This window comes from Neisseria sp. 83E34 (assembly GCF_001308015.1).
GTDB lineage: Bacteria > Pseudomonadota > Gammaproteobacteria > Burkholderiales > Neisseriaceae > Neisseria.
Map to the genome: position 1 here is coordinate 1 of NZ_LGYH01000003.1, position 115343 is coordinate 115343.

The following is a 115343-nucleotide window of genomic DNA, read 5'->3' on the forward strand; positions in this document are numbered from 1 at the left end:
GAAACAGCAGGAAAAACAGACAAAACAGATGAGCAAAGGCCCGTAATCGGGCCTTTGCTGTATGTACTGAAGGGTATGGGATAAGCATCGCTGCCGTTAGGTAAGTAGGAAGCGGTTCAGACAGGCTTTGCTGTTTTAGCTTATTGCTGTTTTAGCTTATTTAAGAGTTTCTATATTGAAGATAGCTAATAATGGACGGTGCTGGAATAGGTTTACCATTTCACCTTCTTTAAGAAGACCTTTCCCTTTGCCAAACCCTCCCAAAACCGCTATCCTTTTCCCTTTTTTTCTCAGCTTCAAAACCTTCACTATGAACATCATTTCCACCATCGCATCAGAATTAAACGCCACTGCCGCCCAAATCCAAGCCGCCGTCGAATTGCTCGACGACGGCGCCACCGTGCCCTTTATCGCCCGCTACCGCAAAGAAGTAACTGGCGGGCTGGACGACACCCAGCTCCGCAATCTCGCCGAGCGTTTGCAATACCTGCGCGAATTGGAAGAGCGCAAACAAACCGTTTTAAAAAGCATCGAAGAACAAGGCAAACTCACGCCCGAACTTCAGACGGCCATCGAAGCAGCCGACAACAAAACCGCGCTCGAAGACCTCTACCTGCCTTACAAACCTAAACGCCGCACCAAAGCCCAAATCGCCCGCGAAAACGGTTTGCAGCCTTTGGCCGACAGCTTATTGCAGAGGCCGTCTGAAAACCCCGAAACCGCCGCCGAAGCCTATCTGAACGAACAAGTGCCCGACACCAAAGCCGCACTCGACGGCGCGCGCGCCATTCTGATGGAACAGTTCGCCGAAGATGCCGAACTGCTCGGCAACTTGCGCGAAAAACTGTGGAACGAAGCCGAAATCCACGCCCAAGTGGTTGCCGGACAAGAAGAAAGCGGCGAAAAATTCAAAGACTACTTCGACCACCGCGAACCCGTCCGCAACATGCCCAGCCACCGCGCGCTCGCCGTATTGCGTGGCCGCAACGAAGGCGTGCTGCAAGTCGCCCTCAAATACCAGCCAGACGAAACCCCGATTACCGAGCAGAGCGAATACGAAAAAATCATCGCCAAACATTTCGGCATCGCCGACCAAAACCGCCCTGCCGACAAATGGTTGCGCGATACCGTGCGCCTCACTTGGCGCGCCAAAATCTTCCTCTCGCTGGAGCTTGAAGCCTTAGGCCGTCTGAAAGAAGCCGCCGATACCGACGCCATTACCGTGTTCGCCCGCAACCTCAAAGACCTGCTGCTCGCCGCCCCTGCCGGCAGCCTCGCCACCATGGGTCTCGACCCCGGCTTCCGCACCGGCATCAAAGTTGCCGTGGTGGATGACACTGGCAAACTGCTTGACACCGCCGTTGCCTATTTGCACCAAGAAACCAATGCCTTAGCCATCCTCGCACGCCTCATCAAACAACACGGCGTGAAACTGATTGCTATCGGCAACGGCACCGCCAGCCGCGAAACCGACAAACTCGCCGGCGAATTAGTCAAAGGCCTGCCTGAAATGGGGCTGCACAAAATCGTTGTCAGCGAAGCCGGCGCATCCGTTTATTCCGCTTCGGAGCTGGCTGCCAAAGAATTCCCCGAGCTGGACGTTTCCCTGCGCGGCGCCGTTTCCATCGCCCGCCGCCTGCAAGACCCGCTGGCCGAATTGGTGAAAATCGACCCCAAATCCATCGGCGTCGGCCAATACCAGCACGATGTCAACCAAAGCCAACTCGCCAAATCGCTGGATGCCGTGGTGGAAGACTGCGTGAACGCCGTCGGCGTGGACGTGAATACCGCTTCCGCTCCCTTGCTGGCGCGCATTTCCGGCCTCAACAGCACGCTTGCGCAAAACATCGTCGCCTACCGCGACGAAAACGGCGCATTCGACAGCCGTAAAAAACTCCTCAAAGTACCGCGCCTCGGCGAAAAAACCTACGAACAGGCCGCCGGCTTCTTGCGCATCAACGGCGGCAAAGAACCGCTGGACGCATCCGCCGTCCATCCCGAAGCCTACCCCGTCGTCGCCAAAATGCTCGACGACCTGCACATCAAAGCCGCCGACCTCATCGGCAACCGCGAAAAAATCAAACAAATCAAGCCCGCCAGCTACACCACCGACCAATTCGGCCTGCCCACCATCATGGACATCCTCGCCGAACTCGAAAAACCCGGCCGCGACCCGCGCGGCGAATTCCAAACGGCCACCTTTGCCGAAGGCATCAACGAAATCAGCGATTTACAAGTCGGCATGATTTTAGAAGGCGTAGTGAGCAACGTCGCCAACTTCGGCGCATTCGTCGACATCGGCGTACACCAAGACGGCCTCGTCCACATCTCCGCCTTGTCGAATAAATTCGTCCAAGACCCGCGCGAAGTCGTTAAAGCCGGCGATGTCGTTAAAGTAAAAGTATTAGAAGTTGATGCCGCCCGCAAACGCATCGCCCTCACCATGCGCTTGGATGATGAAGCGGGCAGCGGTTCAGCAAGAAGTGGCAGGCCGTCTGAAAACAGACGCAATGATAGCGGTAGAAACCAGCGTAACCAGCGCGAGCAGGCTCCGGCCAATTCGGCGATGGCGGATGCGTTTGCGAGGTTGAAGCGGTAAATGCATAAAACAATAGCCTAGTATTTACTTTAAAAGATTTAAGCAAGGTTCTAACAAATGCAACTTTCACAATTTTTAAAAGACAGTAACTATAAACTTTCCCAATTTAGCGAAACACACATAGCTTTACTAGAAAGCAGTATTTTTCAAAAAACAGGTAAAAACGGCGATGTTCCCTATACAAAATGCTTGGTACGCAAAAAAAGAAATCAAGCTCACCCCCGAAGAGGCTGTGCGCCAACTGTATCTGCTCAAGCTGCATCAGGATTACGGCTATCCCTATGAGCGCATGGAATTGGAATACTCCGTTGTGTTCGGACGTGAGAAGAAACGTGCCGACATCGTGATTTTCGACCGCGACAATCCCAATACCGTTTATGTGATTGTCGAATTGAAAAAGCCCAAACTTAAAGACGGCAAAGAGCAGCTCAAATCTTATTGCAATGCCACAGGTGCGCCCATCGGCGTATGGACAAACGGCGACAGCATCTCCTATTACAACCGTCGCGACCCCAATTATTTCAAAGATATTCCTGATATTCCCAAAGCGAGTGAAAAACTTTCCGACATATTAAGCGAGCGTTGGACAATCACCACGCTTATTGCCAACGACAAAATTGCCAAACAGCGCAAATCACTGAAAGATTTGGTGGTTGAAATGGAAGACGAAGTATTGGCCAATGCAGGTGTAGATGTATTTGAAGAACTCTTCCAGCTGATTTTTACCAAGCTATATGACGAGATGGAAAGCACGCGCAACCGCAGCCGCCATCTCGAGTTCCGCAACTACGGCGATACCGAAAGCGAGCTTAAAGCAAAAATACAAGCGCTTTTTGACCGCGCCAAAGCCAAATGGGAAGGCGTATTTTCCGAAAGTGCCAAAATCAACCTTTCCCCTTCGCATTTGGCGATTTGCGTTTCATCATTAGAAGAAGTCAAGCTGTTTAACTCCAATCTCGATGTGGTGGACGAAGCGTTTGAATACCTGATCAACAAATCCAGCAAAGGCGAAAAAGGGCAATACTTTACACCACGTTATGTGATTGATATGTGTGTGAAAATGCTTGATCCCAAAGCACACGAAACCGTTATAGATACCGCAGCAGGCAGCTGCGGTTTTCCGGTGCACGCCATTTTTCATGTTTGGGAAAAACAACTTAAAGAAAAAGGCTTAAACCGCAGCCATCTGTTTACTGCTGAAGAAAAGCTGCCCGAACAAACCGATTATGTAGAAGAAAAAGTACTCGCCATTGATTTTGATGAAAAAGCGGTGCGCGTGGCTCGCACGCTTAATCTGATTGCGGGCGACGGTCAAACCAACGTTTTGTATTTGAACACGCTGGATTACGAACGCTGGGAAGACTCCACCAAAGAAGAAAGCTGGGCAGATGTATACGGTAATGGCTGGAAAAAACTGCGTAAGCTCCGCAAAACCAAAGAGCAAAACCGCGATTTCCAGTTTGACATATTGATGGCAAACCCGCCTTTTGCCGGTGAAATTAAAGAAACCCGCATCATTTCCCGTTACGAACTGGGCAAAAAGCCCAACGGCAAATACCAAAGCAAAGTCGGGCGCGATATTCTGTTTATCGAACGCAATCTGGATTTTCTCAAAGACGGCGGGCGTATGGCGGTGGTATTGCCACAAGGCCGTTTCAACAACTCCAGCGACAAATACATCCGCGATTTTATCGCCGAACGCTGCCGCATTCTGGCGGTAGTCGGCCTGCACGGTAATGTGTTCAAACCGCATACCGGCACCAAAACCAGTGTATTGTTTGTACAGAAATGGCATGACGAACTTTGCCCAAAAGTAGATGATTACCCGATTTTCTTTGCCACCATGCAGCAATCCAGCAAAGACAACAGCGGCGACAAAATCTATGTAAAGCATTCAGACGGCCTGCCCGTATTGGACGAACACGGGCATTTAATCGTGAAGCACGATTTGTTTAATCATGACGGTATGACACAAGACGGCATTGCCGAAGCCTTTATCGAATTTGCCAAAAAAGAGGGCTTGTCGTTTGTGGGAAAGAATTAAGCCCTTTTGACGAAGCCAAATATCAGGCTTTGTTGGAAGGGCTGGAAGTGAGAGAGATAAAATTATCAGTAGTAAATGAAAATAAAGATTACCGTATTGATACAGATTTCTGGACGAAAGAACCTAAAAAAAACCCTAACTTGCAATATATAAAAATCAAAGATTGTCTTTTAAAATCACAATATGGAATTTCAGTATCCATGAATGAAGATGGAATTGGTTATCCAATTTATAGAATGAATGAGATTCACAATATGATGTGTGATTTTTCTGTGTCTAAGTATGCAGATATTTCAGAAATAGAAAAGAAAAAATTTATTTTAAAAGATAGGGATGTTTTATTTAATAGAACAAACTCATTTGAATGGGTTGGTAGGACAGGAATTTTTTATGAGCAAGAGGGAGTGGATTTTATTTTTGCCTCATATTTAGTGCGATTTGTACCGAATGAAGACATTATCTTGCCTGAATATTTGACTACCTATTTGAATACTAAATATGGTATTTGGGATTTAAAAAGAAGAGCAAGGCAATCTATCAATCAAACGAATATTAATCCTGAAGAGGTAAAAGAAACTTTTATACCATTGTTAAATAAGAATATTCAATTAAAAATTAAAGAATGTTTTGATTCTTCTAAACAAACACTAATTCAGTCTTCTCAGTTATATGCCGAAGCGGAAGAATTATTACTGGAAAATCTAGGCCTAAAAAACTTTCAAGTAGCCTGCAATCCTTTCAATATCAAATCCTTAAAGGAGAGTTTTTTACAAACAGGCAGACTGGACGCAGAATTTTACCAAGTGGTTTACGAACGGCTGGAAGAACATATCAGACAGTATCCGCAAGGTTTTCAGCGTTTGGGTGAGATATGCCGTCTGAAAGACCAAAACTATACGCCGGAAGATGATCAAGAATACAGCTATATCGAATTATCCAATATCGGACATACGGGAGAGATTACCGGCTGCATCCAATCTTTAGGTAAAGATTTACCGTCCCGTGCAAGACGGAAAATACAAACCGGTGATGTGGTTGTTTCCAGCATTGAAGGTTCATTGCAAAGCTGCGCGGTTGTCACGCCCGAATACCACAATGCATTGTGCTCTACAGGGTTTTATGTAGTGTCATCAGAACATATAAATTCTGAAACGCTGTTGGTATTGTTTAAATCACCACTGATTCAGCAGATTTTAAAGAAAAACTGTTCAGGCACGATTTTAACCGCCATCAATAAGAAAGAGTTTTTAAATATACCGTTGCCCGTAATTTGCCCTAAAACACAAACCCAAATCGCAGAATACCTGCAAAAAAGCCAAGCCTTGCGCCGTCAGGCAGCGGAACTGCTCGCAGAGGCAAAAAACAGCGTAGAGCATGAAATTGAAAATATTCAATTAAATCAAATAAATGCGGGGGGGGGTAAATCATAATATTATCAAAGACTTATTGGATAAAGCCGCATACTGGGCAAAATTGGCTGAATGGATATTACTGGAAAACCTGTTTTTCAGACGGCCTGAGAATATTTCTGTGCAACTGTTCAGTCAATCTTTCGGTAGCAGCGGACGTTTGGATGCTGAATATTACCAACCCAAGTTTGACCGACTGCTTACCCATATCCGCAAACAAAAATACGCCCGCTTGGGAGATTTGGTCGATTTATCTAAATCGGTTGAGCCGGGTTCTGAGGCTTACCGTGATGAAGGCATACCGTTTGTGCGTGTGGCGGATTTATCTGAATTTGGTATTGCCCCGACAGATAAATTTTTAAGCCCGGAAAATTTTCATGATGTTATCCGCCCCAAAAAAGACACCTTATTGTTAAGCAAAGACGGTACGGTCGGCATCGCTTATCGTGTGCCGCAGAATATGAATGTGATTACTTCGGGCGCAATTGTGCATCTGAATATTAAACCACAATATCGCGAAACCCTGCTGCCCGATTATCTGGCTTTGGTATTAAATTCGCCCGCAGTTCGTTTACAGGCAGAACGCGATGCGGGCGGCTCGATTATTCAGCATTGGAAGCCGTCTGAAATAAAAGAAGTTTTAATTCCTATATTGCCTTTATCCATGCAGAAAGATATCAGTGATAAAGTGCAGTATAGTTTTATGCTGAAAAAACAAAGTGAAAACTTGTTGGAAGAAACCAAAAAACGGGTAGAGCAAGAAATTGAAAATTAAGAAATGAAGATATAGGATATTTTTGAATAACTTGTTGCGAGCATCGAAAAAAATGGCCAACACCCCCTTATTCTCTACACCACACAAGACGGCCTATCTCAATTCGTTTTGCGCGAATTAGGCGGACAGCTTTGGTTAACACAGTTGGAAATAGCCGAGCTGTATCAAACCACCGTTTCCAATATCAATAAGCATATCAAAGCGATATTGGCTGAAAAAGAAATGGAGGAACGGGCAACTATTGAGTATTACTCAATAGTTCAAACCGAAGGCGGGCGGCAGGTAAGCCGCGAAATCGCCCATTATTCCCTGCCGATGATTATCGCCGTCGGCTACCGTGTGCGCTCTTCACGCGGTACGCAGTTCCGCCAATGGGCAACACGCACTTTGGGAGAGTACCTGCAAAAAGGCTTTGTATTGGATGACGAACGTCTGAAAAACCCGCCGGTTGGCACAATCCCTGCGCCGGATTATTTTGATGAGTTGCTGGAACGCATCCGTGATATCCGCGCTAGCGAAAAGCGGGTCTATTTACGTGTGCGAGAGATTTTTGCGCTGGCTGCGGATTATCAGCCCAGCTTTAAAGAAACTACTCAATTTTTTAAAATCATTAGATCAGGCACAGCGTAAAAAGCAGGTATTTCTAAAAAATTAGGCGGAAAAGCTGGATCAATTTTTAGCATTTAACGACCGTGAAGTGCGGTAAGGAGCAGGTAAAATCAGCAAAAAACAGGTCGATATCAAAGCAGAAGCCGAATACGAACGCTATATGGCTGTACAGCGTCAAATCAAAGAGCAGCAGGGTGAGGGCGACATCGCCGAATTATTGCGCCTGCAAGCTAAAAAGTGTGAAGGCCGCAAAAAACTTAAAGTTTGTTATGGCGTTGTTGCTTTGTGTCGGGGATTAAGTGGTTTAATCATAAATGCCTGTCTGAAAAAGTTTCAGACAGGCATTGTAGTTTTCAAACTAAGCAGATTTAGGTTCTTGAAACAAAAGTTTACTGATTTCTTCCGAGGCCGCTTTCATGTCGGGAACGAAAGCGAGCAGGTCGTCGAGGCTTTTGCGGATGGTGGGGGCGTGGGTGTATAGGGCGGCGATGAATTGGCCGTCTGCATCGAGCACGGGTACGGAGCAGCCGACCATGCCGGAAATGAATTCTTCATCGTCAAAGCCGATGCCGGTTTTGCCGATTTTTTTTATGGCTTGTTCTAAAGCTTTGGGGTCGGTGAGGGTGTTTTGTGTCATGCGGGTGGGTTGCATGTGTTCGATCAGCCGTTTGCGTTTTAATGCGGGTAGCGAGCTGAGGTAGAGCTTGCCGCCGGCCGTGCAATACAGCGGTACTTGCGTGCCGCTGGGCAGATAAACTTGTAGCGGCCAGTTGGTTTGTACGCGGTCGGTATAAGACATGCAGTTGCCGTTGGGCACGCTGATGCCGCAGGTTTCGCCGATTTTGGCGGAAAGCGTACCTAAAATTGCTATCCGTTCCGCTTGATGGTGTTTGCTTTGCCAGATGTTGACGCTCAGTCTTAGTGAGCGGATGCCCGGCACGATTCCGCCTTGTAAATCGGTTTGGATGAATTGCTCGTTTTCCAGCAGTTTGAGCAGGCGGTGTAGGCTGGGTTTGGGGATGTCCAAATCTTGAATCAAATCTTGCGGAGTGGGTGGGCGGTCTGCGGCGGCCACTGCTTCGATAATTTCTAAAACCCGCGTGATGGATGAACCTCTGCCGGAAGATATATCCAATTTTCTTTCCTTTTGCATGATCATTAAAGATAAGCTGTTGTGAAATAAGCTGATTTATGAATCTGAAATGCTCAAAATCAATTATATATAACTTATTCTGATTGTAAACATTAGAAATTATGATTTTATCCTAACCTTTGTCATTCATATAATCGGCTAAAACGATACAATTTGTTTCAAATTAATAAAATTATATTGAAAAGTAGTGAGTGAATTTCGCGACAACAAAACAAATTAAGAATAAGCCGGCTGCCTATAAACGGAAAAGCTACTGATAAAGCCGGCCCGACAAATGGCAAATGGAAGGAGAAACCGATTATGTTGAGTTTGACAGGCATTGTGCTTTCACTGGTACTTTTGATGATTTTGGCATATAGAGGTATCAGTGTTTTGATTTTGGCCCCTTTGCTGGCGATGTTGGCGGTGTTGTTCAGTGCGCCCTCCAATGAGCTTTTGGGTACATACACACAAGTGTTTATGCAGGGGATGGGTGGATTTGCGATTAAGTTTTTCCCGATTTTTCTGTTGGGCGCGATTTTCGGCAAATTGATGGAGGATTCCGGCGCGGCGCACAGTATTGCCCATGCTTTGGTGGATAAATTGGGCAAGCAGAAAGCTTTGCTGTCGATTGTGTTGGCTTCGGCTATTTTGACCTACGGCGGGGTGTCGGTGTTTGTAGTGACTTTTGCCGTGTATCCGATTGCAGCGGCGTTGTTCCGCGAGATTGATATTCCCAAACGTTTGATTCCCGGCGCTATTTCAGTGGGTGCGCTCACGTTTACCATGACCGCCATGCCGGGCACGCCTTCTATTCAGAATGCGATTCCGATTCCTTATTTTCAAACCGATGCGTTTGCATCTCCGGGCTTGGGTGTGATTGCCGGAGTGGTTATGTTTATTTTCGGCATGATGTGGCTTAACCGCCGCCTCAAGCATGCGGCAGCGGCTGGCGAGGGCTATGGCAAGCATTACGATAGCCATGTGAAAGAGCAGGATTTCAAACATTTGCCGGGTTTGGCCAAGGCGCTGGTTCCGATTATTGTGGTGATTGCGTTGAACTACGCGTTAACCAAGTTTATCTTCCCCATGATGGACACGGCTTATTTGGCTGAGAAAAAATTCGGCGGCGTTTCCCTCAATTCGGTGGTCGGCTTGTGGGCGATTATCGCGGCTTTGGTGGCGGGATGTGTGTTTCTGATTTTTGCCAACATGAAATATTGGCGCAATTTGAAAAAGTCGCTAAATGACGGTGCGATGGGCTCATTACTGCCGATTTTCAACACGGCATCTGAAGTGGGCTACGGCTCGGTAATTGCCACTTTGGCGGGCTTTATCATCCTGCGTGATTTTATGGTTGGGCTTTCGCCGGATAATCCTTTGATTTCCGAAGCGATTGTCGTGAATGTGATGGCGGGTATTACCGGCTCGGCTTCCGGCGGTATGAGTATTGCACTCAGCGCGATGGGCGAAACCTATGTGCAGATGGCCAACCAAACCGGCACCTCGCTCGAGCTGATGCACCGTGTGGCATCGATTGCATCGGGTGGTTTGGACGCGCTGCCGCACAACGGCGCCGTGATTACCATGCTGGCGATTTGCGGCTTAACGCATAGGGAATCTTATTTGGATATTTTGGTGGTTGCCGTGATTGTGCCGTTGATTGCTTTGGCTGCCGTGGTCGGGCTGGGTACTGTGTTCGGTTCGTTTTAATGCCTGTCTGAAAAAAGACGGAAGATAAATAGGAGGAATTATGTCCGCACAAGTTGTATTACCCCGTTTTATGCACATCGGTAGGCATGCCTGCGAAAAGCTGCCGGAGTTGGTAAAAACTTTAGGCTGCAGCAAGCCTTTGATTGTAACCGACAAAATGATGGTTCAGCTCGGCTATGTGCAGCAGGTTTGCGATATTTTGAACTCAGACGGCCTCAAAGCCGATATTTATGACGATACCGTGCCTGAGCCTACCGATTCTTCGATTGAAGCGGGCGTGGAAAAGGTGAAAAACGGCAATTACGACATCATTATCGCTTTAGGCGGCGGCAGCCCGATAGACAGCGCCAAAGCCATTGCCGTGTTGGGCAAGTTCGGCGGCAATATACGCGAATACAAATTTCCACGCCAAGTGAACGAACACGGCATGCCGTTGATTGCCGTGCCCACCACGGCGGGCACAGGTTCCGAGTGTACGCGCTTTACCATCATCACGGATGAAGCCACCAGCGAAAAACTGTTATGCGTCGGTTTGGGATTTATGCCCACGGCGGCAGTGATTGATTACGAGCTGACCGTGAGCGTGCCGCAGCGCACCACTGCCGACACGGGCATCGACGCGCTCACCCATGCCATCGAAGCTTATGTGAGTAAAAAGGCCAATCCGTATAGCGATGCGCAGGCTTTGGCGGCCATGAAGCTGATCGGCGGCAATTTGCGCAAGGTGTATCACAACGGCAGCGACCTTGCCGCGCGCGAAGCCATGATGCTGGGTTCGACTCTGGCGGGCATTGCGTTTTCCAATGCATCGGTTGCGCTGGTGCACGGCATGAGCAGGCCGATAGGCGCGTTTTTCCACGTGCCGCACGGTTTGTCCAACGCCATGCTGCTGCCTGCCGTTACCGCCTATTCCGTGCCAGCCGCGCCGGAACGCTATGCCGAATGCGCCCGCACGGCGGGATTCGCCTCGCATGACGAAGACACGGATACGGCCAACCGGAAGCTGCTTGAAGGATTGGTTGCTTTAAACCGGGAATTGAATGTGCCCACTTTGGCGCAATTCGGTGTGGAAAAAGCCGAATTCGACAAAGTGGTGGAAACCATGGCTGAGCAGGCTTTGGCTTCCGGTTCGCCTGGCAATAATCCGCGCGTACCCGAAAAAGAAGAGATTATCGCCATCTACCGCCAGCTGTGGTAGTCGGCAGGCCTCTATTTTTATGAATTGAAACGGTATGGATATGCCGAAACTTTAAACCAGGAGAAACAACATGAGCCAAATCGTCGGTCATTTCATCAATGGAAAAATCATTGAAGACAAAGCGCGCACACAAGATGTGTACAACCCTTCCACCGGAGAGGTGAGCAAACAGGTGTCGCTGGCTTCCAAAGCCACAGTTGAGGAAGCCATTGCAGCCGCACAAGCCGCGTTCCCCGCATGGCGGCAAACACCGGTTATGAAGCGCGCACGCATTATGTTCAAATACAAAGAGTTGCTGGAGCAAAACCGCGACAAAATCTGCGAACTTATCGGATCGGAACACGGCAAAATTTCGCATGATGCGGCGGGCGAATTGCAGCGCGGCATTGAGAATGTGGAATATGCCTGCGGTGCGCCTGAATTTTTGAAAGGCGACTTCAGCAAAAATGTGGGCCCCGATATCGATTCGTGGTGCGATTTCCAGCCTTTGGGCGTGGTGGCGGGCATTACCCCGTTCAACTTCCCGGCCATGGTGCCTTTGTGGATGTTCCCGCTGGCGATTGTGTGCGGCAATACTTTCGTGTTGAAGCCTTCTGAACGTGATCCGAGCGTGGGCCTCTTTTTGGCGCAGCTGTTGCAGCAGGCAGGTTTGCCTGACGGCGTGTTGAATGTGGTAAACGGCGATAAAGAAGCCGTGGATACGCTGTTGACCGACGAGCGTGTTCAGGCTGTCAGCTTTGTGGGTTCCACGCCGATTGCCAAATATATTTACAGCACCGCCACCGCTCACAGCAAACGTTGCCAGGCATTAGGCGGCGCGAAAAACCATGCCATCGTGATGCCGGATGCGGATTTGGACAACGTAGTGAATTCACTGCTTGGTGCCGCATTTGGTTCGTCGGGCGAACGCTGTATGGCCTTGTCGGTAGCCGTGGCGGTGGGCGACGAAATTGCCGACCGCATGGTAGCGGGCATCAAAGAAGGCATGAAAAACATGAAAGTCGGCCCGTTTTCCGATGCCAGCAACCATTTCGGCCCGTTGATTACCGCCGCACACAAAGCAAAAGTGGAAGGCTATATCGCCAGCGCGGCTGAGCAGGGCGCAACCATTGTGGTGGACGGGCGCAACCCGTCCGTGCCGGGTTATGAAAACGGCTTCTATCTGGGTGGCACGCTGATTGACCACGTTACTCCCGAAATGACCAGCTATCAGGAAGAAATCTTCGGCCCGGTGCTGCAAGTGGTGCGTGTGAAAACCATGCAGGAAGCGATGGACTTGATCAACAAACATATCTACGGCAACGGCACCTGCATCTACACCCGTGACGGTGAAGCGGCCCGTTACTTTGCCGACAATATTTTGGTAGGCATGGTCGGCATCAATATTCCGTTGCCCGTGCCGGTGGCCTATCACAGCTTCGGCGGCTGGAAACAATCCAGCTTCGGCGATTTAGGCGCTTACGGCCGCGACGGCGCGCGTTTCTACACCCGCAGAAAAACCATCACCCAACGCTGGCCGACTTCGGAAGTACGGGAAGGCGCGGTATTCTCGATGCCGACGCTGGGTTAAAATCAAGACTTAAACTGATTTGAATATGCCTGTCTGAAATTTGTTTTTCAGACAGGCATTTTTGTTATGCAGTCATACTTGGGTCTGACCCGAGTATGACGAAACTGCTATTGAATAATTGGTTTAGCTATATACCCCCTCTTAAGCTTACTTCGTTTCCTATTGTTGAAGGTTGCGCTTTATGGCCGCGCGGCCACTTACTTTCTTTGCTTCGCCAAAGAAAGTAAGCAAAGAAAGGCGACCGCGGTTGCCGGTTTGCTGCGCAAACTGCCCTCACTGCGCGGAATTTTCGGGGCGGCCGCTAGTCGCTTCGCTCCGGGAGCGGCCTTGTTTCCCCGAAAATCCCGCTCCGTTCGGCGGCGCCAGCGGGAGGAATGGTTGCAGCATAGATTTCGAATGGCTTAAGTTTACGATTTTTAATTTGGTTTAGATGTGGTTACGATTGTACGATTAGAGGGGTGTCGCAATCGTACGCATAGCTTTTTATCGTCATATTCGCTTGAATTGACGATAGAGTAGCTCTGCCGCAACACAATGCCTGTCTGAAACCTATTTTCAGACAGGCATTCATTATGATTGATAACCCTTAAATCATTTCACCAAACCTTGTTCGTACAAATCAATAATGGCGGAAAAGTCCAGATTGCCTTCGTGGGTTTCGACAAAGCGGTTGTATTGCGCCAGCGCCTGTTCGCCCATCGGCGTGTCGCTGCCGCAGGATTCGGCCAGCGAGCGGGCGAGGTTTAGGTCTTTCAGCATCAAGGCGGCCATGAAGCCGTTTTGATAGCCGCGGCTGGCAGGCGCGTTTTCCATCACGCCGGGATAAGGGTTGTACACATTCAGCACCCAGTTGCCGCCGGAGCTTTTCGACATAATGTCCGACAACACTTGCGCGTCCAAGCCGTTTTTCACACCCAGCGCGATGGCTTCGGATGTGCCGGCCATTAAAATGCCGAGCAGCATATTGTTGCAAATTTTGGCTACCTGCCCCGCGCCGTGGCCGCCTGCGTGGAAAATATTTTTGCCCATGGCTTCAAGCACGGGTTTGGCGCGCTCGAAATCATCGGCACTGCCGCCCACAATAAAGCTTAAGGTGCCGGCTGCCGCGCCCGCCGTTCCTCCGGACACAGGCGCATCAAGGAAAGCAATATCGAATTTGGCGGCCGCCTCTGCCAGTTCGCGCGCATCGGTGGCGGCAATGGTGCTGCAATCAATTACCATGCTGCCTGGGGCCAATTGGCGGAACAGCCCGTTATCCTGTTCGCCCAGATACACATTGCGCACATGCGCGCCTGCCGGCAACATGCTGATAACCAGCTGCGTGTTTTGCGGCAATTCAGACAGGCTGTCTATTTGGTTTGCACCTTGGGCAACCAGATTGGCAACCGCATCTTTGTTTAGATCGAACACGGTTACGTCAAATCCTTTTTTCACCAGATTGGCCGCCATTGGTGCGCCCATATTGCCCAAGCCGATAAATGCGATTTTGTTTTTTTCCGACATGGTTTTCTCCTTTGTTTAGAAATTTTGCCACTTTAAACATAGCAAATTTCTGCTATTTGATACAAATTGTATTATTTTATGCTTTTCATCATGGGAAATGATGGGGTTGGAATTTAAGAGGTTTATTGTTTATAGTTAAGCCCTTTTGAGCATGCCTGTCTGAAAACCATGAACGAACATCTTTTAATCGAAACGCATCCGTTGCCGCCTTTTGCGCCTGCCAACGCCAAACTCTTGATGCTCGGCTCGTTCCCGCCGCCGCGTGCGCGCTGGAAGATGGATTTTTATTATCCGAACTTTCAAAACGATATGTGGCGGATTTTCGGTTTGGTGTTTTTCGGCGATAAAGATTATTTTGTCGAAGCAGGCGGGAAAGCATTTAAAGAGGAGCTGCTGCGTGCATTTCTAACGGAAAAAGGCATTGCCATCAGCGACACGGCGCATCGGGTGCGGCGTTTGCAGGGCAATGCTTCGGATAAGTTTTTAGAAATTGTGGAGCCGGTGGATTTGCGGGGCTTGCTGGCCGGAATACCGTTGTGCCAAACCATTATGACCACGGGCGACAAAGCAACGGATACCTTGCTTTCTTTGATGCCGCCCGATACCGACAAGCCGAAAATCGGCGGGTTTGCCGAGGCGGTGTTTTCAGACAGGCATTTGCGTTTATACCGCTTGCCGTCATCGTCGCGGGCGTATCCGTTGGCTTTGGAGAAGAAGGCCGAGGTTTACGGGCGGTTTTTTGGGGAAATCGGTTTGTTGTATAGTTAATCCACTTACATAATAACGATGCCGTCATATTCGGTTCAAGCCCGAGTATGGCGGTTCAGACAGGCATTTGCTTAGCGCATCACATTGCCCCAATCCTGCTCGAAATAGCTCACCAGAATCTGCGTGTTTAAGAAATTCGGCTCCACTTTTCTGCGCGCCATGTCGGGCGGAAAGCGGAACATTTCGGCGGCGGTTTGGCCGTTGAGGAAACGGGTGGCCACGTCAAACTTTTCCGGCACGGGAAAATGCTTGCTTTTACCTGCCAACACAAACCCCCATTCGCCGAAAGAAGGCACGTAAACATGATACGGCGCGGTGTAAAGCCCGGCCGCTTCAAGCGTGGCTACGATCGACCAATAAGCGTTGGGCGCGAAATAGGGCGAAGTGGACTGCACGGAAATCAAGCCGTCGGGTGCGAGATGGCGCGCAACCAGCCGGTAAACGGGCACGGAATAAAGCTTGCCCAGCGAGAAATTGGCCGGGTCGGGAAAATCGATGATGATCACGTCGAACTTGCCGCCGCTTTCCTCCAGCCATTTGGCCGCGTCGGCGTTCACAATGTGCATCTTCGGGTGGCTGAGCGAACGGTTGTTGAGTTTGCTCAATTCGGCGGAATGCTTGAATGTGTCGGTCATATGCGGGTCGAGATCGACCAGCGTAACCTTCTTCACCTGCGGATATTTCAACACTTCGCGCGCGGCCAGCCCGTCGCCGCCGCCCAGAATCAGAATATTTTGCGCGTTCGGTACCATCTGCATGGCCGGCAGCACCAGAGCCTCATGGTAGCGTGCCTCGTCGCGCGAGGAAAATTGCAGGTTGCCGTTGATATACAGCCGCGTGTCGTCTTTCCAGCGTGTTACCACCAAGCGCTGGTAAGGCGAGTGGCTTTCATACACAATCGGGTCGCCGAAATAGCTTTGTTCGGCCTTGAATGTAATCCTGTTGGCATAAATAAAGGCCAAGCCCAAAATCAGCAACACAAACACGCCGCGGGTTTGGATTGCGCGGTAACGCGGCAGCTGGCTTTTGAACACTTTGGCGGTCAATACCGCCACCGCAGCATTGAGCAGGCCGAACAACAAAGCCGAGCGCGCCATGCCGAGTTTGGGCGCCAGCACCAGCGGAAACAGCAGCGACACGGCAAGCGCGCCGAGATAGTCGAAAGTGAGCACGCGCGAAACCAGCTCTTTAAAATCAGCCTGTTGCTGGTTGAGCACCCGCATCACCAGCGGGATTTCCATGCCCACAACCGTGCCCACGATTAACACCAATGCATAAAGCAGTGTACGGAACGGCGCGGCGGAAAGCCCGAACGCCACAAACAGCGCCAACGCCGACACGCCGCCGATAATCCCCACCAGCAGCTCGATTTCGATAAAACGCGCGAGCGCGTCTTCGTCTTTGATGTATTTGGTTAAGTGCGCACCGATGCCCATGGCAAAAAGATACAGCCCGATAATGGAGGAAAACTGCAAAATACTGTCGCCCAAAAGGTAGCTGGCCAGCGCCGCCATAATCAGCTCGTAGGCCAGCCCGCAGCTGGCCACGATGAACACGGAGATAATCAGGGTGCGGTTGAGTTTCATGGTTTCAGACAGGCATTTAGGGAGAGGGGATTATAACAGTATGCCTGTCTGAACATGTGTTTCAGACAGGCATTTCCGCATTCTGGCGCTTATTCTTGTGTTTTTATGGTAAACCAATTTTGAAACGGTATAGCCGTTATATTTAGATCAAAGATGAGTGTTACGTTCTGTTATTTCACTTGATGCTCGAAGCCTTTGGGGCGTCTGTTCTGCCCGCTGGCGCCGCCGAACGGAGCGGGATTTTCGGGGAAACAAGGCCGCTCCCGGAGCGAAGCGACTAGCGGCCGCCCCGAAAATTCCGCGCAGTGAGGGCAGTTTGCGCAGCAAACCGGCAACCGCGGTCGCCTTTCTTTGCTTACTTTCTTTGGCGAAGCAAAGAAAGTAAGTGGCCGCGCGGCCATGAAGCGCAACTGTGGCTGCCGTGAAGCAGATAAGATTTATATCCTCTTTGCATTGAGATTGAAAACACAATCAATACAACAAGATGCCTGTCTGAATCCGGTATTCAGACAGGCATTATTTTTTGAAAGAACAGCAGGTTTTTATGGCATAATAATCCCCTGTTTTTGCAACCGAATGGAGCAACCGTGAGCATTTCCCTCGCACAATATCTGCTTTATCTGCAATATATGCTGGTCGGCATCTTGATGACGGTGGCCTTTGGTGCTATCTATCTGCGCATCACGCCCGCTGAAGAAATCCGCCTGATCCGAAACGGTAATTTGGCTTGCGCTTTGTCGTTTGGCGGCGCTCTTGTCGGATTTTGCCTGCCGCTGGCTTCCAGCATTTCCCATAGCGTTAACCTGCCTGATTTTATGTTGTGGGGCTTGGGTGCGGCTGTGATTCAGATTCTGGTTTATTTCGCCGCCACCAGAATTGTGCGCGATGCGAATGAAGAGCTGGTGAACAACAACGTGGCGGTGGGCGCATTGTTCTGCGCATTTTCCATCAGTATCGGCTTGCTGAACGCGGCCTGTTTGAGCTGATTGCCGCTCCCGATTATCCAACTAAACGCGCCTTTGCGCACTCGTTAAAACGTTAAAAAATAAGGAATAAGCCCATGCTTGGCAGTTTTATCAAGAAGCAGTTTATTGATGTAATCCAATGGCCCGATCCCGATGAATCTCTGCTGGTGTGGCGCTTTCCGATGGCCGACGAAGAGATTCAAAACGGTGCCAGCCTCACGGTGCGCGAGGCGCAGATGGCGATGTTTGTTGACGAGGGCAAAACCGCCGATGTGTTCTCCCCCGGCCGCTACACGCTCAACACCAACACGCTGCCTGTGCTCACCAACCTGAAAAACTGGGATAAGCTTTTTCAATCACCATTTAAATCAGACGTTTATTTCTTCAACACCAAGCAGCAGCTGGCCCGCAAATGGGGTACGGCGCAGCCGGTAACCGTGCGCGATGCCGAATTCGGCGTGGTGCAGCTGCGCTCGTTCGGCATGTATTCCTACCGCATCAGCGACCCGGCGGCATTTTTCAGGGAAGTTTCAGGTGTGACCACGGCATACAGCGGCGAGCAGCTTGAGCAGCAATTGCGCAATATCGCGATGACCCAGCTGGCCGCTGCCTTCGGCACATCAGGCATTCCGTTTCTCGATATGGCGGCCAACCAAGTGCTGCTGTCGCAAAAAATGGGCGAACTGCTCGCGCCCGAATTTGCCAAACTCGGCTTGCTGCTGGAAAACTTTACCGTTGAAAGCATCACGTTGCCCGAAGCCGTGCAAAAAGCACTCGACAGCAGAATGTCGATGGGCATCATTGGCGATTTGGGCAAATACACGCAATACCAAACCGCCGAAGCCATTCCGATGGCTGCGCAAAACGAAGGCGGCATGGCCGGTATCGGCGCCGGTTTGGGCGTGGGAGCCGGAGTAGGGCAGGCAATGGCCGGAGCGATGGCGGGCATGATGCAGCCGCAGCAGGCCGCCGCACAACAGCCGCAAACTGCCGCGCCGCAGACGGAAGACCCGCAGGCTAAGTTGAGCAAACTCAAAGCGTTGCTCGATGAAGGCTTAATTTCCGCCGAAGATTATGAACAGGCCAAAGCCGAAGTGTTGAAACAACTGATAGGTTGAACCCGCCCGAATGCCTGTCTGAAAGCATCGTTTGTGTTTTCAGACAGGCATTGCGTGATACAAGCGACTTTCTATGAGCGAACCCTTATTCAAAACCGATTGCCCCAGTTGCGGCGCGCCCGTACACGCGCATTCCGCCACGGCGGTTACGCTGGTGTGCGGCTATTGCAACAGTATGCTGGTGCGCCATGATGACAGCATTGCCGACACCGGCCGCGATTCCGCGCTGCTGGAAGACTTCAGCCCGCTGCAAATCGGCACCACGGGCAAATTCAGCACACAGGATTTTACGCTTATCGGCCGCCTGCAAGTGCGCTACGACGAAGGCATGTGGAATGAATGGTACGCTTTGTTTGCCGACGGCACCACAGGCTGGCTTTCGGAAGCGGGCGACCGCTATGTGTTTACCCACGCAGTAAACGATCTGCCCGTAGACACCCCGGAATTTGACGGCACGCGCGCAGGCTTCAGCACATTTAGCTATCAGAATAAAAAATTCATCGCATCGGATGTGCGCAAAATCACGCTGAAACGCTCGGCAGCGCAGGGCGAGTTGCCGTTCGAACTTAAAGAAGACAGTGTTAACCGCGTATCCGACTGGCGTTGGGAGCATCTGTTTCTCACGCTGGATTATGCGCAAAAGCAGCCGCAGGGCTTTCTCGGCAAAGGTGTAACGCTGGATGAATTGCACCTTGCCAACACGCGCAGCGACGATCAGATTAATCAGGCGGCAGGCAGCCTCAAAGGCGTGCGCGAAGCGGAAAACTGCCCGAATTGCGGCTCGCCCGTGCAATGGGTAAACGGTTTGACCGATTTGGTTATCTGCCCATCATGCTGCAGCGAGCTGGACACTTCTACCGGCAAAGCCGAGCTGATTCAAGCCAATGCGATGCGCAAAGCGCAGGAAAAAGCGTTTACGCTGCCTTTGGGTTCGCGCGGCAAAATCAACAACAAAACCTATACCGTTATCGGCGCGCTGCGCAAAGATGAATTGGACGGGGAAACTGCGTTTGACGCGCTTTACAGCAAAGCACTGCAAGGCTTTGTACCGCAAGGCTCGTGGTTTGAATATCTGCTTTATCATCCGCAGGCCGGCTTTTTATGGCTGGTGGAAACTTCCGAGGATGAATGGAGCCTGTCTGAAACGCTGAATGTTTGGCCGCGCCTTGATATCAACGGCCAGCCGCAAGGCTGCCCCAAGCTTTATGATTACGGCGGCCGGGTCAACTATGCAGCGGGTGCGTTTTATTGGCATATCCGGCAAGGCGACATCAATTATTATTCCGACTATAAACAAGGCCATGAAAAGCTGAGTGCCGAATATTCGGCGCATGAGCTGGCGTGGAGCAAAAGCACGCCGGTCGGTTACCGGAAAATTGTCGAATGGTTCAACCTGCCGGATAAGGCGCCGAATTATACGGCAGAAATGCAAGCCGATGGCGCCTCGCAAGGTTTGCTTATCGTAACGCTGGCGGTTTTTATATTTCTAAACCTGCCTGCGCTGTTTATGTCGGAAGATTTTATACAGTCATTGGTGCTGTTGGGCGTAGGTGCTTACTTGGTGTTTAACCGGAGAAGAGAGGAAGGCGTGAGCATAGCGGGCTTCGTATCGTTTTCCGTGTTGTTGATTCTATTGATTACTTTTGTACATTACATTTTGATGACCGATATGAGCGGCAGCAGCGGCTATATCGGCACAGGCCGCGGCGGCGGTTTCTCGGGAGGCCATAAATGAGCTATCAGCCGAGCAGCCACGGTTTGCTGGATTTATACGGTTGCGATGCAGCCATGCTGCGGGATGAGGCCTGTCTGAAAAACTTGCTGCGCCAAGCGGCCGAAGCAGCGGGCGCAACCGTGTTGGGCGGGCATTTCCACCGCTTCGGCGGCGAGGGTGGCGTAACCGGCGTGTTGCTCTTGGCCGAATCACACATCAGCATCCACACCTGGCCTGAACACAGCTTCGCCGCGCTGGATATTTTTCTGTGTGGCGAAATGCAGATAGAGCAGGCCAAACGGTTTTTGTGCGAAGCCTTTCAGCCGAAGCAGTTTGAATGGCGGGTGGAGAAACGCGGCGCGCAGCTCGGGCAGCTTATTAATAATGAATCAACTTAAAAATGGCACAACCGTCATACTCGGGGCAAGCCCGAGTATGACGGCATTGTTATAATGTAGGCGGTGTAACTATAATCGGATGCCTGTCTGAAACCCGTTTTCAGACAGGCATGGTTTATGCGATAATCGCACCGATTTCAGCAACGGAACCGACATGAAACCGCAAATGCACAATCCGGCCAATGATACACGAGCAGCCGCCATCCGTTGCCGCGGCCGAGCCCGTTTTGTTTAAGCAAGCAAACGGGCTTTTTTATGGCTGGTGCATCAGCAAAAAACCTTAAAGGAACCACGATGGCTAATCTTTTATACCGACAGAATCTGATTTCCATTTCCGATCTTTCCACCGAGCAGCTCGAATTGCTGCTGCACACGGCGCTTAAGCTCAAAGCCGAACCGCGCAGCGATTTGCTGGAAGGGAAATTGATCGGTTCCTGCTTTTTCGAGCCCTCCACGCGCACGCGCCTCTCGTTTGAAACTGCCGTGCAGCGGTTGGGCGGCAAAGTGATCGGCTTTGCCGACGGCGCCAATACCAGCGCGAAAAAAGGCGAAACGTTGGCCGACACGGCGCGCATCATTTCCAGCTACACAGATGCCATCATCCAGCGCCATCCTAAAGACGGCGCTGCGCGGGTGGCAGCCGAATTTTCCAGCGTGCCCGTGATCAACGCCGGCGACGGCACCAACCAGCATCCAAGCCAAACCCTGCTGGATTTGGTTACCATCTATGAAACGCAAGGCACGCTCAGCAATCTGAAAATCGCCATGGCAGGCGATTTGAAATACGGCCGCACCGTACATTCGCTGGCGCAGGCGCTCAAGCGCTGGGGGTGCAGCTTCGCTTTTGTTTCCCCGCCCAGCCTGGCGATGCCCGCTTACATTACCGAAGAGCTGGACGAAGCCGGCTGCCGCTATGAAATCCTGCCCGATTTGGAAAGCGCCGTCGAATGGGCCGACATCCTCTACATGACCCGCGTGCAGCGCGAGCGTTTCGATGAGCAGGAGTTTGCCAAAATCCAGGGCAAGTTCAACCTGAGCGCCGACATGTTAGGCAATGCCAAAGACAATCTGCGCATCCTACACCCGCTGCCGCGCGTCGACGAAATCCACCCGAACGTCGATGCCACGCCTTATGCTTATTATTTCGAGCAGGCCACCAACGGTGTGTATGCGCGGATGGCGATTTTGTCTTTGATTTTGAATGAAGAAGTGTAAGGAGCGCGAGATGGATAAGAAACAATACAGCGTAGAAGCCATTCAGACAGGCACGGTGATCGACCACATCCCGGCAGGCAAAGGCTTGACGATTCTGCGCCAATTCAAGCTGCTGCATTACGGCAGCGCCGTAACCGTGGGCTTTAATCTGCCGAGCAAAACGCAGGGCTGCAAAGACATCGTGAAAATTTCCGGCGTGCATTTCGACGAACAAACCGCCAACCGCCTGGCCTTATTCGCCCCGGAAGCCACGGTCAACGTGATTGAAGATTTCAAAGTAGTGCAAAAAATGCAGCTGCGCCTGCCCGAAACCATCAGCGAAGTGTTCCATTGCCCCAATCTGAACTGCGCCAGCCGCGAAGAGCCGGTAAAAAGCCGCTTTTATGTGAACACGCAAGGCGGCCAAACTAAGCTGAAATGCCATTATTGCGAAAAAACTTTCCCGCGCGATGTGGTGGTGGAAGCGTAAAGATTGTGCGTTGGATTTAAAAACGATGCCTGTCTGAAATGTGGTTTCAGACAGGCATTAATAAAAAAATAGATTATATAAAAATTATTGGATTCACTATAATTTCTTCAAGGTATCAACTAAAGAATCATGAATGTATCGCATATCTGGGTCGGCATCTTCATCCGTTTTCCAGGTCGTATCAGATTCAACATCATCATTCTGATAAATACCATTAGAATTTTCCCAGTTCGCTGCATCATACTCACCTAATTCAAATAGCCACCACAAGTTGTTTTGCGGGTCGACAAAGCGAGCAAGTTTACCACCATAAAAGTCAGTCGGTTCAGTAGTAACCGTAGCGCCTCTTGCTACTGCTCGAGCAAGTGTCGCTTCGATGTCAGTTACATAAACCTGTAGCAGCGACGGCATATGTCTCCAGCCATCCTTACGATCAAAAATGATCATTGATGTATCACCAATCGTTACGCTACTATTAAAAATTTTGCCGTCCGAATCACTATATGCCAATGCATTTTTATCCTCTACAGCACCGAACACTTCTGTTAAAAAATCAATTAACGCCCGTGTATCCTCAGTAATGATCAGAGAATTTACGGTGTGTGTGTTAGGAGGCAAATTCGTTGGATGTATCGGTTTCATGGTGTAATTTATTCTTGTGATAAGCTTTAATCTTTCAACTTAGCCAATTGCGCTTGCACTTTCGCCATTTTGTCTTCCAACTCGGCTAGTTCCGCGCGGTCTTTTTCGACCAGATGCGCAGGGGCTTTGTCGGCGTAGCCGGGCTTGCTGAGTTTGGCGTTGAGTTTGTCCAATGCTTTTTGCAGCTTCTCGGCTTCTTTGTTCAAACGGGCGGTTTCGGCGGCTTTGTCGATTTCCACTTTCAACATCAGGCGCGCATTTTGGCAAACGGCCACCGGCGCATCTTCGCTTTCGGGCAGTTTGTCGACCAGCTTGGCTTCGGTCAAACGCGCCATCATCGGCACGTATTTCAGCAAGGCTTCCAAATCTTTGCCGCCTTCGACAAACAACGGCGCTTTCACGCTCGGGGCCAAGCCCATTTCGCCGCGCAGATTGCGCACCGCGCCGATTAAGTCTTGCAGTGCGGCCATTTGTTCAAACGCGGCGGGCACGATTTTTTCGTTGTCGGCAACCGGCCAAGCGGCCAGCATAATGCTTTCGGTTTTCTTGGCGTTCGCCAGCGGCGCAACGGCCTGCCACAGCTCTTCGGTAATAAACGGCATAATCGGGTGCATCAGGCGCAGCACCACTTCCAACACGCGCACCAAAGTGCGGCGGGTGGCGCGCTGGGTGGATTCGCAGCCGGTTTGCAGCTGTACTTTCGCCAGCTCGATATACCAGTCGCAATACTCGTTCCACACGAATTCATACAGCGTTTGAGCCGCCAAATCAAAGCGGTAGGTATCGAATGCTTCGGCAACGGCGGCTTCGGTTTGTTGCAGACGGCCGATAATCCATTGATCGACGAAGCTGTACGCCAGAGGCAGGGTTTCGTCTTGGCCGCAGTCTTTCTCTTCGGTGTTCATCAACACGAAATTGGTGGCGTTCCACAGCTTGTTGCAGAAATTGCGGTAGCCTTCGGCGCGTTTGAAATCGAAGTTGATGCTGCGGCCGAGGCTGGCGTAGCTCGCCATGGTAAAGCGCAGCGCGTCGGTGCCGAACACGGGAATGCCTTCGGGGAACAGCTTTTCAGTAGCTTTTCTCACTTGCGGCGCTTTTTCGGGGCGGCGCAGGCCGGTGGTGCGTTTCACCAGCAGGCTTTCGAGGTCGATGCCGTCGATTAAGTCCACAGGGTCGATCACGTTGCCTTCGGACTTCGACATTTTCTTGCCTTCGTGATCGCGCACCATGCCGTGGATATACACGTCTTTAAACGGCACTTTGCCGGTGAAGTGGGTGGTCATCATAATCATGCGCGCCACCCAGAAGAAGATGATTTCATAGCCGGTTACCAATACGTTGCTCGGTAAGAAGGCTTTCAATTCTTCGGTTTCAGACGGCCAGCCCAGAGTGGAGAACGGCACCAACGCAGACGAGAACCAAGTATCCAACACGTCTTCATCGCGGGTTAAGCCGCTTTTTCCTGCCAGTTTTTCCGCTTCTTCCTGATTGCGGGCAACGTAAACAAGGCCGTCTGAATCGTACCAAGCGGGAATCTGATGGCCCCACCACAGTTGGCGTGAAATACACCAGTCTTGGATATTGTTCATCCATTGGTTGTAGGTGTTGACCCAGTTTTCGGGGATAAACTTCACTTGGCCGGAATCCACCGCGTGTTTGGCTTTTTCGGCCAAGCTCATGCCGGCAAACTCGCTAGCCGGTTCGCCGCCGTTGGGCTTCGCGCTCATCGCCACAAACCATTGGCTGGTCAGCATCGGCTCGATCACGCTGCCGGTACGGTCGCCTTTCGGCGTCATCAAAGTGTGCGGTTTCACTTCCACCAACAAACCTTGCGCTTCCAAATCAGCCACGATTTGCTTGCGGGCAGCGAAGCGGTCTAAGCCTGCGTAGGCTTCGGGCAGAGCAATGCCTGTCTGAACCTCGCCTTTGTAGTTAAACACTTCGGCTTGGCTTAAAACTTTCGCTTCCAAATCAAACACGTTGATTAAAGCCGTGTCGTGGCGTTTGCCGACTTCATAGTCGTTGAAATCATGCGCGGGCGTGATTTTCACGCAGCCGGTGCCGAAATCTTTTTCCACATATTCATCGGCAATCACGGGAATATTGCGTCCCGCCAGCGGCAGAGCGATTTCTTTACCGATTAAGTGTTGGTAACGCTCGTCTTCAGGATGCACAGCCACCGCCACGTCGCCCAGCATGGTTTCGGGGCGGGTGGTCGCAACAGTCAGGCTGCCCGAGCCGTCGGCCAACGGATAGCGGATATGCCACATGCTGCCCTGTTCTTCCACGCTTTCCACTTCAAGGTCGGAAACGGCGGTGCCGAGCACGGGATCCCAGTTCACCAAGCGCTTGCCGCGGTAAATCAAGCCTTGCTCAAACAGGCGCACGAACACTTCGGTAACCACTTCGGCGCGGGTGTCGTCCATGGTGAAATATTCGCGGCTCCAGTCGGCTGAGCAGCCCATACGGCGCATTTGTTCGGTAATCGTGCCGCCGGACTGGTTTTTCCATTCCCACACTTTTTCAAGGAAGGCTTCGCGCCCCAAATCATGGCGGGAAACACCTTGCTCGGCCAGTTGGCGTTCGACCACAATCTGCGTGGCGATGCCGGCGTGGTCGGTGCCGGGAATCCAGCAGGTGTTGCGGCCTTTCATGCGGTAATAACGCGTGAGACCGTCCATGATGGTTTGGTTGAAGGCATGCCCCATGTGCAGGGTGCCGGTAACATTCGGCGGGGGAAGTTGGATGGAGAACGATTCTGCTGCGGCCATATCCGGCTGGAAATAGCCTTGCGATTGCCAGTTTTGATAATGTTTGGCTTCGATTTCGGCGGGGTTATATTTGTCTAGCATGGCGTTGTTTGCTGTGATTCTGAATAAAAATTAACTGGTTATTATATAGGCGGAATCCTTGTTCAGACAAGGTATGGCCGAGTTTATAGCTATAGGTAAAGTGGAGTATGGCGATTGATGGAAGATAAATTGCTGCTTGAAGTTGATTTGATGATAAAAATTCAGACAGGCATTCTTGTTTTGGGAATGCCTGTCTGAAATATTTGACTGTGTTAAGCTTATGATTTTTTGGTGCGTGAGTCTACCAACAGTTGTTCGTATAGCTCGGGATTTTGCTCTTTCAGCATAGAGGCAACCGCTAAATCATCGCTGTTGATTTTGCTCAAATCCACTTTTTCGATGTGCACCAAACGAAGAAGTTCGCGAACGGGTTTCGGCATGTTGCGGCCTGATTCGTAGCGGGAACCGCCGGATTGAGTAACCCCCAGTTTGCTCCAGAAATCAACTTGGTTCATGCCCAAATTGCGACGGATGTCGCGAATATTATCAATTTTTTCAAAATTAGCCATTAGTACGTTTCCTTTTACCTATTATGTGATTGGCAATAACTTTTATTGTTTTAAAAAGTCGTTTTTATGATGTTGCAGATTATGCATTTGCAGTATAAGGGCTTAAAGAATAATTTCAACTGTAATCGAATAAAATAGTGCTTACTTAACATAAAAACATATAAATATGTGTGAGAAATGGAACAATGTTAGAAAAGCAGGCTTGTTACGATGAAATTGCTGATGCGGAAGGCATTTTATGCTTTTAGCGAAAGCTATAAAAAGCGCCGCCCATACTTAAATTATGGCGGCGCTTTTTTAAGCTTTTCGGGTGGATAGAGCCGGGTTAAGGCTGGCCTGTTGCCGGGCTGATGGTAAGGATTTCGTAGCCGGTTTCGGTAACCAAAACTTCATGTTCCCATTGGGCGGAGAGCGAGCGGTCTTTGGTAACGACTGTCCAGCCGTCGGCAAGGATGCGCAGATGGCGTTTGCCTTGGTTAATCATCGGCTCAATTGTGAAAATCATGCCGGGCTTGAGTTCGACGCCTTGCCCTTTTTTGCCGTAATGCAGCACTTGGGGTTCTTCGTGAAAACCGCGCCCGATACCGTGACCGCAAAATTCCTGCACCACGGAATAGCCGGCGTTTTCGGCAACTTGTTGGCAGGCATGGCCGATATCGCCCAAAGTGGCGCCCGGCTTCACGGCTTCGATGCCGGCCATCATGCTGGCATGGGTTATGTCAATCAGGCGCTGGGCTTGCGGGCTGATTTGCCCTACGGCAAACATGCGGCTGGAATCGCCGTGAAACCCGTCTTTTTTGATGGTTACGTCGATATTGATGATGTCGCCGTTTTTGAGTGGTTTGTCATCGGGAATGCCGTGACAGATAACTTGGTTGACGGATGTGCAGCATGATTTTGGGTAGGGCGGGTTGCCGTAGTTGAGTGGGGCGGGATAGCCGCCTTGTACGTCGATATGGTAATCGTGAATCAGCTTGTTAAGCTCGTTTGTGGTAACCCCGGGTTTGACGAATTGGCCTATATAATCCAGTGCTTCGGCGGCCAAGCGGCCGAGTTCGCGCATCTTTTCGATTTCTTCGGGCGTTTTGATGATAATGGGCATGTGTGTGCTTCTCTGGATGATTGGATAAAACGGAGAGATTATAACACTTTGCTCAGGCAAGCATAGGAGCGGGTCAGCCGCATTTCAATGTTTTAACTGTTTTTTTGAAATCCTGGCTCATCATTTCGCAGGCTTGGCTGTCGGCTTCTTTCAAGGCTTCTTTTGTTTCTGTGAGCGTTTCCCGATAGGGCGCGGCAGAGGCTTTGGGCAGCCTGTTGTAGCAGGCTTCAAGCTGGCGGACATAGGCTGCGCAGGCAGGCAATAAGCCGTTGGCATCGCGTGACGGCTCGTTCTTTGGCGGCTTGATTGTTTCTTGCGGTTCAAATGCTGCTTCGGTTGCGGAGGCGGCTTGGTGAACGGCTTTGCTTTGTGGTTGTTCGGCGTTGTGGCAGGCGGCCAGCAGGCAGGCGGCCAATAACGCGGGCAAGGTTGATTTGTATGTGATCATTATGTTGATTTTGTTTTTTATAAATTATGGTCATTTAACTGAATTGCCGCCGCGGTGTTTTGTGCGTTTTGTTATATTGTTTGCGGCTTGGTGACGAACACTCATTTAAATGACTATATATTGGGCTTTGCCCATTCTCTCTGGGAATGCCTGTCTGAAAAGTTTTCAGACAGGCATGGTTTGTTCGGTTTTATTCGCAACCGAGTGCGGCGGCCGAGCCGTTGAATTCTTCTGTCATGGTGGTTTTGCAGATGTTGCCGTCTGTGCCCACTAATGAGGCGCGCAAATCATTCAAAGTGGCTTTCATCTCTGCGGCGGATTCTTCAGGAAGCCGGTCGTAGCAGCGGCTCATGCGGTTAATCAGGGATTCGCATTCCGAAGCCAGTTTGCCTGAAGGAGCTGATGATGCTTTGGCTGCTGATGCTGTGTCCGCAGGTAAAATGGGAGCGGAAGCCGGAGCAGGCGCAGAAGCAGGTGTGACAATATGGGGGATAGATGCCGGTTGGGGGAGGGCGTTGGTTTGCTCGCCGTTGTCGGTAATCCAGCTGTCTGAAGCGGAGGATGCGGGTGCAGCAGGTGGAATATTGGAAGCACTTGAAGCGGCAGCGTTGTCTTCGCTTTGACCGCATGCGCTGAGGAGGAGGGCGGTAGTGAGTGTTAGAAAGAATTTATTCATATGTAAGATTCCTGCTTGGGGGGTTTGTATGTAGCTGTAATTTAATATGGCGCACCGTGTTCGCGTTGTTTTGTCTTGCTGTGTTTTTAGCGTTTATGGTTTGTTGCTTAGTGTGGCGCAGTCATGTGAATATTGCGCTTGATAAATAATTTCGATGCGTATGTTTAAATGCCTGTCTGAAAATGTTTCAGACAGGCATTGTGCTGTGTATAGATGTTTATTTAACGATTTGGTTCAACTCGCCTTTGGCATATAGAGTGGCCATTTTATCGAGTGAAATCGGTTTGATTTTGGCGCCCTGGCCTTCGCAGCCGAATGCCAGATAGCGGTCGATACACACTTGCTTCATGGCTTCTACGGTTTTAGCCAGATATTTGCGCGGGTCGAATTCGGCAGGATTCTCAGCCATGAATTTGCGGATGGCGCCGGTAGAAGCGAGACGCAGGTCGGTATCAATATTCACTTTGCGCACGCCGTGTTTGATGCCCTCTACGATTTCTTCAACCGGCACACCGTAGGTTTCCCCGATGCCGCCGCCGTGTTCGTTGATGATTTTCAGCCATTCTTGCGGTACAGAGCTAGAACCGTGCATTACCAAGTGGGTGTTGGGCAGGGCTTCGTGGATTTCTTTGATGCGGTCGATGCGCAATACGTCGCCGGTAGGTTTGCGGCTAAATTTATATGCGCCATGGCTGGTGCCGATGGCAATGGCCAGCGCATCAACGCCGGTATCTTTTACGAAGCGGGTGGCATCTTCCACGCTGGTAAGCATTTGATCGTGTGAAAGCTTACCAACCGCACCAACACCGTCTTCTTCGCCTGCTTCACCGGTTTCAAGGTTGCCCAATACACCGATTTCACCTTCTACAGACACGCCGCAAGCGTGTGAAAACTCAACCACTTTGCGGGTTACATCAACATTATATTCGTAGCTGGAAGGAGTTTTGCCGTCTTCCATCAGGGAGCCGTCCATCATCACAGATGAAAAGCCCAGTTGGATGGAGCGTTGGCATACGGCCGGCGATGTGCCGTGATCTTGGTGCATCACTACGGGAATATGCGGAAATTCTTCCACAGCAGCCAGAATCAAGTGGCGCAGGAATGGGGCGCCTGCGTATTTGCGTGCGCCGGCGCTGGCTTGAACGATAACGGGAGCGCCGGTTTGGTCGGCGGCTTCCATGATGGCACGCATTTGCTCAAGGTTGTTTACATTAAATGCGGGAAGACCGTAGCCGTTTTCTGCTGCATGGTCGAGTAATTGGCGCATGGATACGAGTGCCATTGTGGAATCTCCTGTTTGTAATCATGTGTAATTAATAAGTCCGCGCTGATTATAGTTGGGTTTCGGGCAAAAATAAACCGCTGCGGATAATCGGTTTGAATGTGCCGCATATCAGTACAGGAAAGGATTTGGGGAGTAGGTTTGGAATGCCTGTCTGAAAATAGAAAACGCTGCTTTATTCTATAAATAAAGCAGCGTTTGTGTGCTTACAGCGCTTTCCAACGCGCTTGTGATTCGCGGATAACTTCTTTGGCTTCTTCCACATCTCCCCACTTGGTTACTTGGGTAGTGCCCGGTTTTTTCAGGTCTTTGTAGTGGTTGAAGTGGAATTCGATTTGTTTAATCAGCTGTTGGGGCAAATCGCTTAAAGTTTTGTAGGCGTTGCCATTGTTGCGGTCGTCGGCAGGTACCACAACGATTTTGTCGTCCACTTCGCCGTCGTCAACAAATTTCATCACGCCGATGATTTTGCCTTCCATAAAAATGCCGGTTGGCAGCGGCGTGTCTGTAATGATGAGCGCGTCTAGTTCATCGCCGTCTTCATCCAAAGTTTGCGGGATAAAGCCGTAGTTGGTGGGTTTGGCGAAAGCAACCGGCTCAACGCGGTCGAGCTGCATCACGGCCAGCTTGCGGTTCCATTCGATTTTGTGGTTGGAACCGGCGGGGATTTCAATCACTACGTTGATGATGCCGCCATCCACATCGCCAGCGTCAAGAATTTTGTTGAAGTCTGCCATTTTAGGGGATTCCTTATTTTTAAGTGTGGTAGATTACAAAGTTAAGTGCCCGATTATAGCAAAAGTGTTTTTCAAAAAGGCAATGCCTGTCTGAAAAAAAACAATGTCGGGATAAGCGGATTTTGTCGGCGGGTTGAAATAAAGATAGCTAAGGGTGTTTCAAATTATGCAGACAAACAGTTCTTGGTATAGGATATTGTCAAGCTTGCAGGATCAAAATTTTCAAGGTTTTTGAAGAAAGAAATACACACTATGTGGCACATCATCGCCATCGGCTATATTTTTACTACCATGATGTTTTCCCTGGCGCAACCGGGTATTGCTAGAAAATTGATTTATTTGTTTTTTTGGACAATTTTGCCCACGCTGTTTATGTTTTGGGTAGTTATGACCCGCAGGCGCAATAAGCGTTTGAATAAGGAAATGAATAAAAAGGATAAATCCTTGCCTGATTAAGGAGATTTCTATATAATTTTGCGGCTTTCCCTATGAAAGCCTTTTTATTTAATTTTTTAAAACGCTCGCATCGTGCGCCGAAGGGTGCCTGCACCAGCAGGTTCTGTGCGCCGGTGTTTGCATCTAACCCTTTGAAAAGGAAATTTAAATGTCTCAAATTACCATGCGCCAAATGCTGGAAGCAGGCGTTCACTTCGGCCATCAAACCCGCTACTGGAACCCGAAAATGGAGCAATACATTTTCGGTGCGCGCAACAAAATCCACATTGTAAACCTGGAAAAAACTCTGCCGCTGTTTCAAGAAGCGCAAGAAGTGGTTCGCCGTTTGGCTGCCAATAAAGGCACCATCTTATTTGTAGGCACCAAGCGTCAGGCGCGTGAAATCGTGCGCGAAGAAGCAACCCGTGCCGGTATGCCTTATGTTGACCATCGTTGGTTGGGCGGCATGCTGACCAACTATAAAACCGTTAAGCAATCCATCAAACGCCTAGAAGAGAAAAAAGCCGTTTTGGAAAATGCGGAAGCCAGCGGTTACAACAAAAAAGAATTGTTGGATATGACCCGCGAAGTTGAAAAACTGGAGCGTTCTTTGGGCGGTATCAAAGATATGAAAGGCTTGCCCGACGCGATTTTCGTAATCGACACCGGCTACCAACACGGCACTTTGGTTGAAGCTGCGAAATTGGGTATTCCGGTTATCGCTGTAGTAGATACTAACAACAGCCCTGATGGCGTGAAACACGTTATTCCCGGTAACGACGATTCTGCCAAAGCCATCCGCTTGTACTGCCGCGGCATCGCTGATGCTGTGTTGGAAGGTAAAAACCAAGCTGTGGCTGAAACCGTCGCAGCTGCTCAAGAAGCCTCAGCCGTTTAAGCTTCGGTATCGTTTAAAGGGGCATCTGCCCCTTTAATTTATCCTTATATACGAATGGCCTGTCTGAAAAAAGGTTTCAGACGAGCTTTGAATCTTTTCGTTATACACGGTACCTGCCGTGTTTTACGTTTTCAAATTTTCTTAGGAGACAAAAATGTCTGCAATTACCGCAAAAATGGTTGCCGATCTGCGTGCCGCTACCGGTTTGGGCATGATGGAGTGTAAAAAAGCTTTGGTTGAGGCCGAAGGTAATATTGAAAAAGCAGAAGAAATCCTGCGTATTAAATCCGGCGCTAAAGCCGGCAAACTGGCCGGCCGTACCGCTGCTGAAGGCGTGTTGGCATATGCTATCGAAGGCAATGTGGGCGCTTTGGTTGAAGTAAACTGCGAAACAGACTTCGTGGCTAAAGATGCCGGCTTTGTTGAATTTGCTAATTTCGTTGCTAAAACCGCCGTTGAGAAAAAGCCCGCTTCTGTTGAAGAGCTGAGCAATTTGGTTGAAGAAGAGCGTAAAGCCATTATTGCCAAATTGGGCGAAAATATGTCTGTACGTCGTTTCCAAGTGATCGAAACCGCTCATAATCTGACTGCTTACATTCATGGCGCTTTGGCAACTGAAGGTGTGTTGGTTGAGTTTAAAGGCGCCGAAGATGTAGCCCGTAAAGTAGGTATGCACATCGTTGCCGCCAAACCTCAATGCGTGTCTGAAAATGAAGTAGATGCGGAAACCATCGAAAAAGAACGCCACATTTACACCCAACAAGCTATTGAATCAGGTAAGCCTGCTGAAATCGCAGAGAAAATGGTTGAAGGCCGCATCAAAAAATTCTTGGCTGAAATCACTTTAAACGGCCAAGCTTTTGTGATGAATCCTGATCAAACTGTTGCGCAATTCTTAAAAGAAAGCGGTGCTGAAGTAGTGAGCTTCGTTCGCTACAAAGTAGGCGACGGTATTGAGAAGAAAGAAGTAGATTATGCTGCTGAAGTAGCAGCTGCTGCCAAAGTATAAGTTTGTTGGTTTTGCTAAAAATCACCGCTTTATGAATTACCCAAAAACTTAGGGGATTGGATCAAGCGGGGTAAGGGCTGAATTCTGTATTGTGCAGGATTCAGCCCTTCTATTATGTGAAGGGATTAGATGGGTATGACAATAAAGAGAATGAGTTATGGAAATGTCTGTCTGAAAACCAATATATTTTAATATTCACTATTGCGGCTAATGCGTTCAGCATGCAAAGTGAAATAACATTGTGTGCTATCAAGTTTATTGGTAATGCAGTTGCAATGATTTAATTTGTTTTTCAGTTAAATATAATTTAAGATTGTTATGATATAACATATTGTTTTTAAAATAAAAAATTTCAAGATGGTTTGCAGCTTGTGAGCAATGGGGCTTATAATGAATTGAAGCCTAAACCTTGTTTGGATCAGTGTTGAAGTGGAAATGTATATAGCCATTTGAAATATTCTGAAAAGTGAGCTGTATTTATTTTGAATACAGGCATCCATGTATCTAGATTGGTGTTTGGGGTAACTAAGTTCAAGTAACCAAGTAATGGAGACAGTTATGAGCAATACAATGAAAGCAATGGTTTATTATGGTGAGAACGATATCCGCTTTGAAGAGCGCCCGGTTCCAACTATTATCGAACCGACCGATGCCGTTATCCGCATCACTAAAACCACAATTTGTGGTACTGACTTAGGTATTTGGAAAGGTAAAAACCCTGAAATTGAAGCAGTGGCGCGTGAGAAAACAGGTGAGTGGAAAGGCCGCATTTTGGGGCATGAAGGCATAGGTATCGTTGAAGAAGTTGGCTCTGCTGTGAAAAATTTCAAAAAGGGCGATAAAGTTATCGTTTCTTGCGTGAGCCGTTGCGGTTCTTGTGAAAATTGTCAAAAACAGCTGTATGCACATTGTGAAAAAGACGGCGGTTGGATTATGGGTTATATGATTGACGGAACGCAGGCGGAATATGTGCGTACGCCTTTTGCCGATAACTCGCTGTATCATCTGCCCGATAACCTGAATACTGACGTTGCCGTGTTCTTGTCTGATGTTTTGCCGACGTCACATGAAATCGGCGTGCAATATGGTGATGTAAAACCTGGCGATTCTGTGGCGATTGTCGGCACCGGCCCTATTGGTATGGGCTGTTTGTTAACTGCTCAATTCTATTCACCTGCAACCATCATTGCCATCGATATGGATGATAACCGCTTGGCAATGGCTAAAGAAATGGGCGCCACTCATACAATCAATTCATCTAAAGAAGATGCCGTTGCCAAAGTATTAGAGATTACCGGCGGTAAAGGTGTGGATTGTGCGATGGAAGCTGTTGGCATTGAACCTACTTGGGATATTTGTCAAAAAGTGGTTAAAGCAGGCGGCCATATTGCCAACGTGGGTGTACATGGCAAATCAGTGAATTTTGAGCTTGAAAAGCTGTGGATTAAAAACTTGACGATTACAACAGGCTTGGTGAATGCAAATACTACCGGGATGTTGTTGAAGTCTTGTGAATCAGGTAAGTTGCCGTTGGCTAAATTGGCAACACACCATTTCAAATTTGCCGAGATGGAAAAGGCATATGATGTGTTTAAACATGCGGCAGAAGAGAAAGCAATGAAAGTGATTATTGAAGTAGCTTAATGCCTGTCTAAAAAGAGAGCCGAGCCTAAAAACTTTTAGGCTCGGCTCTCTTTTTAGACAGGCATGGCGTTCGTTTAGAAAACCAACATAGGATGCGTTCCTTGCTGTTAAAATACAGAACCGGTGCGCCTTAGCTAAAACATAAACATTGATTTGTTGTTTTCTACCAGTTTATTAGGTAATTGCGCCATACAGATAAAAAAAACCATTCATGCGGGGAAGCGTGAATGGCCAATACATATACGGGAAAATGTCGTACTTACTTAGGTTGCAGGGAGATGAACAACCTTTGTGAGACAATTGAATTATAACCAAGTTAATTTTAATAACTGTTAAGTATTGCAATTTAAATATTAAATTGAGTGTATTATCAGGCATGCAGGGAAACCTTGGTTAAATCCACTTTATTGGTTTTCTCTGATCCATTTCAGCCATGTGGCAAACAGTTCCGGCTGCAGTGCGGCGATAACCGAGCGTTTAAATACATGTTGGCCGCTCCAGAAATCGTCGCCTTCCAGCGTAGCGAGCAAGCCGCCGGCTTCTTCAAAAATCAGCGCGCCTGCTGCATAGTCCCACAATTTCTGCCCGCCGTGTACATAAACATCATAGCGCCCGGAAGCAAGATAGCACCAATCCAAAGTGCTGCTGCCCAAACTTCTGATGCTGCCGAAAGGGGAGAGTGTATTGATGCGGCTGGAAAGTTTGCCGGAACGCAGATATTTGATTTCCACGCCGGCAATTGCATGTTGGAGTTTTTTGTCTGATCGGCGCAGCGGCAGGGGACGGCCGTTGAGGAAAGCGCCTTTGCCGCGTTCGGCATAAAAGCATTCATCACTTGCAGGGTTATATACCACGCCTAATTGCGCCCGCCCGTTTTCAATGTAAGCAGCCGATAAGGCGAAATGGGGAATGCCGTTGATGAAATTGTTGGAACCGTCGATAGGGTCGACAACCCATAAGCCGCTATCCGAGTTTTTCCATAATTGGCGCTGTTGGGCTTCAGTCATTTCTTCGCCCAGCATCGGGCAATCGATAATATCGGGCAAACCATAGGCAAATGCCGCCTGCGAGGTGAGATCGGCTTCTGAAAACAAGCTGCCGTCTTGTTTGCGGCTGACGCTGGTGTTGAGAAAATGTGGCATCACTTCGGCGCGAGCCACTTCGCGCACCAATGTTTGCAGTCGGTTTAACACGGTTTGTCCTTAAAATTTCCGGTTTGGGTATAATTGCGGGTTTATATTAACCCATTTTTTCTATAAAAACATGCCTCGTTTTTATCTTGAAGCCGAACTGGCAGTCGGTAAAACCTTTGAGCTTCCTGCCGAAGTGGTTCGCCATGTGAATGTGCTGCGTCTGCGCGAAGGCGAAGAGATTGTTTTGTTTAATGGAAACGGAAAAAGCTACCCCGCCGTGTTGCAGGCGCTGTCGAAAAGATCCGCTCAGGCTTTAATCACACAAGAAGAGGAAAGCGATAACGAATCGCCGCTGGACATTACATTGGTGCAGGCCGTATCCAGCGGCGAACGTATGGATTTTACCCTGCAAAAAAGCGTGGAATTGGGCGTGAAGCGGATTATTCCCGTATCCAGCGCGCGCAGCATTGTTAAACTGGGCGGCGAGCGTGCAGAGAAGCGGGTGGCGCGCTGGCAGGAAATTGTGGTTTCCGCTTGCGAACAAAGCGGCCGCAATATCGTGCCGACCGTATCGCCGCTAATGGGATTTAAGGAAATGCTGCAATGCCTACCTGAAAGCGACGTGAAGCTGTTGCTGGGTTTGAATCAGGCGCAGAGTTTGAAAGATGTGGTCGGGAATCCTAAAAAAATCGTGTTTATGGTGGGCCCTGAAGGTGGTTGGACTCCGGAAGAGGAAGCTCTTGCTTTTGAAGCGGGATTTCAGTCTGTATTGCTGGGCAAGCGGGTGTTGCGTACGGAAACCGCTGCGTTGGCGGCAATTGCCGCTATGCAAACTTTATGGGGAGACTTTGTTGCCTGATACAGTAATGGAAAATCAGCAATTAAATACCATGCTAACAATTAATTTGGTTTAAAAATACTTTATCGGTATTAAATTATCTGAATATCCGCTGCAAATATTCGATATAATTTTGAGCACTTTGGTCAATTTTTTGTAAAGCTTCAGCGTTGTAACTCGCATGGCTGTCTATACCGTAAAAAATAAAAGGTGTTTGATAATCGGCTCTTATATATTTGGCTGTCAGCTCAAATGGAGACAATATTTCCGGCAAAGTCATACCCCAACGTCCTTGCTGCGAGTAATCTTGAGCGGTGATACCCGTCGAAACTGCTAATCCCATTTTCTTATCGCGCAATTTGTCGCCGTGAACCCCATATGCCCAACCATAAGTTAACACTTCATCCTGCCACTGCTTTAATAGTGGGGGGCTGCTGAACCAATAAACAGGAAATTGTAATACGATATTCATATGGGATTCAATCAGCTTTTGTTCGAATAATTTGTCGATATGGCCATCAGGGTAACTTTGGTAGAGTTGGTGTATCGTGAATGTTTCGGGGTATTTTTCCAACTCATGAATCCAGCGCGAATTAACAGTTGAATGCTTAATGTCTGGATGAGCCACAATAATCAAGGTTTTTTTCATCATATACTCCCTTCAAGATATTCTTTATTAGACAGACATTCTTTAATTAAGCCGTCACTATCGCATGTTCCCGAAAAACTCGCCAGCGGCCTGCCTCTTGCCTAAGCATCAAAGAAAAAACAATAGTTTGTTCGCCCGCTCCCAAGTCTAAATTACGGGTGGTGATAACATAGCCCGTATCGCCTTGTTCGCCGACGTAATCAAACCGAGCAGAGGTATTGAGTGCAGTCAGGCCTGCTTTTAAACGCTGGCGGAAAAATGCCATGTTCTGTTCATAATCAAACTGCGCCGTTTTCCCGTTGGGCTGGACAATAATAATGTGTAAATCAGGTGTGTAATATTGCGCCAATTCGTCTAGGCGGTAGTGGCAGCCTGCGTCTATCAGTTTTTGCACAGTTTGGATTAAAGGGTGATTGGGATTCATTTTGCTATCCTGTTGCGAATCATGAGCGTCAGCATATAATCAGGCGATTGGTTTAACAAGTACGCACGTGTAGGTTAGGTACTTACTTTGAGGAGAGTTCAGATGATTAAAACACCATGTAATCCGTTAGTTACAGATTTGGCTAACACAGGATTCGGTTACACTTTGTCGCTGATCGGCGGTAAATACAAAATGTTGATTATGTATTGGCTGCATAAAAACCCACCGGTTATGCGCTTTAACGAGCTGAAGCGCTGTGTGGGCGGCATTTCTTTCAAAACACTTTCGAGTACTTTGAAAGAGCTAGAAACCGACGGTTTGATTATCCGCACCGAATATCCGCAAGTACCGCCTAAGGTGGAGTACGGCCTGTCTGAAAAAGGGCAATCGCTGATGCCGGTGTTGGATATGATGTGCCGCTGGGGAAACGAACAAAAAGATATGCCTGTCTGAAAAAGTTTTTCAGACAGGCATCATATTGAATTACAATCAAAGGCTTTATGGAATACACGCTTAACAAGGGATTTAAGTCATGACATGGAATGCAACAGAGAGTGCCGGCCTTTACGGCATCCGCCACTGGGGTGACGGTTATTTTTCAGTATCCGAGGCGGGCGAGGTAATAGTGAAACCCAATCCCGAACGTGGTACGGAAATCAGCCTGTATGATCTGGTGCAGCAGCTCAACGGCCGCGGGCAGGATCTGCCTATGCTGTTTCGCTTTCCCGATATTTTGCAAGACAGGGTATACCGCTTGTGTAAGGCGTTTAACCGATCTATCCGCAAACTGGATTATCAGGGTAAATACACGGCGATTTATCCGATTAAAGTGAACCAGCAGGAAAGCGTGGTTAAGAATATTATCGTGCCGAAAAACGATGAAGTGTCTATCGGTTTGGAAGCCGGCTCCAAGCCGGAGCTAATGATTGTGCTCGCTTATGCGCCGAAAAACGGTGTCATCGTGTGCAACGGCTATAAAGACCGCGACTTCATCCGCTTGGCATTAATCGGCCAGCGGCTTGGGCATGAAGTGTTTATCGTGATTGAAAAAGAAGCCGAAGTAGATTTGGTAATTGAGGAATCAGCCAAGCTCGGTATCAAGGCCAATATCGGCTTACGCGTGCGCCTCTCTTCGCTGGCATCCAGTAAATGGGCCGACACGGGCGGTGAAAAAGGTAAATTCGGCCTTTCCGCCGCGCAACTGATTTCCGCTGCCGAAAAGCTCAAAGAAGCCGGATTGAGCGATTGCGTAAAACTGATGCACTTCCATATGGGTTCACAAATCGCCAACATCGGCGATTACCGTTCCAGCTTTAAAGAGGCCGTGCGCTATTTTGCCGAGCTGCGTTCCTTGGGCTTGCCGGTAGAGTATGTAGATGTAGGCGGCGGCTTGGGCGTGGACTACGACGGCACGCACTCGCGCAATGCCAGCTCGGTAAATTACGACATCGGAGAATATTCGCATGTAATTGTTTCTATGCTGCAAGAATATTGTAACGAACACAATATCCCGCATCCCAACGTGTTCAGCGAATCCGGCCGCGCCATGACTGCACACCATGCCGTGTTGGTGATGAACGTTACTGATGTGGAGCGCCTGCCTGAAGAAGTGCCGCAGATTGAGAATGTGTCCGAATTATCGTTTGCCACTCAGAAGCTGGTTACTTTGCTGGAAAAAGGCATCGACAGCGAAATGATTACCGAAACGTATTACCGCATCGGCCATTATCTGGTGGAAGTGAACGAAAATTACGTGGAGGGCCGCATAAGCCTGTCTGAAAAAGCTTTGGCCGAACAGCTGCACGCCGTATTATGCCGCAGGCTGAAGCAAAAGCTGACCAGCAGTGGACGCAGCCAACGGCAGGTATATGACGACTTAACCGACAAACTGGCCGACAAATACTTCTGCAATTTCAGCGTGTTCCAAAGCTTGCCCGATACTTGGGCCATCGGCCAAGTGCTCCCCATCATGCCGATACACCGCCTCAACGAGCAGCCGACACGCCGCGCCGTATTGCAGGATTTAACCTGCGATTCCGACGGCAAAGTCAGCCAGTATGTTGACCGCCAAAGTATCGAAACCAGCATGCCCGTCCATGCACTGAAAGAAGGCGAACCTTATATTCTCGGTGTGTTTATGGTAGGTGCATACCAAGAAATTCTGGGCGATATGCATAATTTGTTTGGCGACACCGATTCTGTCAACGTATATATACGCGAAAACGGCCAGGTAGAATTTGCCGGAATGGAAGAGCACGACACCATCGAAGACATGCTGCGCTATGTACATTTGCAGCCGCAGGAAGCGATTAACAAATTTGAAGAAAAAACCCGCTGGGCAAAGCTTTCCGGCAACGAGCGCAATCTTTACACAGCCGAATTTTTCCGCGCCCTCAAACAAAGCAGCTATCTGAGCTTGGAAAGCGAATAAAGCCATGCCTGTCTGAAAGCTTTTTCAGACAGGCATGGCCTAGAAATAGGCAGGCAGCAGAAAATTTGTTATAATTCCGCCTCTTTCCCTGTGTGTTTGGGAAAACAACAAATTGTCGGCGGTTTGGCGCCATAAAATCCTTTTTTCAGAAAACATGCTTGAATAGAAACAGGATTTTATGGTATAAATCGCGTTTTACTATTTTCATTAAGAAGTTTGGAGTCCAATCATGGCACGAGTTTGTAAAGTGACCGGTAAGCGCCCGATGAGCGGCAACAACGTGTCACACGCCAATAATAAAACCAAACGTCGTTTTTTGCCTAACTTGCAAACACGCCGTTTTTGGGTAGAAAGTGAAAACCGCTGGGTTCGCCTGCGTGTATCCAACGCAGCATTGCGCACCATCGATAAAGTAGGCATCGACGTAGTTTTGGCCGAAATGCGTGCTCGCGGCGAAGCTTAATTTCAATTGTTAAAGGAATAAAGCCATGCGCGATAAAATCAAACTGGAATCTTCTGCTGGTACTGGCCACTTCTACACCACTACCAAAAACAAACGTACTATGCCCGGCAAGCTGGAAATCAAAAAATTTGATCCGGTTGCCCGTAAACACGTTATGTATAAAGAAACCAAGCTGAAATAATATGTTTAGCTGATCCGCGAATAGGATTTAGGTTTCAAAAAGACCGCATTTTATAATGCGGTCTTTTTTATTGCTTATAGCAGTTTAGAAAAATGTTATGAGCATATAGTTAAATTATTTGTATAAACAGTACCGCCATGCTCGGATTGAGTTCAAGTATCGCGAGCGTATAATTTTTAAGTTGCTTCATTATGGCTGTGAAACTTAATATTTATACTAAGTTTATTTGCTATATTGTGGACTTGATGTCGTTTCAATCAATTAACAGAGAGTCAAGTAATGACCGGTCATGTGCTCCTTCTACATGGTATACATATGCATGCATGGGCTATGCTGCCGTTGGCACGATTGCTTAAAAACCATGGCTTTGAAGCAAAAGTATTCGGCTATTACAGTGTGTTTCAAAATTTTGATGCACATTGTAAAGCATTTGTCAAGCAAGTGCGGGCGCATTACGCCCAAACTGATGAACCGTTACATTTTGTGGGGCATAGCCTGGGCGGATTGGTGCTACGCCGCTTTGCGGCAGAATATCCTGATTTGGTGCGTGGCAGAGTGGTAACGTTGGGTACGCCGCACCAAGGTAGCTGTATTGCACACAAGCTGCATCGGCTTGCACCGTTTGCTCTGGGTAAAGCCTACGGGGAAGCGCTCGATGGTTCGGCGCCGAAGATAGCGGGAAATGTCGAATGGGGCAGCATTGCCGGCAATTATTCTTTGGGGTTGGGAAAAGTATTTGAACTTAAAGGCACTAATGATGGAACGGTTTTACTTGAGGAAACCAAAACCGAAAACCTTGCCGACCATATCGTATTACCGGTATCACATACAGGTATGTTGGTTAATAAGGCGGTGGCGGAACAGATTGCACATTTTTTGAATTATGGTTGTTTTCAACACGGTTGTCGCTAAGTAAATTTTAGTTTGATTGAATGCCTGTCTGAAAAAATTCAGACAGGCATTATTACGGAACTTATTTGATTTTAATATGACAAAACAATTTTTCCAAAGGAGTTCTATAATGAGTCTGACCAATCATACGAGAAATTTACCCCATCAAACCGATTCTTTATCAAGTCAGGCTGCTGTGGCCGCGGCGCATAGCGTAGGAAACCAACCGCGGTTTTCCGCGCCTGTTGCCGGATCAGCCGATACATTTTCATCAACGAATGTGCAGACGTTATCGGCCGGCACCGAATCAGGCAATGCAAAACCGACTGCTGAAAAAATAGAGGCCTTAAAAACTTATATAGAACAAAACCAAGATTGGGCGGCCAAGAATATTTTGGCCGCTTATGATAAGGACAGTGACGGTGACGGCTTAATCGACAGTGTGGACGGCAACCCGAATGATTGGAATGTGTCTGACCGCGATTTGAGGATGTTGCTCAGTTTGTCGGAAGTTTCATAAGATACTTTGAATGAAGCACTAAATCAGCAGTCTGAAGTTGCCATTAACGAGATTAATCAGAATTTGGATAAATTTTCAGGCCAAGCCGATGTAAGGGAATTTAGTAAAGATTGGGAATTGCTCAAGATGGAACAGACAGGAGGGGAGCTAGATTATGCAATTTTCGGTAACGGGAAAACGGAAAACGGTTATCGCAATATTGTTGTAAGTTTTGAAGGAACGAAAAGCTCGGATATATTGGATTACCTGACAGATGGTGCGCTTGCACTTGGCTTTGCGCCGCCGCAGGTTCATGAGTTGAACGGAGTGGCTCAAGCGGTTGCTGAATTTAATCCTGATAAGGTTTATGCAACCGGCCATTCTTTAGGTGGATACCTTGCCCAATATTTTGCCGCGCATACCATGCAAACCAATAAAGAATGGTCTGAAGATTTTGTGCGTAGCGGTTTATTTAATCCTGCAGCGCTTAATAATACGAATGTATTAGCGAGTTGGCTTCCTCGAAATAAAGGCTTGAACGAAGCGGTTAACAATACCCGTGAGTATTTGAAAACGGAAATATTTGATAACGGCGATGTTCACCAAAAAACTAAATCCTTTGTGATTAAAGGTGATTGGGTGGATTGGATAAATAAGAATGTGATGAGAAATTTGGTGGAAAGTAGTGCTTATGAACCAACAAGTTATTTTCCTAATGTTCCTGTAGATGAAAACTCGGGAATAGATTTGTCAGATGTATTTTTAGGGATTTACAACGTATTTTCCAACGAAAAACCACCAAAATTATTTAATGATCATCATTTGCTGAACAAATTTTACAGCAATACCCCCGAACTCCAAGCCCAATTTTCACAAGGCTACCGTGTCGACAAACACTTCCAAAATTTAGACGATGATAATGACGGGTTGACCAATGTGCAGGAACGGCATATCGGCACGGCAGTGGACAATGCCGACAGCGACGGCGACGGTTATTCCGATTTTATTGAAGCGGCATTCGGCGCGGATGCTTTGAATAAAGACAGCCTGCCTGAAGAAATGGGAAATGCGCAGGGCAATGCTGATGCGGGAACCGGACATGCCGAAGCAAAAGCCGGACAGGCAGAGTCGGACTTGGCGGTAAACAAAATCGGCGGCGTGTCGTTGAAAGGTACGGATGCTAATGAAGTGTTCTCCGGCAGCGACGGCGAAGATGTTCTGCAAGGCGGTCCGGGTAGCGACACGCTTACCGGCGGCGCGGGTCGGGACACGTTTGTGTTTGCTGCCGGCGATGTCGGCGAAGGCCAAGCCGATGTGCTGACTGATTTTAATGCCGAAGAAGATGTGTTGGATTTAGGCGGGCTTCGGCCGTTGTTTGAAGACAGGAGCGGGGATTTCAAATGGTCGGAAGTGTTGGTAAACAGCACGGATGTGTTGGACAACAGCCAAACTCTCTTGATTGTAAACGTGGCAGAGAAAACACTCTCCTATCAGGCGGCGGGTTCGGATAAGCCTGTTGTGATCGCGCATTTTGATTCTGAGCAGCAATTGGCGCTTAGTGCTGCTAATGTGATTGGCTAAGTAAAGTTGTGATTGGAAAATGCCTGTCTGAAAACTTTTTCAGACAGGCATTGTTTAATTTGCTTCATTGAACCTGGGAACTTTATTGAATAAACGATAAAAATTGGCTGTGGTTGCTGCGGCGATGTTTTCCAATGTATCGCTGCGCAGTTGCGCAAGGAATTCTGCGGTATGGCGTACATATGCCGGTTCGTTGGGCTTGCCCCGCTTGGGAACAGGGGCGAGGAAAGGAGCGTCGGTTTCAACTAAAATTCGGTCTAGCGGCGTGTAGCGGGCGGCTTCCTGAATCAGCGGCGCATTTTTGAAAGTAACGATGCCGGAGAATGAAATGTAAAACCCCAAATCCAGCGCGAGTTTGGCAACGCGCACATCTTCGGTAAAGCAATGAATCACGCCGGCATGGGCTTGATGGGCTTTGAGCATGGCCATGGTGTCGTCTGCGGCGTCGCGGGTGTGCACGATCAGAGGCAGGCCGCTTTGGTTGGCTGCTTCGATGTGGTCGGCAAAGCGTTGACGTTGCCAAGTTAAGTCGCCTTTGCACCAATGGTAATCCAAGCCGGTTTCGCCTATGCCGACCACTTTCGGATGGCGGGCGTGTTCGAGTAATTCGGTGATGGTGAATTCTTCGGTATCGGGATCATCAGGATGGATGCCGACGGTGGCGTAAATCTGCGGATGCTGCTCGGCAATGGTTAGCGTTTCGGCAAAGCTTTTTTTGCTGACGCTGATAGCAAGTGCTTGCTTGACTTGGTTGTTTTCCATGTTGACAAGCACTTCGGGCAGGCGGTTGGCAAGGCCTTCGAAATTGAGGTGGCAGTGTGAATCAATCAGTTGCATGATGTTTTAAAGCGGTTTTAGGTGGAAACCGGCAGTTTGATGTGCGGTTTTTTGGGTTTGGCTTCTGGTGCGGGCTTTAAGCCTAACTCTATTTGCTGTTCTGTGCTGAGTAGGTTGCTCCAGTCGCCGGTTTTATACCAATCGGGGCCGTCGAGTTCTGTTGGATGCTGAATGCGTTCGCAGCCGTTGCCGCATTGCAGGTCGTTGCTTTTGCAGTATTTATCGCAACCCCAGCAGATGCGTTCAGGATTTTTGGGATGGATGGGAAACTTTTTGGCCATTATGTTTCACCGGATGATTTCAATGGGCGTGTATGCCTGTCTGAAAAGGTATGGCTGTTGGGCCATGATTTTACAGCTATCAAAGCGGGCTGCTGCCCGCTGTGTTTTATAGAGTATAAGTAGGGCGTTCGCTGCGCAATACATTACCCAGCATGTTTTCGATTTTGTTACGTACGGCAATGCTGATTTCGTCTGAGTCGAACGCCAAGCCAATGCCTTTAGGGCGGTTGGCGGAGGTACGTGAAGGGTTAATCCAGGCTACTTTGGTACGCAGGAATTTTTTGTCGCCGTCTTCGCCCAGTTCGATGGCGAGCAGCACTTCGTCGCCGAGTTTGAAGGTGTCTTCGGAAGGGACGAACACGCCGCCGAATTCTAAAAACGGCATATAGCTGCTATACAGCACGGCTTTGTCTTTAAGCTGTACAGACATCATTTTGCCGGGCAAGTTGGTAAGATTCATAAGGTTTTCCTTGGTAATTATTTGTTTTGTCTGAATGACAGATACTCGGTCAGTAAAAATTCAAGCTGCATTTTAACACTCAAGGTGTGGTGGCCGTAAGGGCTGAGGCGGTTTAAAGTGTCTGTGAGTTTGAAGAGTGTGGCGGGTTTGGTTGTTTGGGCGATGTCGGCCAGCTTTGCTGCGTAATCGGGGAAGTAGAGCGGGGCGATTTTTTGTTGCGCCAAGCCTATATCCAGCAGCCATTTTTGCAGCCAATCGATAAATATGGCCAGCGGCCACTTTTTTTTGTCGAATGCGGCGGCGTAATCGAGTATGGCCAAAAGTCTCGGTTGGGCGAGCAGGGCGCATAATTCTTCACGCATTTCGTCTTGTTCGGCATCAAGGGGAAACAGTGGTGCGCCGCTGTGGAAAGCCAATAGAGCGGCGGCATTTTCGGTTTGGTTGTTGTTTAGATAGGTCAGCGCCTCTTTGTAACTTGGGGCGGGCAATACCATTTGGCGGCAGCGGCTTTTGATGGTCGGCAGAAGTTTGTCGCGGTTGTGGCTGATTAGCAGGAACACGACATCGGCGGGCGGCTCTTCGAGGATTTTTAAAAGCCCGTTGGCCGCTTGCAGGTTCATGCTTTCGGCGGGGTGAATCAATACAACGCGCAACCCGCCGCGTACGGATGTGAGCTGCACTTGGGCAATCAGCTCGCGCACCGCGTCGATTTTGATTTGCAGCAATTTGCGGCCGACGGCTTCACCTTCGGGGATTTCGGGTGTGAGTTCATAAAAATCGGGGTGGCTGTTCTGGCTGAACAAGTGGCATGACGGGCAGGTGCCGCAAGGTTCATGCGATGCGGTTGGTGACTCGCATAAAAGCGCTTGTGCCAAATGGCGGGCAAATGTGGTTTTGCCGGTGTTTTCTTTGCCGCTAAACAGCCAGGCGTTGGGCCGTGTGTGCCAATGTTCGGCGATTTGCTGCCATTGTTCGGTGTGCCAAGGGTAGATCATGGAGGGTATTTCTTTTTCAGACAGGCATTATGTTAACTGAAAATGCTGTGTTAATGCGGCTTCAATGTCGGCTTGCACCAAGCTGCGGTCGCGGTTGCTGTTAATCACGGCATAACGTTGCGGTGCTGTTGCGGCGCGTTGCAGATAGGCTTCCCGCACACGGGTGAAGAAAGTGGCTTCTTCTTGCTCAAAGCGGTCTTTTTCGCGTGTTTCGGACAAGCGGCTCATGGAAACTTCAAGCGGCACGTCAAGCAGAATGGTTAAGTCGGGGCGCAGGCTGCCTTGTGCCCAGTTTTCCAATATTTCGATGTCGGCCAGAGGTACGCCGCGTCCGCCGCCCTGATAGGCGAAGGTGGCGTCGGTAAAACGGTCGGACACAATATGAATGCCTTTTTCCAACGCCGGCAGAATCACGTCTTCGATATGCTGGCAGCGTGCGGCAAACATCATCAGCGTTTCGGTGCGTAAACCGGCTTGCGTGGCCGGGTTGAGCAGGATTTTGCGCAAAGCCTCTCCAACCGGTGTGCCGCCGGGTTCGCGGGTAAATAAAACAGGCAGTTTGCGGGCTTCAAACCAGCTTTTGATAACAGCCAGATTGGTGGATTTGCCGGCGCCGTCGATGCCGTCGAGCGTGATAAAACGTGCTTTCATGGTTATTGGCGTTTTAAAGAATAGATGGGTGCGTATCATACTCTATGCGATGCCTGTCTGAAAGCAGGTTTGGGTGATATTGTGTTTTCAGACAGGCATTGTGCCGAACCGACCGTGATATGCTTTTAAAGGCCTTGGCTTTTTACCTTTAGGTTGATTAAGCTGGGCATATGTGCTGTATGCTTTGAAATAATTGGGTTTATCTGTTATAAAGCCAGCCCCGTTTTGGGCAAATTCAGAGAATAGGATACGATTATGAAAAAAATCATTACCGCTTTATTTTTGTGTGCTGCGCCGTTTGCAGCGTTTGCGCAGAGTGAGATTGTGGTTCCGGTTTCTTTGCTGGACGTGGAAAAAGGCGATAAGCCGATCGGTGAAATCCGCATTACCCAAAGCAAACATGGTGCGGTGTTTACACCCAAACTGGAAGGTTTGAACGCGGGTATTTATGGTTTTCATGTTCATGAAAAACCAAGCTGTGCACCGGGTGAAAAAGATGGTAAAAAGGTTGCGGGCTTGGGCGCCGGCGGACACTGGGATCCGAAGAAAACGGGTGCACACAAGAGCCCGTGGGATGACAGCGGCCACTTAGGCGACCTGCCTGCGCTGGCAGTGGATGCCAAAGGCCATGTTCAGCCTGTGGTCGCTCCGCGCATCAAAGACATCAAAACGCTGAAAGGCCGTTCGCTGATGATTCACGAGGGCGGAGACAATTATAGCGATACGCCTGCCAAACTGGGTGGCGGCGGCCACCGTATGGCTTGTGGTGTGGTTCGCTGATCACATAGGTTAGGGATTTAATGAATGCCTGTCTGAAAAATTTCAGACAGGCATTTTGTGTATCTGCGGCCTAATCTGCCATTTTGAGTTTATTTAATAAAGCATCGGCAGCCGCATCAACCAAGCGGAAAGTTTCCTCGAAGTCGCCGGTGTAGTAAGGGTCGGGCACGTGTGTGTAACCGGATTCGGGAATCAGGTCTGTGAGCTTGAAAGCCTGCCCGTCACGCAGGGGCACGATTTGTTTCAAGTTGGCCAGATTACTGTCGTCCATCACGATAAACAGGTCGAATTTATCCGCATCGGCGGGGCGGACGCGTGAGCTGATGAATTCGCTGTGATCAATGCCTTTGGCTCGTAAAACAGCAGCCGTTCCTCGGTGCATGCCTTCGCCGTCGTGATAGCCCGAAGTGCCCGCGCTGTCGACAGTAATCCAATCTGCCAGCCCTGCTGCCTGCACTTTGTGGCGGAACACATATTCCGCCATGGGGGAGCGGCAAATATTGCCGAGGCAAACGAAAAGGATATTTTGGGTGTTTTTCATGCGGATTTGCAGATTTTCTGTTTAGGATTCTTGTGAAAACAGAGGGTTGTGTCCGGCCAGTTTGAGCGCTTGTTCATAATCCGGCAGCTCTCCGCTTTCAGGCAAAACAGCGTGCAGCAGGCGGATGTGTTCCACTTGGCATTCAACCATTAAGTCTAAAAAATCTTGCTGTATGGTTTCGATGCGGTCCATGGGCGAGAGCGGCCAGGAGAAAACTTGCGGCTGCAGGCCGAAGCGGTGGTCTGTGGCGCTGAATCCAAATAAAAGTTTACCGCCGGCTTGCGCAGCCACCACTACGCCGACACGCGGGCTTTGCAATCGGATGGCGCGGATGGCATTGGCGGAAAACACATCTAAGGCCATTCGCAAGCGCATGTGGCTGCCGTCGGTAAGCGCGTGCAGTGGGGTGGAAGGCGGTAAAGGATTGGTAAATAGGGTGAGTTTGGGAGCAGCTAGGTTTTCCTGCCATACCTGCATCAGCGGCAGGGCGGCTTCACGCAAGTTCATGCCGAGTGCGGGCAAAAGTGCGCGGCTGCCGTATCCCAATGCAAAAACAACGTGCACCGACTGGCCGGAAGGAATGGCAATGCTTTCTTCGGGGAAAGATGCAGCCAACTCTGCGGCGGCTTCCGTGTTTTGTTTGGCTGCAAACCATTGCCCTGCATTGATGGCGGAAAGCCGCGAAGCGGAAACTAAGTTTGGCAGCCATGTGGCATGAGTGAGTGCCCGGCTGTGCGGATAATTGGCTAAACAGGCGGCCAGCTCGATGGTCGGCGATTTGCCGGAAATTTCTAAATCTTGATTGCAGCCGGCCACCAAAACCACAGGCAAAGCAAACCATTGGATTTCATCATCGGTTTTGGCTTGTAATACGTTGTTCAGACTATCCAATAATGCGCAGTAAGTTACAGCGTCCGGCACCATGCTCATGGCTACGGACAAACCTAAATAATGGTTTTGCTGCAACATGCCGAAAATACCTGCATGCAGCGATTCTTCCGCCAGCTTTCTTTGTGCACCGCTTTTTGAGTGCGCAATCTGGCCTGCGTAGAGCAATAAGTCGTTTTTAACAGGGTCGGTCGGGTAAGGACGGGGGTCGGGAAGTGTGTGCGGATTCATGATATCGGCCTCTAAATTTAAGCAGACAGGCGGGTGGAAAAATGTTGTTGATTATATACCAGAAAGCCTTATCAGCTGGTGTTTGTGTTTTTCAAACAGGCATTGTGGCGGATAAGCCTGTCTGAAAAATGAGATGGATGATTGTCGTAAAATAGTTGCAATTTTTTTCATAAAACAAACGCTCGTTTTCCTATATCCCATATTGCCAGGTAAAGTTAAGCAAGCCGGTATGATGTCATGACAAGTTATTCTATAATCCTGTTATTTCATAATTTTAAAAACACTATTTGGGGACTCACTGTTTTGCCGGTTAGCTGCCGCAAAATAATGTTCAGATTGGTTGGAATAAAATGAGTGTAGGTTTACTTCGTATTTTGGTGCAAAGCCAGGTTATTTCTAATGAACAGGCAGCGGGATTTCAAGAAGCGCTGAAAAAAAATCAAAATAAAGATGTTGCGCCAATGTTGTTTGAAGCCAACATTATTACGCCGGAAGCTTTGGCCGGTTTGTTGGCAAGAGTATTCAGTTATCCGTTGCTGGATTTATCTTACTATCCCAGAAGCAATGTGCTGACCGACATTCTGTCGGAAGAAACAATGGTACAAAACCGCTGTTTGCCGATTTTCAGAAGAGGCGGCAAGGTTTTCTTGGCTGTTGCCGATCCCACGCAAATCCAAACTTATCAAAAAATCGCATTTACAGCCGGCGTAACTTTCGACTTGGTTGTGGTACGCAGCGACCAGCTTGATTCGATATTAGAGTGGCAAAGCCAACGATCCACTTCGATTCTGAAAGAAATGAGCATGGAGCAGGAGATCGCTGCTTCCTCGCAAACACTCTATATCGATAATGAAGAAGCTGAAGACGGCCCGATTCCGCGGTTCATCCATAAAACATTATCCGACGCGCTCAGTGTCGGTGCGTCAGATATTCACTTTGAGTTTTACGAGCAAGTCGCCCGTGTACGTTTCCGTGTAGACGGCCAGCTGCGCGAGGTTGTACAACCGCCGTTGGCTGTGAGGGGACAATTGGCTTCGCGTATTAAGGTAATGGCGCGTTTGGATATTTCCGAAAAACGCGTACCCCAAGACGGCCGTATTCAAATTGCCTTCTCCAAGCACGGGCGTCCGATTGATTTTCGTGTGAATACCCTGCCCACTTTGTTTGGCGAAAAGGTGGTAATGCGTATTCTGAATTCAGATGCCAGCACCCTCAATATCGACCAATTAGGTTTTGAACCGTTCCAAAAAGAATTACTGCTTGAAGCCATTCACCGCCCTTACGGCATGGTATTGGTAACAGGGCCGACGGGTTCGGGTAAAACGGTTTCGCTTTATACCTGTTTGAATATTCTCAATACTGAAAATGTCAATATTTCCACTGCGGAAGACCCGGCCGAGATTAACCTGCCCGGTATTAACCAAGTGAACGTTAATGAAAAACAAGGTCTTACGTTTGCCTCTGCATTGAAAGCATTTTTGCGGCAGGATCCGGATATCATCATGGTGGGTGAGATCCGAGACTTGGAAACTGCGGATATCGCAATCAAAGCTTCGCAAACCGGCCATATGGTATTCTCAACCCTGCATACCAATAACGCTCCAGCTACGCTTTCTCGTTTACTTAATATGGGTGTCGCACCATTTAATATCGCCAGTTCGGTAAGCTTGATCATGGCCCAACGGTTGTTGCGTCGCTTATGTAGCTGTAAGGTGCCTGTAGAACGCCCGCCTGTTGAGGCATTGAAACATGCCGGTTTTACAGATGAGGATTTGGCTAAAGATTGGACGCTATACCGTCCGGTTGGATGTGACCGTTGTCGTGGAAAAGGTTTTAAAGGCCGTGCCGGTGTATATGAAGTTATGCCGATTACCGAAGAAATGCAGCGTGTGATTATGGAAGGCGGTAACGAAGTCGATATTTTGGCAATGGCCTACAAAGAAGGCATGGTTGATTTGCGCCGTGCCGGTTTGTTAAAAGTTATGCAGGGCATCACTTCTTTGGAAGAGGTGTTGGCAAGCACAAATGATTAATTAAAACTTTAAACAATACTAATATATTAAAGGTAATAATAATGGCATCAAATCAAAATACGGGCGGTCTTTTCGGCGTTGGCACTAAAGACAAAGGTAAACGTTTTACGTTCGAAGGCAAAAATACGCTGACTGATCAGATTGTGCGCGGTGAAGTAGTTGCGAAAGACGAGGAAGAAGCCCGCAAAAAATTGCAGCGTCGCAATATTAAACCTTTGCGGATCAGTAAAGTAAAAAGCACACGCAAGAAAAAAATCACGCAGGCGGACATTACGGTGTTTACCCGCCAGTTGGCTACGATGATGAAAGCAGGTCTGCCAGTAATGCAGGCGTTTGAGATTGTTGCGCGCGGCCATTCAAACCCTTCGATGACACAACTGCTGATGCAGGTTCGCGGCGATGTGGAGCAAGGTAGCCCGATGTCGAAGGCTTTTGCCAAACACCCAAAATACTTCGACCGATTCTACTGCAACTTGATTGCCGCCGGTGAAACAGGCGGGGTGCTTGAGAGCTTGTTGGATAAACTGGCGCTTTACAAAGAAAAAACACAAGCTATTAAAAAGAAAGTGAAAAGTGCATTAACTTACCCGATTGCCATTGTGGTGGTTGCCATTGCTTTGGTAATGGTGATGATGATGTTTGTATTACCCGAATTCGGTAAAGTGTATGAAGGTATGGGTGCAGAATTGCCCGGACTGACCCAAGTGATGATGACTATTTCCCGTTTCTTCGTAGAGTGGGGTTGGTTAATGATTATTGTGATGATTGGATCCGTAATTGCTGCAGTCAAAGCCGTGCAAAACTCTCCCAGCTTGCAACGCCGTGTAGATGCGTGGTTATTACGTGTGCCGATTTTCGGCAATATTGTCAGAAAGGCAACGATTGCACGTTGGGCGCGGACGACTTCCAGCTTGTTTGCAGCAGGTGTTCCTTTGGTGGAAGCTCTTGATTCAGTTGCGGGGGCTTCAGGTAATATTTTGTATGAAGAAGCAACACAAGACATTCGTGCAAAAGTGAACCAAGGTATGTCGCTGACATCCAGTATGCAAAGTACGGAGCTTTTTCCGAACATGGTATTGCAAATGGCTTCTATCGGCGAAGAAGCCGGCTCTTTGGAAGATATGTTGAATAAAGCGGCGGAATTTTACGAAGATGAAGTGGATAATGCTGTTGCCCAGTTATCTTCATTGATGGAACCAATCATTATGGTGGTATTGGGTTCTATTATTGGTGTGATTCTGGTTGCCATGTATCTGCCCTTGTTCAATCTGGGTAATGTTGTGGGCTAATATGGTGGCTGAAGTTTATGCGCCTTTCGTGGTGCCGTTGGCGGTATTGTTCGGGTTATTGGTCGGCAGCTTTTTAAATGTGGTGATTTACCGTATTCCGGTAATGATGGAGAAACAGTGGACGCTATTTGCTAAAGAACATCTTAATATAGAAGCAACAGCAGAGGAGCAAGCGCCGTTTACTTTGGCTCAACCGCCTTCACGTTGCCCTAAATGCGGGGCAGGCGTCAAGCCTTGGCAGAATATTCCGATTTTCAGCTATCTGTTATTAAAAGGGAAATGCGGTAGTTGCCATGCCCCTATCAGTCTGCGTTACCCTTTGGTGGAGTTGCTTACAGGAATTTTATTTGGTGTGGTCGCCTATCAATATGGTTGGAGCTGGCTAACGCTGGGTGGTTTGGTATTCACAGCGTTGTTGGTTGCTTTAACTTTCATCGATGCAGATACACAATACTTGCCTGATTCTTTAACGCTGCCTTTGATTTGGCTGGGTCTGATTTATAATCTGAACGGTAAGTTCGTGCCTTTGCAGCAAGCCGTTTTAGGTGCAATAGTCGGCTATACCAGCTTGTGGTTGCTTAACTATATATTCAAAAAAATCCGTGGTATCGACGGTATGGGTGGTGGTGATTTTAAATTGTTTGCCGCTTTTGGGGCGTGGTTGGGTGTTAGCTCTCTGCCGGTGATTATTTTCGTTGCAGCTTTAGTAGGTTTGGTTGCGGCTATCGTGATGCGTGTAGTCAATACGCAGCAGCAGATTGCATTCGGCCCCAGCTTAGCCATTGCCGGTTGGCTGGCTTTTGTTGCAAACGAACCTTTGCGCAGAGGCATTGCCTGGTGGCTTAATTCTTCAGGATTGATGTGACTATTTGGATCGGGTTAACCGGAGGAATCGGCAGTGGTAAATCTCAGGCTGCTGCCGAGTTTTTGTATTTAGGGGTGCCCTTGATTGATGCTGATGCAATCAGCAGGCAATTAACTGCGCCGAATGGCGCAGCATTGCCTGCTATCCGAGAGGCATTCGGGGATGCTTTATTTGATGAAAATGCCTGTCTGAAAAGAGAGGCGTTAAGAGATCTGGTATTTTCCTCTGAAGAAGCCAAAAATAAGCTTGAAGCTTTGATGTATCCTTTGATTTCAGCTGAGATAAGTAGGCAGCAGGCAATTTATTCAGATAGGCCTTATGGTGTGGTTGAGATCCCGTTATTAACAGAAAAACCAGCATTCCGGGCTCTAGTTGATCGGATTTTATTGATTGATTGTGAGCTGGGAATCCGTTTGAAACGCGTTATGCAGCGTAGCAGCCTGAAAGAAGAAGAAGTGCGGCGTATTATGGCTGCTCAAGCGAGTGATAAGGAGCGGTGGGCTGTGGCAGATGATATTTTAAGAAATAACGCTTCAGCGGACGAATTGAAAGAAAAAATAGGGCGTCTACACCGTTTTTATCAAAAATTTGCTGAAGGTAAGATTAAGTAGTGCTTAAAATTTGAAAAGCATGTTTTCTCAATTTGGATTTAGACAATTAGAAAAGTAAGGGTTTTTGCACTACGCTATTATCGCAATTTGGTAATTCAACAGTACCTTTGCGGTGGAGAGAACAAGCTTAGAAGTTTGCATTAAAATGGAAATGAATTATGGCGGAAGTATTAATGGTGAAGTGTCCGACATGTGGTGATAAAGTAGCTTGGATTGCTGATAATCAATACCGCCCGTTTTGCAGTGAGCGTTGCAAAATGATAGATCTGGGTGCATGGGCCAATGAAGATTTTAAAGTGGCAGCTTCTGAAGAAGACCTGTTTACCGATCAGTTAAATTAAAAATGTTTTACTCAATTATAAATAGCGATGAAATATAAGCAGAAAGGTTTTCCGAATAACCGGTTGAGCCGCGCACGATTTGCGGCTTATTGTTTGCCTTCCATCATTGTATTGTTTGCAATGATGTGGTTGATGCGGGATGTATTGGAGGCGGCTTCTTATGGTCGTTATACTCCATCTGTTTTGTTGCTTAATACAAAAAAAACCATAACGATGTTCATTCTGGCAGGCTGCGGGCTGGTTTATTATCAGCATAAGCTGTTGATGAAACGCTGTAATGATGCGGGGGAGGGGTGGCATATTGACGAGATTCTCTTCAAGCTCTCGTTTGTATTAGCCGCGACCGGCTTTTTGCTCAGGCCATTGGGCTTGTTGGTGTTGAGCGTTGTGTTCGCACAATTTTTATATGGTATTTATTTAAAGGATAATTGGATCCCTAATTTGAATGGAAATCCGCGCCCTAATGATAATTTCACTTTGTTGTTTGCTTCAGCTTCTTATCTGATTAGTGTGGTGTTGGTTTGGGTTTCGACCCGATGGCTTGAAACTTGGTTTTATTTGGTATACAACGGATTAAAAGTATTTTTTTGGCATGTACTGTAAAGGCCGTGGAGATTGGCGATTTCTACGGCCTTCCGTATGTAAAAAGCACCGATTCGATTAGATATTGCAAATAGGATAAATGTTTTGAATTAAAACCTTTTTAGTTTGTTTTTTGTTGTGAAATGTATGCCTGTCTGAAAAGTTTTAAGGTATCAGGGTTTCGGATGTCGGCTGTATAAACCAATCTTATGATTATTCCTACAATTGTGAGAATTGAAATTTCATACGGTGCTGTAAGCTACAGACAGTACAAATAGTATGGGAAGGCGAGATAACGCAGTATGAAATATTCAGTTCATAGCTCATATTCTCCATCTACATTTTATTTATATGGAACATAAACCATCTTTCTGGCGCCGTATGGATCGGGCGCTGATGCACAAACTTTCACAAACCCGCCGCCTCTCTCGCAAAACGATAGCTTTTTCGTTTTTGCTAATTGGGGCGGCTTTGGTATCTTTGGTGTCTTTGATATTTGCCAAAATGGCTGATTGGGCATTGGAAGAAAATGCCCGTTTGGTGCAGCAATACCCGTGGTTTGCCTGGGTGGCCCTGCCTTTCGGGTTGATGGTGATTGCGTGGTTTACCCGCCGTTATGCGCCTTACACTTCGGGTAGCGGTATTCCTCAAGTATTGGCTTCGCTTTCGTTGCCCTACGGTGCGAATAAAACACGTTTGGTGCAGTTTGGGCGTACGCTTTTGAAAATTCCGCTGACTTTTTTCGGTATGCTGATTGGCGCATCTATTGGTCGTGAAGGCCCTTCGGTTCAGGTGGGTGCGGCAGTAATGGCCGAGTGGGGCCGCTGGTGCAAGAAGCGTAATTTGGCGTTTAAGGGTTTGCAGGAAAACGATTTGTTGGCAGCAGGTGCTGCGGGAGGTTTGGCGGCGGCATTTAATGCGCCTTTGGCAGGTGTGGTATTTGCAATTGAAGAGCTTGGGCGTGGTGTGATGCTGCGTTGGGAGAGACAGATTTTTATTGGCATTCTGGCTTCGGGTTTCGTATTGGTGGCGTTGGAGGGCAATAACCCGTATTTTCGCGGCTTCAGAGGGTTTGAATTACCGAATATGATCGTTTGGGTACTGGGTTGTGCATTGGTGTGCGGCGTGGCGGGCGGGTTGTTTGCACGTTTGCTTTCCAAAGGTGTGGATGCGGTTACCCCGAAGTGGGTGCGTGGCTGGGTGCGTCGGCATCCTGTGATACTTGCGGGATTGATGGGTTTGCTGCTGGCGGCAGTTGGTACGCTTTATCAGGGTGAAACGTTCGGCACGGGATACCATCAAGCATCAGATGCTTTGCGCGGTATGTATGAGGCGCCTGCGGGTGTGGCGGTTGCAAAATGGGTGGCGACGGTTTTATCTTATTGGGCGGGTATTCCGGGTGGTATTTTTACGCCATGCCTCACAATCGGTGCTATGATAGGGCAGCACATTTCTGATTTATCCGGCATACAGATTGGCACGAATGTGGTGGTTTTGATCTGTATGACGGCATTTTTGGCAGCTGCTACGCAATCACCTCTTACCGCCAGCGTGGTAGTGATGGAGATGACCGGTAGCCAAAACTTATTATTCTGGTTGCTGATTGGTTCAATTTTTGCTTCCCAAGTATCGCGCCAGTTCAGCCCCAAACCGTTTTATCATTTGGCCGGAGCGCGCTACCGCCACCGTATTCAAGAAGAATATGCGGCAGAGCGCTCCGCCAAGTTGGCACAAGCGGGTGCCTCCGATGAAAAACAACAAGGAGAAAAATAATGGCAGTCAATTTACGCGAAAAAGAAGTTGATGAATTATTGAGCATCGACGGAGTGGGTATTTTTGTGGGGCAGGCAGGCATCAAGAAAGCCGAACACGATGATTTGACGCTGTTTGTATTGAGCGAGAAAAACACCATTGGAGCCGTGTTCACACAAAACCGTTTTTGTGCCGCCCCTGTGCATATTGCCAAACAGCATTTGTTTGATGAAGATGGTGTACGCGCGTTGGTGGTGAACACAGGTAATGCCAATGCAGGCACAGGTGCAGAAGGGCGTGAGCGAGCAAAAGAAGTGTGTGTGGCGGCTGCGGAAAAATTAGGCTGCAACCCTACCCAGGTGTTACCGTTTTCTACCGGTGTGATTCTGGAGCCATTACCCGCCGATAAAATCGTTACCGCATTGTCGCGCATGAGACCGGCCACTTGGGCGGATGCTGCGCGTGCCATCATGACTACCGACACCATACCCAAATCGGCCAGTCGGTCAGGCCAAGTGGGGCAGAACCACACCGTATCGGCCACCGGTATTTCCAAAGGCGCGGGCATGATTTGCCCGAATATGGCGACCATGCTCGGCTTTATTGCTTGCGATGCCAAAGTCGCACAGCCGGTGCTGCAACTGATGACACAAGAAATCGCCGATGCGACGTTTAACAGCATCACAGTTGATGGCGACACCAGCACCAACGACAGTTTCGTGATTATCGCTACGGGCCGGTGCGGGCAGAGTGAAATCGATAATATAGCCGACCCGCGTTATGATCAGCTCAAAGCGTTGCTGCAAGACTTGGCGCTCGAGTTGGCACAAGCAATTGTGCGTGATGGTGAAGGGGCGACCAAATTCATTACTGTATCGGTAGAAAATGCAGAAAGCCGGGAAGAAGCCCGGAAGGTGGCTTATGCAGTGGCACATTCCCCATTGGTGAAAACCGCTTTTTCTGCCAGCGATCCTAATTTGGGCAGGCTTTTGGCGGCGATAGGTTATTCCGGTGCAGATGTGGATACAGAGCATCTGCGGATGTGGCTCGGTGATGTTTTGGTGACGGAAAAAGGCGGCAGAGCCGCAAGCTATACCGAAGAAGAAGGGCAGCGTGTTATGAATGAGGCTGAGATCACTGTGCGCATCGACCTGCGCAAAGGCTTGGAAAAAGCAGTGGTTTATACCTGTGATTTAACGAAAGAATATGTGGCCATCAATGCCGATTACCGCTCCTGATTAAGGAGATATGTAACCAAGGAAGGATCATTTTTGATTCTGTTTCGTTATAAAATCAAGCGGATAGGCAAGGTTGGCAGTGTTGTGTCGAATGCCTGTCTGAAAAAGGTTTTAGCTGCCGCGAAACATGATGTTGGCTTTGCAGAAACCGGTTTTCTGAAGTTTTCAGACAGGCATCAATAATAGTAAACTGAATCAACAGGGTAAGACACGGCGCGGCTGTTTCACAGCCAGTATGGTTATGGAACTTAATATTCGAAATGCTTTGTCTTGCCTTGTATTTAGATATTAATTTTTATAACAGTTATAGCAAATAAACTTATTTTTGATACAAGACAGCAGGTAGCAAAAGTTAAGTTTATTTGCTATATAACACACAATGTTGGAAAGGAAAAAACACATGGCAAACCAATTGAAAACCAATAATACCGAATGCATTGTGGTCGATATTCAAGAGCGTTTGATGCCGGCGCTACATGCTTCGGAAGTTATGCTGCAATCGTGTACCGTGCTGTTGAAAGGTTTGAACAAGCTGAATGTTCCGATTCAAGTAACCGAGCAATACCCTAAAGGCTTGGGCAAAACCCTGCCGGAAATTGCCGAGCTTACTAAAAATGCCCCAGTTTATGAGAAAACGCGCTTTTCCGCTTATTTGCCGGAAATTGAGAAAAAGCTGGCTAACCGGCAAGTGCGGCATGTGATACTGATTGGTGCGGAAACCCATGTGTGTATGCTGCAAACCGTGTTGGACTTAAGCCGTGCGGGTATTCAGGTTTATGTGCCGTTTGAGTGTACTTCTTCCCGCAAGCTGCAAAATAAAGACAATGCTTTGCAGCAGATGAGGGATGCCGGCGCAGTTGTGAGCAATGTGGAAAGTGTATTGTTCCAATTACTGCAAGATGCCAAACACGAGGCGTTTAAAGAAATTTCCGGTTTGATACGTTAACCACAATGCCTGTCTGAAAAATATGGATGAAGCAGTTGCGAAAACAGGGCGGGAAGTTTTGCACGACCTGCTTTCTGCGGATGGGCAGGCGGAGTGGCCGGTGTTAGTGGCATCCCCTTCAGTATTTGCTCCTTATCTTTCCTATATCGAAAAAACGCTGATTGTTTTGGTGGGTTTGCTGGTTTTGGCGGTTGCTTTGGATTATGCCGGCTTGGCTTGGTTTGTCGTGTGTTTGGCTTTTATTCTGCTCGATTTATATTGGCGGGTTAAAGCGAGGGAAAAGTCGATACACCTCGGTTTATCTGAAGGCTGGCGGTTTGTTTCGGCGGAAAGAACGCTTTATCAGCTGGATAACGGCAAGTGTATTCGCGAACTTGCCGTGCAGGATGAGCATAATCTCCTGATTTATCAGTTTCAAACCAGAGCAGAAGACCGTTCTTAACATTGGAATACCGCAGCCCTTATCCGGCTCCTGAATTAACCTTGTTGCAGTTTGTGCATAGCAGGTCTGAAGATATTCCTGAGTTTCGCGCAGCGGCCCAACATTTGGCCCATTTAATGGGCATAGGTTTGGAGGATAAGTTGTGAGCTTTCCTCAGCCATACAATAGCTGTTCCGTTGCCGTATTTCCACAATGCCTGTCTGAAAGGAATCTCTATGCCGCGTTATACCATGATGCTTGCGGAGCAAGGCGATTTGCCTGCGATTGTTGAGATTTACAACAGCACTGTTTCCACCAGGCAGTCTACTGCCGATTTGATGCCGGTTTCAACACAGGAGCGGCAGGCGTGGTTTGATGCGCATAAAGGGCAGCGCCCGCTTTATGTGATGAAAAACGAAACGGGCGAAGTGCTTGCGTGGGGCGGTTTCAGCGATTATTATCCCCGCCCGGCTTACCATATCAGCGCGGAAATCAGTATTTATGTCCGCCATGATATGCGCGGCATCGGCGTGGGCAAAGATTTACTGCGCTATATGCTGGAAAAAGCGCCGTCTTTGGGTATGGAAAATGTATTGGCCGTGATTTTCGGGCATAACCATACCAGCATCCGTTTGTTTGAATCGTTTGGTTTCAAAGAGTGGGGCCGGCTGCCTGAAGTGTGTGATTTGGACGGTAAAAGGGCGGATGTAGTGATATTGGGTAAGCGGATTATAAGCTGACGCCGGCGCATCATTAATTTTAAAAAGGAACATGGCATGAGCGATTCATATAAAGCTATTTTCGAAAACAACCGCAAATGGGTGGAATCCAAGCTCCGGCAAGACCCTCATTATTTTGATACGCTGGCGCGCATCCAGTCGCCCGAGTTCCTTTATATCGGCTGCTCCGACAGCCGTGTAACCGCTGAAGAGTTGATGGGTGTGCAGCCGGGCGAAGTGTTTGTTCACCGCAATGTGGGGAATATCGTTAATCCGATTGATATGAACTCTTCGTCGGTGATTCGTTATGCCGTGCGTTATTTGAAAGTGAAGCACATCATCGTGTGCGGGCATTACAATTGCGGCGGCGTGGCGGCGGCAATGGAGCAGCAAGACCACGGTGCGCTGAATGCCTGGTTGCGCAATATCCGCGATGTGTACCGCCTGCACCGCGACGAGCTGGATGCGATTGAAGACCAGCAGGCGCGTTATGACCGTTTGGTGGAATTGAATGTGCAGGAACAATGCGTCAACATCATTAAAATGGCGATGATTCAAAAGCTTTATGTGAAGCAGGGTTATCCGATAGTTTATGGTTGGGTGTTTGATATAAGAACAGGGCTTCTGAAGGATTTGGAAATCGATTTTAAAGCGATTTTGAGCGACATTATGAAAATTTATAATGTGTCGGGCAGTAAGGATTTGAGCTTTGATAAAGCGGAAGAAGATAAGTTAGACGAAGAATAGCCGACTTAATATAGCGAACCAATTTAAAAATGGTACGTTTGCCATACTCGGGCTTAACTCTAGTGATAAACAATGCCTGTCTGAAACATTCAGACAGGCATTGTCGTTAATCAGGCGGTTGATTGTTGAGTTAGCTGCCGTATTCTTCCCACAAATCGTCCTGCAAGTTTACCGGTTTTTCACCTTTAACAGGTATGACGCGGGTATAGGTTCCGTCGCCGTTCATATCCCAGGCTTTTTGGTTGTCGGCCAGAGCAAGTGTTAAGCCTTCGCGGATGATGCGGGCTTTGAACTCGGGGTCTTCAATCGGTGTGCAGGTTTCGATGCGGCGGAAGAAATTACGCCCCATCCAGTCGGCACTGGAGATATAGGTGTTTTCAGCACCGTTGTTATAGAAGTAGTAAACGCGGGCGTGTTCGAGCTGGCGGCCGATGATGGAGCGCACCCTGATGTTTTCAGACAGGCCTTTCACTTGAGGGCGTAAGGCGCAGGGGCCGCGCACGATCAAGTCAATCTGTACGCCGGCTTTCGATGCTTCGTATAATGCTTCGATTACGGTGGGCTCCAACAAAGCATTCATTTTGGCTTTAATTGCAGCAGGTTTGCCGGCGCGGGCGTTTTGCGCTTCACGATGTATGCTCTGCATAATCAGATTGTGCAGGGTAAACGGGCTTTGATAGAGCTTTTTCAAGCGCGTGGGTTGCCCTAAGCCTGTGATTTCCAAGAATAAAGTGTTGACATCATCTGTGATGTCTTCATCGGCGGTCAGCAAACCGAAATCAGTATAAATGCGCGATGTACCTTGATGGTAATTGCCCGTGCCCACATGCGCGTAGCGTTTGAGCTTGCCTTCTTCGCGGCGGATAACGAGAGCCATTTTGGCGTGGACTTTATAACCGAACACGCCGTAAACCACTTGCGCACCGGCTTCTTCCAGCTTGCTGGCCCAGCTCACATTGTTCGCTTCATCGAAGCGTGCCATCAATTCCACCACAACCGTAACCTGTTTACCCGCTAATGCCGCATCGAGCAGCGCGTCGGCCAGCTCGGAATTGGTTCCGGTGCGGTAAATGGTCATTTTCATGGAAACCACATCGGGATCGTAAGCTGCCTGACGGATAAACTGAACCACCGGATCGAATGATTGGTAGGGATGGTGCAGCAGAATGTCTTTTTTGCGGATGGCGTTGATTACAGATTCGCCTTTAGCCAAACGCTGCGGCACAACGGCAGATTTCGGCGGGAATTTTAAGTCCGGACGGTCAACCATATCGGGCACGGCCATCAGGCGCACCAAATTTACCGGGCCTTCCATTTGATAAAGCTCGTCTTCGGTCAGCTTAAACTGGTTGAGCAGAAAGGCGCTGATGTGTTCGGGGCAATTGTTGGCTACTTCAAGCCGTACGCCGTCGCCGTATTCGCGGTCGCGCAATTCGTTTTGGATGGCTTTGCGCAGGTTTTGCAGGTCGCTTTCATCCACAGTGAGATCGCTGTCGCGCGTGAGGCGGTATTGGTAACAGCCTTTGATGGTCATGCCGGGGAAAAGTTTGTGTACATATTCATGCAAAATGGATGATAAGAACACAAAGCCGCAGCGCTTGCCGCACAGGTTGTCCGGCATGCGTACGATGCGCGGCAGAATACGCGGTGCTTGTACGATTGCCATGCCTGAAGCGCGTCCGAAAGCATCTGTGCCTTCCAGTTCAACTGCAAAATTGAGCGATTTGTTTAACGGGCGTGGGAACGGGTGGGAAAGGTCAAGTCCGATGGGAGTCAGTATCGGCAGCAGCTCGCGGTCGAAATAGTCTTCAATCCATGCGCGTTGGGCGGCGCTCCATTCGCGGCGGCGGTAAAAGCTGATGCCTTCTTCGCGCAGCTGGGGCAACAGTTCGTCGTTGAGCAGCTGGTATTGCTCGCGGATAATGGCACGCGCTTCCTGCGTAGTGGCGGCAATGGTTTCCGCCGGTGTCAGACCGCTGTCAAGTAAAAGACCGGGTCGGGCTTTCTGCTCGCGTTTCAGATAGGCGATACGTACTTCGAAAAATTCGTCGAGATTAGAAGAAACGATGCACAAATAACGCAGCCGCTCCAAAAGCGGAACACGCGTATCCTGCGCTTGTGCCAGCACGCGGCGGTTGAAAGCCAAGAGGCTCATCTCGCGGCAAAGAATGCGGTTGGATTTTGGCATGTATATCTCCGAAATGATTTTAATGTTGGAATTTTTAAATTATAGCGTGCTTTTAATATATTGTTTTGATAATAGAATGAAGAGTGCTTGATTTAAAATGAAAGGTTGGCTGTGTTTGAGGTATATCGTATGCCTGTCTGAAACTTATTCAGACAGGCATTGTCGATTGATTTAATAAATAACAGATGCATAATTGATATGGAGAGAGAATATGCCTATTAAACCGGCAAAATTCTTGTTGGCCATTCTCATTGCGGGAGCAACCGTGTTTACGTTTGCCGCCTGTTACCATTACATTCAAAAACACCTGCATCCCAAACCTGATCGGGGGCCGGTTTATTTCAGGCCGGGGCAATTGATTCCGGCGGGTTATCCGAGAGACGAATATAAGCATCCTTACCAGATAGGCAATCTAGGCGGCAAGCCGGTAAAGCTGTCGGCTTTTGTTGCCGAGCTGTTGGAATACGATGATTCTCCCGGTTGGGATCCGGAGAAGAACAGAAACTACAAACCACCGATACGCACCTATCAATCGATAATCGAATCATTCGGTTTCGACATGCGTTATACAGACGGGTTGTTACGGCATTTGCGCAAAGATTCGGATAGGGCATACGAACGCGAACACAATATTCCGGGTAATGCTTGGGTAAGTGTTACTGTGTTGAGCGGTTCCCGTTACCCTGTTATGCCGGCAACAGTATTAAACAGATATGCCGATCCGGATACTTTTCCTCCCCGCGTCATGCTGCCGGAGAAGCAGTTTGGCTTAGAAGTGTATGTTTTACCAAAAGATGTGGATCGTGAGCAAATTGCCCTGAGAAGCCACAATGACAGCGATATTTTTGTAGCGAGGAATCAAGCAGGAAATATTACTTCTTATATTGTATGTTTTAATGGAAAAGTAAGCCGACCTCCGTGCAAGCATAATATTGTGATGCTGGAAGATATGAAAGTGGAGCTTTCGCTAAGTTACAACCGCCAAGTTTTGAAAGACTGGAAAAAAATCGAATCGGAAGCGGAAAAAGCCGTGCGCAGTTTTATTACCGAGCCGGAGGCCATTGATACGGAAACTGAGCAGGGAAACAGATTAAAAATCGATTTGAAGATGCCTGTCTGAAACCTTTTCAGACAGGCATTGTCAATGAATTTAACCAAAATGACTAAATATAGTGGTAGCAGAATAAGAAATGGATTACCCGGCAAATAAAACTCCCACACAAAAGAAAAAGCGCCGCCACCATGTGTTGGCGGCATTGATATTTTTACTCTTGTGCATGGTGATGGCAGCGGTAGGCACTTATCTTTACGAAACCAAAGTGCCTGGCCTGTATCAACATTGGGAAGCACTGGTTGCGAAAGACCCGAAACCGTTATTTGTTTCCGAAGAAGAATACCGTGCAAAAAATAAAGCAGGTTATTGCTGGAAAGATAGGAAATTTTACACCCGGCAGGAATTACAGGAAAAAGCGATGGTAAGTTTTTCCAAATACCTAATGAATATCGCGGATGCCTACCGCAATGAAAGAGTAAAAACAATCAATGTAAATGACGAATGGGAAACATTGCTTACTCACGGTTTTTGCCACAGTGATGACCTGAATTGCCGTGTTTGGTTTTTGCCGGTTGATTATAGCAATGCCCGCTGGGATGAAGAATTCCATTCCGGTATCCATCCTTCTGATCCATCCTTATTGGCCGTATATCAGGCGAAAGCACTACATTCGGCGGATGATATGGTGCAATACATGAAGCAAAACGGGAATCAAGGATATAGCTTGGTTGGTAGGGATTTCGGGCAAGCAGTTTATGGCTCTGATTGTTGCCGCGTGATTACGGCAGAACAGATACAAAGCATACAACACAAAGAATTGTATGGTAGTGGTACTGCAATTTTTCCGTATGAAAATCGCATTCCTATTCACATGGATATAAGAGAGCAAGGTATAGGTAATTTCTACTTCCAAACCCGTGAATTGTCTACGGGGTTCGATAAAATCGCATATCAAAAAAATTATAGACAAAAGGAAACCTATAAATCCCGGTTTACCGATATTTATTTTTTAAACAATTGCGGGGATATGTTGGATTATCCGCATTATTATTACGAAGAATCAGATTTAAATTGATTGTTAAATTGGAGGAGGTTATCTATGGCAGCAACTTCAAGCAGGATTGATGCTCTGCACCCCACTCCCATGCCTGTCTGAAACTTTTTCAGACAGGCATTGTCGATTGATTTAATAAATAACAGATGCATAATTGATATGGAGAGAGAATATGCCTATTAAACCGGCAAAATTCTTGTTGGCCATTCTCATTGCGGGAGCAACCGTGTTTACGTTTGCCGCCTGTTACCATTACATTCAAAAACACCTGCATCCCAAACCTGATCGGGGGCCGGTTTATTTCAGGCCGGGGCAATTGATTCCGGCGGGTTATCCGAGAGACGAATATAAGCATCCTTACCAGATAGGCAATCTAGGCGGCAAGCCGGTAAAGCTGTCGGCTTTTGTTGCCGAGCTGTTGGAATACGATGATTCTCCCGGTTGGGATCCGGAGAAGAACAGAAACTACAAACCACCGATACGCACCTATCAATCGATAATCGAATCATTCGGTTTCGACATGCGTTATACAGACGGGTTGTTACGGCATTTGCGCAAAGATTCGGATAGGGCATACGAACGCGAACACAATATTCCGGGTAATGCTTGGGTAAGTGTTACTGTGTTGAGCGGTTCCCGTTACCCTGTTATGCCGGCAACAGTATTAAACAGATATGCCGATCCGGATACTTTTCCTCCCCGCGTCATGCTGCCGGAGAAGCAGTTTGGCTTAGAAGTGTATGTTTTACCAAAAGATGTGGATCGCGAGCAAATTGCCTTGAGAAGCCACAATGACAGCGATATTTTTGTAGCGAGGAATCAAGCAGGAAATATTACTTCTTATATCGTATGCTCGAATAGAAAAGTGCCGCAGCCTCCGTGCAAGCATGATATTGTGATGCTGGAAGATATGAAAGTGGGGCTTTCCTTAAGCTATGATCGCCAAGTTTTGAAAGACTGGAAAAAAATCGAATCGGAAGCGGAAAAAGCCGTGCGCAGTTTTATTACCGAGCCGGAGGCTATTGATACGGAAACTGAGCAAGGAAACAGATTAAAAATCCATTTGAAGATGCCTGTCTGAAGCGGTGTACACAAGCTGTTTCAGGCAGGCCTATTTAATGTGTAGTTTATTAATAGGAGAATGAATGATGGCAGGAATAATTACCCAACAAGATATCAACAATTATAAAGACCAAATAAATAAGAATGGTGTGGGCGGCGCGATTTCGGTTTATCAGTCGCTGCAAAACAAGGGTTACACCTATGCGGGCTGGGCGGGCGGTGTAGCCTCAGGTAAAACAGTTACCGGGCAGGCGGCATTGAACTTTATGGCCGCTTCTTCAGGTAAAACCTTTTCAGAGAGCCAATTAAACAATATACGGATCGATATGGCGAACAGTTATTTGAATTCTTTGGAAAAAAAATTAATGATGGGGGTGGGAAAACTACAGAAGATGTTTCATTCAAAGATATGCGTGACTTTCATGAAAGTGTTTTTAAGGATCATGGCCTCAATATCAATAATTGGACTTTGGAGTATCCGATGAGTTTGGTTGGGAAATATGCAGGCAAAAAAGTGCAGGAAAAATATTGGCAGGATCTTTCTAAAACCGAAGGCGACGGAGTGGATGGTTTATGGAACAGTCATTCATTACAAAATATTGTTACGGATGCGGGGCAAGGGTTTATTGTGGTTGATGTTGATTCAGGCAAGCCGATACCTTCTTCCGACCTTAATTCATGGTTTGAAGCCGGTCATGATCCCGAGGGTGTTAAGGTCATTCCGATTAGCGATGAGGATAAGAAAAAAGCAAAGGAATGGCTGGATAATGTTGATTTGGATGATACCTTTATCGACTGGGCGCGGGAGCTCATCATATCTGCCGATGATGCGGCTCAAATGGTTTCACCGATCATTATCGATCTTAACGGTGATGGCGTGAAAACGCTCGGGCTCGGTAATAATATTCATTTTGACCATAATAAGAGCGGCTTTGCAAAACAAACCGGTTGGGTATCCAGAGAAGACGGGTTGTTGGCTTTGGATATGAATGCTAACGGTATGATTGATAATGGTGGTGAACTGTTTGGCAATAATTCACTGCTTACAGACGGAAAGTTTGCAGATAATGGTTTTGAAGCGCTGAAACAGTATGATTCTAACAATAATGGTTTGCTTGACGCGAAGGATACACGCTGGCAGGAATTTAAGGTTTGGCAGGATGCTGATTCTGATGGTGTGTCAGATGTAGGCGAATTAAAATCTTTGGATGATGCTGGAATTATTTCTTTAAATTTGAAATATACGGAAACAAACACGGTAGATGAAAACGGTAATGCGCATAAGCAGGCTTCTTCTGCTATTTGGAAAGATGGACACACATCTGATGCGGTAGATGTATGGTTTAAAACAGATGGAGCTCGTACAACTTATATCAAGCAATTTCCACATACAGAAGAAATAGCTAAATTGCCCGAAATTATGCCGTTTGGCAAGGTTTACAGCTTACGTGATGCTGTATCGCAAGACCAAACCCTTTTGATTCAATTGAAAGAATATTTGGGAATAGATAATCCTTCTGCTGACAAGCTGAATGCGTTGATATATCAATGGACCGGCGTGACCGATATTCTGCCCAATAGCAGAGGTGAGAATGTGGATGCCAGAAAGTTGGCTGTTTTGGAAAAACTTTCAGATAAGTCATTTGAGCAAAGTGGTTGGGGTAGTAATCCAGGGCCGAATGCAGGCCAAGCTTTAGAAAATGAATTTGTTAAATTTTCTGAGTATGTGGCAGGTAGCATCAGGATGCAGAAAATTTATGCAGCTGCTTTAGGTGTGGAAATGGTTAAAACAGATGCAAATGGTAAGATGACGATAGATTGGGATGGTATCAGTGGTTATATTTATCAGCAAATTCAAGCAAAAAATGCTAAAGGTGCAGCTTCAGCTATAGAAGCCGTATTAGATGCTCTTACTTTTAATCCTTCTGCTGCGGTAGAGTTTAGAAAAGAATGGGCGAGTTTTGCGCGCGCTGTATTTAGCACCAAAAATCTTGATGATTTGAAATTATTAGCTGAGTTAAACGGTTCTGTCGGCGATGCGGCCAACAACAGACTGGAAACGAAAGCGGTCGGTAATGTGTTGCTGGAAGGCGGGGTGCTGTTCGGCGAAGGCGGCGATGATACTTTGAATGGCCGGGGCAGCAACGATGTGTTGGTTGGCGGTGCGGGCAATGATCATTTATCGGGTGGCGAAGGCTCGGATATTTACGTGTTCGGCAAGAATTTCGGCAAGGATTCCATCAGCAATCACGACACTTCGGAAGGCCGCTCCGATACCATCCGCTTTACCGAAGGATTGAAACAGTCTGATTTCAGCTTTACCCGTTCAAACAGCAGTTTGGTTATTACCGCCAAAGACGGCACGGGAGAAATTTCAGTGGGCAATTTTTTCCGCACCGACGGTGTAGGCGGCGCAAAAATCGTATTTGACGGCGGCGCTACTTTGAATGCTGAGGCTCTGAAAGATTTGGTTACCGTCGGCAGCGAGCAGAACGACAATCTCTATGCGTATGCGGAAGGCAGCAAACTTTCCGGTTTGGGCGGTGATGATTATCTGTATGGTGCTGCCGGAGCGGATACGCTGGAAGGCGGGAATGGAAACGATACGTTGGAGGGTAAAGGCGGGAACGATACCTTAATCGGCGGTATCGGCAATGATTCCCTTAACGGCGGCGAAGGAAACGACAGCTATATCTTCGGTAAAAATTTCGGTAAAGACGCGATCTATAACAACGATACCGAAGGCACCGATACCATCCGCTTTACAGAAGGATTAAAGCAGGAAGATTTCACTTTTTCACGTTCAAGCAATGATTTGATTATCGCTGCCAAAGATGGCACAGGTGTGGTTTCCGTCAGCGGTTATTTCACACAAGACGGTGTGGACAAACAAATCAACCGAATTGTTTTCGATGACGGCACGGAGCTGGACGGCGAAGCGGTAAGTGCTCAAGTTACTCAAGGTACGGAGCAAAACGATACGCTTTATGCCGTGGCAACAGGAGGCAAGCTTTCCGGTTTGGGGGGTAATGATTATTTGTATGGCGCTGCCGGTGATGACGAGCTGGATGGTGGCATTGGAAACGATACATTACAAGGTGCCGAAGGTAATGATGTTTTAACAGGCGGTTTGGGTGATGATGCTCTAACCGGAGGTGCGGGTTCGGACTCTTATGTGTTCGGCAAGAATTTCGGCAAGGATTCCATCAGCAATCACGACACTTCGGAAGGCCGCTCCGATACCATCCGCTTTACCGAAGGATTGAAACAGTCTGATTTCAGCTTTACCCGTTCATACGATAGTCTGATGATTTCAGCAAAAGACGGCAGCGGAGAAATAACGGTAAACAGCTATTTCAACAAGGACGGTGCTGGCGGCTATCAGATCGACCAGATTCTTTTTGATGACGGTACGGTGTTGGATGTGGAGGCTGTTAAGCAGTTGGTTGTTAAAGGCACGGAACAAAACGATACGCTTTATGCTTATGCGGAAGGCAACACTCTGGCCGGTTTGGGCGGCAACGATACTTTATACGGCGGTGCCGGAGATGATTTGTTATCCGGCGGTAACGGCAACGACACGCTGCAAGGCGGGGAAGGCAACGACAAACTGCACGGCGGCAGCGGTAATGATGCGTTGAACGGCGGCAAAGGCGAAGATATCTACATTTTTGATAAAGGTTTCGGCAAAGATAGCATTCAAAACGATTATCCCGAAGAAACCGATACCATCCGCTTAACAGACGGTTGGACTCAGTCTGATTTGGTATTTACCCGTTCAAACAGCAGTTTGGTTATTACCGCCAAAGACGGCACGGGAGAAATTTCAGTGGGCAATTTTTTCCGCACCGACGGCATAGGCGGCGCAAAAATCGTATTTGACGGCGGCGCTACTTTGAATGCTGAGGCGCTGAAAGATTTGGTTACCGTCGGCAGCGAGCAGAACGACAATCTCTATGCGTATGCGGAAGGCAGCAAACTTGCCGGTTTGGGCGGTGATGATTATCTGTATGGTGCTGCCGGAGCGGATACGCTGGAAGGCGGGAATGGAAACGATACGTTGGAGGGTAAAGGCGGGAACGATACCTTAATCGGCGGTATCGGCAATGACTCCCTTAACGGCGGTGAAGGAAACGACAGCTATATCTTCGGTAAAAACTTTGGTAAAGATACTGTTTATAACCATGATGAGGCCGGCACCGATACCATTCACTTCACTGAGGGTTGGAAACAAGCTGATTTTGTTTTACCCGCTCATCTAATGATTTGCATATTACGGCTAAAGATGGCGCTGGAACGGTATGGGTTAATAATTACTTTAGTAAGGATGGAGATGGCGGTTATCAAGTGGATCAGATTCTCTTCGATGATGAAAGCAAACTGGATGTAGCCGCTATAAAAGAACTGGTGATTAAAGGTACGGAACAAAATGACACTTTATATGCTTATGCAACAGGTAGTACGCTGTCGGGATTAGGTGGCAATGATACGTTAAACGGCTCTTCCGGAAAAGATAGTTTGGATGGAGGAAGTGGATCGGATAGCCTATCAGGAGACGACGGCAACGATGTCTTAACCGGTGGCATCGGCAATGACAGCCTGACAGGAGGCAACGGCGCTGATACTTATGTATTCGGCAAAGGGCACGGTCAGGACTCCATCAACAATTATCAGTCTGACAATAGTACGGATACCATCCGTTTCGACGGCATCAAATCATCTGAAGTGAAATTTGTCAAATCCGGCAGCAGTTTGATATTTTCCGGTTATAACGCTGAAGATTCTATTGAATTACAGTCTTTCTTCAATCAAGGTTATGATTTGGAAAATTTTGTTTTTGCCGATAAGATTATTTCCAATCCTGATTTTTCCAAATATTCAGAAGGTACTTCCACACCCACACAGACAATGGCTGTATTTGAAGGTACGGCAATAGACATTGTATAAAGTAGCTCTTTTCTATAATTAAAGGGGTATTTCAAGCACTTGGTTTCGGTTTATGCCGGGATCAAGTGCTTTGTTTAAAGTGGTAAAATTAAAAATTGCCCTGTCTGAAAACACTTTTATAATGCAAATTTTTCAGACAGGCCTGTCTGAAAATGTTTCGACAGGTTTATTTATCAGTTAATTATATGAAATATAAAGACTTAAGAGAATTTATCAGCCAGCTTGAAGCGCAAGGGAAACTCAAGCGTATCGGCTTGCCGGTTTCTCCCCATTTGGAAATGACCGAAATTGCCGACCGCGTATTGCGCTTCGGCGGGCCGGCTTTGTTGTTCGAGCATGCGGTGCGGCAAGATGGTTCGCGTTATGATTTTCCCGTGCTGGCCAATCTGTTCGGCACGCCCGAACGGGTGGCGATGGGCATGGGGGCGGATAGTGTGGACAAGCTGCGCGAAATCGGCAAAACGCTGGCTTATCTGAAAGAGCCGGAGCCGCCCAAAGGCATTAAAGACGCGTTTTCCAAACTGCCGCTGCTGAAAGATATTTGGAGCATGGCGCCGAATGTGGTGAAAAAAGCGCCGTGTCAGGAAATCGTGATTGAAGGCGGCGATGTCGATTTAAGCAAACTGCCGATCCAGCATTGTTGGCCGGAAGATGTTGCGCCGTTGGTAACATGGGGGCTTACCGTTACCCGCGGCCCGCATAAAAAACGCCAGAATTTAGGCATTTACCGCCAGCAGCTTATCGGCAAAAACAAGCTGATTATGCGTTGGTTGGCACACCGCGGCGGCGCGTTGGATTTTCAGGCGCATAAAAAAGCCCACCCCGGCGTGCCGTACCCTGTGGCGGTGGTGTTGGGCTGCGATCCGGCCACCATTTTGGGCGCGGTAACGCCGGTGCCGGATACCTTGAGCGAATACCAGTTTGCCGGTTTGCTGCGCGGTTCGCGTACCGAATTGGTGAAATGTATCGGCAGCGATTTGCAAGTGCCCGCGCGTGCCGAAATCGTGCTCGAAGGTGTTATCCACCCTGATGAAACCGCGCTGGAAGGGCCTTACGGCGACCATACCGGCTATTATAATGAGCAGGATTGGTTCCCCGTGTTTACGGTGGAACACATCACCATGCGCGAGAATCCGATTTACCACAGCACTTATACCGGCAAACCGCCCGACGAACCGGCCGTGCTGGGCGTGGCATTGAACGAAGTGTTCGTGCCGCTGTTGCAAAAGCAGTTTCCCGAAATCGTTGATTTCTATCTGCCGCCTGAAGGCTGTTCGTACCGCATGGCCGTGGTCAGCATCAAAAAACAATATGCGGGGCACGCCAAGCGGGTGATGATGGGCTGCTGGAGTTTTCTGCGCCAGTTTATGTACACCAAATTCATTGTGGTGGTGGACGACGATGTGGACTGCCGCGACTGGAAAGAAGTGATTTGGGCGATTACCACCCGCATGGACCCCGTGCGCGATACGGTGTTGGTGGAAAACACGCCGATCGATTACCTCGATTTCGCCAGCCCCGTTTCAGGTTTGGGCGGCAAAATGGGCTTGGATGCCACCAACAAATGGCAGGGGGAAACCGATCGTGAGTGGGGAAGGGTGATTGAGCGTGATAAGGCAACCGTGGCTAAGGTTGATGCTTTATGGCATGAATTGGATTTGTAATATGATATGCGATATGTATATATAAAATCTGGTTGGTTTTATTGGAATATAACAATAAATGCCTGTCTGAAAATAAGTTTTCAGACAGGCATTATTTTTTTATTGTTAGGGTTTGCCTTTTTGTTACTGCTTTCAATTAGGTTGCTATATTTCTATTGACATAAATTAAACATTGTTCTGTAAAAATATAATCAACTTGAATAAAATGCAATTCAATTGAAAATGATGAAATTGTGTAGCTGTTTATTTTTAGAAAGGTATGAGGATGAAGAACAATCATGTAGATGTAGAACGTCAAGTGGTACATGCTTCGGCGGCTGCATCTGGAAATAGCGGGCAAGTAAACACGGGGGCGGTTGTATTTAATAAAGCACAACCACTGCTGCAAGATGGCGATGAAAGCATCAAAATCGCGCTTGATGTAGGCGAAACGCGCTTGATAAAAGGAAATGTTTTACTGAATGTTGCCAACACTGCTAACAACCAAGTAAAGGTTTTGGATTTTACTTACGGAGGTAAAACTTATTCGGCAGGCGAATCAACCGGCAATTTCACCCTTAAGAGCGACGGTACTTATGTGCTCTATCACCAATATCAAGACAAAACACCGGGAGAGCCGGTTAATGTGGGCTACACGGTTGGAAGCGGCGGGCAAACAGACCAATCTACGCTGACAATCAGCTTTGCAGATACTTATCCGGCTTATCCGGATGCCGATGAAACGGTTAATGCCAAAGGCAGTGTAAGCGGCTCTGTGTTGGAGGGAAAGCTTTATCATTTGGGCAATCCGGTGCAGGAAGTGGCAGACTATGTGATTAACGGGATGAAGTTCAGGCAGGCCAGAAAGCAGCGATTTTCGGTCTGGGAACTTTCGTGCTGAATAAAGACGGCAGCTACCATTTTTCTGTGGAAGGGCAGCGCGTTGCATCGGTGAAAATGCCGAAAGTGGAATACACCGTTAATATCCTGACTGAAGAGGGTCTGAAAGCCGACAAATCAACCCTAACCATCAATCTGCCGGCAACCATTGCCGCCAACCATTATGCAGAAGCCAATACCAAAGCCAATGTGTTTGCCAATCTCAATCAAACCCATGCTTTGGAAAGCCGTATTGAAACCGGCAATTTGCTGGATAAATATGTAGGAAACAACAAGCCTTATATTTCGGGCTTTAGCGTGCGCGGTGTTTATTATGCGGCGGGTGAAACCGTAGAAGTGAAGAATTTGGGCTTGGTGACCATCAACCGTGACGGTTCATATTTTATCAACAGCAAAGACCTGCCAAACAACCGTTGGAAAATGCCTGAAATCGCATTTACCGTGAGTAATGGTTATAAAGCGTCATCTTCGGTGCTGCGTTTGCAGATGGATGAGTTGCCCAAAGACCAAGATGAAAACCACAGGCTCGAAGGCGATGGCGGGCGGGGCAATGTGTTGGAAAATGCCAATTATATCGTAACAGACTACAAGGTTGACGGCGTGGCTTACCGCGTGGGTCAAACCGCACAAATTAAAGACATCGGCAGCTTCGTGTTGAATGCAGACGGCAGTTACCATCTGGCGGCAAAAAATGCCCCGATCGGTGTGTGGCAGCTTCCTGAGATTACCTATACCGTAAGCGGAGGTAAACGGACTAAAGCTTCTAAGTTAAGCTTGGTATTGGATAATACTTCTAAAGCGGGAGAGTTGACTGATGAAAATGAATACGATCCTATTTCTCATAATGTGTTGGAAAATGCCAGCAACAAACTGGATGGTAAAGAAGTAGGCAATATCTTTGTAACTGGTTTTGAAGTGAACGGTTTAACTTATCAGGCAGGTGATACAGCACAATTAAACGAAGGTGCATTCACATTAAATGCAGACGGTTCCTATGTGTTTAATAACCACCGCACGCTTTATGATGTGCCTGCTGTGAAATACACTATCAGCAACGGCGTGAAAAGCGTTACTTCTGAGCTTAAGCTTTCTCTTATTGACCTTGCACATTTAGATCCCTATGCGTATATGTATTACGACAATGTGTCTGTATGGTCCGGCGACAACCGTAATGCCACGGTAACTAATGTGAAAGGGTATTTCACCGATTCCGGCCTGCTGGTTGGGGATGCTTATAAAACCGCTCCTGCAACCGACAGTCATGTTGAGGCCGGCGTTGAGACCTTGAATACTTACAATAATTCCAATGTATTGGTTGGTGATCGGCTGAATATTGACAAGCTAACTTGGGAGTCGGGCGGCGTAACCATTAAAGGTAGTGATTTTGATAATTCGATTGACGGTTTGCGTGCCTATCTGAAATCGAATCATGATTACGCTTCCGAAGCATTCAAACAGCAGTTGGATGGGATGTTTTATTTCTTTAGTGGAGAAAAAACGATAGAACAGAAAATCCAAATCATGAAAGATTGGGATCTGTTCAATTATGTCAATAAACATTATGCAGACTTGATCGACACCAACCCGCAAGGCGGCAATGACACGTTAATCGGCAGCCATGAAGACGACATCATCATCGGCAATGCAGGCAATGACACGCTTACCGGTAATCGGGGTAAAGACACTTTTGTGTTCACATTCAACAGCAATAGCGGTCATGATGTGATTACCGATTTCGTGAAAGGCTACGACAAAATCAGTTTCAGCGATGTAGTGGATACGTCCAAATTGATTTGGGAGCCGGAAATTAGAACACTGAAATTTACCGGTGTGCAGGACGGGCATGTGTATGAAAACAGTATTTATATCAAAGACGGATCCATTGATTTGAAACTGGAAGATTTGTTGGGCACAACTGCAACGGTTTAAATAATGAAGGACGCAACTATGAGACAAATCGCCGCAATGCTCAGCACCGTATTATTGTTGGGCGCATGTAGCAGCATGCAGCACGAGCAAGCAATGAACCGCATTGCCCGGCCGCAGATTTTGCCGCCTTTCGGGTTTATGAATGATGCACAAGGGGCGCCACGAGTGGGTGAGGGCCGGGTAGGTTATCGTTTTGTTTTGTTTGAACCGAACACCGGCATACTGGCCGTAAACAAACCCTTTATGCTGGCGCACAAAGCAGGGAATCTGCCCTTTGCCAACGCCGACGAAGGCGTGTATCTGGGCATAACTGACGCCCAAGGCATGACACCATTGTTTTTATTTGACACCCAAGTGCCGGAAGACGGTTTCGTGCTACTTGAACGGATCGGAAAAGGTAACAGTGGCGCGTGGCTGAATTTAACCGATAACGGCAAGCCGCTGATCGGAGTGCGTTATACATTGAATGTATGTGATGAGCAACCCTATCAATACCACGGCGTGACCAATACACGGGGGCAAACAGTATATGTAGCTGCTGATAAAGGTACCAATGTTCATATCTCTCCTTATGCAGAGGACGAGGCTGCTCAGAAAGCGGCACTGGCGCATTATTGCCCGACCAAGAAAGCTATGCCGAAGCAAACGGTAAAAACCAAAAAAGCAAACAGGCAGCGTTAAATTTTTTTAACTTGTTTGAAAAGCAATAGGCCGGATTGAATGCCCGGCCTATTGCTTTTTTTATATATGTGGTTAAGCCATTTACTCGGTAACAAGTCATGCTTAATTGGGTCAAACCAGAATTATGAGGGATGGGGGAATGCCTATCTGAAAAGTGGTTTTTCAGGTAGGCATGGCACTATGCGCGCTTTTAGGAATTTCAATAAAAAATTCATATCTATTAAGATGTTGTCTTTTATTGGGCTTTAAGGGAGCGGTTTCGTAAGTTGCTAAGGTAGCAATAGGATCGGTTTCTGCCGCCCATAAAGTGTGATGCTTTGTATGAAAATTCAATTTTTACAGCTATATTATGCTCAATAAATATGAAAAAGTAGTTATTTTTCATAAATGAATATTTATAAATAAAAATAAATATAACGCAAAAAAACGAGATGATTGTTTGATATGAATCAAGGCTGTTATTTTAGACAGCAAATATGTAGGAAATATCATACATAAAGCATTTTATATTGAGTAATCAATTGTAAAAAAATGTACGATTTTGTTTGAGGTGTTTTTATTGAATTCGCATAATTTCAGTATTGGCAAAGGATTGGCAAGTTAATTTTATGATGTTTGTACGCTTTGTTTTAGTTTTATAAGTTATTGTTTCTTATGGTTGTTGAACTGTTCTGGCGGATTCAAGTCTTAACTGCATGTAAATAAAATAAATAATCACACGGATTATAAAATTTAACAAAAAATTATCTAATGTGTGATATTGCTGATCAGTTTTTATTGGTATAGTTACGACTTCCACATGCGGTAGTTTTATTTCACTTAGCGGTAGTTTTGTTTCTGTCATGCAATTCAAAAACTGTGAAGCAAACAAACCATAATTCTAAAAGAAAGGAAGCAGTATGAATTATCAAAATTTTGATATTGATCAAGAATTTTTTGATGAGGAGCAAATTCTTGATGCGGCCGGTTTCTCTGCTGACGACACGCAGGGAGCAAGCATGTCTTGGGACATCATGGGCGGTAACGGATCGATCAGCCAAAATTATTTCGGTGATTTTTTCCCGATGCAAGCTGCCGGTTAACTAAACATAGCAGTTTGCTGAAAACAATGCCTGTCTGAATATTTCAGACAGGCATTTGCGTTGCGTAAACCGTTTATCCTGTGAGCTGCCGGGTAATCAGCTTTTTCAGCGGCGGCAGGTTATTACTCACGCGCAGCACAATGTCGCGCAAAAGTTTGGCAGGCGGCGTTTCGTTGGTAAACAAGCGTACCATGGCGTTGGTGCCGTGATAGAGCGGGCGGGTGTTGAGCTGGTGCTTGGTGTTATAGCTTTCCAATAGAGAGGCTGCGCCAATATCTTGCCCTTTTTGGGCGGCGTCGTTGATCAGCTTACCCAAAATATCGGCACTTTCCAGGCCAAGATTGAAGCCGTGGGCGGTAACGGGATGCATACCGACGGCGGCGTCGCCGATGAGAGCGGCGCGGGTAGTGCAAAATTTATTGGCATGCACGCCGACCAGCGGATAAGTGTGGGTTGTGCCTGCTACTTCCATTTTGCCGAGTTTGCCGTTGAGCTGCCGTTCGATATCGGCGGCAAAGGCTTCGGGGGAGAGAGAAAGAATGCTGTCTGCGAGGTCGTTGTCGATGGTGATCACGCAATTGGTCAGCTGTGTTTCCAGCGGCAATAGGGCGAGTGTGCGACCGTATTGGAAATATTCCACGGCGGTATGTTCATTGGAATGTTCGTGTTTGAAGCGGCATACAATCACACTTCTGCCAAAATCGTGCATATCGCATGAAATACCGAGCTGGCGGCGGGTTTGCGAAAAGCGGCTGTCGGCAGCAACTAAAAGGCGTGCGGTTAGGGTTTGGCCGTTATCCAGCAGAATGCGCGCTTCTTCTGCTGTAGTTTTAGCTTCTTTAACGCCCACGCCGCAGATTAACTCTATGTTTTCCTGCTCTACCACGGCTTCATAGGCAGCTTTGCGGATGTTGTGGTTGGAAATCAGGTTGCCGAGGCGGTCGGTTTTACCGCCACGTGCTTGCGAGGGTTGTGGAAAATAGAGCTGGTAGGTGGAATCGCCGTTCCAAACTTTGGCGTCTTTTAACCGGTATATTTCGTTTTCGGGGATGCGTTGCCATATGCCGAGCTTTTCCAGAATTTCTTTGGATAAATGGGTTAGCGCGATTTCCCTGCCGTCGTAAGCGGGATTTTGTATGCTTTCAAGCGGGCTTTTTTCGACGATGGTAATGCGCAAACCACTGTCGGCCAGAGTGCGGGCGAAGCTTAAACCGGCAGGGCCGGCGCCGACGATAATGATGTCGCTGGAGGGCGTCATGGCGTGATCCTTGTATTTCATTCAGGTATTGGATTAAAGATAGTTTAAGGATAGCAAAAAGTTGCAGCCGGTGCGAATATTTAAAATAGGCAGAGCGGAATTTAAGTACGGACCGGGTTTCTGCCTTTAACATTTAGACATGCCTGTCTGAAAGTTTTCAGACAGGCATTTTGAATGATTTGTTTTCTGATTGTGAAACATATATTTCATAATAAGGCGCTGGGTTTCAGGCAGTATAGGTAATCCGGCTGAGGTAAGGCGGGGCGGGAAATGTTCAGTTTCATACTGATTTGATGATTTTGATTTTGCTACAATGGCGGAAATCAACGTTAAGTGAAGTTTTAATAAGGAATATTGAAGTATTTTATGAATACGTTTCGTTTTTCCCGCCCATTTACAGGGGTAGAGCAGGATAAGCTGTTGCAGCAGATAAGTGGCAGATTTACTTTTGAGCGTGATGCGTGGCATGTTTTGAAGCTCAACGGCCTGCCTTTAGGTTTTATCAGTCAGCGCTGGCGTGCATTGCTGGAGCGTGACTGGCCGGGTGGAATGGAACGGGAAACCGATGCGCTTAATCTCCTGAGTCAGGATTGGCTGATGATGGGCGATGCTTTGCAAAGCATCACGCAAAGCTGGCATGCTCAGGGTGAGTTTTATGGTTGGCGCAATGAGCAATTCGGTGTGTACGATAGCAAAGGGCAGTTTCTGTTTGCGCTGGAGCGTTCTGCATTCCGACCGTTGGGTTTGCTTAGCCAAGCGGTGCATATCAACGGGCTGGCGGAGCGAAACAGTGAAACCTGCTTCTGGATCGGGCGCAGAAGTCCGCTGAAAGCGGTAGATCCGGATAAGTTTGATAACGTGGTGGGCGGCGGCATTTCTTGTGGCGAGTCGGTTAACGAGGCGATGTTGCGCGAGGGCTGGGAGGAAGCCGGGCTGGAGGAGCATGTGCTGCACAATGCGGTTTTCAGGAACCGTTTGCTGAGTTTGCGCAGTGTGCCGCGCGGGCTGCACCGCGAATGGCTGCATATTTTTGATGTGGTGTTGGAAGAGGGTGTGCAACCTGAAAATCAAGACGGCGAAGTGGCCGAGTTCAGATTGATGGGCATTGATGAACTGATGGAAGCAATGGCTGCCGGCTTGTTCATGAATGATGCCATGGTGGCAACGCTGGATTGCTGCAAACGGCACGGCTTGATTGATGCGGCGCATCCGTTGGGCGGGCTTTTGGCGCGTATGGAAGTGGCGGATATAGTTGGGATGGATTAAGGTATAGCCAAAACTGAATACTCAGTTCAAGGCGAGCCGGAGTTGCATCAATAAAAAATCCTTTTCAGACAGGCATGGTATTTAAGGATTGTGTAAAATTATGCCCGAAGCTTGTCTGAAAAAAACGTATATATTTAAATGGCCGGTTGCGTGTATACGATATCATTGTGCTATCGTGCATTGAATGAATAGCCGCGGGTACACATAACACCGCTGCGGAACACTTTAAATGAAGAAGCTCAAAGCAGCATTACCAGCATGGTCAATCAACTTAACTTTTGCTACGGCGTTGCCGCGCTTTAGCTCAAGCAGAACAATTTTGTAAGCTGCTCAAGCAGCAACAAAATCAGTCACGTACTAGCTGTACTGTCTTTGGCTTGCTGCCTTGTATCAAAAATTAAGTTGATTGACTATATCAGGGGCCAACATGAATTATACAATAAGAGAATTAAAGCAATATGAAACCAAACTGCTGGATACATTTCTGTATGAGGCGATTTTTATTCCTGACGGAGTGCAGGCACCGCCCAAAAGCATTATAAAACATCCCGATTTACAAATATATATTGCAGATTTCGGCAAGAAAAATGATGTCTGTTATGTTGCAGAAGTTGAGGGAAAAGTCGTGGGCGCGATATGGACCCGTATCTTAAATGATTGCGGGCATATTAATGATGAAACACCATCTCTTTCGATTTCACTTCTCAGAGAATATAGAAATCTGGGTATTGGTACAGAACTTATGAAACAAATGCTTTTGACTTTGAAAGCGCAAGAATATAAGCAAGTGTCATTGTCGGTTCAAAAGGCGAACTATGCAGTGCGCATGTATAAAAAAGCAGGTTTTGAAATTGCTCATGAACACGAAGAAGACTATATCATGACTCGTAAACTTTAATTTCTTGCTTAAAATTTCAGTTTGCCAAACGGAATAGCATTGAATAGAGCCTGCAATACAGTCATTTGCAGAACCGTACATCCAAAAACAAATGAGCAAATAAGGAAGCCGGATTTATGAACACTTCTTCAAAACATGCGTCTATCAGTATCAGCCTGGTTCAGGCGCGCGAAGCGCTGATGACCCAATTCCGCCCGATTCTGAATGCGGCGGGCGTAACCGACCAGCAATGGCGCATTATCCGCTTGCTGGCCGAACAAGGCACGTTGGATTTCCAAGACCTGGCCGAGCAGGCTTGCATTCTTCGGCCGAGCCTCACCGGCATTTTGTCGCGTTTGGAAAAAGTGGGGTTGGTGATCCGTTTGAAGCCTTTAAACGACCAGCGCCGTGTGTTTTTAAAGCTGACCGAAGAAGGTGAGCAGCTTTACCATAAAACCCGGGCAAAAGTCGATGAACGCTACGATCTTATCGAAACCATGATTTCGCGCGAGAAATTGCAACAGCTGCAAGCATTGCTTGGAGAGCTCAAAGGTATCGGCCAAAAGAATGCAGACGAACCTGAGAGTTGATGCATTAGCCATGAGCAAAGAAGAACCAATATTGCAGCAGGATTTCAGAAACGCCATGTCGGTGTGTGCCGCCGGAGTGCATGTGATTACCACGGATGGCGCGGCCGGCCGATACGGCATTACCATGACGGCCGTTTCTTCGGTAACCGACATGCCGCCTACCGTGATTCTCTGTATTAACCGGCGGTCGGTTATCCTGCCGGTTTTACTGGAAAACGGCAGGTTGTGTATCAATGTGTTGGCTGCCGATCAGCAGGATGTGGCCGAACATTTTGCCGGCATGACCAAGTTGTCGCCGGAAGAACGTTTCGAATACCATATTTGGCACCGCGGCAGCACCGGCCAGCTTCAGGTTGAGGGCGCGTTGGCGCATCTGCACGGCAAAGTGGTGCAGCATCAAACCGTGGGCACGCACGAAGTGTTTTTTGTCGAGATAGAAGAAATCCGAGTGCATCAGAAAGAATTGGATAATGCACCCGCACTGGTGTATTTCCGCCGCAATTTCGGCGGTTTGAGCTGAGATTACCTTTTGAAAGACCGCATATGCGGTTTTTTTTATTTTGTGAAGGTTAGGGCTCATGTTTTAAAGCCGTTTAACTATATAATGCCTGTCTGAAAACCGATAAAGGATTCTGAACATGAAAAAACTCGGCCTGTTCGGCGGTACTTTCGATCCCATACACAACGGCCATCTCCACATCGCCCGCGCGTTTGCCGACGAGCTGGGTTTGGATACCGTGATTTTTCTGCCGGCAGGCGATCCTTACCACAAAGACACCGGCCGCACGCTTGCAAAACACCGTTTGGCGATGACCGAGCTGGCTGTTGCGGATGACGAACGTTTTGCTGTGAGCGATTGCGACATCGTGCGCGAAGGGGCGACTTACACGTTTGACACCATTCAGATTTTTCGCCAGCAATTTCCACAAACCAAGCTTTACTGGCTGATGGGGATGGACAGCTTATTGCAGCTGCATACATGGAGCCGCTGGCAATCATTGGTAAAAATGGTTGATATTGCCGTGGCAGCGCGCGAAGGCGAGCAGCTCAATCATGCGCCGAAAGCCTTGCACGAATGGCTGGGGCAGGCCTTGCAAGACGGCAGCCTGCATTTGCTTCAGGCGCCTTTGAGCAATATCAGTTCTACCGAAATCCGTGAGAAAGTCCGCGCAGGTGCCGGCCTGGAAGGTTTGGTTGACCGCAGGGTCGAGCGTTATATCGAGCAGCACGGGCTATACCGCTGACGGGTATTACACAAAGGCTGATTGCCATCAATGATGCCTGTCTGAAAACATAATAATAGAAGAAAACTGATGAATTTAATCACACGGCAATTGGCCTGGATAACAGACCAAGCTTTATGTCTTTTCGTTTCCTTTTTAACCGGTGTCCGCCCAAAATCTTCGCGCGAACTTAATTTCAGCCAACAGCAGAAAGTTTATTATGCCAACCACGGCAGCCATGGCGATTTTGTGCTGGTGTGGATTTCCCTGCCGCGCCGCTGGCGCATGAACACGCGCCCCGTTGCCGGGGAGGATTACTGGCTGGGCAGCCGCTTCAAGCGTTTTATGATTCAAAATGTGTTCAACGCCTTGCTGATTCCGCGCAACAGCGACAACCCGCAAGCGGTTACCGAGCAGATGAGCCGGGCGCTGCATAGCGGCGATTCGCTGATTATTTTTCCCGAAGGTACGCGCAACACGGATGACAACACGGTTTTGCTGCCTTTCAAAACCGGCATCTACCATTTGGCCAAAGCCAAGCCCGACACCGAATTCGTGCCTTTATGGATTAACAATATCAGCCGTGTGCTGCCCAAAGGCAAAATCCTGCCCGTACCGCTTTTGTGTGATGTGAACATCGGCAGCCCGCTGCGGCTGGAGAACGGGGAAGACAAACAGGCTTTTCTCGACCGCACACGCAACGCCTTGCTGGCGCTGGCGCCCAAAAATGTGCAGGAGGCGGCGGTGAAATGCCGGGAAAAAGGGGAAAATGTATGATAATGGTTCCGCAAGCCGGCTGGATTTTTGCCGGCGTGTTTATGGTGTTGGTATTTGCCAGCGCAATCGGGCAATGGCTTAAGCGCAAACATGGTGCGGAAAATGCCACCATTACCAACCTCAATGCGCGTATTTATGCCTGGTGGATTATGACGCTGGTGTTGCTTGCGGCATTCTTGTTCGGCAGAGCGGGCACGACCATTTTGTTTTTCCTGATTTCTTTTGCCGCGCTGCGTGAGTTTATGACCTTGGTTTACCGCCGTCGCAGCGATTATTACAGCATGGCTGCCTGTTTTTATGTTTTGCTGCCTGTGCAATATTATTTTGTATTCGATCAATGGTACGGCATGTTTTCCGTTTTTATCCCGATTTACGGGTTTCTTTTGCTGCCGATTATCGCCAGCATGAGCGGCAACACGGAAAACTTTCTTGAGCGCACGGCGAAAACGCAATGGATGGCAATGATCTGTATTTTCTGCCTCTCGCATGTGCCCGCGCTTTTGTTTCTCAATCTCGACGGCTTTGCCAACCAAAACAATATCCTGCTGCTGATTTTTATGATTGGTGTAGTGCAGGTCAGCGACGTGTTGCAATATGTTTGGGGCAAGCTGGTTGGCGGCCCGAAAATCATGCCTGCGCTCTCGCCCTCCAAAACCGTTTCCGGCACTGTAGGCGGCATTGCCTCCGCTACTGCGTTGGCCGCGCTGATGGCGCCGATTACCCCGTTTACCGCCTGGCAGGCCGCCGGAATCGGCTTGATGGTGTGCTTGATGGGCTTTTTCGGCGGCTTGGTGATGTCGGCCATCAAACGCGATCACGGCGTAAAAGATTGGGGCAATATGATTCAGGGGCACGGCGGCATGCTTGACCGCGTAGATTCCATCTGCTTTGCCGCACCGGTGTTTTTCCATATCGTGCGTTATTTCTGGCATGGCTAGATGAATGCGGAAATGCCTGTCTGAAATCATTTTTCAGACAGGCATTTTTAATAATATGGCGGTTTAGCCGTAAGTTAAATTCGTGGCTTTGCCGCGGAACGCCCAATAGGCAAAAATGCTGTATCCGATGATAAACGGCACGGTAATACACACACCGATCAGTGTAATCACCAAAGTCGGCACGCTGGCGGCGGCTTCCCACACAGTAAGCTGACCGATTACGGCGTAAGGGTAAAGGCTGATGCCCAAGCCGATGGCGCACAATACCAAAGCGAGCACGGTAAGTATAAAAGGCTGCCACACGCGGCTGTGCAACACGGCTTCGCTTTGCAGCAGCCGTTTGGCGCGCAACAGGCAGAATGCGCTCAGAATCGGTACGGGCGCGAGCCAGAGCATATTGGGGAAAGTAAACCAGCGCTCGAAAATGCTGTGGCGGATATAAGGCGTGGCCAGCGAAATCAGCAGCAGGCAGCCAACAACCGGCCACCACGCCTGATTTGCCCAGCGGCGCGCTTTTTCTTGTAGCGCGCCTTCGGTTTTCGGCACCAGCCAGCAGGCGGCGAGCAACACGTAAACAGCGGGCACGGTTGCCATAATGGCGAGCGAAAACAGATAATCCCCGATTTCCGTGCCGAACGCGGTTACATAGCGCCCCAGCATCCAGCCCTGCGTGAGCGCCATGCCGGCCGAACCGAGCATAAAGGCAATGTTCCACAGCTCTTTGTGGTTGTCATCGGCTTTTACACGGAAGTCGAATGCGGCGCCGCGCACAATCAGTGCAAACAGCATAAACGTGGCCGGCAGGTAAAGATTGCCCAAAACGATGGTGTTGGCTTTGGGAAAGGCAATAAACAACACGCCGGCGCCGAGAACCAGCCAAGTTTCGTTGGCATCCCAAAACGGGCCGATGGAGCCGACCATTACGTTTTGCTCGTCGGCTTTGGCACGCGGTAGCAGCATGCCCACGCCCAAGTCGAAGCCGTCCAAGACTACATACACGGTCATCACAAAACCGAGTAAGCCCAGAAAAATCAAAGGCAGCCAATAATTCCAGTCCATATCATTGCTCCGCTTGTTTCAATTGTTTCACGCCCGGCGGTTCATGCTCGGGATGCTCCGCCATATATTTGAGCACCATCAGGTAGGAAAGCAGCATAGCGGCATAAAGCACCAGATACATCACCAGCGTCAATCCTACGTTGCCTGAAGGCACGATTCGGGTAACCGCATCGGAGGTGCGCAGCACGCCTTGCACCAAAAACGGCTGGCGGCCGATTTCGGTAACGTACCAACCGGCCAGCGTGGCCACCCAGCCGGAAAACGTCATGCCTGCAAAGGTGTAAAGCAGCCAGCGCGGCAGGTTGTGCGGCTGCCAGCGGTTTTTACGCAGCTTGAACCAGCCGTACCAGCTTACCAGCAGCATCAACACGCCCACGCCCACCATAATGCGGAAGCCGAAAAACACAGGTGCAACGGGCGGTTTGTCGGCAAACTCGTTCAAGCCTTTGATTTCGCCTTCCAGCTCGTGCGTGAGAATCAGCGAGCCGAGATACGGCACTTTTAACGCATAATCCGTGCGCTGTTCCGCTTCGTTCGGCCAGCCGATTAAGGTGAGCGGCACGGGTTTTTCAGTGTGCCACACTCCCTCGATGGCGGCCAGTTTGGCGGGCTGGTATTCTTTCGTATTCAAACCGTGCGCATCGCCGGCCAATATTTGCAACACAATCGCCACCGCAGCAACCGCCAAGCCGGTTTTCATCACTTTGGGCGTGGCTGTGTTGGCTGATTTTTTCAATATTTGCCAAGCAGACAGGCCGACCAGCAGGAAAGAGGCGGTTAATACGGATGCAAGGATTTTGTGTGAAAAGCGGTAAGGCAGGGAAGGGCTGAAAATCACGTCCAGCCAGCTTTTTACATGAACCACGCCTTCAGCGTCCACCCAATGGCCTTGCGGTGTCTGCATCCAAGAGTTCAAAGCCAGAATCCAAAAAGCCGATAATAAGGTGCCTACGGCCACCACAATCGAGGCCGTCATATGCACGCGCTGGCTCACGCGCTCACGCCCGAACAGCATAATGCCGAGAAAACCGGCTTCCAGAAAAAATGCCGTCAGCACTTCATAACCGAGCAGCGGCCCCGCCACGTTGCCTGCGCGCTCCATAAAGCCCGGCCAGTTGGTGCCGAACTGGAAACTCATGGTCACGCCGGAAACCACGCCCATTGCGAAAGTAACGGCAAACACTTTGGTCCAGAAGCGGTAAGCTTGCAGCCAGGCCTCATCACCTGTTTTGCCGACTTTATAGCGGAAATAAACCACAAACCACGATAAGGCAATGCTGATAACGGGAAAAAGAATGTGAAAGCTGATATTCACCGCAAATTGAATGCGGCTGAGCAGGGAAACGTCCATAACCGGATTCTCCTGTTTTGATTCCTTAAATTAAAGAATGGGGATTGAAAGCTTGATTCAGATTAAGCTGCTAATTTTTCAGACAGGCATTATATCAAATAAATTTAATATGGTAATGAAAAATTGAGTTATAGCTATTATTGAATTATTTTATAGGCTTTGTGGAATTGTTATTGTTTTAATGATTTCATTTTAAAACTGCGTAACATTAATTCGCAGATGATGTTGATTGCTTAGCAGTATACGCCATCCGGTGCTAATAAAGTGTTAAAGAAAGCAAGTAATTTTTTCAGACAGGCATCCGCATCTGCGGCCGGCGGCTAAAAAATGCTATCATCTACATCCGGATAAACATCAAAAAGGAACCCGCAATGCCCTTGTTGGACAGCTTCAAAGTCGACCATACCCGCATGCACGCGCCTGCCGTGCGGATTGCCAAAACCATGCGCACCCCAAAAGGCGACGACATTACCGTTTACGACTTGCGCTTTTGCGTGCCGAATCAGGAAATCCTGTCTGAAAAAGGTATTCACACGCTGGAGCACTTGTTTGCCGGCTTTATGCGCGACCATTTAAACGGCGCAGACGTTGAAATCATTGATATTTCACCGATGGGCTGCCGCACCGGTTTTTATATGAGCCTGATCGGCACGCCCGATGAGCAAAAAGTGGCCGACGCATGGCTTGCTTCCATGCAGGATGTGTTGAAAGTGCAAGATCAAAGCAAAATCCCCGAGCTAAACGAATACCAGTGCGGCACTTACCAAATGCACTCGCTGCTCGAAGCGCAAGATATCGCGCGTGATGTGCTGGCGCGTAAAATCGAAGTGAACAAAAACGAAGACCTCACTTTGGACGAAAGCCTGCTGAAAGAGTAATAATTCTTAATTAATCAAACAAATGCCTGTCTGAAACATTTTCAGACAGGCATTTGTTTATATCGAAACAAAAAACTGAGGTTTTGATTGAGATAAGTCAAACGATATGGATTTACCGACAGATTGCGATAGCATCGGGCATGGATAAGTTATATATTGAATGTATGATATAAATATCTATTGAGGCGAATTTGTCTTAAAGCAGCCTGAAAACAAAAGTAATAACAACATCAAAAAACAAGAGAAATAGTGAAGGAACACCATGAACACGTTCAGCAAAACCGTTTTGCTTGCGGTTGTATTGCTGGGTGGAGCCTATGGCGGCAGTAAATGGCTTACCCGGCAGCACGGCGAAGCGGGTCAAACTGCCGTCGAATTCAATGAAGAAACCATCCGGCGCGGCGAATATGTGGCGAGGCTTTCCGATTGCTTCGCATGCCACACTGCGCCTTCCGGCCAGCCTTATGCGGGCGGCTTGGCGATGCAGACGCCTTTGGGTGCAATTTACAGCACCAACATCACGCCCGATAAAGAAACCGGTATCGGTTCATATAATTACGCTCAGTTTAAAGCCGCAGTGCAACACGGCATCCGTGCCGACGGTACGCCGCTTTATCCCGCCATGCCTTATGTGTCTTACGCGATTATGCCTGATGACGAAATACAGGCGCTTTATGCTTATTTCATGAAAGGCGTCCAGCCCGTTAAACAGGAAAATGCCGCCAGCACCATCCCGCCCGTTCTGAACTGGCGCTGGCCGCTGGCTTACTGGCAGGCATGGTTTGCACCCCAGCGTGATTTTGTGGCAGACAAACGCTACAACGCACAAATCAACCGCGGCAAATATCTGGTGGAAGGCCCCGGCCACTGCGGCGCCTGCCACACACCGCGCGGCGTGGCTTATCAGGAAAAAGCCTTAAGCGAAGACGGGCAACATTTCCTCAGCGGAGCCGTGATTGACGGCTGGCGCGCCAAAAGCCTGCGTGGCGATGCACGCGGTTTGGCATCTTGGAAAGCCGAAGAGTTGGCTGACTTTTTCGCCAGCGGCCGCACCGAACGCAGCGCCGCATTCGGCGCGATGGCCGAAGTGGTGGAACACAGCACGCGCTACTGGCTGCCGGAGGATATTCAAGCCATGGCAGCCTATCTGAAAACCTTGTCGCCTGCCCCGCATCAGGAAGCCAAGCTTCCCGCGAAGCTGGATACCACCACCGCCATGCTGCGCAGCGGCAAATACAGCAGCCGCGGTGCGCTGCTCTATGCCGAACACTGCATGGCCTGCCACCGTGCAGACGGCAACGGTGTGGCACGCATTTTCCCTGCATTAAACCAAAACAGTGCGGTTTATTCCAAGCATCCCCAATCGGTGATTCAAGTTACGCTGGAAGGCGGGCGCACACCCGGCAGCCAGCATGACGCGATGACATTCAGCATGCCTGCCTTCAAGCATTTGAGTGATGAAGACATTACCGATTTGGTGAATTTTGTACGCAACAGCTGGAGCAATCAGGCACCTGAAGTGAGCCGGAAAGAAGTGACTGAAATCCGTGATTTCGTCAACGGCAAAGCACCGAATTTTGTTCCACAAGCCGCAGCAGGAGCGCATCATGAATAAATACGCCATACTGACCGCCGTGTTTTTCGGGCTGGGCTTAACCGCATGCAGCGAACCGGCAAGCCGGCAAGCAGAAGCAACGCGGCAACCCGGCCGCTATCCCATTGTTACCGGAGAGGGCGAGCATAAAAAAGTGGTCGGCGAATACATTGTGCCGCCTGACAGCGATATCGACAAACAGCCCAACGCCGAGCAAATCCGCCTCGGCCAGAGGCTGATGAACGACACCAAACGCCTGTTGCCCGAACATGTTGGCAGTCACATGAATTGCAGCAGCTGCCACATCGCGCAGGGTAAAGTGCCCGGCGGCAATCCTTATATCAATACTTACAACCGCTATCCGCGCGTAATGCCGCGGCCCGGCAAGGAAATCGATTTGGCCGGCCGCATCAACGGCTGCTTCCAGCGCTCTATGAACGGCAAGCCGTTGGCGAAAGACAGCGAAGCCATGCAGGCCATGCTCGCCTACATCAAATGGGTGGGACAAGATGTGCCTAAAGGGCAGCGTGTCGATATCGTGAACGCCGTGCCCATCGACACCAAACTGGTGCCCAACCCGGAGCGCGGCAAACAACTCTACGCCCAACACTGCGCCACCTGCCACGGCAGCAACGGCGAAGGCAAACGCGACGGCACCGGCAGCTATGCCTTCCCACCTTTGTGGGGCGACGAATCGTTTAACATAGGTGCAGGCATGGCACGCACTTACAAAGCCGCCGCCTTTATCAAAGCCGCTATGCCGATGGGCGCACAAATGCACGGCATGTGGGGCGAAGGCGGCGTGTTGAGCGACCAAGACGCGGTGGACATTGCCGAATATTTCACCCACCAACCCCGCCCGGATTTTGCCGGCAAGGTGAATGACTGGCCTAAGGGCGATAAGCCGAAAGATGCACGTTATTGAGTGCGGAAATGTTTGATAAATAAAAGAATGCCTGTCTGAAAGTTTTCAGACAGGCATCTTTCAATTGGTCATCCGGCCAAGTTTATCCGTATTTCACCGTATCTGAGCCGCTGCCTTTTTGGATAAACTCGATTTTGTAGCCGTCCGGGTCTTCCACAAAAGCAATCACGGTGGAACCGTGTTTCATCGGGCCGGCTTCGCGCACGACGTTGCCGCCTTTGGCACGCACGGCGTCGCAGGCAGCGTAGGCGTCGGGCACTTCGATGGCAATGTGGCCGTAGCCCGTGCCTAAATCATAGGCATCCGTGTCCCAGTTGTGGGTCAGCTCGATAACGGTATGGTCTTTTTCGTCGCCGTAGCCGACAAATGCCAGCGTGAATTTGCCTTCGGGGTAATCTTTCTTGCGCAGAAGCTTCATGCCCAAAACGTCTTGGTAAAAAGCGAGTGATTTTTCGAGGTTGCCCACGCGCAGCATGGTGTGCAGCATTCGCATAGTGTGTTCCTTGTTAGCAGAAAATGTTATTTGTTGCAGCGGAGAAACGAGCGGTAAACCCAGCCGCTGTTTGCATTGTTTAATGCGGGTTTGTCCCAGGAAATATACACCCAGCCGCCCACGCTGGAAAGGTCGGATTGCACGCGCGTGCCGTTTTTTAATTGGCCGATGAGCTGGCCGTCGGGATCGGAGCGCACGTTTACCGGCATACCGGATGTGTCGTTAATTTGGCAAGACGCTGCGTGGGCGGATGAAAATGCAAGCATGGCCATGCCCGCAATGATGTGAAAAGCGGATTTCATGATGATTCTCTCGTTCAAATTAAACTACTGAGTTTATTATTGTGATTATGGGTTTTGAGTAAGCCCGGAAGTTTTTATACTTTGATGGCTGATGCCTGTCTGAAAAGAAGCGGAAGAATCGCTTCGTTACCCGTAGGTGCAAGGTGTACAATCTTACCATAAATAATTGATACGCATAAAAAGAGGTTAAGAAAATGGCAGATAATCAAGCATTGCGCGCCGTTCTGGAAGCGGTTGCCGTTCCTGGCAGCGGCTTAACTTTGGGCGGCTGCAAAGCGCTGGAAAAAATGGAAGAAAAGGCCGACGGTTTGGATGTGCTGTTGAAATTCGATTTTCCGGCGGCGCATGTGGAGCAGGCGCTGAAGGAAGCTATGGGGCAGGCATTGTCGTGCGCGGGCTTCACACAAGATGTGCATGTGTGGATAAATGTGGATATTGCCACCCACAAAGTGCAGCCGGGTGTGGCAACCATCAAAGGTGTGAAAAACATCATTGCGATTGCTTCGGGCAAGGGCGGCGTGGGCAAATCTACCACCACGGCCAACTTGGCCATCGCCATGGCAAACATGGGTGCGCGCGTGGGCGTGCTGGATGCCGATTTATACGGTCCGAGCCAGCCCACCATGCTGGGTGTGGCCGACGGCAAACCGGATCAAGCCAATAAAAAGCTGATACCCGTGGTGGCCGACGGCGGCGTGCAGGTTATGTCGATAGGTTTTCTGGTGGATACGGATCAGGCGGTGGTGTGGCGAGGGCCCATGCTTTCACAGGCTTTGCAGCAACTTTTGTTTCAAAGCGAATGGGATGATGTGGACTATCTCTTTATCGACCTGCCTCCGGGCACGGGCGATATACAGCTCACTTTGTCGCAGAAAATTCCGGTAACCGGTTCGGTGGTGGTGACCACGCCGCAGGATATTGCGCTGATTGATGCGCGAAAAGCAGTGGATATGTTCCAAAAAGTGAATATCCCGATTTTCGGCGTGTTGGAGAATATGTCGGTGCATGTGTGCAGCAATTGCGGCCACAGCGAGGCGGTGTTCGGCAGCGACGGCGGCAAAATGCTGGCGGAAAAACTCGGTGTGCCGCTGCTCGGCCAGCTGCCACTGGCATTGCCGGTGCGCGAGGCGATGGACGAAGGCCGCGCCAAAGCTTTGCAGGAAAACCATGCCCAAATTGCCAAAATCTATACCGACGCTGCTTGGCAGATTGCTTTGGCCATCGCCGGAAAAGGCCGGGATTTCAGTAGCCGCTTCCCGAAAATTGTTGTGGAATAAGGTTGGAAAATGATTGAATGCCTGTCTGAAAAAGTGTTCAGACAGGCATTCTTTATAAGGAAATCATTTGGGCAACTTCACCATCATCAAACATCAATATGTTTTCCGGCCAGCGCAAAGCGGCAAGCCTAAAGCCGGATTGGTCGGGCGGAACGGGCGGTTCGGCCTGCCGGTCGCGCCAGCGGGCGCCTACGGAATAATCAATGCAGAACACATTGCGCTTGGCGCCGAACCATGCATTGGGCGGCTCGGGCAGTAGGCCGGAACGTTTCGGTTGCCAGCTACGCCAGTAATGTCCGATCACAACGGGAATGTCATCGGTATATTCATCCCACCAGGCGAAGCGTGTGGTAAAGCGCCAGCGCGCACCTGAGAAAAACGGCTTGTCCACAAATACTTCAACGCCACTGGTCAGCGCCCGAACCGGATGCAGGCGGCTGCGGCGGTATTCAAATTCGGCCAGCGCCTGCTGCATCGGCGGCATATTGTGCGGGTTGTCAAGTAAGGCGGAGTCGGCTTGTTGCCGTTCATAATCCGTATACCATTCTGCTTGCTTCAAAGAATGTTTTAAATCGGCGTCCCATTGGCGGTATGCGGTGATTAAATCTTGATTGGCCATGCCTGTCTGAATTTGCCGGATAGATTCCGGCAGCCAAGCGGCGTGAATAATGCGGATATCGTCTCGATGCAAAACCAGCGGCATTTGCGCCAGCCAGCCGGTAAGCGCCGGTTTTTCGTGGTCGGACATTTTCTGCCACGGTGCATAAAGGTGGCTTTCTTTGAGGTCGCGCTCGGGAAAAAACCAGCCTGATCCGTCTTTTGGATCTTCCATCAGCAGGTTTAATTCGTGGTTGCCCAATACCATCAAAGCATTACCTGCTTCATAGGCCTGTCTGAACCAATATAAAACGGCCGGGCTGTCGGGGCCGCGGTCACATAAATCGCCCACAAACACGAGCTTGCGCCCTGCGGGATGGTTGCCGTAAGAGTCATAACCTAAGCGTGTAATCAGCGTTTGCAACGCATCAAATTCGCCGTGAACATCACCGATAATGTCTAAAGAGCCTTCCGGCAACGTTTGAATGGGTTGGTACATGGCAGGCTTTCGGAAAATTTAGCTTTTGTAGCCAAAAGTTAAAGTAATATTTTTTAACTTAAATCATTTGTTAGGATATTATAACAATTTAAAATATGCGCGGAACCAACAAACCAATTTGAAAAAATAAACTTAGGGTTGTTAAGTTCAGCAAAGAAAGGCGATTTGCATTACAATAGACACCAATTTTGCCTTTAAAAACGTGATTAAGCTTAATTAAAACATGAATGACCAGCCAAACGCCACAACCTTAGCCGACGACGACTCTTTATTGTTGGGTCAGTATGCCGAACGCGCATATCTTGAGTATGCAATGAGCGTGGTAAAAGGCAGGGCGTTGCCGGACGTGGGCGACGGGCAGAAGCCCGTGCAGCGGCGCATTCTTTATGCAATGAAAGATATGGGTTTGGTGCATGGTGCCAAGCCGGTTAAGTCTGCACGAGTGGTGGGGGAAATTCTCGGTAAATACCATCCCCACGGCGACAGCTCAGCCTATGACGCAATGGTGCGTATGGCGCAGGACTTTACCTTGCGCTACCCTTTGATTGACGGCATCGGCAATTTCGGTTCGCGCGACGGAGACGGAGCGGCAGCCATGCGCTATACGGAAGCGCGGCTGACACCGATAGCCGAATTGCTGCTTTCCGAAATCAATATGGGCACGGTCGATTTCGTACCGAATTATGATGGTGCTTTTGAAGAGCCGGTTATCCTGCCTTCGCGCCTGCCGTTTGTATTGCTCAACGGCGCATCCGGTATTGCGGTGGGTATGGCAACCGAGATACCGCCGCATAATTTGTGTGAAGTGACCGAAGCGGCCATTGCGCTTTTGAAAAAGCCCGCTATGGATACGGCGGAGCTGATGGCATACATCAAAGGCCCCGATTTCGCCGGCGGCGGGCAGATTATTACGCCGCAAAGCGATTTGCTGCACATTTATGAAACCGGTAAAGGCAGCGTGCGCGTGCGTGCGCGTTATGAAATAGAAAAACTGGCGCGCGGCCAATGGCGTGCCATCGTTACCCAGCTGCCGCCGGGAACGAGTGCGCAGAAAATCTTGGCCGAAATCGAAGAACAAACCAATCCCAAGCCCAAAACCGGTAAGAAGCAGCTTAATCAGGAGCAGCTCAATACGAAAAAGCTAATGCTGGATTTGCTGGAAAAAGTGCGTGACGAAAGCGACGGCGAAAATCCCGTGCGGCTGGTGTTCGAGCCTAAGTCAGGCAAAATCAATCCTGAAAGTTTTATGAACACGCTGATGGCGCGTACCGGCTTAGAAAGCAACGCGCCGATGAATCTGGTAATGATGGGCATGGATAACCGCCCCGCCCAAAAAAATCTGAAAACCATTCTTCAAGAGTGGCTTGATTTCCGCGTGAAAACAGTTACGCGCCGTTTGCAGCACCGTTTGGGTCAGGTGGAAAAACGCATCCACATTCTTGAAGGGCGCATGATTGCGTTTCTGCATATTGATGAGGTCATTCGCGTTATCCGCGAATCAGACGAACCGAAAACAGATTTGATGGCTGTTTTCGGCCTGTCTGAAATTCAGGCGGAAGATATCCTGGAAATCCGTCTGCGCCAATTGGCTCGGCTGGAAGGGTTTAAGCTTGAAAAAGAGCTGGCCGAATTGAAAGAAGAGCAAGATAAACTGAATCATTTGCTGGGTGATGAATCAGCGAAGCGCAAACACATCATTCAGGAAATGCGTGCCGATATGAAGCAATTCGGTGATGAACGCAGAACGCTGATAGAGGAAGCCGAACGTGCATCTTCAACACAAACTACTGCCGATGAACCGATTACGCTGATTTTGTCGGAAAAAGGTTGGATCAGAAGCCGCGCAGGCCATAATCTCGATTTAAGCCAGACCGTGTTCAAAGAAGGCGACGGCTTAAAGCAAGTGCTGGAAAGCAGAACAGTTTGGCCGGTAGTGGTGCTTGATTCGCAAGGCCGATCCTATACGTTGGATGCGGCAGAGATTCCCGGCGGACGGGGGGACGGTATTCCGGTCAGCTCATTGATTGAATTGCAAAACGGAGCCAAAGTCGTAGCTATGCTCACAGGCCTGCCTGAACAGCATTACTTGTTAAGCAACAGCGGCGGATACGGTTTCATTACCAAGTTGGCGGATATGGTCAGCCGGATTAAAGCCGGTAAAGTGGTCATGACGTTGGAGCCAGGTGAAACTACCCTGCAACCTATCCCTATTTTTGCAGTATCGTTGATTAATCCGGATTGCAAAGTAGTGCTTGTATCCGAAGATAACCGTTTGCTGGCATTCGAATTAGGCGAATTGAAAGTTATGGCCAAAGGCAGAGGGCTGCAATTGATAAGCCTGTCTGAAAATATGAAGCTCAACTTGATTGCCGTTGTCAATCAGCCTGAATTTACCGTTCAGATTAAAGGCAGAAGGGGCGGCGATAAAAACGAGCGTTTGCGTACTTTGGATATTCAAAACAAGCGCGGACGTAAAGGCAAAGTTTTAGATGTGTCGGGCAGCATAACCGGCATCACGGAAAAATGTTAACAGATGTGGAAAAACAACGCGGTTGAGCAACCGTGATAATAAATTAATAGAGAATACTAAATATGAGTTACGCAAAAGCGCAGCTGTATTCCCGCAGAGACTGGGAGCAACAGATGGGACGCTTGCCGGTGTTAATCAATCTGGCAAGGGTAACCATCATTATTTCTTTGCTGGTTTTCCAGATAGGTTCGGATTACCTTTATATGGATACCGGCAAAATAGGTAGTTTGTTTAAGCCGGTCGAGTTTTATACATGGGCGGCCATCTATGGCGGCATTGTGATTCTCACATTATTCAAGCCGGAGTGGCAGCGCCAGAACATGACCTTGCCTAATGCGGCGGCAGTAGCGGATATTTCCATGATTATGCTGCTGGTGTACATGACGGGCGGTATCGGAATGGGCTTTGGCGCCTTAGTGCTCCCGTTTGTGGCAACGTCCTGTTTGCTCAGCTATGGTCGCTATCCAATGCTTTACGCCTCTTATGCTACGCTGCTGATTATTTTCTGCCTGCTTTTGAGCGACCATATGATTTTCAACATCATAGACAAAAAATGGAACGGAACGGATTTTCGCCCGTTTATCATAGGTTTGTTTTTGATAGGTGCAAGTTATCTGGTAGCCGGATTAACTTCTCTCTCGGTCAACCGGCTTAAAGCGGCAACCGATTCCGCAGATAAACACAAACAGGCGTTTAACCGGGTAAGCGGATTGAATAAATTAGTGTTGAACCGAGTGCAGGAAGCTGTTGTGGTGCTGGACATGGAACAACGCATCTGGCTGTTCAATGCACAAGCAAAAACTTACTTTCCGAGCTTGGCAATCGATAACCAAGAAACCATTTTCAGCGATCTGATTCGCCAATGGCAGCATGCTCCCGAAAAAAGTTTTGAAACCGATATCCACTTGCATCAGCACTCTATGCGTGTGCGTGCGGTTCCTTTGGTGCAGAGTGATGAAAAAACCGAATTGCTGATGTTGTTTATCCGTTCATTGCGGGAAGTGGCGGCAGAAGCAATGGCAACAAAGCTCGCGTCGTTAGGGCAGCTTACCGCCAATCTGGCACATGAGATTCGCAATCCGATGTCGGCCATCCGTCATGCCAACGATTTGCTGCAAGAAAGCATGCAGGATCCTACCAATGCTAAATTGCATGATATTATAGACAGTAATATTCGCCGCATCGATAAGATGCTGGAAGATGTTACTTCGTTGAATAAGAAAGACAATATCAGCCGGGAAAAAATCAATTTGATGAAGTTCTGGTTGGCGTTTAAACAGGAATTCACATTAAATAACCCGGATGCCATTGGTAGCGTACGCATGACGATGGAAGGCAATAATCTGGCTGTGGTAGCCGATTCAATGCATTTGCAGCAAATTATGTGGAATTTGTGTAACAACGCGTGGCGCCACAGTAGAAAAGACAACCAAGCGATTACAGTATTGATCCGTCCTAGCGGGAAGATGCATATTTCAATTGTGGTGGCTGACAATGGTTCCGGAGTGGCGCCTGAAGTGCGCAACCGTTTGTTTGAGCCTTTCTTTACCACAGAGAAAACGGGTACCGGTTTAGGTCTTTATGTAGCGCGCGAGTTGGCCCATGCCAATTTGGGGCAATTGCATTACCATCCGGAAATGAACGGTTTTGAACTGATTTTACCGAGGGACGAGAGCAATGACGAAGCATAATTTGCAACAGCCTGTATTGGTTGTAGACGATGAAGCCGATATCCGTGATTTGATGGAAATGACCTTAATGAAAATGGGTTTGTCTGTCGATACCGCAGTCGGCGTGGTCGATGCTAAATCGAAACTGGATGATAAAGATTATTCGCTGGTGTTGACCGATATGCGTATGCCGGATGGCTCAGGTTTGGAAGTGGTGCAATACATCAATGAATTGATGTTGGATACCCCGGTGGCGGTCATCACTGCTTTTGGTAATGCCGATCAGGCTGTTGAGGCTTTAAAAGCAGGTGCGTTTGATTATCTGCAAAAACCGATTACATTGTCGCAACTTCGCTCATTGGTAAAATCGGCGGTAAAGGTAAATGAGCCGGTTGCCGCTGTTGCAGCACCGGCTCCTGCCTCCGCTCCCGCTCAGCCTGTTCCCCAACCTACCGCGCCGCAAGCAGCAAAACCAGCTCCGGCGGCTGCACGGCCTTTGTCACGCAATACGGATTTACCCGGCAGTCTGCCACGTACATCCGCGCCTTCTTCTGCAGGCCGCAAAGGCGTTTCCGGTGGGATAGATAAGCCTTCCGAGGTAACGCAGGGCATGAAATCGTTGCGTCAGCGCTTATTCAGCACCACTGAAACCAGAGCCGTTCAGCGTGAACGTGAAATGCAGCAAATCAGTGAGTTAAGCGGCGATCCAGATATGCCGCGCTTGTTGGGCGCCTCTCCGCAAATGGTGGAAGTTCGCCATTTAATCCGCAGATTGGCCGGCAGTGTTGTACCGGTTTATATTTCCGGTGAGTCCGGTAGCGGTAAAGAGCAAGCTGCTCGGAGCATTCATGAATTGTCGGCGCGTAGGGAACAGCCGTTTATTGCAGTGAACTGCGGTGCGATTCCTGAAAATCTTATGGAAAGTGAATTCTTCGGCTATAAAAAAGGCAGTTTCACCGGAGCAGACTCTGACCGTATGGGTTTTTTCCAGCATGCAAACGGAGGCACGCTTTTCTTGGATGAAGTGGCCGATTTGCCGCTGGGTATGCAAGTGAAGCTCCTACGTGCGATTCAGGAAAAAGCCGTCCGCCGGATTGGCGATGCGCAAGAAACAAAAGTGGATGTACGCATCATATGTGCTACCCACAAAAATCTGGAAACTTTAGTTGAAACAGGAGCTTTCAGACAGGACTTATACTACCGCTTGAATGTGGTTACTCTGCATATGCCGCCTTTGCGTGAAATGCGTGAAGACTTAGGCCCTTTGATTTTCCGATTGCTTAATAAATACCGGGTAGGGGAAACCGCTTATAAACTCAGCCCTAAAGCGCAGGATGCCTTGCTTTCATACAGTTATCCGGGTAATTTCCGTGAGTTGGAAAATATTTTGGAAAGAGCGGTGGCGCTGACTGTGGGCAACATCATCCAAGTAGATGATTTGCAGATTCATGCTCCCAGCGTGCGGCAGGAGTTGCCCGTACAAGAGGACAATAGTGAAGAGGCTGCTATTTTTAAATCTTTTTCCGGCGGAGATGTATCATCGGGTAGCCTGGGTTCGCAAGCAGGCGGTATGGCGGGTGCTTCGACGCATGAAATACGGCCCGAAATCCCTCTTTTTGTTACCGGGCAAACACAAATTCAGGATTACCTCGACGAAGTAGAACGCAGTATCATATTGCAGGCCTTGCAGGAAACGCGTTTCAACCGAACACAGGCTGCTAAACTTTTAGGTATCAGCTTCCGTTCGATGCGCTACCGTATGGAGCGATTGGCTATTGAATGAAATAAGATTGTGAGCGGCTATGCTGTAAAGCATAGCCGTTTGATTTATCTGCTTTTGAATTTTCACAGCACATATGCAAAGACAGGTAATGCTGCGGCATGATGAAGCTGCACGGTTATGTTGGGATTAAATGGTTTGATCATATTTTTCAGACAGGCATTTATTGATGCCTGTCTGAAAAGCTTTGATATTGAAAAAGGAAATAAAAGAATGATACCGGTGGTGTTTCGGGATGATGCCAGCGAATTACTGAGATTGCGGGTTGCCGATTTTGGATTGCAAAACTGCAGCGAGCCGCCGCAGGCAGGTCTGTATTTGTTGGGTGATGTAGATGGTATATCTTTGTGCAAGGTTGGTGAAAAAGGGTGGGTTAAAGTTGATTTCGTCAGTGGCGCAGCCCAATACAGGCGTACTAAAGGTGGTGGAGAGTTGATTGCAAAAGCGGTTAATCACACGGCTAAACCGATTGTGTGGGATGGTACGGGCGGTTTGGGACGGGATGCATTCGTGTTGGCGGCGTTGGGCTTGCAGGTTAGGGTATTTGAACAGAATCCGGTGGTTGCCTGCCTATTGGCCGACGGTTTGGCAAGAGCGGCCGAATCGGAAGAAATGGCGGAGATTACCGGGCGGATTACTTTATGCTTCGGTAATGCCATTGCGTTAATGCCCGAATTAGTCAAGCATCAAGGCAAGCCGGATGTGGTTTATCTTGACCCGATGTATCCGGAGCGTCAGAAATCTGCTGCCGTGAAAAAAGAAATGGCTTATTTTCATGATTTGGTCGGAATGGCAGATGATGAAGCGGCGTTACTTCGAGTTGCCCGAGAAACGGCTAAAAAACGTGTGGTGGTAAAGCGGCCGCGTTTGGGTAATTTTTTGAATCATGAAAAACCGGCCTACCAATATTCGGGAAAGAGTACACGCTTTGATGTATATTTGCCTTTTCAACCGGTTAACCAGCAGGAATAATGATTATGCCGAACCTTTATTTTTACAGCAGCTTATGCCCCGATACGCCGCCGTTTGATGCCGTTTTACAAGAATTGGGCTTAGAGTGTGAAGCTATTGATATTACGGAAAGCATGGCCAATTTGAAACGCTTTTTGCAAGTGCGCGACACAGCGGATGCTTATGCATCGCTCAGGGGAACTTTGTCGGTAGGTGTGCCGATGTTGATTACGGATGAGGGCGATTATGTGTTTACGCCTGATGAGCTGAAGGCTTGTTTTAGTAAGTATAGTCAATCAACTTGATTTTGATACAGAGCAAACAGTGCAGGTAGTACGGCGTTGTTGTGCCTCGCCTATTACCTGCACTGTTTGCAGCCGGCTGCCTTATTCGAAAAGTAACTTCCATAGCTATGGAATTCATTTAAACATTCATAAAATCAAATGTTTCTGAGTAATTGGTAAGTGCAAAAACAAGTACAAAATGCCTGTCTGAAAAAAGCATTTTTTCTTAAATTGCTAGCTATATTTCCAGATGGCGATAATTGAAACATTTAGCTAATTATTTTTTAGCTAAATTAAGCATAAAATTCCAAAAAATGAAAAAATAAGACTTTCTGGGCTTTAAGCTGGAAAGTTGCATATTTTTTACTCAAGTAATAAAGCAATGAAAGTTGGCGATGTGCTATGCATATTGAAAATATTAAGAAAAGTTAAATTGAATTAAATACAGTTTAAAATAAACACGCTTAAAAACGCTTAAAAAATAAGCAAAATAATTTCAGAAAAATATTTAATGAGAATCGTTATCATAAAGGTATTGAAATTATTGAACTTTTTCAAAAAAATCGGGAGTGTTTAACTTTTAATCACAAGCAAATTTGGCTACAATAACCTACATTTATTTTATCTATTTGTGCTTAACAAAACAGGTGTAAAAAACCATGTTAGCTAACTATTTTCCCGTTTTAATCTTTTTGATTGTTGGTTTGGCAGCGGGCATTTTGTTTTTGGTGCTGGGCAACGTGCTCGGCCCGAAACGCCATTACCATGAAAAAGATACGCCGTTTGAGTGTGGTTTCGAAGCATTTGAGAACGCCCGTATGAAATTTGACGTGCGTTATTACTTGGTGGCGATTCTGTTTATTTTGTTTGATTTGGAAGTGGCATTCATGATTCCGTGGGCCGTGGTGTTTAAAGACTTGATGGCGTCGCACGGGCAGTTTGCTTTCTGGTCGATGTTTGTGTTCATCGTGGTGCTCACGGTGGGCTTTATCTATGAATGGAAAAAAGGTGCGCTGGAATGGGAATAGAAGGCGTTTTGAATAAAGGCTTCGTAACCGCCAGCGCGGATACGGTGTTGAATTATGTGCGCACAGGTTCGTTGTGGCCGGTAACGTTCGGTTTGGCCTGCTGTGCGGTAGAAATGATGCAGGCGGGTGCTTCCCGTTATGATCTTGACCGCTTCGGTATTATTTTCCGTCCGTCTCCGCGCCAGTCCGACTTGATGATTGTGGCCGGTACGCTGTGCAACAAAATGGCACCCGCTTTGCGCCGCGTGTACGACCAAATGGCCGAGCCGCGCTGGGTGTTGTCGATGGGTTCTTGTGCCAACGGCGGCGGCTATTACCATTATTCCTATTCCGTGGTGCGCGGTTGCGACCGTATCGTACCTGTCGACGTGTATGTGCCGGGTTGCCCGCCGACTGCCGAAGCCCTGATTTACGGTTTGATTCAGCTGCAAGGCAAAATCAAACGCACTTACACCATTGCCCGCAACTAGGAGAACAAGATGCATGTAAACGATTTGTATCCGGTTGTCCAAAATGTGTTGGGCGACAAAGCAAGCAAGGTCATTCTCGCATTGGGCGAGATTACCGTTGAATGCCTGCCTGAAAATTATCTGAACGTAATGACTACGTTGCGCGACCATGCCGATCTGCATTTTGAATCGTTGGTGGATTTGTGCGGCGTGGATTACAGCACTTACAAAAACGAACCGTGGGAAGGCAAGCGCTTTGCCGTGGTCAGCCAACTGGTTTCCGTAAAAAACAACCAGCGCATCCGTGTGCGCGTATGGGCGGCCGAGGACGATTTCCCTGTGGTCGATTCCGTGGTGGACATTTACAACAGCGCCGATTGGTACGAGCGTGAAGCATTCGACCTGTTCGGTATCCTGTTCAACAACCACCCCGATTTGCGCCGTATCCTCACGGATTACGGTTTTGTCGGCCATCCGTTCCGCAAAGATTTCCCGATTTCCGGCTATGTTGAAATGCGTTACGACGAAGCCGAGAAACGCGTGATTTACCAACCTGTAACCATCGAGCCGCGCGAAATTACCCCGCGCATCGTCCGCGAGGAGAACTACGGTGGCTAATAAATTAAGAAACTACACCATCAACTTCGGCCCGCAGCACCCTGCCGCGCACGGCGTATTGCGTATGATTCTGGAGCTGGAAGGCGAAACCATCGTTCGCGCCGACCCGCATATCGGCCTACTTCACCGCGGTACTGAGAAACTGGCCGAAACCCGTACCTATCTGCAAGCCCTGCCTTATATGGACCGCTTGGACTACGTTTCCATGATGGTCAACGAACAAGCCTATTGTTTGGCGGTAGAAAAACTGACCGGTGTCGAAGTACCGATCCGCGCCCAATACATCCGCGTGATGTTTGCCGAAGTTACCCGCATTCTGAACCATCTGATGGGTATCGGTTCGCACGCGCTCGATATCGGCGCGATGACCGTATTCCTGTATGCCTTCCGCGAACGTGAAGAGCTGATGGACTTATACGAAGCCGTATCCGGTGCGCGTATGCACGCGGCCTACTTCCGTCCGGGCGGCGTGTACCGCGATTTGCCCGATTTCATGCCTAAGTATGAATCCAGCAAATTCCGCAATGCCAAAGTGTTGAAAAAGCTGAACGAATCGCGCGAAGGCACGATGCTCGACTTTATCGAAGCCTTTACCGAACGCTTCCCCTCTTGCGTGGATGAATACGAAAGCCTGCTTACCGACAACCGTATTTGGAAGCAGCGTACCGTCGGCATCGGCGTGGTTTCTCCCGAGCGCGCGCTGCAAAAAGGCTTTACCGGCGTGATGCTTCGCGGTTCAGGCGTGGAGTGGGATATCCGCAAAAAAGCACCGTACGATGCCTATGCCAATGTTGATTTCGACATTCCCGTCGGCGTAAACGGCGACTGTTACGATCGTTACCTCTGCCGTATCAACGAAATGCGCGAATCCAACCGCATCATCAAGCAATGCGTGCAATGGCTCAAAGCCAACCCCGGCCCCGTGATTGTCGAAAACCACAAAGTCGCGCCGCCCAAACGCACTGAAATGAAAATAGGCATGGAAGACTTGATCCACCATTTCAAACTGTTTACCGAAGGCATGCACGTGCCCGAAGGTGAAACCTATACTGCCGTCGAGCACCCCAAAGGCGAGTTCGGCATTTACATGATTTCAGACGGCGCCAACAAACCCTACCGCCTGAAAATCCGCGCACCCGGCTTCGCCCATCTGCAAGGCATGGACGAAATGGCACGCGGCCACATGTTGGCCGACGTGGTGGCCATCATCGGTACGCAAGACATCGTATTCGGGGAGGTAGACCGATAATGTTATCCGCAGAATCTTTAAAACAAATCGACGTCGAGCTGGCGAAATATCCGGCCGACCAACGCCGTTCCGCCATCATGGGTGCATTGCGTATCGCCCAAGTAGAAAAACGCTGGCTGACGCCCGAACTCATTGAATTCGTTGCCAATTATGTCGGCATCGCACCGGCTGCCGCCTACGAAGTGGCCACTTTCTACAATATGTACGACCTGCATCCGGTAGGCAAATACAAGCTGACCGTCTGCACCAACCTGCCTTGCGCCCTGCGCGGCGGAGTGAATGCCGCCGAATACCTGAAACAGAAACTCGGCATCGGCTTTGGCGAAACCACTTCAGACGGCCTCTATACCTTAATGGAAGGCGAGTGCATGGGCGCATGCGGCGATGCCCCCGTGATGCTGGTGAACAACCACAAAATGTGCAGCTTTATGACCGAAGAAGCGATTGAGCAAAAATTGGCGGAATTGCAGTAAGGGCTGCTGTAAATCGGGTTTTTAAAATTAATAATTAATCTTTGCCGTGAATCAAGGAGTTAAAAATGAGTCAGTATTGTGCTCAATGCCAAGAAGAAATTGAAGATGATGAATTTGATTTTGAGCAAAATATTTGTAATGACTGTATGGATATAAATGAAGAATATCCTCCCATACCACAAGGAACGAAATGTGATAATTGTGGTAGCCCAACTGCAGAATATTATGGTGGAGATGATGTCCTGTGTGAGACATGTCATGACGATTATGTTGATGGTTATCGTGAGCGAGATTAGCAAGAGTAAGCCGTAGTAAACATAGGTTGGGTCTTAATCCAATAAAATCGTTACAGCCCGTCTTAAACGTTTGTAAATCCAAACGGCAAAATTTCAGTGGATAGCTTGGCTTGAAAACCCAACAAAGAATGAAAGGCTACCTGAAAGGCCGTCTGAAAACAAAGAAAGGAAGCAAAAATGGAAGCCAAATGTTTGTGTGGTGCCGTATCCATAAAAGTTGAAGCTGACCGCAAGCTGCACGCCTGCCATTGCGGCAAATGCCGTACTTGGGGTAGTGGTGCAAGTTTTACCTTAACGGCCAAAAAACCTGAAATCAGTGGCAGCGAACATATCGGCCGCTACCGCTCGTCCGAATGGGCGGAACGCTGCTTCTGTAATCAATGCGGTACGCATTTGTTCGTGCAGGTGGGCGACGATTATTACATCAATGCGGGATTATTTGCCGATAACGCCGGTTTTGAGTTGGAAAGCCAAATTTTTATCGACTGCAAGGCACCTTATTACGAGTTGGCTGACGATACGCCCAAACTGACCGAGCATGAGTTTTTGGCCATGATTGGCGCGGAAAAATAACGAGCAGTTGTAGGTTGGGTCTTGACCCAACAAAATCGTTAAAAGCCGTCTGAAAACACCAAAAGGAAAACGCATGAGCCACCAAATTATCCGCAGTGCCGAATTTACCGCCGAACGCGCATGGAGTGCTTTGGATATTGCCAATATGAACGGCACAACCGTGCGCCTGCATTGGACCGACCGACCCTACAAATGGCACATTAACGACGGCGAAGAAGTGTTTGCCGTGATGAGCGGCACGGTGGATATGCACTACCGCGAACACGGGCAGGAGCAAGTGGTGTGCTTGCAGGCCGGCGATATTTTCTTTGCCGGCATTGGCACGGAGCACGTTGCCCACCCGCAAGGAGAGGCACGGATTTTAGTGGTGGAAAAAGAGGGTAGTGTATAAGCAGGCCGTCTGAAAAAACAGGTTGTAGGTCGGATTCTTGAGTCCGACATCAACAAGGTTTTAACTCGGACAAACTGTCGGATTCAAGAATCCGACCTACAAAACGTTAAAGGTGTTCGAATCCAATACGGCGAAGCATTTTAAACACTTTAAAAAACGCTTTTCAGACGGCCTCAAGGCTACCTGAAAGGCCGTCTGAAAAATTTTTCAGACAGGCATAACAAAACAAACAATAAGTACATACGCACAACAGCAGTTGGGCGGTAAAGTAAAAAGATTGAAGAAGTTAACCGATTAGGGCTAAGCAAATGGCTATTTTCCAATCAGGCGTGATTTTTGAGAACGTCGATACCCATAATCCGAGCTGCTGGAAGCTGGACGAATACGTTAAGCGCGGCGGTTATCAGGCTTTGCGCAAAATCCTGACTGAAAACATGTCGCAAGACGATGTGATTTCAGAAGTAAAAACTTCGGGTTTGCGCGGCCGTGGCGGTGCGGGCTTTCCCACCGGTTTGAAATGGAGCTTTATGCCCCGTTCTTTCCCTGGTGCGAAATACGTTGTCTGCAACACCGACGAAGGCGAACCCGGCACATTCAAAGACCGCGACATTATCAACTTCAACCCGCATTCTTTGATTGAGGGCATGATTATTGCCGGTTACGCGATGGGTGCCGAAGCGGGTTACAACTATATCCACGGCGAAATCTTCGAAGGTTATCAACGCTTTGAAGCCGCTTTGCAGGAAGCACGCGATGCGGGCTTTTTAGGCAAAAACATCATGGGCACGGACTTTTCATTCGAGCTGTTTGCCCATCATGGTTACGGCGCATATATCTGCGGCGAAGAAACCGCCTTGCTGGAATCGCTGGAAGGCAAAAAAGGCCAACCGCGCTTCAAACCGCCTTTCCCCGCTTCATACGGCCTGTACGGAAAACCCACCACCATCAACAACACCGAAACCTTTGCTTCGGTGCCGTTCATTATCCGTGACGGCGGACAGACTTTTGCCGACAAAGGCATCGAAAACGCAGGCGGCACCAAGCTGTTTTCTATTTCCGGCCACGTTGAACGCCCCGGCAACTACGAAGTGCCGTTAGGCACGCCGTTTGCCAAACTGCTGGAAATGGCCGGCGGCATGAAAGACGGCAAAAAACTCAAAGCCGTGATTCCCGGCGGTTCGTCTGCGCCCGTACTGCCCGGCGAAGTAATGATGACCTTGAACATGGACTACGATTCCATCGCCAAAGCAGGCTCCATGCTCGGTTCGGGCGCGGTGATTGTGATGGACGAAGACGTATGTATGGTGAAAGCGCTGGAGCGTTTGAGCTATTTCTACTACGAAGAATCATGCGGCCAATGTACCCCGTGCCGCGAAGGTACCGGCTGGCTGTACCGTGTAGTCCACCGCATTGCCGAAGGAAAAGGCCGCCCCGAAGATTTGGATTTGCTGGATTCGGTCGGCAACAATATGGCAGGCCGCACCATTTGCGCCTTGGCCGATGCCGCCGTGTTCCCCGTGCGCAGCTTCACCAAGCACTTCCGCCATGAGTTTGAACACTATATCGAGCATGGCAAACCGGCTAAAGAGCATAAGTGGTGTTAGTAAAAGCCGGCTGGTTGGAAAGTAGTGCCTTTTCAATAATAAGGTTGGTTTTTTTCATTGATTGATTCAGTTTGGTTTTTATAAAACTTCAATGTGAAAATGTTGGTTGATTATAGTCAAAATATTTCTCTCGAATTGGTCTAATTGGCTGCTTAAATTTTAATTTGAGGATGAGATTGTGAAAAAAATAAAATTCTTTTCTAAGCAAACAGCTTGGGTTTTTACTGTATCTGTTGCTGTTTCAGCAGTGGTATTTGGCTTGGTGTCCGAGTCTAATCATCGGCAACAAATGGATTACGCAGATTTGGCGGATAAGGATTTGCTTTCACATCAACATAAAGTGGAGGTGTGGAAGGATCCCAATTGCGGTTGTTGTACTGAATGGGTTAAGCATATGGAGGATAACGGCTTCCAAGTGGTTGTACACAATACTGGTAATCGTGAAGCGAGAGATGAGTTAGGGATGCCGCAAAAATATGGGGCGTGCCATACAGCCAAAGTAGATGGTTATGTTATAGAAGGACATACACCTGCAACGGATATTCGCCGTTTGCTCAAAGAAAAACCAGAGGCTTTGGGTTTGGCAACACCTGGTATGCCGTTGGGTTCTCCTGGTATGGATGGAGAAATGTATCAAAATCGGAAGCATCCTTATGATGTGTTATTGGTCGCTAAAAACGGGAGTAATCAAATTTATCAATCTTACTAATATGTAAGAGAAGGTTGGGTTATTAATTCCAGTAAGAGTAGGTTGGGTTGTAAAACCCAACACAAATATCAGGCCGTCTGAAACATTGGGTTTAAAACCCAATCTACTTACATGATTGATTCCCTTTCAATCAGGCAGAATTTGCCTTGAAGCTTTAAAAAACTAATTAATGAAGTCGGAATTGAAAAACAGGCTACCTGAAACACAGTCAAAAATAAAATGCCTGTCTGAAAACTTGGTAAACGTATACAACAAATAAAAAAACAGTATTTCAGACGGCCTTATTTAAATTTTTAATAAAACCGTAACTAGGAAACACACCATGTTACAAATTGAAATCGACGGTAAACAGATTGCAGTCAAGCAGGGTGCGACCGTGATGGAAGCGGCGCACGAGCTGGGCACTTATATCCCGCATTTCTGCTACCACAAAAAATTGTCTATTGCTGCCAACTGCCGCATGTGCTTGGTAGAGGTGGAGAAAGCGCCCAAACCGCTGCCTGCCTGCGCTACGCCGGTAACGGACGGTATGGTAGTGCACACAAATTCTGCAAAGGCGAAGCAAGCGCAAGAAGGGGTGATGGAGTTTCTGCTCATCAACCACCCCTTGGATTGCCCGATTTGCGACCAAGGCGGTGAGTGCCAGCTTCAGGATTTGGCCGTGGGTTACGGCAAATCGTCCAGCCGCTATAAAGAAGAGAAGCGTTCGGTTGTCGGCAAAGATATGGGGCCGTTGGTGTCTGCGGAAGAAATGAGCCGCTGTATTCACTGTACCCGTTGCGTGCGTTTTACCGAAGAAATCGCCGGTATGCAGGAAATTGCCATGGCAAACCGCGGCGAGTTTTCCGAAATCATGCCGTTTATCGGCAAAGCGGTGGAAACCGAACTGTCCGGTAACGTGATTGATTTGTGTCCGGTGGGTGCATTAACCAGCAAACCGTTCCGCTACGATGCCCGTTCTTGGGAATTGAGCCGCCGTAAAACCATTTCTGCGCATGATGCTTTGGGCAGCAATTTAATCGTGCAAACCAAAGACCATACCGTGCGCCGTGTGTTGCCGTTGGAAAACGAAGCCGTTAACGAATGCTGGATTTCCGACCGCGACCGTTTCGCTTATGAAGGCCTGTATCACGAAAGCCGTCTGAAAACGCCGAAAATCAAGCATGGCGGCGAATGGCATGAAGTGGATTGGCAAACTGCGCTGGAATATGTGCGCAAAACTTTAGACTGTATCGCCAAAGAAGACGGCAAAGAGCAAATCGGTATTTGGGCGAACCCAATGAATACCGTAGAAGAGCTGTATCTGGCGAAAAAACTGGCCAACGGCTTGGGCATCAAACATTTCGATACCCGCCTGCAACAGCAAGACAACCGTCTTTCAGGTAGCCTGAAAGGCGCGCAATGGCTGGGCCAAGGCATTGAAGATTTAGGTAATAGTGATGCTGTGCTGGTCGTTGGTGCCAACCTGCGTAAAGAACAGCCGCTGTTAACCGCCCGTTTGCGCCGTGCCGCCAAGTCTTATATGGCGTTGAGCATCATGGCGAGCAGCAAAGAAGAATTGCACATGCCGTTGCTGTCGCAAGAAGCGGTACACCCGAACGAATGGGCAGGCCGTCTGAAAAATATGGCGCAAGACCTTGAAAACGCTGTTTCAGGTAGCCTGAAAAATGCTGAGAAAGCGGCAATTGTGTTGGGTGCCGAAGTGCAAAACCATCCTGATTATGCGGCGATTTATTCTGCCGCTCAGGAATTGGCGGCGGCTACCGGAGCGGTGCTGGGCATCTTGCCACAGGCTGCCAATAGCGTGGGCGCGGATATCTTGGGCGTGAACAGCGGCAACAGCATTCAAGAAATGTTGGCGCAACCGAAAAAGGCCGTATTGTTGTTGAATGTGGAGCCTGAAATCGATGTAGCAAACGGCGGTAAAGCAGTGGCTGCATTGAAGCAAGCTCAAAGCGTAATGGCGTTTACTCCGTTTGAAAGCGAAACCCTGCGTGAAGTGTGCGATGTGATGTTGCCGATTGCGCCGTTTACCGAAACTTCAGGTAGCCTCATCAGCATGGAAGGCCGTCTGCAATCGTTCCACGGTGTGGTGAAAGGCTTTGCCGATTCACGCCCGTTGTGGAAAGTGCTGCGTGTGTTGGGCAATGTGTTCGAGCTGGAAGGCTTTGAGTTTGACAGCAGCGAGCAAGTTTTGAAAGAGGCGGTGAATAAAGAAAGCCTGTCTGAAAAACTGAATAACGCTGCCGATATTCAAGTGCAGGCGAATCAGGCTGCCGGCCAATTGGTGCGTGTGGGCGGTGTCGGTATTTACCATACCGATCCGATTGTGCGCCGTTCTGCTCCGCTGCAGGCAACAAGCCATGCGCAAGTGCCGGCAGCGCGTGTGCACCCCAACACATTGGCTGCGTTGGGTTTGCAAGATGGTGCAACCGTGCAAGCAGGGCAGGGCGCGGAGCGTATCAACGTAACAGTTGTTGCCGATAAAGGCCTGTCTGAAAATGTGGTGTATCTGCCGCTGCATTCTGAAAATGCCGCGTTGGGTGCGTTGATGAACACGATTGAATTGGCGGGAGCTTAATGATGCAAGAGTGGTTCCAATCCTTATTGGGGAATGATATCGGCTTGGTTGTGTCGATTCTGGTCAAAATCGTTTTGATTTTGGCACCGCTGATTCTGACCGTGGCTTATCTGACTTACTTTGAACGCAAAGTGATCGGCTATATGCAATTGCGTGTCGGCCCCAACGTTACCGGCCCGTTTGGTTTGATCCAGCCGTTTGCCGACGTGTTGAAGCTTCTGTTTAAAGAAGTTACCCGTCCGAAATTGTCGAACAAAGCTTTGTTTTATATCGGCCCGATGATGTCGCTGATGCCTGCGTTTGCAGCTTGGGCGGTGATTCCGTTTTCTGACGAATGGCTGCTGACCAATGTCGATGCGGGCTTGCTGTATATTTTGATGATTACCTCTTTGTCTGTATACGGTGTGATCATTGCAGGTTGGGCGTCCAACTCCAAATATTCGTTTTTGGGCGCGATGCGTTCGTCTGCACAAACTATTTCCTATGAAATTGCCATGGGCGCGGCTTTGGTATGCGTGGTTATGGTTTCGGGAAGTATGAACTTCAACGAAATTGTGGCCAGCCAAGCCAAAGGGATTGCGGGCGGTTCGATTTTCTCTTGGAACTGGTTTGCATTGTTCCCGGTGTTTATCGTGTATCTGATTTCCGCCGTAGCCGAAACCAACCGTGCACCGTTTGACGTGGCAGAGGGTGAGTCTGAGATTGTGGCCGGTTTCCATGTGGAATATTCCGGTTTCGCCTTCGCCTTATTCTTCTTGGCCGAATACATTTTCATGATTTTGATCGGTGCGCTTACCGCCATCATGTTCTTAGGCGGTTGGCTGTCTCCGTTCCCGCAAAGCTGGGGCATTATCGGCACGCCGAGTGCGTTTTGGATGTTCCTGAAAATGGCCTTTATTTTGTACGGCTATCTGTGGATTCGCGCCACTTTCCCGCGTTACCGCTATGACCAAATCATGCGTTTGGGTTGGAAAGTGCTGATTCCGGTAACGTTCGTATGTATTGTGCTGCTCGGTTTGTGGATGATTTCACCCTTGTCGCTGTGGAAATAAGGGGAGAGTGAATTATGGCTAATATAGTAAAAACCTTTTTGTTGGGTGAGCTGGTAAAAGGTATGGGTGTTACGCTCAAAAACTTTTTCGCCCGCAAAGAAACGATTATGTTCCCCGAAGAGAAAACGCCCCAATCCGTGCGTTTCCGCGGTTTGCATGCGCAACGCCGCTATCCGAACGGGGAAGAACGCTGCATTGCCTGTAAATTGTGCGAAGCAGTATGCCCGGCAATGGCAATCAACATCGAATCTGAGCAGCGTGAAGACGGCAGCCGCCGCACCACGCGCTACGATATTGATTTGACCAAATGCATTTTCTGCGGCTTCTGTGAAGAAGCCTGCCCCACCGATGCCATTGTGGAAACCCATATTTTGGAATACCACGGCGAAAAACGCGGTGATCTGCATTACACCAAACCGATGCTGCTGGCCATTGGCGATAAATACGAAGCTGAGATTGCCAAACGCAAAGCGGCCGACGCGCCTTACCGTTAAAGGAGCAGAACCATGACTTTTTCACTGATTATGTTCTATGTTCTGGCGGCGGTTATTCTGTTTGGTGCGGTAAAAACCGTTACCGCTAAAAACCCTGTACACGCTTCTTTATATTTGGTACTGACCTTCTGTATGTCGGCCATGATGTGGATGCTGATGCAGGCAGAGTTTCTCGGTATTACGCTGGTGGTCGTGTATGTGGGTGCCGTGATGGTGCTGTTCCTGTTCGTCGTAATGATGCTGAACATCGACATCGAAGAAATGCGTGCCGGTTTCTGGCGTAATGCGCCCGTGGCGTTTACTGTGGGTGTGTTAATGGCTGTGGTGTTAATCATGATTCTGATGGCTCCGGATACCAATTTGGCGGCATTCGGCTCTATGAAAGACATCCCTGCCGATTACAGCAACGTACGTGACTTGGGTAGCCAAATTTATACTACTTATCTGTTACCGTTTGAATTGGCTGCAGTATTGTTGGTACTCGGTATGGTGGCTGCAATTGCTTTGGTGCACCGTAAAACGGTTAATCCGAAATACATTAATCCTGCCGATCAAGTAAAAGTAAATGCAAAAGAAGGCCGTATGCGCATGGTGAAAATGGAAGCTGTGGTGCTGCAACCTACTCAACCTGAAAACGATTCAGACGGCCAAGCAGAGGAGGGCAAAGCATGATTACGATTACGCATTATTTGGTGCTTGCCGCCCTATTGTTCGGTATCAGTGCCATGGGCATCTTCATGAACCGCAAAAACGTATTGGTGCTGTTGATGTCGATAGAGCTGATGCTGCTGGCCGTGAATTTCAATTTCATCGCTTTTTCGCAATATTTAGGCGATACCGCCGGCCAGATTTTCGTGTTTTTCGTATTGACTGTGGCTGCTGCCGAATCGGCAATCGGTTTGGCGATTATGGTTTTGGTGTTCCGTAACCGTAGTACGATTAATGTTGCAGATTTGAACAGTTTGAAGGGCTAATCGGGAGAATAAGAAAAAATGAACGATATGACTTTATATCTGGCGATTGCCCTGATTCCTTTGGCCGGTTCGCTTTTGGCCGGTTTGTTCGGCAACAAAATCGGCCGTGCAGGCGCTCATTCGGTAACGATTCTCGGCGTGGCAATCTCTGCCGTACTGTCCGGCTATGTGTTGTGGGGCTTTATTGACGGCACGCGCACCAAATTTGATGAGAATGTGTACACATGGTTAACCATGGGTGGCGTTGATTTCTCTGTCGGTTTCTTGGTAGATACCTTAACCGCCATGATGATGGTGGTGGTTACCAGCGTTTCTTTAATGGTACATATCTATACCATTGGGTATATGCACGATGAGAAAGTAGGCTATCAACGCTTCTTCAGCTATATCTCGCTGTTTACTTTTTCCATGCTGATGTTGGTGATGAGCAATAACTTTGTTCAATTGTTCTTCGGCTGGGAGGCAGTGGGTTTGGTGTCTTATCTGCTGATCGGTTTTTACTTCAAGCGTGAAAGTGCTATTTTCGCCAACTTGAAAGCCTTTTTGGTCAACCGTGTCGGTGACTTCGGTTTTATCTTAGGCATCGGTTTGGTGCTGGCTTATTTCGGCGGCAGCTTGCGCTATCAAGATGTGTTTGCTTACTTGCCCAATGTGGTCGGCATGCAGATTTTCGGTTGGGATTTAATTACCGTAACTTGTTTATTGCTGTTTGTTGGTGCAATGGGTAAATCGGCACAATTTCCGCTGCATGTGTGGCTTCCTGATTCTATGGAAGGCCCTACGCCGATTTCTGCATTGATTCACGCGGCAACCATGGTAACGGCAGGTTTGTTTATGGTGTCCCGCATGTCGCCGATTTATGAGCTTTCTACTACTGCGTTAAGTGTGATTATGGTGGTAGGTGCGATCACTGCGCTGTTTATGGGCTTTTTGGGCACTATTCAAAACGATATCAAACGTGTGGTGGCTTATTCGACTTTGTCGCAATTGGGCTATATGACCGTGGCTTTGGGTGTGTCTGCTTACTCAATCGCCATGTTCCATGTGATGACCCATGCTTTCTTTAAAGCCTTGCTGTTCTTGGCAGCAGGTAGCGCGATTATCGGTATGCATCACGATCAAGATATGCGCCATATGGGTAATTTGAAAAAATATATGCCCATTACATGGATTACAATGCTTATTGGTAATTTGTCGCTGATTGGTACTCCGCTGTTTGCCGGCTTCTATTCAAAAGATTCGATTATCGAAGCCGTACATTTCAGCAACTTGCCGGGCAGCGGTTTTGCTTACTTTGCCGTGTTGGCCAGCGTATTTGTTACCGCTTTCTACGCTTTCCGCCAATATTTCATGGTATTCCATGGCAAAGAAAAATGGCGTGAAATCCATCACGATCACCATTCAGACGGCCACGATGACGAACACCACCACGGCTTGGGCAAAAACGATAATCCGCATGAAAGCCCTTGGGTTGTCACCCTGCCTTTGGTTTTGTTGGCGATTCCCTCAGTGATGATCGGTTATGTAGCCATTGAGCCGATGCTGTATGGCGACTTCTTTAAAGATGTAATTCATGTGAATCATGAAGCGCATCCGGTTATGACTCAAATGAAAGAAGCCTTCCACGGCCCGTTGGCAATGGTTTCACATAGCCTGCATACCCCGGTTCTGTATTTGGCAATCGGCGGTGTTGTAGCGGCGTGGTTCCTGTATGTGAAAGCGCCTCATCTGCCGGCCAAGATTGCTTCTGCATTCAGCCCGATTTACAAACTGCTGGACAACAAATACTACCTTGATGTGATTTATTTCAATGTATTTGCCAAAGGCAGCCGCGCATTGGGTAACTTCTTCTGGAAAGCGATTGATACGGCCATTA

At 48.5% G+C, this 115343-nt stretch carries 111 protein-coding genes and 1 pseudogene (1 of these 112 running past the window's edge); 84 read left to right on the top strand and 28 right to left on the bottom strand.

Features of this window, described 5'->3' with window-relative positions:
- Nucleotides 1-310: 310 nt before the first annotated feature.
- From AKG09_RS03680 to rhuM, 5 genes and pseudogenes are all read left to right on the top strand, one after another.
- Nucleotides 311-2599, top strand: a complete 2289-nt coding sequence (locus tag AKG09_RS03680; RefSeq protein ID WP_054618139.1) for a Tex family protein — start codon at nt 311-313, stop codon at nt 2597-2599.
- A 169-nt stretch (nt 2600-2768) separates the two neighbouring features.
- Entirely contained in the window at nt 2769-4643 is a 1875-nt protein-coding gene (locus tag AKG09_RS03685; RefSeq protein WP_197272110.1) for an N-6 DNA methylase, read from the top strand.
- A gap of 29 nt (nt 4644-4672) precedes the next feature.
- Nucleotides 4673-6073: a restriction endonuclease subunit S gene (locus AKG09_RS03690; protein WP_082391771.1), complete on the top strand. Its 1401-nt coding sequence runs from the start codon at nt 4673-4675 to the stop codon at nt 6071-6073.
- Nucleotides 6051-6827 carry a restriction endonuclease subunit S gene (locus tag AKG09_RS03695; protein WP_197272111.1) on the top strand — a complete coding sequence of 259 codons (777 nt, stop codon included), beginning with the start codon at nt 6051-6053 and terminating at the stop codon, nt 6825-6827. Before AKG09_RS03690 ends, AKG09_RS03695 begins: the two co-directional genes overlap by 23 nt.
- 42 nt (nt 6828-6869) lie before the next feature.
- Nucleotides 6870-7674: pseudogene (gene rhuM, locus AKG09_RS12385) on the top strand (RhuM family protein); the annotation flags it as partial.
- Nucleotides 7675-7794: 120 nt separating this feature from the next.
- On the opposite strand, the gene AKG09_RS03705 reads toward rhuM, so the two are convergent.
- Nucleotides 7795-8571, bottom strand: a complete 777-nt coding sequence (locus AKG09_RS03705; protein ID WP_054618330.1) for an IclR family transcriptional regulator — start codon at nt 8569-8571, stop codon at nt 7795-7797.
- A 318-nt stretch (nt 8572-8889) separates the two neighbouring features.
- Here AKG09_RS03705 and AKG09_RS03710 point away from each other — a divergent pair, with 318 nt between their 5' ends.
- The 3 genes from AKG09_RS03710 (at nt 8890) to AKG09_RS03720 (ending at nt 13049) form a co-directional block, all read left to right on the top strand.
- On the top strand, nt 8890-10281 hold the full coding sequence (locus AKG09_RS03710) for a GntP family permease (protein WP_054618141.1): 1392 nt from the start codon (nt 8890-8892) through the stop codon (nt 10279-10281).
- Between the two features lie 40 nt (nt 10282-10321).
- Complete coding sequence (locus AKG09_RS03715) at nt 10322-11479, top strand: iron-containing alcohol dehydrogenase (RefSeq protein WP_054618142.1); 1158 nt, start codon at nt 10322-10324, stop codon at nt 11477-11479.
- Nucleotides 11480-11549: 70 nt separating this feature from the next.
- A complete protein-coding gene (locus AKG09_RS03720) occupies nt 11550-13049 on the top strand; it encodes a CoA-acylating methylmalonate-semialdehyde dehydrogenase (protein WP_054618143.1) in 1500 nt (499 codons plus the stop codon).
- A gap of 591 nt (nt 13050-13640) precedes the next feature.
- Here the strand turns inward: AKG09_RS03720 and mmsB are convergent.
- Nucleotides 13641-14552 carry a 3-hydroxyisobutyrate dehydrogenase gene (gene mmsB, locus AKG09_RS03725; RefSeq protein ID WP_054618144.1) on the bottom strand — a complete coding sequence of 304 codons (912 nt, stop codon included), beginning with the start codon at nt 14550-14552 and terminating at the stop codon, nt 13641-13643.
- Between the two features lie 168 nt (nt 14553-14720).
- On the opposite strand from mmsB, the gene AKG09_RS03730 reads away from it, so the two are divergent.
- The gene (locus AKG09_RS03730; RefSeq protein WP_054618145.1) at nt 14721-15320 is read left to right on the top strand and encodes a uracil-DNA glycosylase family protein; all 600 of its coding nucleotides are present in this window, start codon (nt 14721-14723) and stop codon (nt 15318-15320) included.
- A gap of 71 nt (nt 15321-15391) precedes the next feature.
- Here AKG09_RS03730 and AKG09_RS03735 read toward each other — a convergent pair whose 3' ends face one another.
- A complete protein-coding gene (locus AKG09_RS03735) occupies nt 15392-16906 on the bottom strand; it encodes a polyamine aminopropyltransferase (RefSeq protein WP_054618146.1) in 1515 nt (504 codons plus the stop codon).
- A gap of 587 nt (nt 16907-17493) precedes the next feature.
- On the opposite strand from AKG09_RS03735, the gene AKG09_RS03740 reads away from it, so the two are divergent.
- The 6 genes from AKG09_RS03740 to pyrI all read left to right on the top strand — a co-directional run bounded on the left by AKG09_RS03740 (nt 17494) and on the right by pyrI (nt 22785).
- A complete protein-coding gene (locus AKG09_RS03740) occupies nt 17494-17892 on the top strand; it encodes a DUF350 domain-containing protein (protein ID WP_197272112.1) in 399 nt (132 codons plus the stop codon).
- Nucleotides 17893-17966: 74 nt separating this feature from the next.
- Nucleotides 17967-18989 (top strand): SPFH domain-containing protein, encoded by a 1023-nt coding sequence (locus AKG09_RS03745; protein ID WP_054618147.1) that lies wholly within the window; start codon nt 17967-17969, stop codon nt 18987-18989.
- Nucleotides 18990-19062: 73 nt separating this feature from the next.
- Nucleotides 19063-20724, top strand: a complete 1662-nt coding sequence (locus AKG09_RS03750; protein WP_054618148.1) for a DUF4178 domain-containing protein — start codon at nt 19063-19065, stop codon at nt 20722-20724.
- Nucleotides 20721-21101: an adenosylmethionine decarboxylase gene (speD, locus tag AKG09_RS03755; RefSeq protein ID WP_054618149.1), complete on the top strand. Its 381-nt coding sequence runs from the start codon at nt 20721-20723 to the stop codon at nt 21099-21101. Before AKG09_RS03750 ends, speD begins: the two co-directional genes overlap by 4 nt.
- A gap of 294 nt (nt 21102-21395) precedes the next feature.
- The gene (gene pyrB, locus AKG09_RS03760; RefSeq protein WP_054618150.1) at nt 21396-22316 is read left to right on the top strand and encodes an aspartate carbamoyltransferase; all 921 of its coding nucleotides are present in this window, start codon (nt 21396-21398) and stop codon (nt 22314-22316) included.
- Between the two features lie 10 nt (nt 22317-22326).
- The gene (pyrI, locus tag AKG09_RS03765) at nt 22327-22785 is read left to right on the top strand and encodes an aspartate carbamoyltransferase regulatory subunit (RefSeq protein ID WP_054618151.1); all 459 of its coding nucleotides are present in this window, start codon (nt 22327-22329) and stop codon (nt 22783-22785) included.
- A gap of 96 nt (nt 22786-22881) precedes the next feature.
- On the opposite strand, the gene AKG09_RS03770 is transcribed toward pyrI, so the two are convergent.
- The 8 genes from AKG09_RS03770 to AKG09_RS03805 all read right to left on the bottom strand — a co-directional run bounded on the left by AKG09_RS03770 (nt 22882) and on the right by AKG09_RS03805 (nt 31033).
- Nucleotides 22882-23427, bottom strand: coding sequence for a glyoxalase/bleomycin resistance/extradiol dioxygenase family protein (locus tag AKG09_RS03770; protein WP_054618152.1), 546 nt, complete (start codon nt 23425-23427; stop codon nt 22882-22884).
- A gap of 26 nt (nt 23428-23453) precedes the next feature.
- Entirely contained in the window at nt 23454-26279 is a 2826-nt protein-coding gene (locus AKG09_RS03775; RefSeq protein ID WP_054618153.1) for a valine--tRNA ligase, read from the bottom strand.
- A gap of 218 nt (nt 26280-26497) precedes the next feature.
- Entirely contained in the window at nt 26498-26788 is a 291-nt protein-coding gene (locus tag AKG09_RS03780; RefSeq protein WP_009117651.1) for a DNA-binding transcriptional regulator, read from the bottom strand.
- A gap of 325 nt (nt 26789-27113) precedes the next feature.
- Nucleotides 27114-27890 carry a type I methionyl aminopeptidase gene (gene map, locus AKG09_RS03785; RefSeq protein ID WP_054618154.1) on the bottom strand — a complete coding sequence of 259 codons (777 nt, stop codon included), beginning with the start codon at nt 27888-27890 and terminating at the stop codon, nt 27114-27116.
- A 73-nt stretch (nt 27891-27963) separates the two neighbouring features.
- The gene (locus AKG09_RS03790; protein WP_054618155.1) at nt 27964-28338 is read right to left on the bottom strand and encodes a hypothetical protein; all 375 of its coding nucleotides are present in this window, start codon (nt 28336-28338) and stop codon (nt 27964-27966) included.
- 190 nt (nt 28339-28528) lie between these two features.
- The gene (locus AKG09_RS03795; protein ID WP_054618156.1) at nt 28529-29014 is read right to left on the bottom strand and encodes a hypothetical protein; all 486 of its coding nucleotides are present in this window, start codon (nt 29012-29014) and stop codon (nt 28529-28531) included.
- 217 nt (nt 29015-29231) lie between these two features.
- Nucleotides 29232-30296 (bottom strand): class II fructose-bisphosphate aldolase, encoded by a 1065-nt coding sequence (gene fba, locus AKG09_RS03800; protein ID WP_054618157.1) that lies wholly within the window; start codon nt 30294-30296, stop codon nt 29232-29234.
- Between the two features lie 206 nt (nt 30297-30502).
- On the bottom strand, nt 30503-31033 hold the full coding sequence (locus AKG09_RS03805) for an inorganic diphosphatase (RefSeq protein WP_009117645.1): 531 nt from the start codon (nt 31031-31033) through the stop codon (nt 30503-30505).
- Between the two features lie 252 nt (nt 31034-31285).
- Between AKG09_RS03805 and AKG09_RS03810 the strand changes: the two genes are divergently transcribed.
- From AKG09_RS03810 to AKG09_RS03825, 4 genes are all read left to right on the top strand, one after another.
- Complete coding sequence (locus AKG09_RS03810) at nt 31286-31489, top strand: hypothetical protein (protein WP_054618158.1); 204 nt, start codon at nt 31286-31288, stop codon at nt 31487-31489.
- A 148-nt stretch (nt 31490-31637) separates the two neighbouring features.
- Nucleotides 31638-32366, top strand: a complete 729-nt coding sequence (rpsB, locus tag AKG09_RS03815) for a 30S ribosomal protein S2 (protein WP_054618159.1) — start codon at nt 31638-31640, stop codon at nt 32364-32366.
- A 154-nt stretch (nt 32367-32520) separates the two neighbouring features.
- Complete coding sequence (tsf, locus tag AKG09_RS03820; RefSeq protein WP_054618160.1) at nt 32521-33375, top strand: translation elongation factor Ts; 855 nt, start codon at nt 32521-32523, stop codon at nt 33373-33375.
- A gap of 570 nt (nt 33376-33945) precedes the next feature.
- On the top strand, nt 33946-35019 hold the full coding sequence (locus AKG09_RS03825; protein WP_197272114.1) for a zinc-dependent alcohol dehydrogenase family protein: 1074 nt from the start codon (nt 33946-33948) through the stop codon (nt 35017-35019).
- Nucleotides 35020-35423: 404 nt separating this feature from the next.
- Here AKG09_RS03825 and AKG09_RS03830 read toward each other — a convergent pair whose 3' ends face one another.
- On the bottom strand, nt 35424-36212 hold the full coding sequence (locus AKG09_RS03830) for an inositol monophosphatase family protein (RefSeq protein WP_054618162.1): 789 nt from the start codon (nt 36210-36212) through the stop codon (nt 35424-35426).
- A 70-nt stretch (nt 36213-36282) separates the two neighbouring features.
- Between AKG09_RS03830 and AKG09_RS03835 the strand changes: the two genes are divergently transcribed.
- The gene (locus AKG09_RS03835; protein WP_054618163.1) at nt 36283-37011 is read left to right on the top strand and encodes a 16S rRNA (uracil(1498)-N(3))-methyltransferase; all 729 of its coding nucleotides are present in this window, start codon (nt 36283-36285) and stop codon (nt 37009-37011) included.
- A gap of 76 nt (nt 37012-37087) precedes the next feature.
- On the opposite strand, the gene AKG09_RS03840 is transcribed toward AKG09_RS03835, so the two are convergent.
- Nucleotides 37088-37642 carry an NAD(P)H-dependent oxidoreductase gene (locus AKG09_RS03840; protein ID WP_231623895.1) on the bottom strand — a complete coding sequence of 185 codons (555 nt, stop codon included), beginning with the start codon at nt 37640-37642 and terminating at the stop codon, nt 37088-37090.
- 43 nt (nt 37643-37685) lie between these two features.
- Nucleotides 37686-38063 carry a nuclear transport factor 2 family protein gene (locus AKG09_RS03845; RefSeq protein ID WP_054618165.1) on the bottom strand — a complete coding sequence of 126 codons (378 nt, stop codon included), beginning with the start codon at nt 38061-38063 and terminating at the stop codon, nt 37686-37688.
- 102 nt (nt 38064-38165) lie between these two features.
- Here AKG09_RS03845 and AKG09_RS03850 point away from each other — a divergent pair, with 102 nt between their 5' ends.
- The 7 genes from AKG09_RS03850 (at nt 38166) to AKG09_RS03880 (ending at nt 44109) form a co-directional block, all read left to right on the top strand.
- Nucleotides 38166-38516, top strand: a complete 351-nt coding sequence (locus AKG09_RS03850) for a helix-turn-helix domain-containing protein (RefSeq protein ID WP_054618166.1) — start codon at nt 38166-38168, stop codon at nt 38514-38516.
- A 79-nt stretch (nt 38517-38595) separates the two neighbouring features.
- Nucleotides 38596-40494 carry an arginine decarboxylase gene (gene speA, locus AKG09_RS03855; RefSeq protein WP_054618167.1) on the top strand — a complete coding sequence of 633 codons (1899 nt, stop codon included), beginning with the start codon at nt 38596-38598 and terminating at the stop codon, nt 40492-40494.
- Nucleotides 40495-40723: 229 nt separating this feature from the next.
- Nucleotides 40724-40957 carry a 50S ribosomal protein L28 gene (rpmB, locus tag AKG09_RS03860; RefSeq protein WP_054618168.1) on the top strand — a complete coding sequence of 78 codons (234 nt, stop codon included), beginning with the start codon at nt 40724-40726 and terminating at the stop codon, nt 40955-40957.
- A gap of 25 nt (nt 40958-40982) precedes the next feature.
- Complete coding sequence (rpmG, locus tag AKG09_RS03865) at nt 40983-41138, top strand: 50S ribosomal protein L33 (RefSeq protein WP_009117634.1); 156 nt, start codon at nt 40983-40985, stop codon at nt 41136-41138.
- A 279-nt stretch (nt 41139-41417) separates the two neighbouring features.
- On the top strand, nt 41418-42050 hold the full coding sequence (locus tag AKG09_RS03870) for an alpha/beta fold hydrolase (RefSeq protein ID WP_054618169.1): 633 nt from the start codon (nt 41418-41420) through the stop codon (nt 42048-42050).
- 109 nt (nt 42051-42159) lie between these two features.
- Nucleotides 42160-42549 (top strand): hypothetical protein, encoded by a 390-nt coding sequence (locus tag AKG09_RS03875; protein ID WP_054618170.1) that lies wholly within the window; start codon nt 42160-42162, stop codon nt 42547-42549.
- Nucleotides 42550-42555: 6 nt separating this feature from the next.
- Complete coding sequence (locus AKG09_RS03880) at nt 42556-44109, top strand: hypothetical protein (protein WP_054618171.1); 1554 nt, start codon at nt 42556-42558, stop codon at nt 44107-44109.
- 54 nt (nt 44110-44163) lie between these two features.
- On the opposite strand, the gene AKG09_RS03885 is transcribed toward AKG09_RS03880, so the two are convergent.
- The 5 genes from AKG09_RS03885 to tmk form a co-directional block, all read right to left on the bottom strand.
- Complete coding sequence (locus tag AKG09_RS03885) at nt 44164-44946, bottom strand: TatD family hydrolase (RefSeq protein WP_054618172.1); 783 nt, start codon at nt 44944-44946, stop codon at nt 44164-44166.
- A gap of 17 nt (nt 44947-44963) precedes the next feature.
- Nucleotides 44964-45227 carry a DUF3079 domain-containing protein gene (locus AKG09_RS03890; RefSeq protein ID WP_054618173.1) on the bottom strand — a complete coding sequence of 88 codons (264 nt, stop codon included), beginning with the start codon at nt 45225-45227 and terminating at the stop codon, nt 44964-44966.
- A gap of 106 nt (nt 45228-45333) precedes the next feature.
- The gene (locus tag AKG09_RS03895) at nt 45334-45687 is read right to left on the bottom strand and encodes a PilZ domain-containing protein (protein WP_009117627.1); all 354 of its coding nucleotides are present in this window, start codon (nt 45685-45687) and stop codon (nt 45334-45336) included.
- Nucleotides 45688-45704: 17 nt separating this feature from the next.
- Nucleotides 45705-46682: a DNA polymerase III subunit delta' gene (locus AKG09_RS03900; protein WP_054618174.1), complete on the bottom strand. Its 978-nt coding sequence runs from the start codon at nt 46680-46682 to the stop codon at nt 45705-45707.
- Nucleotides 46683-46709: 27 nt separating this feature from the next.
- Nucleotides 46710-47333, bottom strand: a complete 624-nt coding sequence (gene tmk, locus AKG09_RS03905; protein WP_040667218.1) for a dTMP kinase — start codon at nt 47331-47333, stop codon at nt 46710-46712.
- Nucleotides 47334-47588: 255 nt separating this feature from the next.
- Here tmk and AKG09_RS03910 point away from each other — a divergent pair, with 255 nt between their 5' ends.
- Nucleotides 47589-48113, top strand: coding sequence for a superoxide dismutase family protein (locus tag AKG09_RS03910; protein WP_054618175.1), 525 nt, complete (start codon nt 47589-47591; stop codon nt 48111-48113).
- A gap of 70 nt (nt 48114-48183) precedes the next feature.
- Here the strand turns inward: AKG09_RS03910 and AKG09_RS03915 are convergent, their stop codons facing one another.
- Both AKG09_RS03915 and AKG09_RS03920 read right to left on the bottom strand, forming a co-directional pair.
- Nucleotides 48184-48654, bottom strand: a complete 471-nt coding sequence (locus tag AKG09_RS03915; protein ID WP_054618176.1) for a low molecular weight protein-tyrosine-phosphatase — start codon at nt 48652-48654, stop codon at nt 48184-48186.
- A gap of 21 nt (nt 48655-48675) precedes the next feature.
- Nucleotides 48676-49773 (bottom strand): hypothetical protein, encoded by a 1098-nt coding sequence (locus AKG09_RS03920; RefSeq protein ID WP_054618177.1) that lies wholly within the window; start codon nt 49771-49773, stop codon nt 48676-48678.
- Between the two features lie 350 nt (nt 49774-50123).
- Between AKG09_RS03920 and pilB the strand changes: the two genes are divergently transcribed.
- The 13 genes from pilB (at nt 50124) to AKG09_RS03980 (ending at nt 61317) form a co-directional block, all read left to right on the top strand.
- Nucleotides 50124-51806: a type IV-A pilus assembly ATPase PilB gene (pilB, locus tag AKG09_RS03925; protein ID WP_054618178.1), complete on the top strand. Its 1683-nt coding sequence runs from the start codon at nt 50124-50126 to the stop codon at nt 51804-51806.
- 41 nt (nt 51807-51847) lie between these two features.
- Entirely contained in the window at nt 51848-53095 is a 1248-nt protein-coding gene (locus AKG09_RS03930; RefSeq protein WP_054618179.1) for a type II secretion system F family protein, read from the top strand.
- Complete coding sequence (locus tag AKG09_RS03935) at nt 53082-53960, top strand: A24 family peptidase (protein WP_156320794.1); 879 nt, start codon at nt 53082-53084, stop codon at nt 53958-53960. The genes AKG09_RS03930 and AKG09_RS03935 overlap by 14 nt, the downstream gene beginning before the upstream one ends.
- Nucleotides 53957-54571 carry a dephospho-CoA kinase gene (gene coaE, locus AKG09_RS03940; RefSeq protein WP_054618181.1) on the top strand — a complete coding sequence of 205 codons (615 nt, stop codon included), beginning with the start codon at nt 53957-53959 and terminating at the stop codon, nt 54569-54571. Before AKG09_RS03935 ends, coaE begins: the two co-directional genes overlap by 4 nt.
- Nucleotides 54572-54729: 158 nt before the next feature.
- Nucleotides 54730-54912 carry a DNA gyrase inhibitor YacG gene (gene yacG, locus AKG09_RS03945; protein WP_054618182.1) on the top strand — a complete coding sequence of 61 codons (183 nt, stop codon included), beginning with the start codon at nt 54730-54732 and terminating at the stop codon, nt 54910-54912.
- 27 nt (nt 54913-54939) lie between these two features.
- Entirely contained in the window at nt 54940-55515 is a 576-nt protein-coding gene (locus AKG09_RS03950) for a hypothetical protein (protein WP_054618183.1), read from the top strand.
- Nucleotides 55516-55845: 330 nt separating this feature from the next.
- Nucleotides 55846-57267: a chloride channel protein gene (locus tag AKG09_RS03955; protein ID WP_054618184.1), complete on the top strand. Its 1422-nt coding sequence runs from the start codon at nt 55846-55848 to the stop codon at nt 57265-57267.
- The gene (gene argJ / locus AKG09_RS03960; protein WP_054618185.1) at nt 57267-58484 is read left to right on the top strand and encodes a bifunctional glutamate N-acetyltransferase/amino-acid acetyltransferase ArgJ; all 1218 of its coding nucleotides are present in this window, start codon (nt 57267-57269) and stop codon (nt 58482-58484) included. Before AKG09_RS03955 ends, argJ begins: the two co-directional genes overlap by 1 nt.
- Before the next feature lie 33 nt (nt 58485-58517).
- Nucleotides 58518-58667, top strand: coding sequence for a hypothetical protein (locus tag AKG09_RS11870; RefSeq protein WP_156320795.1), 150 nt, complete (start codon nt 58518-58520; stop codon nt 58665-58667).
- Nucleotides 58668-58884: 217 nt separating this feature from the next.
- Nucleotides 58885-59430: an isochorismatase family protein gene (locus AKG09_RS03965; protein ID WP_054618186.1), complete on the top strand. Its 546-nt coding sequence runs from the start codon at nt 58885-58887 to the stop codon at nt 59428-59430.
- Between the two features lie 22 nt (nt 59431-59452).
- Complete coding sequence (locus tag AKG09_RS03970) at nt 59453-59872, top strand: hypothetical protein (protein WP_054618187.1); 420 nt, start codon at nt 59453-59455, stop codon at nt 59870-59872.
- Nucleotides 59873-60087: 215 nt separating this feature from the next.
- Nucleotides 60088-60591 (top strand): GNAT family N-acetyltransferase, encoded by a 504-nt coding sequence (locus AKG09_RS03975; RefSeq protein WP_054618188.1) that lies wholly within the window; start codon nt 60088-60090, stop codon nt 60589-60591.
- A 36-nt stretch (nt 60592-60627) separates the two neighbouring features.
- A complete protein-coding gene (locus AKG09_RS03980) occupies nt 60628-61317 on the top strand; it encodes a carbonic anhydrase (RefSeq protein WP_054618189.1) in 690 nt (229 codons plus the stop codon).
- Nucleotides 61318-61447: 130 nt separating this feature from the next.
- Here the strand turns inward: AKG09_RS03980 and ppk1 are convergent, their stop codons facing one another.
- Nucleotides 61448-63505 carry a polyphosphate kinase 1 gene (gene ppk1, locus AKG09_RS03985; RefSeq protein WP_054618190.1) on the bottom strand — a complete coding sequence of 686 codons (2058 nt, stop codon included), beginning with the start codon at nt 63503-63505 and terminating at the stop codon, nt 61448-61450.
- A gap of 211 nt (nt 63506-63716) precedes the next feature.
- On the opposite strand from ppk1, the gene AKG09_RS03990 reads away from it, so the two are divergent.
- The 11 genes from AKG09_RS03990 (at nt 63717) to AKG09_RS04045 (ending at nt 77857) form a co-directional block, all read left to right on the top strand.
- Complete coding sequence (locus tag AKG09_RS03990) at nt 63717-64625, top strand: hypothetical protein (RefSeq protein WP_054618191.1); 909 nt, start codon at nt 63717-63719, stop codon at nt 64623-64625.
- Nucleotides 64626-64695: 70 nt separating this feature from the next.
- The gene (locus tag AKG09_RS03995; protein WP_054618192.1) at nt 64696-65634 is read left to right on the top strand and encodes a hypothetical protein; all 939 of its coding nucleotides are present in this window, start codon (nt 64696-64698) and stop codon (nt 65632-65634) included.
- Nucleotides 65635-65785: 151 nt separating this feature from the next.
- The gene (locus AKG09_RS04000) at nt 65786-66694 is read left to right on the top strand and encodes a hypothetical protein (RefSeq protein ID WP_054618193.1); all 909 of its coding nucleotides are present in this window, start codon (nt 65786-65788) and stop codon (nt 66692-66694) included.
- A 64-nt stretch (nt 66695-66758) separates the two neighbouring features.
- On the top strand, nt 66759-67160 hold the full coding sequence (locus AKG09_RS04005) for a hypothetical protein (RefSeq protein ID WP_054618194.1): 402 nt from the start codon (nt 66759-66761) through the stop codon (nt 67158-67160).
- On the top strand, nt 67157-71065 hold the full coding sequence (locus tag AKG09_RS12180) for a calcium-binding protein (protein WP_054618195.1): 3909 nt from the start codon (nt 67157-67159) through the stop codon (nt 71063-71065). The genes AKG09_RS04005 and AKG09_RS12180 overlap by 4 nt, the downstream gene beginning before the upstream one ends.
- Nucleotides 70948-71622, top strand: a complete 675-nt coding sequence (locus AKG09_RS04015) for a calcium-binding protein (protein ID WP_369814081.1) — start codon at nt 70948-70950, stop codon at nt 71620-71622. Before AKG09_RS12180 ends, AKG09_RS04015 begins: the two co-directional genes overlap by 118 nt.
- Before the next feature lie 185 nt (nt 71623-71807).
- Nucleotides 71808-73286 carry a 4-hydroxy-3-polyprenylbenzoate decarboxylase gene (gene ubiD / locus AKG09_RS04020; RefSeq protein WP_054618197.1) on the top strand — a complete coding sequence of 493 codons (1479 nt, stop codon included), beginning with the start codon at nt 71808-71810 and terminating at the stop codon, nt 73284-73286.
- 265 nt (nt 73287-73551) lie between these two features.
- Nucleotides 73552-74166 (top strand): hypothetical protein, encoded by a 615-nt coding sequence (locus AKG09_RS04025; protein WP_054618198.1) that lies wholly within the window; start codon nt 73552-73554, stop codon nt 74164-74166.
- On the top strand, nt 74160-76094 hold the full coding sequence (locus tag AKG09_RS04030; protein WP_054618199.1) for a M10 family metallopeptidase C-terminal domain-containing protein: 1935 nt from the start codon (nt 74160-74162) through the stop codon (nt 76092-76094). Before AKG09_RS04025 ends, AKG09_RS04030 begins: the two co-directional genes overlap by 7 nt.
- A gap of 18 nt (nt 76095-76112) precedes the next feature.
- Nucleotides 76113-76775, top strand: coding sequence for a hypothetical protein (locus AKG09_RS04035; RefSeq protein WP_054618200.1), 663 nt, complete (start codon nt 76113-76115; stop codon nt 76773-76775).
- Nucleotides 76776-77674: 899 nt separating this feature from the next.
- Nucleotides 77675-77857, top strand: coding sequence for a hypothetical protein (locus AKG09_RS04045; RefSeq protein WP_054618202.1), 183 nt, complete (start codon nt 77675-77677; stop codon nt 77855-77857).
- 73 nt (nt 77858-77930) lie between these two features.
- On the opposite strand, the gene ubiM is transcribed toward AKG09_RS04045, so the two are convergent.
- Nucleotides 77931-79115 carry a 5-demethoxyubiquinol-8 5-hydroxylase UbiM gene (ubiM, locus tag AKG09_RS04050; RefSeq protein ID WP_054618203.1) on the bottom strand — a complete coding sequence of 395 codons (1185 nt, stop codon included), beginning with the start codon at nt 79113-79115 and terminating at the stop codon, nt 77931-77933.
- A 366-nt stretch (nt 79116-79481) separates the two neighbouring features.
- Here ubiM and AKG09_RS04055 point away from each other — a divergent pair, with 366 nt between their 5' ends.
- From AKG09_RS04055 to AKG09_RS04085, 7 genes are all read left to right on the top strand, one after another.
- A complete protein-coding gene (locus AKG09_RS04055; RefSeq protein WP_054618204.1) occupies nt 79482-80381 on the top strand; it encodes an NUDIX domain-containing protein in 900 nt (299 codons plus the stop codon).
- A 427-nt stretch (nt 80382-80808) separates the two neighbouring features.
- Nucleotides 80809-81279 (top strand): GNAT family N-acetyltransferase, encoded by a 471-nt coding sequence (locus tag AKG09_RS04060; RefSeq protein WP_054618205.1) that lies wholly within the window; start codon nt 80809-80811, stop codon nt 81277-81279.
- A 116-nt stretch (nt 81280-81395) separates the two neighbouring features.
- Nucleotides 81396-81848: a homoprotocatechuate degradation operon regulator HpaR gene (hpaR, locus tag AKG09_RS04065; RefSeq protein ID WP_054618206.1), complete on the top strand. Its 453-nt coding sequence runs from the start codon at nt 81396-81398 to the stop codon at nt 81846-81848.
- A 10-nt stretch (nt 81849-81858) separates the two neighbouring features.
- Nucleotides 81859-82368 carry a 4-hydroxyphenylacetate 3-monooxygenase, reductase component gene (gene hpaC, locus AKG09_RS04070; RefSeq protein WP_054618207.1) on the top strand — a complete coding sequence of 170 codons (510 nt, stop codon included), beginning with the start codon at nt 81859-81861 and terminating at the stop codon, nt 82366-82368.
- A 118-nt stretch (nt 82369-82486) separates the two neighbouring features.
- Complete coding sequence (gene nadD, locus AKG09_RS04075; RefSeq protein ID WP_054618208.1) at nt 82487-83092, top strand: nicotinate-nucleotide adenylyltransferase; 606 nt, start codon at nt 82487-82489, stop codon at nt 83090-83092.
- A 69-nt stretch (nt 83093-83161) separates the two neighbouring features.
- Nucleotides 83162-83848, top strand: coding sequence for a lysophospholipid acyltransferase family protein (locus AKG09_RS04080; RefSeq protein WP_369814079.1), 687 nt, complete (start codon nt 83162-83164; stop codon nt 83846-83848).
- On the top strand, nt 83845-84786 hold the full coding sequence (locus AKG09_RS04085; protein WP_231623896.1) for a phosphatidate cytidylyltransferase: 942 nt from the start codon (nt 83845-83847) through the stop codon (nt 84784-84786). Before AKG09_RS04080 ends, AKG09_RS04085 begins: the two co-directional genes overlap by 4 nt.
- A gap of 63 nt (nt 84787-84849) precedes the next feature.
- On the opposite strand, the gene AKG09_RS04090 is transcribed toward AKG09_RS04085, so the two are convergent.
- Together AKG09_RS04090 and AKG09_RS04095 are read right to left on the bottom strand one after the other, a co-directional pair.
- Nucleotides 84850-85845 (bottom strand): cytochrome d ubiquinol oxidase subunit II, encoded by a 996-nt coding sequence (locus AKG09_RS04090; protein ID WP_054618210.1) that lies wholly within the window; start codon nt 85843-85845, stop codon nt 84850-84852.
- A 1-nt stretch (nt 85846) separates the two neighbouring features.
- Complete coding sequence (locus AKG09_RS04095) at nt 85847-87196, bottom strand: cytochrome ubiquinol oxidase subunit I (protein ID WP_054618211.1); 1350 nt, start codon at nt 87194-87196, stop codon at nt 85847-85849.
- A gap of 371 nt (nt 87197-87567) precedes the next feature.
- Between AKG09_RS04095 and luxS the strand changes: the two genes are divergently transcribed.
- From luxS to AKG09_RS04110, 3 genes are all read left to right on the top strand, one after another.
- Nucleotides 87568-88074, top strand: a complete 507-nt coding sequence (gene luxS / locus AKG09_RS04100; RefSeq protein ID WP_054618212.1) for an S-ribosylhomocysteine lyase — start codon at nt 87568-87570, stop codon at nt 88072-88074.
- Between the two features lie 262 nt (nt 88075-88336).
- Nucleotides 88337-89689 carry a cytochrome c gene (locus AKG09_RS04105; RefSeq protein ID WP_054618213.1) on the top strand — a complete coding sequence of 451 codons (1353 nt, stop codon included), beginning with the start codon at nt 88337-88339 and terminating at the stop codon, nt 89687-89689.
- Nucleotides 89682-90593, top strand: a complete 912-nt coding sequence (locus tag AKG09_RS04110) for a c-type cytochrome (protein WP_054618214.1) — start codon at nt 89682-89684, stop codon at nt 90591-90593. The genes AKG09_RS04105 and AKG09_RS04110 overlap by 8 nt, the downstream gene beginning before the upstream one ends.
- An 82-nt stretch (nt 90594-90675) precedes the next feature.
- Here the strand turns inward: AKG09_RS04110 and gloA are convergent, their stop codons facing one another.
- Both gloA and AKG09_RS04120 read right to left on the bottom strand, forming a co-directional pair.
- On the bottom strand, nt 90676-91086 hold the full coding sequence (gene gloA, locus AKG09_RS04115; RefSeq protein ID WP_054618215.1) for a lactoylglutathione lyase: 411 nt from the start codon (nt 91084-91086) through the stop codon (nt 90676-90678).
- Nucleotides 91087-91112: 26 nt separating this feature from the next.
- Complete coding sequence (locus tag AKG09_RS04120; protein WP_054618216.1) at nt 91113-91388, bottom strand: SH3 domain-containing protein; 276 nt, start codon at nt 91386-91388, stop codon at nt 91113-91115.
- A gap of 194 nt (nt 91389-91582) precedes the next feature.
- Between AKG09_RS04120 and apbC the strand changes: the two genes are divergently transcribed.
- Complete coding sequence (gene apbC, locus AKG09_RS04125) at nt 91583-92665, top strand: iron-sulfur cluster carrier protein ApbC (RefSeq protein WP_054618217.1); 1083 nt, start codon at nt 91583-91585, stop codon at nt 92663-92665.
- 52 nt (nt 92666-92717) lie between these two features.
- Here the strand turns inward: apbC and AKG09_RS04130 are convergent, their stop codons facing one another.
- Nucleotides 92718-93761 (bottom strand): metallophosphoesterase, encoded by a 1044-nt coding sequence (locus AKG09_RS04130; protein WP_054618218.1) that lies wholly within the window; start codon nt 93759-93761, stop codon nt 92718-92720.
- A gap of 223 nt (nt 93762-93984) precedes the next feature.
- On the opposite strand from AKG09_RS04130, the gene parC reads away from it, so the two are divergent.
- From parC to nuoL, 21 genes are all read left to right on the top strand, one after another.
- Nucleotides 93985-96291: a DNA topoisomerase IV subunit A gene (gene parC / locus AKG09_RS04135; protein WP_054618219.1), complete on the top strand. Its 2307-nt coding sequence runs from the start codon at nt 93985-93987 to the stop codon at nt 96289-96291.
- A 62-nt stretch (nt 96292-96353) separates the two neighbouring features.
- Nucleotides 96354-97982: a nitrogen regulation protein NR(II) gene (locus tag AKG09_RS04140; protein ID WP_054618220.1), complete on the top strand. Its 1629-nt coding sequence runs from the start codon at nt 96354-96356 to the stop codon at nt 97980-97982.
- Nucleotides 97969-99744 (top strand): sigma-54 dependent transcriptional regulator, encoded by a 1776-nt coding sequence (locus AKG09_RS04145; protein ID WP_054618221.1) that lies wholly within the window; start codon nt 97969-97971, stop codon nt 99742-99744. The genes AKG09_RS04140 and AKG09_RS04145 overlap by 14 nt, the downstream gene beginning before the upstream one ends.
- Nucleotides 99745-99954: 210 nt before the next feature.
- On the top strand, nt 99955-100713 hold the full coding sequence (locus AKG09_RS04150) for a class I SAM-dependent methyltransferase (protein ID WP_054618222.1): 759 nt from the start codon (nt 99955-99957) through the stop codon (nt 100711-100713).
- A gap of 5 nt (nt 100714-100718) precedes the next feature.
- Complete coding sequence (locus AKG09_RS04155) at nt 100719-100997, top strand: hypothetical protein (RefSeq protein WP_054618333.1); 279 nt, start codon at nt 100719-100721, stop codon at nt 100995-100997.
- Nucleotides 100998-101635: 638 nt separating this feature from the next.
- Nucleotides 101636-102004, top strand: a complete 369-nt coding sequence (locus AKG09_RS04160) for an NADH-quinone oxidoreductase subunit A (protein ID WP_054618223.1) — start codon at nt 101636-101638, stop codon at nt 102002-102004.
- Nucleotides 101995-102474, top strand: coding sequence for an NADH-quinone oxidoreductase subunit B family protein (locus AKG09_RS04165; RefSeq protein WP_009115715.1), 480 nt, complete (start codon nt 101995-101997; stop codon nt 102472-102474). Before AKG09_RS04160 ends, AKG09_RS04165 begins: the two co-directional genes overlap by 10 nt.
- 9 nt (nt 102475-102483) lie before the next feature.
- Complete coding sequence (locus AKG09_RS04170; protein ID WP_009115716.1) at nt 102484-103071, top strand: NADH-quinone oxidoreductase subunit C; 588 nt, start codon at nt 102484-102486, stop codon at nt 103069-103071.
- Nucleotides 103064-104320: an NADH dehydrogenase (quinone) subunit D gene (nuoD, locus tag AKG09_RS04175; RefSeq protein WP_054618224.1), complete on the top strand. Its 1257-nt coding sequence runs from the start codon at nt 103064-103066 to the stop codon at nt 104318-104320. The genes AKG09_RS04170 and nuoD overlap by 8 nt, the downstream gene beginning before the upstream one ends.
- Entirely contained in the window at nt 104320-104793 is a 474-nt protein-coding gene (gene nuoE, locus AKG09_RS04180; protein ID WP_054618225.1) for an NADH-quinone oxidoreductase subunit NuoE, read from the top strand. The genes nuoD and nuoE overlap by 1 nt, the downstream gene beginning before the upstream one ends.
- A 65-nt stretch (nt 104794-104858) precedes the next feature.
- The gene (locus AKG09_RS04185; protein WP_054618226.1) at nt 104859-105089 is read left to right on the top strand and encodes a hypothetical protein; all 231 of its coding nucleotides are present in this window, start codon (nt 104859-104861) and stop codon (nt 105087-105089) included.
- Nucleotides 105090-105266: 177 nt separating this feature from the next.
- Nucleotides 105267-105662 carry a GFA family protein gene (locus AKG09_RS04190; RefSeq protein ID WP_054618227.1) on the top strand — a complete coding sequence of 132 codons (396 nt, stop codon included), beginning with the start codon at nt 105267-105269 and terminating at the stop codon, nt 105660-105662.
- 73 nt (nt 105663-105735) lie between these two features.
- Nucleotides 105736-106053: a cupin gene (locus AKG09_RS04195; RefSeq protein ID WP_054618228.1), complete on the top strand. Its 318-nt coding sequence runs from the start codon at nt 105736-105738 to the stop codon at nt 106051-106053.
- Nucleotides 106054-106361: 308 nt separating this feature from the next.
- Nucleotides 106362-107657, top strand: coding sequence for an NADH-quinone oxidoreductase subunit NuoF (gene nuoF / locus AKG09_RS04200; protein ID WP_054618229.1), 1296 nt, complete (start codon nt 106362-106364; stop codon nt 107655-107657).
- A 178-nt stretch (nt 107658-107835) separates the two neighbouring features.
- On the top strand, nt 107836-108366 hold the full coding sequence (locus tag AKG09_RS04205) for a DUF411 domain-containing protein (RefSeq protein WP_009115723.1): 531 nt from the start codon (nt 107836-107838) through the stop codon (nt 108364-108366).
- 322 nt (nt 108367-108688) lie between these two features.
- Nucleotides 108689-110947, top strand: coding sequence for an NADH-quinone oxidoreductase subunit NuoG (gene nuoG, locus AKG09_RS04210; protein WP_054618230.1), 2259 nt, complete (start codon nt 108689-108691; stop codon nt 110945-110947).
- A 2-nt stretch (nt 110948-110949) separates the two neighbouring features.
- Nucleotides 110950-111999 carry an NADH-quinone oxidoreductase subunit NuoH gene (nuoH, locus tag AKG09_RS04215; protein WP_040666816.1) on the top strand — a complete coding sequence of 350 codons (1050 nt, stop codon included), beginning with the start codon at nt 110950-110952 and terminating at the stop codon, nt 111997-111999.
- Between the two features lie 14 nt (nt 112000-112013).
- Nucleotides 112014-112493, top strand: coding sequence for an NADH-quinone oxidoreductase subunit NuoI (nuoI, locus tag AKG09_RS04220; protein ID WP_054618231.1), 480 nt, complete (start codon nt 112014-112016; stop codon nt 112491-112493).
- A 12-nt stretch (nt 112494-112505) separates the two neighbouring features.
- Nucleotides 112506-113165, top strand: coding sequence for an NADH-quinone oxidoreductase subunit J (locus AKG09_RS04225; protein WP_009115727.1), 660 nt, complete (start codon nt 112506-112508; stop codon nt 113163-113165).
- Complete coding sequence (nuoK, locus tag AKG09_RS04230) at nt 113162-113467, top strand: NADH-quinone oxidoreductase subunit NuoK (RefSeq protein WP_054618232.1); 306 nt, start codon at nt 113162-113164, stop codon at nt 113465-113467. The genes AKG09_RS04225 and nuoK overlap by 4 nt, the downstream gene beginning before the upstream one ends.
- Nucleotides 113468-113485: 18 nt before the next feature.
- Nucleotides 113486-115343: the 5' portion of an NADH-quinone oxidoreductase subunit L gene (gene nuoL, locus AKG09_RS04235; protein ID WP_054618233.1), read on the top strand. 161 nt of this gene lie beyond the right edge of the window; only the first 1858 of its 2019 coding nucleotides appear in the window; the start codon lies at nt 113486-113488; the stop codon falls past the right edge of the window.

Bases quoted from the DNA above. Each gene is read 5' to 3' on its own strand.
- AKG09_RS03680 (WP_054618139.1), top strand. From the start codon at position 311: ATGAACATCATTTCCACCATCGCATCAGAATTAAACGCCACTGCCGCC.
- AKG09_RS03685 (WP_197272110.1), top strand. From the start codon at position 2,769: ATGTTCCCTATACAAAATGCTTGGTACGCAAAAAAAGAAATCAAGCTC.
- AKG09_RS03695 (WP_197272111.1), top strand. From the start codon at position 6,051: ATGCGGGGGGGGGTAAATCATAATATTATCAAAGACTTATTGGATAAA.
- AKG09_RS03710 (WP_054618141.1), top strand. From the start codon at position 8,890: ATGTTGAGTTTGACAGGCATTGTGCTTTCACTGGTACTTTTGATGATT.
- AKG09_RS03715 (WP_054618142.1), top strand. From the start codon at position 10,322: ATGTCCGCACAAGTTGTATTACCCCGTTTTATGCACATCGGTAGGCAT.
- AKG09_RS03720 (WP_054618143.1), top strand. From the start codon at position 11,550: ATGAGCCAAATCGTCGGTCATTTCATCAATGGAAAAATCATTGAAGAC.
- mmsB (WP_054618144.1), bottom strand. From the start codon at position 14,552: ATGTCGGAAAAAAACAAAATCGCATTTATCGGCTTGGGCAATATGGGC.
- AKG09_RS03730 (WP_054618145.1), top strand. From the start codon at position 14,721: ATGAACGAACATCTTTTAATCGAAACGCATCCGTTGCCGCCTTTTGCG.
- AKG09_RS03735 (WP_054618146.1), bottom strand. From the start codon at position 16,906: ATGAAACTCAACCGCACCCTGATTATCTCCGTGTTCATCGTGGCCAGC.
- AKG09_RS03745 (WP_054618147.1), top strand. From the start codon at position 17,967: ATGCTTGGCAGTTTTATCAAGAAGCAGTTTATTGATGTAATCCAATGG.
- AKG09_RS03750 (WP_054618148.1), top strand. From the start codon at position 19,063: ATGAGCGAACCCTTATTCAAAACCGATTGCCCCAGTTGCGGCGCGCCC.
- speD (WP_054618149.1), top strand. From the start codon at position 20,721: ATGAGCTATCAGCCGAGCAGCCACGGTTTGCTGGATTTATACGGTTGC.
- pyrB (WP_054618150.1), top strand. From the start codon at position 21,396: ATGGCTAATCTTTTATACCGACAGAATCTGATTTCCATTTCCGATCTT.
- pyrI (WP_054618151.1), top strand. From the start codon at position 22,327: ATGGATAAGAAACAATACAGCGTAGAAGCCATTCAGACAGGCACGGTG.
- AKG09_RS03770 (WP_054618152.1), bottom strand. From the start codon at position 23,427: ATGAAACCGATACATCCAACGAATTTGCCTCCTAACACACACACCGTA.
- AKG09_RS03775 (WP_054618153.1), bottom strand. From the start codon at position 26,279: ATGCTAGACAAATATAACCCCGCCGAAATCGAAGCCAAACATTATCAA.
- AKG09_RS03780 (WP_009117651.1), bottom strand. From the start codon at position 26,788: ATGGCTAATTTTGAAAAAATTGATAATATTCGCGACATCCGTCGCAAT.
- map (WP_054618154.1), bottom strand. From the start codon at position 27,890: ATGCCCATTATCATCAAAACGCCCGAAGAAATCGAAAAGATGCGCGAA.
- AKG09_RS03790 (WP_054618155.1), bottom strand. From the start codon at position 28,338: ATGATCACATACAAATCAACCTTGCCCGCGTTATTGGCCGCCTGCCTG.
- AKG09_RS03795 (WP_054618156.1), bottom strand. From the start codon at position 29,014: ATGAATAAATTCTTTCTAACACTCACTACCGCCCTCCTCCTCAGCGCA.
- fba (WP_054618157.1), bottom strand. From the start codon at position 30,296: ATGGCACTCGTATCCATGCGCCAATTACTCGACCATGCAGCAGAAAAC.
- AKG09_RS03805 (WP_009117645.1), bottom strand. From the start codon at position 31,033: ATGGCAGACTTCAACAAAATTCTTGACGCTGGCGATGTGGATGGCGGC.
- AKG09_RS03810 (WP_054618158.1), top strand. From the start codon at position 31,286: ATGTGGCACATCATCGCCATCGGCTATATTTTTACTACCATGATGTTT.
- rpsB (WP_054618159.1), top strand. From the start codon at position 31,638: ATGTCTCAAATTACCATGCGCCAAATGCTGGAAGCAGGCGTTCACTTC.
- tsf (WP_054618160.1), top strand. From the start codon at position 32,521: ATGTCTGCAATTACCGCAAAAATGGTTGCCGATCTGCGTGCCGCTACC.
- AKG09_RS03825 (WP_197272114.1), top strand. From the start codon at position 33,946: ATGAAAGCAATGGTTTATTATGGTGAGAACGATATCCGCTTTGAAGAG.
- AKG09_RS03835 (WP_054618163.1), top strand. From the start codon at position 36,283: ATGCCTCGTTTTTATCTTGAAGCCGAACTGGCAGTCGGTAAAACCTTT.
- AKG09_RS03840 (WP_231623895.1), bottom strand. From the start codon at position 37,642: ATGATGAAAAAAACCTTGATTATTGTGGCTCATCCAGACATTAAGCAT.
- AKG09_RS03845 (WP_054618165.1), bottom strand. From the start codon at position 38,063: ATGAATCCCAATCACCCTTTAATCCAAACTGTGCAAAAACTGATAGAC.
- AKG09_RS03850 (WP_054618166.1), top strand. From the start codon at position 38,166: ATGATTAAAACACCATGTAATCCGTTAGTTACAGATTTGGCTAACACA.
- speA (WP_054618167.1), top strand. From the start codon at position 38,596: ATGACATGGAATGCAACAGAGAGTGCCGGCCTTTACGGCATCCGCCAC.
- rpmB (WP_054618168.1), top strand. From the start codon at position 40,724: ATGGCACGAGTTTGTAAAGTGACCGGTAAGCGCCCGATGAGCGGCAAC.
- rpmG (WP_009117634.1), top strand. From the start codon at position 40,983: ATGCGCGATAAAATCAAACTGGAATCTTCTGCTGGTACTGGCCACTTC.
- AKG09_RS03870 (WP_054618169.1), top strand. From the start codon at position 41,418: ATGACCGGTCATGTGCTCCTTCTACATGGTATACATATGCATGCATGG.
- AKG09_RS03875 (WP_054618170.1), top strand. From the start codon at position 42,160: ATGAGTCTGACCAATCATACGAGAAATTTACCCCATCAAACCGATTCT.
- AKG09_RS03885 (WP_054618172.1), bottom strand. From the start codon at position 44,946: ATGCAACTGATTGATTCACACTGCCACCTCAATTTCGAAGGCCTTGCC.
- AKG09_RS03890 (WP_054618173.1), bottom strand. From the start codon at position 45,227: ATGGCCAAAAAGTTTCCCATCCATCCCAAAAATCCTGAACGCATCTGC.
- AKG09_RS03895 (WP_009117627.1), bottom strand. From the start codon at position 45,687: ATGAATCTTACCAACTTGCCCGGCAAAATGATGTCTGTACAGCTTAAA.
- AKG09_RS03900 (WP_054618174.1), bottom strand. From the start codon at position 46,682: ATGATCTACCCTTGGCACACCGAACAATGGCAGCAAATCGCCGAACAT.
- tmk (WP_040667218.1), bottom strand. From the start codon at position 47,333: ATGAAAGCACGTTTTATCACGCTCGACGGCATCGACGGCGCCGGCAAA.
- AKG09_RS03910 (WP_054618175.1), top strand. From the start codon at position 47,589: ATGAAAAAAATCATTACCGCTTTATTTTTGTGTGCTGCGCCGTTTGCA.
- AKG09_RS03915 (WP_054618176.1), bottom strand. From the start codon at position 48,654: ATGAAAAACACCCAAAATATCCTTTTCGTTTGCCTCGGCAATATTTGC.
- AKG09_RS03920 (WP_054618177.1), bottom strand. From the start codon at position 49,773: ATGAATCCGCACACACTTCCCGACCCCCGTCCTTACCCGACCGACCCT.
- pilB (WP_054618178.1), top strand. From the start codon at position 50,124: ATGAGTGTAGGTTTACTTCGTATTTTGGTGCAAAGCCAGGTTATTTCT.
- AKG09_RS03930 (WP_054618179.1), top strand. From the start codon at position 51,848: ATGGCATCAAATCAAAATACGGGCGGTCTTTTCGGCGTTGGCACTAAA.
- AKG09_RS03935 (WP_156320794.1), top strand. From the start codon at position 53,082: ATGTTGTGGGCTAATATGGTGGCTGAAGTTTATGCGCCTTTCGTGGTG.
- yacG (WP_054618182.1), top strand. From the start codon at position 54,730: ATGGCGGAAGTATTAATGGTGAAGTGTCCGACATGTGGTGATAAAGTA.
- AKG09_RS03950 (WP_054618183.1), top strand. From the start codon at position 54,940: ATGAAATATAAGCAGAAAGGTTTTCCGAATAACCGGTTGAGCCGCGCA.
- AKG09_RS03955 (WP_054618184.1), top strand. From the start codon at position 55,846: ATGGAACATAAACCATCTTTCTGGCGCCGTATGGATCGGGCGCTGATG.
- argJ (WP_054618185.1), top strand. From the start codon at position 57,267: ATGGCAGTCAATTTACGCGAAAAAGAAGTTGATGAATTATTGAGCATC.
- AKG09_RS03965 (WP_054618186.1), top strand. From the start codon at position 58,885: ATGGCAAACCAATTGAAAACCAATAATACCGAATGCATTGTGGTCGAT.
- AKG09_RS03970 (WP_054618187.1), top strand. From the start codon at position 59,453: ATGGATGAAGCAGTTGCGAAAACAGGGCGGGAAGTTTTGCACGACCTG.
- AKG09_RS03975 (WP_054618188.1), top strand. From the start codon at position 60,088: ATGCCGCGTTATACCATGATGCTTGCGGAGCAAGGCGATTTGCCTGCG.
- AKG09_RS03980 (WP_054618189.1), top strand. From the start codon at position 60,628: ATGAGCGATTCATATAAAGCTATTTTCGAAAACAACCGCAAATGGGTG.
- ppk1 (WP_054618190.1), bottom strand. From the start codon at position 63,505: ATGCCAAAATCCAACCGCATTCTTTGCCGCGAGATGAGCCTCTTGGCT.
- AKG09_RS03990 (WP_054618191.1), top strand. From the start codon at position 63,717: ATGCCTATTAAACCGGCAAAATTCTTGTTGGCCATTCTCATTGCGGGA.
- AKG09_RS03995 (WP_054618192.1), top strand. From the start codon at position 64,696: ATGGATTACCCGGCAAATAAAACTCCCACACAAAAGAAAAAGCGCCGC.
- AKG09_RS04000 (WP_054618193.1), top strand. From the start codon at position 65,786: ATGCCTATTAAACCGGCAAAATTCTTGTTGGCCATTCTCATTGCGGGA.
- AKG09_RS04005 (WP_054618194.1), top strand. From the start codon at position 66,759: ATGATGGCAGGAATAATTACCCAACAAGATATCAACAATTATAAAGAC.
- AKG09_RS12180 (WP_054618195.1), top strand. From the start codon at position 67,157: ATGAGTTTGGTTGGGAAATATGCAGGCAAAAAAGTGCAGGAAAAATAT.
- ubiD (WP_054618197.1), top strand. From the start codon at position 71,808: ATGAAATATAAAGACTTAAGAGAATTTATCAGCCAGCTTGAAGCGCAA.
- AKG09_RS04025 (WP_054618198.1), top strand. From the start codon at position 73,552: ATGAAGAACAATCATGTAGATGTAGAACGTCAAGTGGTACATGCTTCG.
- AKG09_RS04035 (WP_054618200.1), top strand. From the start codon at position 76,113: ATGAGACAAATCGCCGCAATGCTCAGCACCGTATTATTGTTGGGCGCA.
- AKG09_RS04045 (WP_054618202.1), top strand. From the start codon at position 77,675: ATGAATTATCAAAATTTTGATATTGATCAAGAATTTTTTGATGAGGAG.
- ubiM (WP_054618203.1), bottom strand. From the start codon at position 79,115: ATGACGCCCTCCAGCGACATCATTATCGTCGGCGCCGGCCCTGCCGGT.
- AKG09_RS04055 (WP_054618204.1), top strand. From the start codon at position 79,482: ATGAATACGTTTCGTTTTTCCCGCCCATTTACAGGGGTAGAGCAGGAT.
- AKG09_RS04060 (WP_054618205.1), top strand. From the start codon at position 80,809: ATGAATTATACAATAAGAGAATTAAAGCAATATGAAACCAAACTGCTG.
- hpaR (WP_054618206.1), top strand. From the start codon at position 81,396: ATGAACACTTCTTCAAAACATGCGTCTATCAGTATCAGCCTGGTTCAG.
- hpaC (WP_054618207.1), top strand. From the start codon at position 81,859: ATGAGCAAAGAAGAACCAATATTGCAGCAGGATTTCAGAAACGCCATG.
- nadD (WP_054618208.1), top strand. From the start codon at position 82,487: ATGAAAAAACTCGGCCTGTTCGGCGGTACTTTCGATCCCATACACAAC.
- AKG09_RS04080 (WP_369814079.1), top strand. From the start codon at position 83,162: ATGAATTTAATCACACGGCAATTGGCCTGGATAACAGACCAAGCTTTA.
- AKG09_RS04085 (WP_231623896.1), top strand. From the start codon at position 83,845: ATGATAATGGTTCCGCAAGCCGGCTGGATTTTTGCCGGCGTGTTTATG.
- AKG09_RS04090 (WP_054618210.1), bottom strand. From the start codon at position 85,845: ATGGACTGGAATTATTGGCTGCCTTTGATTTTTCTGGGCTTACTCGGT.
- AKG09_RS04095 (WP_054618211.1), bottom strand. From the start codon at position 87,196: ATGGACGTTTCCCTGCTCAGCCGCATTCAATTTGCGGTGAATATCAGC.
- luxS (WP_054618212.1), top strand. From the start codon at position 87,568: ATGCCCTTGTTGGACAGCTTCAAAGTCGACCATACCCGCATGCACGCG.
- AKG09_RS04105 (WP_054618213.1), top strand. From the start codon at position 88,337: ATGAACACGTTCAGCAAAACCGTTTTGCTTGCGGTTGTATTGCTGGGT.
- AKG09_RS04110 (WP_054618214.1), top strand. From the start codon at position 89,682: ATGAATAAATACGCCATACTGACCGCCGTGTTTTTCGGGCTGGGCTTA.
- gloA (WP_054618215.1), bottom strand. From the start codon at position 91,086: ATGCGAATGCTGCACACCATGCTGCGCGTGGGCAACCTCGAAAAATCA.
- AKG09_RS04120 (WP_054618216.1), bottom strand. From the start codon at position 91,388: ATGAAATCCGCTTTTCACATCATTGCGGGCATGGCCATGCTTGCATTT.
- apbC (WP_054618217.1), top strand. From the start codon at position 91,583: ATGGCAGATAATCAAGCATTGCGCGCCGTTCTGGAAGCGGTTGCCGTT.
- AKG09_RS04130 (WP_054618218.1), bottom strand. From the start codon at position 93,761: ATGTACCAACCCATTCAAACGTTGCCGGAAGGCTCTTTAGACATTATC.
- parC (WP_054618219.1), top strand. From the start codon at position 93,985: ATGAATGACCAGCCAAACGCCACAACCTTAGCCGACGACGACTCTTTA.
- AKG09_RS04140 (WP_054618220.1), top strand. From the start codon at position 96,354: ATGAGTTACGCAAAAGCGCAGCTGTATTCCCGCAGAGACTGGGAGCAA.
- AKG09_RS04145 (WP_054618221.1), top strand. From the start codon at position 97,969: ATGACGAAGCATAATTTGCAACAGCCTGTATTGGTTGTAGACGATGAA.
- AKG09_RS04150 (WP_054618222.1), top strand. From the start codon at position 99,955: ATGATACCGGTGGTGTTTCGGGATGATGCCAGCGAATTACTGAGATTG.
- AKG09_RS04155 (WP_054618333.1), top strand. From the start codon at position 100,719: ATGCCGAACCTTTATTTTTACAGCAGCTTATGCCCCGATACGCCGCCG.
- AKG09_RS04160 (WP_054618223.1), top strand. From the start codon at position 101,636: ATGTTAGCTAACTATTTTCCCGTTTTAATCTTTTTGATTGTTGGTTTG.
- AKG09_RS04165 (WP_009115715.1), top strand. From the start codon at position 101,995: ATGGGAATAGAAGGCGTTTTGAATAAAGGCTTCGTAACCGCCAGCGCG.
- AKG09_RS04170 (WP_009115716.1), top strand. From the start codon at position 102,484: ATGCATGTAAACGATTTGTATCCGGTTGTCCAAAATGTGTTGGGCGAC.
- nuoE (WP_054618225.1), top strand. From the start codon at position 104,320: ATGTTATCCGCAGAATCTTTAAAACAAATCGACGTCGAGCTGGCGAAA.
- AKG09_RS04185 (WP_054618226.1), top strand. From the start codon at position 104,859: ATGAGTCAGTATTGTGCTCAATGCCAAGAAGAAATTGAAGATGATGAA.
- AKG09_RS04190 (WP_054618227.1), top strand. From the start codon at position 105,267: ATGGAAGCCAAATGTTTGTGTGGTGCCGTATCCATAAAAGTTGAAGCT.
- AKG09_RS04195 (WP_054618228.1), top strand. From the start codon at position 105,736: ATGAGCCACCAAATTATCCGCAGTGCCGAATTTACCGCCGAACGCGCA.
- nuoF (WP_054618229.1), top strand. From the start codon at position 106,362: ATGGCTATTTTCCAATCAGGCGTGATTTTTGAGAACGTCGATACCCAT.
- nuoG (WP_054618230.1), top strand. From the start codon at position 108,689: ATGTTACAAATTGAAATCGACGGTAAACAGATTGCAGTCAAGCAGGGT.
- nuoH (WP_040666816.1), top strand. From the start codon at position 110,950: ATGCAAGAGTGGTTCCAATCCTTATTGGGGAATGATATCGGCTTGGTT.
- nuoI (WP_054618231.1), top strand. From the start codon at position 112,014: ATGGCTAATATAGTAAAAACCTTTTTGTTGGGTGAGCTGGTAAAAGGT.
- AKG09_RS04225 (WP_009115727.1), top strand. From the start codon at position 112,506: ATGACTTTTTCACTGATTATGTTCTATGTTCTGGCGGCGGTTATTCTG.
- nuoK (WP_054618232.1), top strand. From the start codon at position 113,162: ATGATTACGATTACGCATTATTTGGTGCTTGCCGCCCTATTGTTCGGT.